Here is a 104,629-nt window from a genome sequence, read left to right as displayed (position 1 = left end):
ATCTCTCCTTTTCCTCTTTTTTATCAGTGTTGACACATAAAAAGAGGTTCAGACACAAAAATAGGCTGTGGAGAAGACTTTCTCCACAGCCTGAATAAAAAAGAGTACGTTACGTACTCTTTTTTATTAGGTTATATTCCATCTTGAATAGATTTTTTTACAATTTCCCACGTGTCTTGTTTTTTTATCTTTATAGCTACATTAGTTCCGGTAGATTCCTTATAAAAGATATATCCATTGTTTTCGTTCACATATGTCAATGGCTCGCCAATGCAATCTCGCGAACAAGATGTATTAATTAACTCGATTAATGATAGTTCGCTCGGATCGGTTTTACTTGTATCTATAATAGTATCTATGTCTGTTTTACGATAACCTTGTAAATTCACATGGAAATTCTGTTCAATTTCACCTGTAATACTAGTATTCATTACTTCAACAGAATGTTTCTTTTCTTGAAGAAATCCGTTCTCATAAAGTAATTTTGTATATCCAAGCCATCCAATTAAAACTAGCATAATAAACATACTAAATATTTTAAGAGTTCGAAGCCGTTTACTAACAATCGTTTCTGAGTATTTCATTCATTTTAATCCTCCATTGTTTTTAATTTAAAGTATGCCTAGATACATACTTTTAGAAGATGGATAGAACTTAACGAATTCTGGATTCAAAAAAGAAAGCATCCGAAGTTAGATGCTTTCTTTTTTGCGTATTTTTCACTATCTGTTCGTTACTTGTTTCATTAGTGGTCTAATTTCTTTAACAGGTGGTTTTTTATCATAGGTATCAACGTAAGAGAAATAATAATTTAAGTTTCTGAGAAGACCTTTTCCTATTTTAGCGCTTAAGAATGGAAATACTTGTCCAGTATAATCGTCGAGAGATTTACAGTAATATTTTTCATCTAAATAGATACTGTATTTACATGTTAGTTCTACTAATGAGTTACCTTCATCATCAATTACTTCCTTAGAATCAATAATGTCTATTAATGCGAATTTTTCATTTAGATAAACTTTTTTCTTTTTCTCGTGTTTATTTGTAAGTATAAATACGAGACCAATGGCATTAATCAAAAGATTTCCTCCTATAAAAAACGGATATTAATAAAATATATCGATATACGTTAAATGTAAAGAGGAGTGGTGAAATTTCATTGATACAAAGTTTAATAAGCCGATTTGTTTTTTCAAATCGGCTTATTATTATTGAAACACTTGCGGGAATTGTTTTACGATTGCGTTTGTTATCATATCAGCCATTTCTAATGCTTCTTTTTCAATTTTATCGTATAGTTTCACGCTTGCTTCGAAATCTTTATTTAGGAAGGCAAGTGCTTCTGCTTTTGTTAATGCTAAATGTTCATAAAACATTTTTCTAAATTCTTCTTTTTCTATATAGGGGTTGATGCTAGTAAGAAATGCCACAATTTCATCACCGTTAGCGTACCATTTTTTCTCTATAGCAGCAGTTGCATTTTGATCACCAGCTTTAGCGGCTTTAACAAGATCCGCAGCAATAACTAAGTGGTCTTTAATTAGTGCACTATATTTTTTTACAGCATCCTCACCATAGAATGGTTCAAGTGATAGTCCCATATGTGTTGCATTTTGAAGAAGACGCCCAACTGTAACGTTAACGTCTGGTAAATTAAAGACAATACTTATAATAGCTAATCTCGTCCAAGCGACATGTTGTTCCCATAAAGAACGCATATAACCTTTTAAAAAGTTCTCGTTTTTACTAATTCGGTAATTACGTACAGATGTATCAAAGTGTACATAGGGATTATGATAGGGGGAGTAATACGATTGCCAATAAGTATACATAAACAGTAACACTCCTTTGAACATGTATAACTCAAAGTATGATGGGAATTTATTTTTAGTTACGTGTCCTAAATTAATTTCAGAAATTGATATGGAAAAAGATGAAAAATTTTGTTGTGGTATATATAAATAAAATGAATTTAAAAATAAACAAGGCTCTGCAAGGGAAGTTGCAGAGCCTCAAAAGGGTATTGCCGAGATGTCGGACTCGACTAAATAATGTTATCATAAAATTCTATTAAAAAAACCTGGTAAATGTGTCCAAATGAAAGTTGGTCTTTAATAAAGTCAAAGGGATCCGCTTCCCGCAGCAGATCCCATTAACTAGATAATGTTGATGAGCAAAAACTCATCTGGAGTACTTTTATAGTAACAAGTGAAAATCGTTTTGTGTATTGAGAAAAAAAGAATTGAATAATTAAATGTTAAGAATTTATATTTAACCTTTTGTAATTATCACCATTTGTGGTGAATGGAGTATGGTTATAAAATGTAGAAAAGATTTACAATTATATTTAAAAGTGTACTAAAATATATAATAATCAAAAAAGACCTGCTTATATAAGCAGGTTAACTTAAGGAGTTTATCCAACAGAATATTTCATATGATATCAATTGTATTGTAGTAAGTCTATAAGGTTTATATTGAGAAAATTATTATGAATGATATATTTGGCACACGTATTAACGTTTAAAAAGTTGAGAAAGAAAATGAAAAAGTTTCCTATAAGAAAATAATGGCTGGTATTTATAATATGATTCATATTTCCACGCATCATGATTCGAGAATTGGAGTGGATTCGGTACTGTTTTCTGCTTGATGGAACTAATATTCTGCTGCTTCATATAGTAACCTCCTGAATTCATATGTATAAGATTAGTAGTATTCAAGGGGATTGAATAAAATGTGTATTTATTTTGAAATTCGTTTTAGTTGCTAATTAGCCTCTAAAATGAAAAGAAGCATAAAATAATGAAAAAGCAAGCTGATAGTCATGTAATGATTACTTTCAAGTCACATAAGTGATGATATAATAGTAGTAGATGAAAGATAAAGAAAAGCAGGTGACTCTTTTTTGTTTACAAAAGCACAAGAACTTTTAGCGTCTTACTTCGGTTATTCGTCATTCCGAAGAGGACAAGATGAAACAATTAAAAATGTATTAGATGGAAAAGATACAGTTTGTATTATGCCTACGGGCGGTGGTAAGTCAATTTGTTATCAAATTCCCGCATTAGTATTCGAAGGAACGACATTAGTTATTTCACCTTTGATTTCACTTATGAAAGACCAAGTAGATACATTAGTACAAAACGGTATTTCAGCTACTTATATTAATAGTTCTATTTCTATTGCAGAAGCGAATCAACGAATTCAATTAGCGAAACAAGGCCATTATAAGTTACTTTATGTAGCGCCTGAGCGTCTTGATTCAATGGAGTTTGTTGACCAACTTATCGATATGAAAATCCCGATGATTGCAATTGATGAGGCGCACTGTATTTCGCAGTGGGGACATGATTTCCGTCCGAGTTATTTACATATACACCGCATATTAGATTATCTTCCAGAGAAGCCGCTCGTATTAGCATTAACTGCTACGGCAACACCACAAGTTCGTGAAGATATTTGCAACACGCTTGGAATTAATCAAGAAAATACGATTATGACAACGTTTGAGCGCGAGAACTTATCATTTTCTGTTATTAAAGGACAAGACCGTCATGCATATTTAGCGGATTATATTCGTCAAAATCAAAAAGAATCTGGGATTATATATGCAGCTACTAGAAAAGTAGTTGATCAATTATATGAGGATTTAATGAAAGCGGGAGTTTCTGTTTCAAAATATCATGCTGGTATGAGTGATAACGATAGAAATGAGCAGCAAGAACTCTTTTTACGTGACGAAGTGAGTGTAATGGTAGCGACATCTGCATTCGGAATGGGTATTGATAAATCGAATATTCGTTACGTTATCCATTATCAACTGCCAAAAAACATGGAAAGTTATTACCAAGAAGCAGGACGTGCAGGACGTGACGGTTTAGATAGTGCATGTATATTGCTATATTCTTCTCAAGATGTGCAAGTACAGCGGTTTTTAATTGACCAATCGACAGGAGAATCTCGTTTTTCAAATGAACTTGAAAAACTGCAAAATATGACTGACTACTGTCATACAGAACAATGTTTACAATCATTTATTTTGCAATACTTTGGAGAAGAGCCGAAAGAAGATTGTGGCCGCTGCGGTAATTGTACGGACGACCGCGAAAGTATCGATGTGACGAGAGAATCACAAATGGTTCTATCTTGTATGATTAGGACGAACCAACGATTTGGAAAACAAATGATTGCACAAGTGTTAACTGGTTCGAAAAATAAGAAAGTTATTGAATTTAATTTTCATACTTTACCAACATACGGCTTACTATCAAATCGTAGTGTAAAAGAAGTTAGTGAATTTATTGAGTTTTTAATTTCAGATGAGTTAATCGCAGTTGAACATGGTACGTATCCGACATTAAAAGTAACAGAAAAAGGGAAAGAAGTGTTACTTGGTAAAGAGAATGTTTTACGTAAAGAACGAGTAGAGACGAGACAAATTGTTCAAGATCATCCTTTATTTGAAGTACTTCGCGAAGTACGTAAAGAAATTGCGCAAGGAGAAGGTGTACCTCCATTCGTTATTTTCTCTGACCAAACGTTGAAAGATATGTGCGCGAAAATGCCGCAAAGTGACTCTGAACTCTTAACTGTAAAAGGGATTGGCGAACATAAACTTGTGAAGTATGGTTCGCACTTTTTACAAGCAGTTCAGCACTTTATTGAGGAAAACCCAAACTATGCTGAAACAGTTAAGACAGAAGTGGTGACAGAGCGGAAAAAGTCAGGGAAAGCTTCAGCAAATTCTCATTTGGAAACGTATGAAATGTATAAACAAGGCATAGATCTAGATGAAATTGCGAAAGAACGTGGCTTATCAAGACAAACGATTGAAAATCATTTAATTCGTTGTTTTGAAGATGGAATGGAAGTAGATTGGAACAGTTTTGTTCCTTCAGAATATGAATCATTGATTGAAGCTGCTGTGCAAAATGCAGAGGGTGGTTTGAAATCGATTAAGGAACAACTTCCAAATGAAGTGAGTTACTTTATAATTCGTGCTTATTTACAAATTAGAAAGTAGAGACATATAAAGGGGATAGGGATATATGTATCACGTTTTCGTGTATGGCACGTTAAGAAAAGAGCAAACGAATGCTCATTTTATACAAGGTGCAATATGCATTGCAGACGGGGCATGGATGTATGGCAAATTATTTGATACAGACGAAGGGTATCCGGCGATGATTTGTTCAAATAAGGATAAAGTATATGGAGAAGTTTATGAAGTGAATGATGATGTACTGCAAAAATTAGATGAACTGGAAGAATACACAGGTAATGCAGAGAGTGATTTATATGACCGAATTACCGAAACGATTTATTTAGGCGATAGGGAAATACGTGCATTTGTGTATGTCGCTCAAGATAAAGAAATGCTAAAGAAAGTTATCATTTCTGGTGATTGGGTGAAGTATCAACAAGGACAATAAAGGCAGCCATAGAAACAGATAGTGGGAACATCCATTATCTGTTTTTTTGTTTTAGTACTTTAAAAATTCAAATTTTTTAGATAAAATGTAAATATAGGGAAATCAAAAGGAGGATTTTTCATGGGTATCAGAAATTTAGTTTCTCACCTGTAGCAGAAAAATAATATACAGGAGGAGAATATTAATGAACGAAGTAAATGTAAAAGAATTTTATAAAAAACAATTTGAACTACTAAGCTATGATGTAAATAATGAAAATTGGTTACAGGAAGTTGCTAAAGAAGTTCAAGAACAAGTTGGATATACATTTCAGTCGATGTTAGAGCTAGGAGCAGGAAATGGTGGATTTGCAAGAGCGATGTCTAATTTGAATGTAAAGATGACTACAGTTGAGCTAGTACGAGAGTTAGTTATGTTTGCGAAAGAACATTCTAATAATGATATTGTTATTCACTGTGCTGACTTTTATAAAATTAATTTTGAAGAAAAGTTTGATGTCGTTACTTATTTGGACGGATTTGGTGTAGGAACGGATGCAGAACAATTATTTTTATTAAAACGCATACATAGTTGGTTGAAAGATGATGGGTGTGCACTTATTGATATTTATCAACCTTTATATTGGGAAAAAGCAAATGGACAAGAAATGCCGATTTATTCTGCAATGCGAAAATATGAATATGATAGTGAAAATGCTAGAATGCTGGACCATTGGTGGGAAACGGGTTCTTCAAATGATATTGTGACACAATCTTTACGTTGCTATACTATAGATGAGATTAATAATTTATGTGCAGAGGCTCGTTTCAGTATAGTTGGGATTTTCCCAGGAGGGGCGTATGACTTTGAAGAGAGAAAATATAAAGAGCAAGCGTCATTAAATGAATGTTTATCATATCGTATAAAAGTAAAAAAGAGTAAGGATTAATTCCTTACTCTTTTTTACTTTTATAGTGTGAATAATTGACTATCTCTCGTATTTAATTGTCGTTCTTTTTTTATTCTTATGGATCTTAGTACGATCCCAATTCCAAGAAATATAATAGTAGCAACAACTCCGCTAATAGGGTTTAACCAAAAATCACTGCTGTTGGTAAGTGTAATAATACCTGTTATTGTAACTAAAACGGTAGGAACGGCATCTTCAATTGCATGCATGATTACGCATGGCCACACTGATTTTGTAAGTCTATATATTTCGACATACATAATAGACCAACAAACCATAAGTATACAGCCTGATAAAAGCATATTTAACCTTGAAATGGATTCGAAATACTCATTTGGTAAAAAGACTATATAATAAGCAGCATGCCAAAGAGCCCAAATTAAACCAGAAACTAAATAAAGTAGCCAATCGTTTAACTTTAATTCAATAAGCTTTGGGGTTAAATAACCACGCCAAGAGAACTCTTCGAAAATATTTTTAATAAAATTACCTATAGTAGACATGAGTATGAGTGAGCATAATGAGGACATCTCAAAGTTAGATATGTTAACGACTCCGAAAAATAGAGCTAAGCTTATAGTTATTAGTGTAACGAATGGATAAATAATTATTGCTACGAAATACCATTTAAAGCTTCCTTTTAAATTTGGTTTGATACCAAAATCATGCCAATCTCGGCTAAGAACTCTAAGTAATATGCTGACGAAGAAAGGAAGTATAAGCCATAAGCCCATACCTAAAGAATTTCCTTCAGGCTGATCTGTTAGAAGAGAATCAAGAAATACACCGATCCAACCACTTGCTAGCACAATTAACACAAAAATAATTAAATGTAACTTTACATGCTTTCTATTGGTTGTAGTCATTTCGTATAAACTCCTTTTTATTTTTGGTATTTACTTATTGACACTTCTCATTATTTTACAAGTGAAAGGAGGAAATCGATAGAAAGGTAGATGAGAGTTTATTAAGTTAGTGTACAAATGCTATCAATAGAAATTAATAGCATTTGTACGCATTATTTCATTATATGTAAAGTGTTGTAATTTAGAGGTTTTTTATTCTTATAATGTAAAAATAACGAAAAGATTTCAAAATTAGAAAGATGAAAAGTGAGTTTTTTCGGAAAATTTAAATTGAAACTATTGACTTTATAAATGGATTTTTAATACAATTATATTTCGACTGAAAAATTAGAACGGACAGGAGGGAATCATCAAATGAACAACATTTTTGAAGAAGAGTTACAAAGGATGAAAGATACATTAAGTACGATGGATGATCAATTAGAACAGCTCGAAAACATTCCGGTTTATTATGGAGATGATTTTAAAGAACAAATTCTAGAAAGTATGAGAGAATCTAATAGGCAAAATTTACGTATTGGTGTACAAGAACCGTACTTTGGAAGATTAGATTTTCAGGAGGATGGCAAGGAAGATGTGATGCCGATTTACATCGGTAAAGTAGGTGTTTCACATAAAGATACAATGAAACCAATTGTAATTGATTGGCGGGCACCTGTCGCAAGTATGTTTTATTCATTTACCGGTGGAGATGAATTAGCGTTTTATCAATCACCAGACGGATTAGTAGAAGGTGATGTGTATTTAAAGCGAAACATCTCTATTCGAAAAAGAGAACTAGAACGTGTTGTTGATACATATGTAAAAGGAAATGAAGATGTCTCTCATGCCGATGATTTTCTTCTATATCGATTAGGTGAGAATAAAGATAATAAACTAAAGGATATTGTTTCGACGATACAATCGGAGCAAAATGATATTATTCGTGCGGAAAGAAACTTACCACTACTTATTCAAGGGGTTGCAGGGAGCGGAAAAACAACAATCGCTTTACATCGCCTTGCTTTTTTAATTTATGAATATCGTGAGCAGCTAGAAGCTGAGAGAATGATTGTATTCGCTCCAAATAGTCTGTTTTTAGATTATATTTCGAGTGTACTTCCTGAATTAGGTGTAGGGAATATTAGTCAAACAACATTTCCAGATTGGGCATTACGAACGTTAGATGATTCGGTGAAACTAAAGCAGACAGAAGAAAAATTGAAAGAAGCGTTTTCTATTAATCGTGACGAAGAAACGGTTATGCTCGGTAAATTGAAAGGTACACTGGAATTTAAGTCCTTTATTGAAGAGAGAATGGTTCAATTTGAAAAAGAATTAGTACCAACAAGTGATTTTGAAGCATGGGACAAAGCTATTATTCCAGTGAAAGACATAAAAAAATGGATGCAAGTGGAATATAAACATTATCCATTAAAGAAAAGAAGAGAAAGATTAGTCGGCCGAATGAAGCGCTGGATTGAAATTGAACTGAAAAAGTATGGAGAAACAAACGAGAAGAAATTACTAAAAAAAGAAGCGACAAAGAGATTGAACACTTATATGAAGTTTTGGCCGAAAATGAGCTCACTTTCAATTTATAGTTCAATATTGAAAAGTAAAGAAATATTCGAAGTATTACCTGAAGAACTTGTGAAAGAAACTGAAAAGAGTTGTCGTAAAAAAGAAGTGTATGTAGAAGATTTACCAGCTTTAATTTACATACATCACCGCATAACAGGTATTGAAATCGGACAGAAATTCCATCACGTCGTTATTGATGAAGCGCAAGATTTCTCGCCATTCCAAGTTTATGTATTAAAAGAAATTACACTAGGTAATTCTTTCACTATATTAGGTGATTTATCTCAAGCAATTTATGATTATCAAGGAATTGAAGATTGGGGTGCTTTTAAGGAAGTATTCCAAGAAACAGGTTATTATGAACTGACGAGAAGTTATCGCTCTACAAAAGAAATTATTGAATTTGCGAACGAGATTATTAAAAATGCAGAAATTCCAGTTGGGCTCGCAACACCAGTTTTTCGTAGTGGTGAAGATGTTAAAGTAATCCATACAGAAGATCAATTTAATGAGATTATGAAGACGTTAAAGCATCTACAAAATGAAGATGTGAAAACAATTGCGGTAATAGGAAGAACAGACGATGAATGCCGCGATATATATGAGAAATTAACAAATGCAGGACTGGCTGTAAACGTCATAGAAGCAGATCAAAGTAAATATGAAGGTGGTATTTCAGTAGTACCTGTATACTTGGCGAAAGGGTTAGAATTTGATGCGGTTCTACTAATTGACGTTGATGAAGAACATTACAAAAATACGAAACACGATGCGAAGTTATTGTACGTCGGATGTACAAGGTCGCTTCATGATTTATGGATTTTCCATAGCGGAGAAGCATCGCCTTTAATTAAAGGATTAAAATAAATAGTAAAAACAAGAGGCGTTTCTAAAAAACAAAAGGAAGAACCTCTTGTTTTTCTATATAAAGACATGGAGAGAAAATAACTATGATTACAAAGGTAATAACAAAAAGAAATTGGGAAATCGCAAAGATAAATGGAGAAATTAATGAAGCTTCACTAAAAGAAGAGGGATTTATTCATTGTTCATTTTTAGAACAAGCTGTAAAAGTTGCTGAAAAACATTTTAGTCATGAAGAAGATGTTTTATTACTGACAATTGATCCATCCTTAATAAAAGCAGAAATAAAATATGAACTGGCTTCTAATGGTCAAGAATATCCGCATGTATATGGCGTAATTCATATTGAGGCAATTGTAGATGTTACCTCATTGCCATCGAGATAAAATTTTATAAAATACCCCAGAACGAAATTTTATGTTACTTGTAACAAAAAAGCTCATTTTTTCGTTTTGGGGAGCAATTAATCTTTTTACCTGATTTGAAATTAAAAATATAAACCTTTGCCTACTGGCTGAACAGTTTCTAGCACAGTATCAACCATTTCCTCATTAATTAGTGTTCTTATGATCCAAGCTGAGAGATCTTTAGCAGCAAAACAACCAGCAGCAGTCGAGATATTTCCTTCGTTTACGAAACTTTGTTCAATAACATCTACATCAAATTCTTTAAGCTGTTCTACTACGGATGGATATGTAGTTGCTTTTTTTCCAGTTAACAATTTTTTAGCTCCTAGTAGTAGTGACCCAGAACACATAGATCCTATTAATTGTTTTTGAGGATCTACATGAATGCTATTTATATACTCTTGATTTTTATATAAATCTTGTACACCCTTACCACTTGCAAATATTACAGCGTCAGCATTAGGGATATCAGATATACTTCCTGTCATGGGAATACGTAAGCCGGAAATGGATATATGAGTTTTTTTCGTTCCTAATAGTTGGACATTCCAATCAGAAATACCACCAACTAAACGTACACGATTTAATAAATCCCACGGTAGAAAAACATCTATATCAGTAAAGTTATCGAAACAGACTATTGCAATTTTTATTTTCCTCACCCCGTAATTATAATATTTAAAACATTATAATTATAACAATTTCAACTGGCGGTATCGAGAATAAAATTTTTAATAAATGGGTATCGTTCCATCGCATCAAGTTAAAAAAATGTTCAGTAAAATGAAAAAACGCTATTGTTTTGTAGAAATATACAGGAAGGGTAACGTTTTTGATAAGGTTTCATCGATTTCTGAAGAATTACAGCAACACATGCCTGAAGTAGTTAGCTAAAAAGCACAAATTATATAGTTTGTGCTTTTTTGTTATCTATTTTTTGGTAAATAATTATTGTTTTTATCACAACAATACTGTACGATACATAGTATAAAACACATACTGTATGACATATAGTAATGAAAACGAGGTGAGTGAATGGATGCTTTATTAAATTCGTTAATTACTGAACTAAGAAGAGGGACATTAACATTAGCGGTTTTAAGCCAGTTAAGAACACCACAGTATGGGTATTCACTTGTCCAATTATTGGAGCAATCAGGGATTACAATCGATCAAAGTACGTTATATCCACTACTTCGACGATTAGAAAAGCAGGAGCTAGTGACGAGTAGTTGGGATAAAACGGAGAGTAGACCGCGTAAGTATTATGTTTTAAGTGAATACGGATTAGAGATATTTTTGCAGTTGAAAAAGGAATGGATAAAGGATTCGAAAGAACTTTATAACTTATTAAAGGAGGAGGACAAGAATGAATTTGATTGATATTTACGTCGAGGAAGTAGCGAAGAGATTACCTGAAAAAAATCGTGAGGATATTATTCTTGAACTACGGTCAACAATCGAGGATATGTTACCTGATGATTATAATGAAGATGATGAAATAAGAGTTCTTGAAAAATTGGGGAGTCCAGTTTCGTTGGCAAATGGGTACTTGGATAGGCCAATGCATTTAATTGGACCACGTTATTTTGATGTATATACGACATTATTAAAAATGATCATACCGATTGCAGCTGTTATCGCACTCATTGCAATGGTCGCAGAAAATTTTGTAGGATATGATGGTGAGCAAGCGGTATTAAATGTAATTTTAAATGTGATAGGTAAAGGAATTGGGGAAATTATCGAAGTAGGCCTCCATGTATTTTTCTGGTTGACACTTGTGTTTGCAATTTTAGAAAGAACTGATAAAGACAAAGGTACTCAACCTTTGACGACAAGTTTAAAAAAATGGACGCCTGATGATTTGAAAAATACTTCGTATGTTCCAAAGAAAAAATCGATTTCAAAGTTCGAAGTATTTGGCGGGTTAATGTGGACGGCAATATGGGCAACACTTTACTTTTATGCGAACCATCTTGTAGGTGTATATAATGCTACGGAAAGCGGATTGAAGTTTGTCGCGCCAACTTTTAATCAAGATGTGTTACTTCAGTATTGGCCAATCGTTGTAATTGTGATTGTGTTTGAAATAGGTATATCTCTTTATAAGTTAGTACAAGGACAATGGACGAAAAAGTTGGCAATCGGGAATGCTATTCTTCAAATAGTTGGAACAATAGTATTCATTGTAATTGTAGTTAATCCGCACTTATTTAATGAAGGATTTATTACGTATGTGGCAAATGTGTTTACTACTTCTCCAGAGGAATTTAAAAATTGGTTAATTGGTGGCGGTATTATCATTTACATTTTATCTGCTGCGTTAAATATATTTGATGGTTTCCGAAAAGCTCGTATTCGTATGTAGGAGTGAAATTAGAGGAAAGGAAGAAAGTGATGATAAGGGAAGCAAGGAAACAAGATGTAACATACATTTTAGATATTTATAATGATGCTATATTGTATACAACGGCCGTATATACGTATAAACCTGTAACCCTTGAAAATAGAATAGACTGGTATGAACAAAAAAAGGCTGAAGGTTATCCAATTTTAGTATATGAACTAGATAATAAAATAGTAGGATTTGCGACATTTGGTCCGTTTAGAGCTTGGCCTGCCTATAAATATTCAATTGAGCATTCTGTGTACGTTCATAAGAGATATAGAAAGAATGGGATAGGAACTTCTTTAATGAAAGCATTGATTACTATGGCAAAAGAAAGGGAATATATGACCTTAATTGCTGGAATTGATGCAGAAAATGAGAAAAGTATTGCCTTACATGAAAACTATGGATTTGTTCATGCAGGGACAATAAAAAAGGCTGGTTATAAGTTTAATAGGTGGTTAGATTTAGCTTTTTATCAATTGGAGCTTAATGGTCCTAAAAAGCCTACGGAAGAATAGATAATTGAACTTTGCTTAATATTTAATTTAGAAAGATAGCATGGGAAAATTTCATGCTATCTTTTTTATTGTATGCATAAATATCATGTAACAAAAAAGGTTTTTTATATTCGATATCGAAATTTAAGAATGTGATAAAACAATATAAAAAGAGGTACGAATATGCAGACTGTCATTGAAAAAATAAAAGAAATACAATCTGGTCAAGTTGGAGTAATTGTGTATTCGACAAAATATGAAAATATAATTGCCTCCTATAATAATGAACTGCATGTCTCTTTAGCATCAGCAGCAAAAGTGGCAATTGGATTTACAGTAGCAAACATGGTAAAAGAGAAACAAATTAGTTGGGATCATATACTTCACCAAATTAAATTTGATCCGAAAGAAGATAGTGCACAATTATATCCGCATGTGCAAGGGAGAGATACATTATCACTTAGTAAAGCAGTTGAAGTGATGATAGCGTGTCATGACAGTTTTATTGCAAAGTCGATTGTCTAGAGATGAACAAAATGTTGGAGAGTTAAATGAAATACATTCCCTTTTAGTGCAAATTTTTCGAGGGTATAAAACTGAGCCAAAATTATGGGAACCAATAATAAATGGAATGGTAAGGCAGCAAGGAGAATATGAGGGCATACCGCACAATCATTTAGCCCATATGACAGGTGGATTGCCAAAAGCTATAATAAATATTGGTATACTAGGAGTATTTAATGAATTTCCGCTTCTTTATGTTATTGGGGGGGAAGATTTACCGAATCGAAGTGAAAATAAAGAAATAGATGAAGTTTTTGCAGTAGCATTGAAATATATATATATGAAGAATATAGTAAAAGCATGTAAGGGGTGAGTGATTGAAACGACACTTAAAAACTTCAACAATAATCATATTAATCTTAACAATTATTGCTTTGGAAGTTGGAATCGCGATTTACGATCATAATTTGTCATTAGATACAGTTTACTTTGCAGCGATTCTGATTTGTATAGTATTACTTTTTGGTACACGTATTTCTAAAGAGAAAGAAAATACATCGAAACAGAGCCGAAGAAAAACAATTCTTATATTTTGGCCATCTATTATATTGTCTATCGCTTGTTTTGCAGTTATAAGTTACATAAGAATAGGTTATGTTTCTGTACCAGGTATAATTGGTTTTTCATGCGTTGTTACTTATGGTGGATTCGTATTTATTAGCATACTAAAAAAGAAAAAAAGGTAGCTTACTTAGTTGAAAGGAAGAAAATATATGAAACAAATAGAGAATGGTACTCGCGCTGAAGGAGAATACATAAAAAATAAAGTAATTCAATATAACATGTCTATTTTAACAGATGAAGTAAAACAGCCGATGGAACAAGTAAGTTTTGTAGTGAAAGATGAGAATGGGAAAATCTTTGGCGGGGTAACAGGAACGATGTATTTTTATCATCTTCATATTGATTTTTTATGGGTTGATGAATCGGCTCGTCATGATGGTTATGGTAGTCAGCTGTTACATAAAATCGAAGATATTGCGAAGGAAAAAGGTTGTAGATTAATATTATTAGATTCATTTAGTTTTCAAGCGCCAGAATTTTATAAAAAGCATGGCTATCGAGAATACGGTGTTGTTGAAGATCATCCTAAAGGACATAGTCAACACTTTTTAGAGAAAAGATTATAGGAATCGTCTTCCTGCTCTACAAGAAAAGTGGATTTTAAAAGCATCACCAACAAGGTGATGCTTTTTTAGTTTATAGTAACTAAGCAATTTGATGCAATGGTGGGAAAGAAAATTACGATTCGTATAACAATAATTTTCTTTTTTTATGGAAATGGGTTACTGTCTTTGTAGAAGACAATTGTCGTATTTACTATATGAGCTCACAATAACTGTTGAATTTTTAGAAGGGGAAGAGCAAGAAGACGAGCTCTGAATATAATAATGATAAAGGAGGTGTTATGCAATGGGTTATATTGTAGATATTTCGAAATGGAACGGTAACATTAATTGGGATGTAGCAGCTCCACAACTAGATTTCGTAATCGCTAGAGTACAGGATGGTTCAAATTATGTAGACCCTTTATATAAAGATTACGCCCAAGCAATGAAAACTAGAAATATTCCTTTCGGTAACTATGCATTTTGCCGCTTTATTTCAATTGCTGATGCGAAGAAGGAAGCACAAGATTTCTGGAATCGTGGTGATAAGAGAGCTACAGTTTGGGTTGCTGATGTAGAAGTGAAAACAATGGATGATATGAAAGCTGGTACACAAGCATTTATCGATGAATTACGCCGACTAGGTGCTAAAAAAGTTGGATTATATGTAGGACATCATATGTATGGACCTTTCGGTATGGCAAACGTAAAAAGTGATTTTGTATGGATTCCTAGATATGGCGGTAATAGACCAGCATATCCTTGTGATATTTGGCAATACACTGAGACAGGTAATGTACCGGGGATTGGTAAATGTGATTTAAACCAATTGATAGGAAATAAGCCACTTTCTTGGTTTACTGAATCGGTACCAAAACAAGAAAATATACAAGCACAAGTTTCTAAACAAAATATCATTCAAACTGGAGCCTTTTCACCTTATGAAACTCCAGATGTTATGGGAGCGTTAACTTCTTTAAAAATGACTGCTACTTTCATTTTACAATCAGATGGCTTAACGTATTTTATTTCCGATCCAACTAGCGATGCACAATTAAACGGTATGAAAGGTTGGCTTGATCGGAAAGGCTGGTGGTATGAAGTTAAATAATAAACAATAACTAGCTTATGTGTGCAAAAAAAAGAGCCATCCAACAGGAGGGCTCTTTTTTCTATTCAAATAGCTTATTCATTAAATCTTGGATTTCACGTCTTCTTTTATCTGTTTCGTTCTTATCAATTGTATACGTATCATCCTCGATTATAAGAACATCACCTTCTTTTGCAGTAGAGGGGAGTTTGGATTTAGGAACATCAATTGTTACGTCATTTATTTCAATAACTGCTAGTTCGCCTTCAAAACGGTCAATAATACCTCTTTTCATAATTATCTCTCCGTTCTTACAGAAATGTTTGAACCATCACTATTAATAATTACAGTTCCATTTAAATCAGTTCTATATACATTAACAGACATTGCATTTAACTTTGATAAAGTTTCCTGTGTAGGATGACCATAGCGGTTACCTGCACCAGCACTGATCACAGCGATACTTGGTTTCACTGCATCTAAAAATGACTGAGAAGAAGATGTCTTACTTCCATGGTGACCAGGTTTTAATACATCAGATTTTAAGCTAAAACCATGTGTTGCAACCATATCTTTCTCACTTTTAGATTCAGCATCACCAGTAAATAAGAAAGATTTGCTTCCATGTGTTACTTTTAATACAGCACTCCACTCATTTAGATCGTTACCGTATTCTTTCACGGGAGCTAAAAATTGTGAGTTTAAACCGTTGATTGGTAAAGTTACTCCAGATTTTGCTTCTTTAATTGTTAATCCTTTGTTAGCTACTGCAGTTAGGAAGTCCTTAAACGTTTGAGTTGTATGACTTACTTTAGGTGCATATACGTTTTTTACATTCATAGCATAAAGTACTTCATCTAATCCACCTACATGATCAGCATCAGGGTGAGTAGCGATCATATAATCAATAGATTGGTATCCTAATCCTTTTAGATAATTTGCTACTACTTTACCTTTTCCGTTGTTACCAGCGTCAATAAGGATGGTTTCTCCACTTGGGGGTTTAATAAAAGTAGCATCACCTTGTCCGACATCAATATAATGAACCTCTAAGTTTCCTTTAGGCTTAGGAAGAGCTGGACGGAAATTTGATTCTAAAACACGAGCTAAGAATGCAGCGAATTGCTCACGAGTTACTTTTACATCTGGACCAAATGTACCGTCAGGAAATCCAGCAGTGATATTATTTTGAGCTAAAATTTTGACATAATTGTAACCCCAGTGATTAGATGGAACATCAGGGAAATTCACGTCGGCACCTGTCGGTTTCAAATCAAAAGTTTTAACAAGAACCACTGCCATTTCTGCACGTGATAATGAGCGATCCGGGAAGTAATTTGTTTCACGTTGTACAATGTTGTTGTGTGCTAACTTATGTACAGAATCGTAATAATAGATACCTTTAGTTACATCAGAAAAAATATGATTAAAATTAGATGGCTTTTCTAATTTTAATGATAAATCTAGCATTAAGGCCATTTGCCCACGCGTTACATTATCACTTGGCTTAAAATATCCTTCTGGCGTACCATTAATAATACCTTTATCCGATAAATAATTAATTTCATTAATTGCCCAATGATTAGATTGAACATCAGGAAAAGCTTTAGCACTTGTAAAATTAGGGATGCATAACGATAAAATTATGACAAATGCTGTTAGTAATAAACTAAACTTTTTCAAAAAATCGCCTCACTTTGTGTATTTTTTACCTAATTAACTTTACCAGTTCTTGAAAGAAATTCAAGTTTTAATAGTTAAATAGTATATGAGAAATGTTTTTGGTATTTTATTCACTAGTTTTGTTTTATTCTGTATATTTAATATAAGGAATGTGAAAGGGAGGAGTAACGATTGCGAATGTAATATTGATATTATAAATTAATCCTATGAAGGATTTAATAACAGGTTGAATTCTATAGTTTTATATTGAGGGAAGAAAAATAGGACAAAATAAATATAATGAGCAATTTGATGGGGGAAAGAAAATGTACACATAAAAATTGCAACATGAACAACCAATATGCGTAGAAAAAATAAAAAAGCTTTATGACTCTGTCGGTTGGTGGCCAGAAAGGAAAGAAATCGATATTCAAAAAATGTTAAATAATAGTATAGCGATTGGTGTATGGGAAGAGAATGAATTAATCGGATTTGCTAGAGTCGTTTCTGACGGTGTTTTTCGAGCGTACATAGAAGATGTTGTTGTACATGAAAGTGTAAGAAATAAAGGCATTGGAGAGAAAATGCTTACAATATTACTTCAAGAAATATCTCACGTTCATATTGTTAGTCTATTTTGCGGAGAGAAATTAATAAAGTTTTACGGCGAACAGCAATTTCAAGCAACAAAGCAAATTGTAATGCATCGTAATCAAATCGTGAAAGAATAAGAGGTGCCAATTAAAATGGATGCAACTAGAACATATTGTTTATCAAAAAGAAAAGCGACTGAAGATTCTCCTGATGGTTGGAATGCAACATGTATGAGGCTTAATAATAAAATATTTGCGATAATAAACCATGAAGAAGGAGAAAAAGCTGCGATTACATTAAAATGTGATCCAGAACTCACACTAAGATTAAGAGAAGAGTATTCAGAGACAATCATTCCGGGATATCATATGAATAAAAAACATTGGAATACAGTGTATATACATAAAGGTGTAGAGCAGGAGCAAATTAATAAGATGATTGATTGGTCATATGACTTAGTTCTACATTCATTTTCAAAGAAAAAGCAGCAAGAGTTATTAGATTAGTATGTATAAGGGGTGGATGATTTGAAAGACAGGGTCAAAGTTACATATGATAAATTAGCGAGTACATATAAAGAAAACCTAGATGTGGCCAATCCATATAACAGCTATTACGAAAGGCCAGCGATGATGGAGGTGATTCCAAAGAATTTAGAGGGGAAGAGTATATTAGATGCTGGATGTGCAGCTGGGTGGTATACTTCTCAATTTGTAGAAAGAGGAGCAAACGTTACTGCAATTGACGTAAGTTCTGAAATGGTGAAATATGCAAAGGAAAGTACGGGCAATAAAGCAACGTTTCTTTGTCATGATTTGCAAGAAGTATTACCATTTGAAGATAATGCTTTTGATGTTATTGTAAGTTCATTAACGCTGCATTACTTAGAAGATTGGAATAAAGTATTTCAGGAGTTTCATCGAGTATTGAAGCCAGGTGGTGAATTTATTTACTCCATACATCATCCTTTTATGGATTTTACAAAGTTTACTAGTAAAAATTATTTCGAAAAACATTTATTGGTAGATACTTGGGTTAAACCAAATATTACAATAGAAGTTAGCTTTTTTAGAAGGTCACTCCAAGACATAATTAATGAAACAACAAATTATTTTGTAATAGAAAAAATGGTGGAACCGAGGCCAGTTGAAAAGATGAGAGAAGTAAACGAAAAATCATATCATTACCTAAATACAAGTCCACATTTTCTTATTATAAAAGCCATTAAAAAATAGGTAGTAAAAGAATTATATTTTACTACCTATTTACAATTTCAAATTACATATTAGGAGATTTTGTAATGAAAACGAAACGAAATAGATTATTATATGCCCTATTTACTATAGTTATAATTATTTTAGGTCTTTGTTCTAGAAAATTTGCATTTGCTTTACCTCATTTACTAAATGAGTACTTAGGCGATGCTTTATGGGCACTCATGATTTTTACAGGGTTCGGATTTTTATTTCCTAAAATAGAAACGAAGAGAGTCGCTTTTATTAGTTTGTTATTTTGCTACGGGATTGAAGTGAGCCAATTGTATCATGCTGAATGGATAGATAGCATTCGTGCAACGAATTTAGGTGGACTCGTATTAGGTTACGGATTTTTGTGGAGTGATATAGTGGCTTATACAATTGGTGTTGGGATTGGAATGTTTTGTGAGTTTATGTTACGAAAAAAATAAAAGATTTAAAAAGGGGTATTTATGAAAAAAATAATATTAATAGGTTCTGGTGGTTCAGGAAAATCTACATTAGCGAGGCAGTTAGGTAATAAATTAAATATTAAAGTGCATCATCTTGATGCGTTATTTTGGAAACCGAATTGGGAAGGTGTACCGAAAGAAGAGCAAAGAAAGGTTCAAAATGAATTAGTTAAAGAAGATGAGTGGATTATTGATGGGAATTATGGCGGGACAATGGACATAAGAATTAACGCAGCTGATACAATTATCTTTCTTGATATTCATAGAACGATATGTGTTTATCGTGCTTTTAAAAGGATTGTACAATATCGGAATAAAACAAGACCGGATATGGGTGCTGGATGTGAAGAAAGGTTTGACTTGCAATTTTTTAAATGGATATGGCAATATCCTAAAACGAAACGCCCTTCAATTTTAAAGAGGCTAAATCAATTAAGAAAGGATAAAGATATTATTATTTTAAAATCTCCAAATGAAGTAAGACTATTTTTGGAGAAGTACGATAACGTAAATAGTTAGATTGTAAAAAGAAGTCAAATAGGGGGAGCATTGAATAGATTCATTGGCTCCATTGATTCTAATATGGTGAAAATTCCAGCAGGAAAAGTAGAATTAAGAGATAATCGAATAAAAAACAATTGCAAGTTCTAATAAAACCATTTCTTCTTGCAAAATATGTTGTAACGATGAAATTATATGATGCGATTGCGGATAATAAACCAAGTTTATTGAAAGATAAAAATAAACCAATTGTAAATATCTTATGGAATGATGCTATTATGTTTTGTAATGTACTTTCAAAAAAAGCGGGATTAATAGAATATTATTCTATTAGTGATGGTGGTCAAATTGTTAGTTGTAATTTAGATTCAAATGGCTACCGATTACCTTCAGAAGTAGAGTGGCAATATGCATGTAAAGCAGGAACTACTGGATACATATATGGGGGACTGAAAGAGATTGCTTCGTATAATGAAAATTCAGATGGACGTATTCAGGAGGTTGGAAAAAAGAACCGAATGCATGGTGCTTGTATGATGTTTTAGGAAATTTTCGGTAATGACGCTAAGATTTGTATGATGAGAAGGTATATGGATCGTACCGGATTTTTCGTGGTGGTAGCTGGGCTGAAGCAGCTAGAGGTTGTAGTGCAACTTGTCGTCGCCGTAGTCACCCTACATTTCATATAGATGACCTTGGATTTAGGTTTGCTAGGTCCATTTGGAAGAATAAGACCAAATACCTATAGTCCTAATGGCAACATAGAAAAGATTTAAATTAAGGAGTGTTTAAAGTGGCACGTGTTTTATTCATTAATACTGGATCAGAAGGTCATATAAATCCAACGTTGCAAGTTGTAGAAGAATTAATTTCACGCGGGGAAAAGGTAGTTTATTTTTCGATCGAATCTTTTAGAGAGCGTATTGAAAAAACAGGTGCTACTGTACGAACAATTGACGAGCAAAAGTTTATAAAAGCTTTCCTTTCTGGTGGTCGAAATTATTTACCAGAGAGAATAAATGGTCTTTTACATACGGCAGATGTTATTATACCAAATATTCTTGAACAAATTGAAGGGGAACATTTTGATTACATCATTCATGATTCAATGTTTGGGTGCGGTCGTTTAATTGCTCAAATTCTAAAGCTTCCAGCAATAAATTCTTGTACATCTTTTGCGCAGGATGAAAAATCATTTGAACAAATGTTAGATCACTTGTCTAAAAATATCCCAGTGGAAGTTCAGGGTAAGATACATAATGATTTTGAAAGATTAACTAAGGGAATTGCGGAAAAATATAGTGTTGAAATAAACTCACCGTATGAAGTTTTCTGTAATCCAGCGCCACTTACTATAGTGTATACAATTAAGGAGTTTCAACCTTTTGGAGATATGTTTGATGAAACATTTAAGTTTGTTGGTCCATCCATCCCTGCACAAGTAAAAGATGAAGAGTTTGATTTTACTACAATTGAAGAAAAAAGCCCGATTTACATTTCACTAGGCACTGTTTTTAATGAAGCACTTGATTTTTATAAACTTTGTTTTAAAGCGTTCGAGAATAGTAATCATACAATTGTGATGTCTATCGGTAATAAAACGAAAATAAGTGATTTAGGTGAAATTCCTAAAAACTTCATTGTAAAAAACTATGTAGCACAAACAAAATTACTTACATATACAAAGTTATTTATTTCACACGGTGGGATGAACAGTACACATGAAGGACTATATAATGGGATTCCGCTCATTGTAATTCCGCAAAGTGCAGATCAGCCAGTAATCGCAAAGCAAGTGGAGAATCTCGGAGCTGGGGTTAAATTGTCTATGAAAGAATTAACTGTGGAACAACTTCGTGAAAGTGTAGAACTTGTATTAAATAATCCTTCATTCAAAGAAGTTGCTTTGAATTTGAAGGAGTCTTTCCAAAAGTCTGATGGATATAAGCAAGCTGCTGATGAGATTTTTACATTTATAGGTCAGTAATAAATAGAAAATTATTCATGAGAAGAGTGTCTATATGAAATGATATAGACACTCTTCTTTTATATGAAACGGAGAATTCATTGCTTTGAAATGTTAAATATTCTGTGTTCTAAATTCGGACCATAGTTTTACGTGTTACTAATGCTTTCATCATTTCTGCACAACTTCTGCACATACTTTGATGATTTCTATGTCATGATATATTCATCAAGTGAAATATTTCACAAGAAATGAAATATATTTTCACTGCGGTGTATGCATAATGAACACATACATCGATACAAGATTGTCTCTTGTTATTCTTTTACATCGAAGCCCACATTACACTACAAAGTATAACAAGAAGGGGACAGGAACATGAATAATCGATTATTAAAACAACTACAAAACATGAAAATGAACAAAAAAAGTCTAGGAGCTGTTGCATTAACAGCTGGAATTATTGGCACGACACTTATTCCTCAAAACGCATACGCGCACGGTTTTGTTGAAAAGCCTAGCAGCCGATCTGCTTTATGTAGTCCAACTTATGGTGCACTAAATGTAAACTGCGGAAGTGTTATGTATGAACCACAAAGTTTAGAAGCTCCAAAAGGGTTCCCGCAAGCTGGCCCAGTTGACGGGCAAATTGCTTCTGCAGGTGGTAAATTTGGTGGTATTTTAGATCAACAAACAGCAAATCGTTGGTTTAAAAATACAATGACAGGCGGGGAAAATACATTTACTTGGAAGTATACAGTGCCTCACTTAACGAGCAAATGGCATTATTATATTACTAAAAAAGGATGGGATCCAAATAAAGCGCTCACAAGAGCAGATTTAGAACCAATTGGAACTGTACAACATGATGGCTCTGCAGCCTCAAATCATTTAACTCACAAAATTAATGTGCCTACTGATAGAAGTGGGTATCATGTAATTTTAGCAGTATGGGATGTAGCTGATACAGCAAATGCATTCTATAATGTAATTGATGTTAATCTTATTAATGATGTGAAACCGGACATCGAAGCTCCAAGTATTCCAAATGGAATTCAGGCACAAAAAGTAACAGCGAATAGTATAGAACTAGCATGGAACGCTTCTACGGATAATGTAGGGGTGAAAGGGTATCAAATCTTTCGTAACGGAGAGATGATTGATACAGTACCAGGAACTCATTTTATTGATAAAAAATTACAACCAAGTACAGAATACTCTTATACTGTAAAAGCAATTGACGTAGCTGGAAATGTATCGAAAGAAAGTGCAGCGCTTACAGTAAAAACAACAGTTGAGACTCCTGATACAGAAGCACCAACACAACCAAAAGGGTTACATAGTATGGGAACGACGGCGTCAAGTGTAGATTTAATGTGGAGTCCTTCTGACGATAATATTGGTGTAGACCATTACGATATTTATAGAGAAACAGAAGGATTATTGAAAAAAATTGCAACATCCAATACGACTTCTTATATGGATAAAAATTTACTTCCTAATACTACTTATAAATATGTAGTGAAAGCTGTTGATGTAGCTGGAAATGAATCTGTACAGAGTGATATATTCACAATTACTACAAAAACTGAAAGCGCTTCATATGAAGAGTGGGATGCAAAGAAAGCATATGAAAAGGGAGATAGAGTTCTACACGAGGGAAAAGTATATGAAGCAGTCCAGAGTTATCAAGGAAATGGGGATCCAAACTGGATTTATGCCTTATCATTATGGAAAACAGTGTAAGCTTTACATAGATATGAACTAAAAGATGATGGGCTTTGATGCAAAAGAAAATCTTGAGAATTCATTTTTCTATTTATAAAAAAGGGTAGTATATAAATTCATATACTACCCTTTTTATTATGATAATGCTTTCGTCATAAGAACGTGCGGAATACCATCTTCCATAAATACATCAGAAGAAGTTTGATAATCTAATTTTTTATAAAATCCTTCAGCTTGTGTTTGACCGTGTAGATTTACTTTTGTTGCTTCTTTGTTACGAGCAATTTCTTCTAGCGCTTTGATTATTACTTTTCCTAATCCGTATTTACGATAGTCTTTTAAAATACAGATGCGTTCTAATTTTCCTGCACCGTCAACAAATCGTATACGACCTGTACCTACAGGAAGATCGTTATAATAAACTAAAATGTGTTTACATTTCTCACTGATTTCATCGAATGTATCGAATTCATCTTCAAGAGGGACATTTTGTTCTTTTATAAATACTTCTTTTCTAATATGAAAGGCAGTTTCTAAATCTGTAAGTTCTGTTATGATTTTAGAGTGCAAATTGTTCAGTCCTTTCTAGTGTGATGTGCTTTTGTTTTCATAGTATATCATAATAATACGTAATTAAGAGAAAATATAAAAAGCTGACTGTAAGAGTCAGCTTTCATTATAATTCCTTTATCCCATTTTTTGTTCCAACAATCGCCTTGCTAGTCATATGAACAAACAATCCTGTTTCAACTACGCCTGTAATCATTTTTAATTGCGTGTGTAAATTGGCAGGATTCGTTATGTTATGAGGGAATACGCAATCGATAATGATGTTATTGTTATCGGTAATAAACGTTTCATTATTTTTTAAACGTAACGTTGTTTGACAACCTAAAGATTGAATTTTCCTTTCGGTTTGTTTCCATGAAAAAGGTATAATTTCAACAGGTAATGGGAAAGTACCTAAATGCGTTACGAGTTTCGATTCATCAGCAATGATAATTAGTTCTTTAGAGGAGGAGGCAACGATTTTTTCACGAAGTAATGCGCCACCACCGCCTTTTATTAGTTGTAAATTTAAATTAATTTCATCGGCCCCATCAATTGTGATATCGAGTATTTCAATTTCGTTTAAGGAGATTAATGGAATAGATAGTTGTTTAGCTAATGCTTCCGTTTCTTTTGACGTTGGTACAGCTTGAAATGATAATCCTTCTTTTACACGCTCACCTAATTTTTGTATCGTCCAATATACAGTAGAACCTGTACCTAGCCCAACTGTCATTCCATCTTTTACAAAGTTAGCGGCATATTCACCTGCGAGTTGTTTTAAATGTAACATATTATTCTGCTGGACGTGGGCCTGCATCAAGACCTGAATTTTCTACTGTAAGTATAGGGCGAACAATTATATCTTTATGTACGTGCATTTGGCATGATAAACGTAAGTGATCTTCAATTCCTTTTTCCGTAATTGCATTTTTTTCATTCGAACTTGCTTCACAAAACTCACCTGCTATAATTTCTACTCTACAAGTAGTGCAGCGTGCTTTCCCGCCGCAGCGATGGAGAATGTTTACACCGTTATCTTCAATCGCTAATACTAACTTTGTGCCTTCTTTTACATCAAAAGTTCCTGCACCTTCAATTGTTAATTTTGGCAATTTTGTTCCTCCTCACGTAAAATTGTACATAACATATTTATGACCGCGAATTATTGAACATAAACATAATTTTTTTATATGCCCCGTAACTTTTTTATTTGTTGAATCGTTAATTAAGTAAGCGCTGAAAAGGAGTGGTTATTTTGTGCACAAAAGTAACTCATATTTTTAAAAATCATATCGATATGAATCATTCAAATATAGACTTTTTAATTGAGCAATATGGAGAGTTGAAAAGGTATTGTACATTTTTAACGAAAAACAAATGGGACGGCGAAGATCTTGCCCAAGAAACAATTTGTAAAGTTCTTCAAAAATATAGTAATAAAGATATTTGTATGACGCTTGTATATAAAATAGCTCGAAATCGTTGGATAGACCAGATGAAATCAAAATCAGTTCATGAAAAAATAAAGGAACAAATTACTTTTGAAGAACCACAGGAGAACATTGCAGATTTGCATGAAATGGTAGGGAAAGTATTATCGTCACTAAATGTACAGCAGTCCACAATTTTATTATTAAAGGATGTTTTTCAATATAGTATCGCTGATATTGCTAAAGTATGTTCCGTATCGGAAGGTGCAGTAAAAGCTTCTTTATTTCGGAGTAGAAATAGGCTAAAAACTGTAAGTGAAGAAGGGATTGAAATCGTCGAATTCACAGATGATATTGAAGTTGTAGTAACGTCTATTCGTGAGGAAAAGCCAGAATTGTTAAGAAAGCTTCTTCCGACAATAGATTTTACTAAGTTACCATCTACACAGCCAGTCTTATTATTTAATGCAAAAAATCCTTCTTCCTACAGTTGTATGCTTTGCGCGGCATAACAATTATTGGAGGGATATAAAATGAATGCAATTCCATATGTAGTGGAACAAACGAAATTAGGAGAACGTTCTTATGATATATATTCAAGGTTATTGAAAGACCGCATTATTATTATCGGTTCAGAAATAAATGATCAAGTAGCGAGTAGTGTCGTAGCGCAATTATTATTTTTAGAAGCGGAAGATGCCGAGAAAGATATATTTTTATACATCAATAGCCCAGGCGGCTCAACGACAGCAGGTTTTGCCATATTAGATACGATGAATCTCATTAAACCAGATGTGCAAACGTTATGCATGGGATTTGCAGCATCATTTGGTGCATTGTTATTATTATCAGGTGCAAAAGGAAAACGGTTTGCACTCCCTAACAGTGAAATTATGATTCATCAACCGCTTGGTGGTGCGCAAGGTCAGGCAACAGAAATTGAAATCACAGCAAAAAGGATATTGAAGTTAAAGCATGATATTAATAAAATGATTGCAGAAAAAACGGGGCAACCAATTGAAAGAGTAGCACATGATACAGAAAGAGATTATTTTATGACTGCAGAAGAAGCGAAGGCATATGGGATAGTAGATGATGTTGTTACGAAAAAATAAGATAAAACAGGCTAGCGGATATGTTAATCCTCTAGCCTATTTTATTAATCATTTACCCATTCATCAACTAGCGCTTGATTCTTTTTAATCCATTTTCGCGCCGCGTCTTCAGGATCTTTCGTTTTATTTAACTCGACCATTAATGTACCAAGCTGTTCATCGTTCATTTTCCATTTGTCAAAGTATTTTATGATATCCGGATGATCTTTTTCGAAACCTTTACGAACAGAGTAATAAATGTCATCTTTTTCACCATATACTTTCTTAGGGTCTTTTAAATATTTCAAGTCAAATTCCGAAAAGCCCCAATGTGGATTCCAAAGCGTAACAGCGATTGGTTTCTTTTTCGTATATGCTTTCTTTAATTCACTCATCATCGCAGCCTCAGAAGATTGGACAAGTTTTAGTTTAATATCATATTCCTTCATTGCTTTGTTCGTTAAATTCATAAGACTACTACCGGGTTCGATTCCGACAATTTTGTTATCTAGCTCACCTTTATGTGCATTTAAATCTTCGATACTGTTAATGTTTTTCATATAAGAAGGGACGACTAGGCCAAGACCAGTACCTTCATACCATTTTGATTTTAAAACAATATCATCTTTATAACGATCGTTTAGCGGTTTATCCGTAACGGGTAGCCACACTTCTAAATTAGCATCAACATCACCGCGAGCGACACCAGTCCAAATTGCCGCTTTTTCTAAGTACATGAGTTCAACTTTATAGCCTTTTTCTTCTAATAGAACTTTCCACATGTTTGCTGTTGCAATGTTTTCTTTCCAACTTGTTACACCTAGTTTAATTTTTCCTTTCGAATTTGCATTTGTTGCATTACATGAAGAGAAAATCATAGTAATAAATAATGCAAGGCATATAAGCCATATTTTCTTTCTCATTGAAAACCTCCTAAGAAACGTTTGCCTTTTTAAATAAATGTATAAGTAAGCATTCTTATTATGAACGGAAACGAGAATTTTAAAGAAATCTTATAAATGTTATTTTTATGTAATATTTCTTTGCAAAATCGCAACACTATGTGAATAGATGGGTAGAAAAGGAGTAGTGACATGGATAATACAAAGGTGCGTGTTGAAAACGTAACAAAAGTATTTGGGAAACACCCGCAAAGAGCGCTTACCTTATTAAAAGAAGGAAAAAGCAAATCGGAAATTTTGAAAGAGACAGGAATGAACGTTGGCGTAAAAAAGGCAACGTTCGAAGTGTATACGGGAGAAATTTTCGTTATTATGGGATTGTCTGGTAGCGGGAAATCGACGTTAGTTCGTATGTTAAACCAACTGATTAGACCAACAGCGGGGCATATATACATAGATGGTGAAGACATCGCAACAATGGGAAAAGAAGAGTTACGAAGAGTGAGAAGAACAAAAATGAGTATGGTGTTTCAAAAGTTCGCTTTATTTCCTCATCGTACAGTTATACAAAATGTAGCGTACGGATTAGAAATTCAAGGAGTTCCCATAGAGGAACGAGAGAAAAAAGCGTTAGAGTCCTTGAAGTTAGTTGGATTAGACCATCATAAAGATAATTATCCAAGTCAACTTAGTGGTGGTATGCAGCAGCGTGTCGGCATTGCGAGAGCGCTTACGAATGATCCGGATGTTTTACTTATGGATGAGTCATTTAGTGCATTAGATCCACTGATTCGAAAAGAAATGCAAGATGAACTGTTAGAATTACAAGATAAAATGGAAAAAACAATTATTTTTATTACGCATGATTTAGATGAAGCCCTTCGCATTGGTGATCGAATTGCGTTAATGAAAGATGGAGAAGTTGTTCAAATTGGAACGCCAGAAGAAATTATGATGAGTCCTGCCAATGAGTTTGTAGAGAAGTTCGTGGCGGACGTGAATTTAGGAAAAGTAATTACGGCGGAATCTATATTAAAACGACCAGAGACATTATTAATTGACCGTGGACCACGTGTAGCACTTCAAATTATGAGGAATGCGGGTGTTTCAACTGTATATGTTGTTAATAAAAAGTATGAGTTTTTAGGTATATTAACTGCGGACGATGCAAGTAAAGCCGTTCAAAAACAGTGGCCAATTGCTGATTTATTACTTACTGATATCCCGCATGTGTATTTAGATACTTTACTGGAAGAAACATATGCGAAAATGGCGGAGATGAAATATCCGTTACCAGTAATTGATGAGAAGAAAAGGTTAAGAGGAATTATTAAACGTGAAAGTGTCATTCAAGCTCTTGCAGGAAACATTGAGGAAGAGGTGAAAGACGATGAATAATATACCACGTATTCCTTTAGGGGAATGGGTCGACTCATTTGTTGCAAGTTTATATGAGCACCTTGAAGGCTTATTCCGAGGATTCTCTTATATTATCGGCGGATTCGTTGATTTACTCACTAATTTTTTAACAATAATACCGGCCATATTGATGATTATCATCCTTTGTTTCCTCATTTGGTACACAACGAGAAAGGTATCTTTAATTATTTTTACACTGATCGGTTTATTATTTATTTTAAATATTAACTACTGGGCACAGACGATGCAAACATTAGCACTCGTACTTACGTCTGTTATTATTTCAATTATTGTAGGAATCCCAATCGGAATTTTAGCTTCTCAAAATGAACGCTTTTCAAAATTTTTAAAACCGACATTAGACTTTATGCAAACAATGCCGGCTTTCGTATATCTTATTCCCGCGATTACATTTTTCGGAGTAGGTGTAGTACCTGGGATTATTGCATCAGTAATCTTTGCAATGCCACCGACAATTCGTTTTACTGACTTAGGAATTAGACAAGTTCCAGAAGATTTAATAGAAGCAGCGAATGCTTTTGGCTCTACCGCATCCCAAAAATTATTTAAAGTACAATTACCACTCGCTACTGGAACGATCATGGCTGGTGTGAACCAAAGTATTATGCTTTCTTTATCGATGGTAGTAACAGCATCTCTTGTAGGAGCACCAGGTCTTGGAGTTGATGTATACCGTTCTGTGACACAAGTTAATATCGGAATGGGATTTGAAGCCGGACTCGCTATTGTTGTCATTGCGATTATATTAGACCGTATTACACAAGGTTTTCATCAAAAAAGAAGATAACAAAAAAACACACTTTATTATACAAAGTGTGTTTTTTCTTTGAAAAGATTACATACGAACAATAACAGAACCACCAGCTGGGGCACAAACTTGGTTATGTTGTTGTTCCATTGATTTGATTAAATGATTATTTTCTTCGATTAATGAGATTAATTTCGCTAATTGACTTTCAAGACTTGTGATACGCTGCATCATATATTGTGAATCTTGATGCAACGTATTCCTTACAGGATGGGGGGAATAAACATATTGTTGATTTATATTTGGATTCCAATGAGGATGCATTTAAATTGTTCCTCCTTCAATAAATTACGAAGCTTTCTTATAGTAAATGCCTATGCATAATTAATGGTTACTTGGAATTTTTCATTATAAAAGGAGTATGTGCAGAAAATGGAAAATATTATATGTGAAGTAAAAGTACATTTTTTGGAGATATTCAAGTGAGATAGTGAATATAGTAATACATTCAAGTAAATGTATATTATTTAAGGAGAAAAGATGAGAGGAGATGCAACTTTGGCTAAAAATAATAAAAGAAATGATGCCTTGGCAATAGGTATTGGTATAGGGGTTGTAATCGGTGTGTTTCAAGGTTTTTTTACTAATAATTTAGTAATCGGAATTGTCATAGGAATTGTAATTGGGATTGCATTTTTGAAGAAATAATGAGGTGTAAATTAATTTCTAAAAATGATTCATTAAAGGAATGAATTTTCGGAATATAAATCCTGTTTTTCCTTTTTTTATGATATTATTAATAAAAAGGATGGTGAAGGATATGTCAACAAACAATCAAGTAGAACCAAAATGCTTTATTTGTGAAAAACATAGAGGAAACATTACAGTTCCAGGTGGAGCTATTTACGAAGATGAACTCGTTTACGTGGGACATGTCCATTGGGATAGTGAAGAAACATACCTTGGTTATGTAATGATAGATATAAAAAGACATGTACTTGGCCTTGCTGAATTAACAGATGAAGAAGCGAAAATGTTCGGACTTATAACAAGTAGGGTAAGTAAAGCGTTAAAAGAAAGTGAGGGAGCAGAACATATTTATGCTTTTGTTTCAGGGAATGGTGTACCACATATGCATATGTACATCATACCTCGTTATCCAAATACACCCAAAGAGTTTTGGTCACCGACTGAAGTAGCGAAATGGACTGGTGCGCCATATGGTGACGCAGAGAAAATCCAAAAACTATGCGAAAGAATACGAAAGTATATGGTGAGTGAATATGCATATAACAAATAATAGACAATATTCATGGGTTGGAAATACAGAAATGTGCTTAGGAGAAATTTCAGTTAAACAATATGGTGACATTGTACTTGGAAAATACGGTGGGAATATAAGCGCCGGAGCAAAAAAGAACGAAGATGGTGCGTTAGTTTGGTCAAATGGTGATTGGGAATTTACAGCTATTTTAGATGGACATAATAGTGCGGAAAGTGTTGATTTAGTAGTAAATACAATCCAAAAAGAATATGAAAATATAAAAGTAATGATGAATGAATCGATTGATACAGTATTTCGATCTGTTGAAAATCATCTACTTACAATCTTTCAATCCCCCTCATTTAAAGAAAAGTGCAAAAGAGTAAAAGGTGAAACAGCGTGCTTAATATGTGTAAGAAAAGAAAACTACATATGGTGGTTATCTATTGGCGATTGCCTTATTTATGTATTTCATGAAGAGTTACATAAGTTAGGACAATATGCTTTAAATCAACGTCATTTTTACGAATGGATTGGAAATATAAACACATTTCATTTACCAGTCCCTTGCTATTCAACAGGAATTCGTGAATTACGTACTGGAAAGAATCGAATTATAATGGTTACAGATGGAGTATTAGAATGCGGGGAACGACACTATGAAACACCATTAAATCTGTATAACGATATGAACAGAAATATAATAGACCTTGAAGAAAGTGTTCGTCATGTATTAGAGCACGTTCATCATCAATGCGGACGAGATAGTGCGACAATTATTAGTTGGGATGTTGAAAACAAAATACATGCTACGTATCCGAGTGATCAGCCAGAGAAAAGGTAAAGGAGGAGACATCACTGTTTTTTGTGAAAGGAATTTTATTAATATTATGGATCATATTTTTAGTTGTTTTGGAAAAAGTAGTGAGAAAAAAATTAAATATACCGAAACAAACTGACTGGAATAGTAAATATGTAAACAACGCTCATAAATGGGGAATTAGGGCTCTTATCATTTCTTATATAATTGTTACGATGATATGTGCCACTTTAAATCCTATTTATATTAGTAATTTACCCATACTATTTTTGATAACTTTATACTGCTTTCAATCATATATGGATTGGAAATATGATAAAGAATCGAGGGAATATGTCATTTCTTTAGGAACAGTTCCATTATTAATAATAACAGGAATTATGCTTAATCTTTTCTTTTATAACTATTGGATTTAATCATATGTGGAATGAACGGGGTGACAAAATGAAAATGCCTAAATTACGCGCTGAAGTAATGATTTTAAATGAAGATCATTCTAAAGTACTTGTGCAATGTGATTTAAGTGAAACATTTTATCGTTTTCCAGGTGGTTCTATTGAATTTGGTGAAACAGCAAAAGAAGTAATAAAGCGAGAATTAATGGAAGAATACGATTTGAAGATTGACGTTCAAGAGTTAGCTGTTGTAAATGAGGATATTTTCGAGTGGAACAACGGAAAAGGACATCACTGTACATTGCTACATTGGGGAACTGTTGAAGAGATAATTACAAATGAAATAAGACATAAAGAATATGAAGATATTAAATTAACTTGGAAAAGTATAAATGAATTAATGGAGAAGCCCACATATCCTAAAAGTATTGTAAGTTATTTAGAAGAGAATAACCGAAATATAGTCCACTTTATTTCTAAAAATAAATAAAGTAATAGGAGGGGAACAACAATGAGTACCTCTACAATTTTGATTATTATTATTGGACTGGGTATTGGTGGATATTTCTTAGAACAGTTTTTAAGAAGAAAATTGAATATGGAGATAAGGGGCTTCTTTGGATATAAGCATGTGAATAGTTTACATGTAAAATTAGAAATAGGGCTTATTATTATTTATATAATAGGTAGTTGTTATTATATGTTTAAATTTGAAAACTCTAAAATGGCTTATGTCATGTTCATTTATTTAGGGATATCATCGACTTTAAGAGCATGGATGGAATGGAAGTATGATAGAGAATCAAAAGAATATATACTGTCGATAACGGGAATGGTTACATGTATATTGATGCTCTCAATACTAGTTTATTTCGTTCCACCTGCTGCATAATAAGGTGATTATTAATGGTACAAATAAAGAGTTAACTAATAAATAAGAAACCATTTACTACTAAATGGTTTCTTATTTAAATTCATCATTTATTTTGGCTAATATGGATGTAATGAAATTCGTTTTATCCTCTGCATATTGATGTTTATCATTAGGATTAGCTTTTGAAAGTTGAATCTTTAACTGTTCATACTGTATACGAGAAGCTTTGTTGTTTATTAAGTAATCTCTGAATTGTATTTGTTCTATTAAATATGTATTCCCTCGTTCATACATATGAATTTGATGAGTTCTTGGCTCTCCTTTATTAAAATAGTATCGCTCAGGTAGTACATTTTTTCTGTATTTATAATTTAGTAGTTCTAACTTTTTAATACATGTTAAACCGTCCATATAATCTTCTAATTCGATTGCAATATCAATAATTGGCTTTGCACTTAAATGTGGAATAGAGGTACTACCAATGTGGTGTATCGCTAAAATATGTTTGCCAATTTGTTTCTCAATGAATTGTTTCTCTTTCATAAACTCAATTTGCCACTGTTCAGTCCATGGAACTAAAAATACTTTTCCATATGGTAAACCTAACATTTAATTCGCACCTCTTTCAAAATGGATTTCAAAAGGTCTATTACATTTTCTTAAAGGTTCTCAATACAAGATATTCCCACAATCTCCAAGGAAGTATCTTCTTCGCAAAGATCATAAATTTTACACCTTTTCCAATCGGATATCGTAAATTCGTACGCTTAGATTCAGCAATTTCTACGATTTTATTAGCCACATCTATCGGATTCCCAAACGTATCACTGCCGCTATTAATATGTTTTTGTATTTTACCCATATATTCTTTGTAAGGAGAAGATGTATCAGATTGGTTTGTAGCTAGTTGTTTACCAACTTCCCAAATATTCGTGTTATAAGAACCAGGTTCAATTAAAGCGACATCTATTCCGAACGGTTTTCCTTCTAAACGAAGGGATTCACTCCAGCCTTCTAATGCATATTTTGAAGAAACGTAAGGGGATAGACCAGGGAATCCAACTTGACCACTAATGCTGCTTATATTAATAATTTTTCCACTTTTTTGTTCTCTCATATAAGGTAAAACAAGCTGTGTAATTGAAATAGCTCCAAAAAGGTTCGTTTCAAATTGTTTACGGTATTCCTCTACTGGAATTTCTTCTACAAAGCCCCCATTTGCATATCCTGCGTTATTAATAAGTAGGTCGATTCTATTTATTTCTTTTATATATAATTGAAAGTTATGTATAGAGTTTTGATCGGTTACATCTAATTGTTGAACTGTTATGTTTTGCAGCAAGTTGAGTTGAGTAGCTTGAGATATTAAGTTTCCTTGTTTTTCAAGGTTTCTCATTGTTGCGATAACTAAATAATCTTTTTTTGCGAGTTCGAGTGTAGTTAATAGTCCGAATCCACTTGAGGCTCCTGTAATAATTACGATTTTTTTATTCATTTTCTGCCAGCTTTCTTTTTCTTTTATCATAACGAGTTATGATAAGAAAATCTATTATTCTTACATTTTCTTTGAAAGCTATTCATGTTAAATCTATATTTTACGGGTTTTTTAAAAGAGGGAATTATATGGACTTATCGTATATAGAGAAGTGAGTATGAATACGTTAATGAAATGAGGGAATAAAAATGGCCCATGTGAAAGATGTATTAGCAGATCAATTGTTGGCGAATGCAAACGATCCTAGTTGGTATATTCCATTTTCAAATGCAGTGAAAGATCTACCTGAGAGAGAAGCTTTCTGGAAACCGAATGAAGAGAGTAATAGTATAGCTGAAATTGTACAACATTTATTGTATTGGAACTCAACGTGGCAAACTAGGTACAAAGAATCGAATGTGAATGCCGTGCCTGCTATTGGTGATAACAACAAAAGTTTTATGCTTTCAGATAATCAATCTTTCGATGAGTTAAGAGAAAAACTACTAGAGAAACTTTTACAATGGCAAAAGCTTATAAATGAAGAAAAGGTTGAAAGTGATGTAGTTGGATTTCCTGTTTCTGCAAAGTGGTGGGAAGTGCTAGCAAATGTAACAACCCATAACGCTTATCATATTGGCCAAATTATTTACATCCGGAAGTTACAGAAGAGTTTTGATAATGAATAAGATCATAATTCTCAAATTAGGTGAACAAAAGTGGACAAAACGAGACAAGTGTCTCATTTTGTCCACTTTTTTATTTTGAAAGAATAGAGAAAACCTATGAAATTAAGGATTAGAGTTTGGCACAGTATTTGCAATATAAAAGATGAACAAGAAAATAGGAGGGCTGGACATGTTAAAAACAACTGAAAGTAAAGGGAATGAAATTACGAAAGAACAAGCTCGTTGGATGTATGAAAAAATGTTAGAGATTCGTAAGTTTGAAGATAAGGTACATGAATTATTCGCGCAAGGCGTTCTGCCAGGTTTCGTTCATTTATACGCAGGTGAAGAAGCGGTAGCAGTTGGTGTATGTGCCCACTTAACGGATCGTGACAGTATTACAAGTACGCATAGAGGACATGGACATTGTATCGCAAAAGGTTGTGATTTAAACGGTATGATGGCTGAACTTTTTGGAAAAGTGACTGGGTTATGTAAAGGTAAAGGCGGTTCCATGCATATTGCCGATTTAAATAAAGGAATGCTTGGTGCAAATGGTATTGTAGGTGGTGGTTTCCCACTTGCTTGCGGCTCAGCATTAACAGCTAAATATAAAGGAACGAAAGATGTAAGTGTTTGTTTCTTCGGTGACGGAGCAAATAATGAAGGAACATTTCATGAAGGGGTTAATTTAGCGGCGATTTGGAAGTTACCAGTTATTTTTATCGCAGAAAATAACGGTTACGGTGAAGCAACGACATTTGAATATGCTTCAAGTTGTGATTCCATTGCAGATCGCGCGAAAGCTTACAATATTCCAGGTGTTCAAGTGGATGGAAAAGACTTACTTGCAGTGTATAAAGCGGCGCAAGAAGCAGTAGAACGTGCGCGTAATGGCGGTGGTCCAACAATAATTGAATGTATGACATATCGTAATTACGGTCATTTCGAAGGTGAAGCGCAAACATATAAAACTGCAGAAGAAAAAGAAGAACATTTAAATGAAAAAGATGCGATTGTGAATTTCCGTAAGCATTTAATTCATGAAGCTTTATTAACTGAATCTGAACTTGTCGATATGGAGAATGCAGTAGATGAAGCGGTGCAAAAATCAATTGAATTTAGTGAAAACAGTCCATATCCAGAGGATGAAGAATTATTAAAAGATGTATACGTTTCTTACAAATAAGAGGAGGGTGAAAAATAATGACTAGAACAGTAAGTATGTCAACTGCAATTAATGAAGCGATGAAAATCTCAATGCGTCGTGATGAAAACGTAATTTTAATAGGAGAAGATGTTGCGGGTGGTGCACAAGTGGATCACTTGCAAGATGATGAAGCATGGGGCGGTGTACTCGGTGTTACGAAAGGACTTGTACAAGAATTTGGCCGAAATCGTATTTTAGATACACCAATTTCTGAAGCGGGTTATATGGGAGCGGCAATGGCAGCTGCGGCAACAGGATTACGTCCGATTGCTGAATTAATGTTTAATGATTTTATCGGAAGCTGTCTGGATCAAGTATTAAACCAAGGTGCAAAGTTCCGCTATATGTTTGGTGGTAAAGCGAAAGTGCCAGTTACAGTACGTACGATGCATGGTGCTGGTTTTAGCGCAGCAGCACAACATTCACAGAGTTTATATGCGTTGTTTACGAGCATTCCAGGTATAAAAGTTGTCGTTCCTTCCACTCCATATGATGCAAAAGGCTTATTATTAGCGGCAATTGAAGATGACGACCCAGTAATCTTCTTTGAAGATAAAACACTTTACAATATGAAAGGCGAAGTACCAGAAGGGTACTATACAATTCCTTTAGGAAAAGCAGATATTAAACGTGAAGGTTCTGATGTAACAATCGTTGCAATTGGGAAACAAGTTCATACAGCACTTGCAGCTGCAAAGCAATTATCGAAAAAGGGTCTTGAAGTAGAAGTGATCGATCCACGTTCCTTATCACCGCTGGATGAAGATACCATTTTAGCATCTGTTGAAAAAACGAATCGCCTAATTGTTATTGACGAAGCAAATCCAAGATGTAGTATCGCAACAGATATTGCGGCAATTGTAGCGGATAAAGGGTTCGATTTGTTAGATGCACCTATTAAACGCATTACAGCACCACATACACCAGTTCCGTTCTCGCCACCACTTGAAAAGTTATATTTACCAACGCCGGAGAAAGTAATTGAAACTGTATCAGAAATGATTGGAGACCAATCTGTATTACATGTGTAAGGAAACGATGAGAAGGGAGAGAGAACTATGGCTGTAGAAGTTGTAATGCCAAAGTTAGGTATGGCGATGAAAGAAGGTATTATTACGAGCTGGAATATTAAAGCAGGTGATAATGTAGCAAAAGGCGAACTGATTGCTAGTATTAACTCGGAAAAAATTGAAACGGAAATAGAAGCACCAGCTGATGGAACTGTTCTTGATATAGCTGTAAGTGAAGATGAGGGAGTGCCGCCGGGTACTGTAATTTGCTATATCGGTAAGCCGAACGAAAAAGTAGAAGTAAATGAAAGTACACAAGTGGTAGAAGAAAAAACACCGAATCTAGAGCCTAAAAAGGTCCAACATCCAGAACCATATGCGATAGATGTGACGAAGCAAAGAATCAAAATTTCACCTGTAGCGAAGAAAATTGCAAAGTCTGAAAATCTGGATATCAAAGCATTAGTTGGTACAGGCCCTGGCGGAAGAATTACAAAGGTAGACGTATTAAGGGCGCTTGAAGAAAGAGTAACAATTCCAGAAGTACTAGAACAAGAAGGAAGTAAAGTCATTCCTGTGACTGGTATGCGAAAAGCAATTGCGAATCGTATGCATGCAAGCTTACAAAATAGTGCGCAATTAACGTTAACGATGAAAGTAGATGTGACAGATTTAGTTGCTTTACATAAAGAAATAGCAGAAGTTGCACAAAAACGATACGATAACAAACTAACTATTACGGATCTCGTTTCTCGCGCTGTTGTATTAGCGCTTGGGGAGCATAAAGAAATGAACAGCGCGTATATAGATGATGCCATTCATCAATTTGAACATGTTCATTTAGGTATGGCAGTCGCGTTAGAAAAAGGATTAGTCGTTCCGGCTATTCGTTTTGCTAATAATCTATCTTTAGTAGAGTTATCTAAAGAAATTAAGAATGTGGCACAAAAGGCACGAGCAGGTAGTTTAAGTAGTGATGATATGCAAGGGACAACATTTACAATTAGTAATTTAGGTAGCTTCGGTATTGAATATTTCACGCCAGTATTAAATACACCCGAAACTGGTATTTTAGGTGTAGGTACAATTGAACATGTTCCGGTATATAAAGGAAAAAAATTTAGAAAAGGAAGTATGTTACCTTTAAGTTTAACATTCGATCATCGTGTATTAGATGGTGCACCAGCAGCTGCATTTTTACGCACAATTAAACGCTATTTAGAAGAACCTGTAACAATTCTTTTATAAAGAGAAGGTGAGAGAATGAGTAAATTAGTCGTTATTGGAGGCGGACCTGCAGGGTACGTAGCAGCAATTACCGCGGCTCAAAATGGGAAAGATGTCTTTCTAATTGATGAAGCAAATCTTGGCGGGACTTGTTTAAATGTCGGTTGTATGCCTACAAAATCATTGTTAGAAAGTGCAGAAGTGCATGATGTTGTGAGAAAAGCGAATCATTATGGAATTACACTTAACAATGGAAGTATATCAATTGATTGGAAGCAAATGCAGGCGAGGAAATCACAGATCGTAACGCAGCTCGTCCAAGGAATTCAATATTTAATGAAGAAAAATAAAATAAAAGTTATACAAGGTAAAGCAAAATTTAAAACGGATCACCGTGTGCGAGTTACAAACGGTAATAAAGAAGATGTAGTAGATGGAGATCAGTTTATTATAGCGGCAGGTTCAGAACCGACTGAATTACCTTTTGCTCCGTTTGATGAGAAGTGGATCTTAAATAGTAGCCATGCAATGTCCCTAGAAAATATACCGAAATCATTATTAATTGTTGGCGGTGGTGTAATAGGGTGCGAATTTGCGAGTATTTATAGTCGCCTTGGAACAAAAGTTACGATTGTTGAAATGGCACCGCAATTATTACCTGGTGAAGATAAAGATATCGCACAAATATTAAAAGAGAAACTAGAAAGTGATGGCGTAGAAATATTTACAGGAGCTGCTTTAAAAGGATTAAACAATTATAAGAAGCAAGCTTCATTTGAATATGAAGGAAGTATCCAACAAGCTAACCCGGAATATGTTCTCGTTTCTGTCGGCCGAAAACCACGTGTACAAAAATTAGATTTAGAAAAAGCAGGTGTTCAATTTTCAAATAAAGGAATTTCTGTGAATGAACATATGCAAACAAATGTATCGCATATTTACGCAGCAGGTGATGTGATTGGTGGAATCCAGCTTGCTCACGTTGCTTTCCATGAAGGGACGACAGCAGCATTACACGCGTGCGGAGAAGATGTGAAAGTAAATTATCATGCTGTACCTCGCTGTATGTATACAGCTCCAGAAATCGCTAGTGTTGGTTTAACAGAAAAAGATGCAAGAGAGCAGTACGGTGACATACAAATTGGAGGATTTCCTTTTACAGCGAACGGAAAAGCACTTATTATTGGAGAACAAACGGGTAAAGTAAAAGTTATTGTGGAACCTAAATATCAAGAAATTATAGGGATTTCAATTATCGGTCCTCGTGCGACCGAACTGATTGGACAAGGAACCGTAATGATTCATACGGAAGTTACTGCCGATATTATGAGAGATTATATTGCAGCGCATCCCACTTTATCTGAAGCGATTCATGAAGCGTTATTGCAAGCTGTAGGACATGCTGTACATGCTTAAATGGAAATATAATAAACCACTATTCTCTAATTGAATGCGAGAATAGTGGTTTGAATTTTTATAGGAGAAATTATATACCTTATTACTTTTTAACGTCGATAGCTGAAGTTTTATCGTTCCATTCAGGAGCTAAATTAGCAGTTTTACCATACCAATCAGAATGTTTAAATACAACACCTTTTCCATAACCTTGTGTAGAAGTATGCTCCCAAAGTGTCGTTGAATAACTTGCAGAAGGTGACGCAGTACTTACAGAAGAAATTCTATCGTTCCAGCTAGATGGTAAGTTTTTAAAGCCACTGCTCCAGTAAATGTATTGTCCACCTTTATTTATATGTTCATAAAAATCTGTACTACCAGCGCCGCTACCTAAAGGATTAATTTTATTTTTAAGTGCTTTTTTATCCTTTTCAACATAAGCATCCAATGTTTCTCTACTAGTAAAACCGTAAGCTAACCAATCTCCATTTTCATTTTGCTCAGGTAATACCATAGTAATTTGGATGTTTTTTTTCTCCTGATCACTTAATTTTGCAAAAGAAGTAACATTCTGTTCATCAACTTTTAAATAATCAAATGATTTAATTACATTACTTTTTTCTTCAGCACTTGCTACTCCTAGTCCTCCAGTGAATGCAAATCCCGCTACTAGTGTACCTGCTACTAATTTCTTCAACATATAACCATCCCTTTTTGTTTAGATTTTTGTACAAGTGAATCTTTGTACTATTAAAATGTATTCTAATTATAAATAATTGTAAATATTCTGAAGTTTTAGAAATAAAAGGCGGAATATTTACAGTTTTGCATTTTTTCTTTAGAAAAAATAGTTATTGGAATGATATAATAAATAGATATATCGCTTTTGTTGGATGTTAAAATGTTTTAGGAGGAAAGCCATTGAAGTATTTCAATAAAGATTGGTATAAAGAAATGCAAGTATCTGGTTTTTTAATTTTCCCAGAAACATTGGAAGAATGGGAAGAGATTTTGCGAGAGAGCGAAAAGATAGGACTGGATTATAAGCAAAGTTTAAGAGAAGACGTGGAAGAAAAGAAAGAAGATCTGTTAAAGTTTCTACCTAAGTCATTACATCCATATATTCATGACAATACAATTAATTCAGAATACCCATCGAAACAATTAAAGAAACTTATGCTTGAGTGGACAGTAGATTATGAGAAAAGAATGAATAATTTAGAACAAGCTTGTATAGATAATTATAATAGTATAAAAGAAAATCTTGCGCATAATGTCGTTCAACTACATGAATACTCACTACATGACAGTGTAGTCAAATCAGTAGAGAGAAGATCAAAAGATACGCTAATTATTACTTTAGATTGCAATGGTACTTTCAGTGAATTTGATAAACTGCAAGTAACTTTTACAGGCGTAACGAAATGTTCAATTCCGGAAAATTTTGAAGGTGCTTGGTGGTTAATTCATGAAATAGATCTTACTAATGAAGGATTCGAACTGGGTGTTTTATTTGATTGCCCATTTGAAGAAGTGACGATTTGTGCAAAAGACGTATTGCTTAAGATAGGTAACTAGTAAACTTTATAACTTTACAAACAAAAAAACAGTCTTATATGACTGTTTTTTATTTAGGTGCTAAATTATCAAGTTTCCAATATGTATCTGTTAACGGCGCAGCTTTGCTATCTATGTATAAATACATATTATTTAAATCTTTTGGAGAAGATTTCATATTAAATACAATATCGGTAATTAAAGAAAACTCAGATGGAACCTTTTTAGCATTTTCATTTTGTATAAATTCACCTTCGTATTTTTCACCCGTTTTTTCATCTTTTATGAAATATTTTATTTCTGAAAGATCTATCGTTTGTCCGTCAACACGAGCGTTATTTATAGTAACGCGAGCTGTGAGACGTCACTCTTTGTCTATTTTTTCAAATTTAGCATTTTCAACAGTTGCTCTATAGTATTCATTTTTAAATATTTCCCCATAGTGCATTGCATTCTTTTCAAGAGCGCTCTTTTCTTGTTTCGGTGCAGTATTCCCATTACATCCTGCCATTAGTCCTATAAATAATAATGCTGTACAAGTTATTTTAATATAGATTTCATAATAATTCCTTTCTGTGTTAAAAAGTAAAGATAGGAATAACTTTACATGAACAGGAAGGTAAATGGAAGTATGTTTGCGGAATATACAAATATACATTTATTTCGTTGTCAAGTTAATGGAATAGAAAGTGGGAAAAGCTGAATAAAACAGAGTGAATAAGAATTGGAAATATTGTAAAACGGAAGAGACATGCATATAATTAAGACAAAGATTAAATTTCAGAATCTTCAATAATGGTGGTGGGTACATGTTTGCTGAAGAGCGTAGAGAGAAAATTTTAGGGTTACTTAAGAAAAAAGGAAGGGTAATTGCTAAAGATCTTGCGGAAAGTTTCGATATGTCCATTGATTCAATAAGAAGAGATTTATCTATTATGGAGAAGGATGGCTTGTTAAAAAGAACACATGGAGGTGCAATCGAACTTACTAGAGTAAGGAATTTAACTGCTGAACCATCGAAACGTTATCGTGATAGTTCACTAGGTGAAGAAGCGATTGCGAAAGTTGCTGCATCCTACATACAAGAAGGAGATTCCGTTTATATTGGCGGAGCATCTATTCATAATACGATGTTAAAGCATTTACCTGAAACATCATTTACAGTGATTACGAATGCTTTAGAAATTGCTAGTAAGTTAAGGGAGTATAAGAATGTAGAAACGTATTTAATTGGTGGAAAGGTGAAACCATCAGGAAATATGACAGATACACTTGCCTCTGAAATGATCAATAGATTATCTATTGATCTGTATTTCTCTACAGGTGGCGGCATTTCATTGAACGGTATAAGTACTGCAACGCCAGAAGTTGCTTATTTTGGAAAAACAGTATGTAAAATTGCTAGAAGAAATATTTGTTTAGCTCCTCATAATAAACTCGGAATAGACTGCTTTATAAAAGGAGAGTCACTAATAGAAATTGACCTTATTATAACAGATGAAGAGGCTAGTAAAGAAAAGATTCAACAATTTGAGGAACAAGGTAAAGAAATTGTAATAGCGTCAATTGACCCCATTTAAAAGGAGTTTAAAATGATTATAAAAGGACAAGAATTTCATATTAATGGATTAATTTATACAATTCGTTCTGCGGTTGAAACAGATGCGGAGCAGTTATCAAAAATTAGAGTTCAGATTGATGGTGAAACTGAAAATATGGATAGAGAAGCTGGGGAGGGATTTATAGATAAGATAGGTTTTCAAAAAATAATAAAAACAGATAGTGAAGAGACGAAAAATCTCTTTTTAGTTGCAGAAGTGGACAATCGAATCGTGGGATTTTCAAGATGTGAAGGATCAAATTTGAAGAGATTAAATCATAAAGTAGAATTTGGTGTTTGTATTTTAAGAGAGTTTTGGGGATATAGAATCGGTAAGAGTCTCTTGCAACAATCTATTCAGTGGGCTGATGAAAATGAAGTGAAAAAGATATCATTACAAGTGTTAGAGACAAATGAAAAAGCTATTCAGCTTTATAAAAAATTTGGTTTTGAAGTAGAAGGTATTTTGAAACATGATAAAAGACTGTCGGATGGGAAGTATTATAATACGGTTATAATGGGAAGATTCATAAAAGAGGTGCAGTGGAATGTTTTACAGAAGAAAGTATTATATAGTAAAGAATGAATTTATAGAAATATTTAATGAGCATTTTACTAATACGAATTTACCCAATCAATTAAAGTATGGTTCCAGGCTAATTGGCCGCTGGATGAAAGATAATAATGATGGTACAACTGAAATATTCGCCATATGGGAATATGATAGTTATGAACAGTATAAAGAAATTGAATCGAAAATTAGAAGCGACAAGATGCATGTGAAAAGAATACATAATTGGTATGAAAAACATGGCGGAAGAGAATATGTTTTACAGAAGTACATATTAGAGTTAAAAAATGAAGAGTTAGTATGTACAGTAAAGTGATAGAGGAGTGAGAAATAATGAGAATTAAAACAAAATTATATTTTAGTTTAGCATCTACCATTTTATTTGCAATAGCGGTCATAGTTTTCTTTATAAATGATACTCCACAAAAGTGGTTTTGGTTATGTATTTTCTTTGCGTCCATTATACAAAATATAGTTCTACTAAAAAAGAATAAAGAAGCGCATTAAGATATTCAAATTATTAACATATTTGTGTCGTCTTTCTACTTTTATTGAAAACGCTTTTACTCAGTTTTATAATAAAAGTATGTTTTTATTAATCTCCAAAATAATGAATAGGGAGATGATACAATGTTAGCTTCACCGTTTTACTTACATACATGGAAAAAGTTTGTTGATGAAGGGATTCTTGATTCAAACCGTATGAACGAGAGAATTTCAGAGTCATGGCATCGATGTAAACAAGCAAATGTGAATCCTCATATGAATAAAGGTCAGAAAATTTTGTCTTCTAATGTTTTTCAAGATCAAAAGAAAAAGAGTGAAATCTTCCTCGATATAGCTATACCTCAATTACAAAATATGAGGAAAACCATTGATGAGCTGCAAATGATGGCATTATTAATTGATCCAGACGGTTACGTTCTATCGTTAAGCGGAAATCAACAAACGTTAAAACGAGCAAAACATATTAACTTCATTGAAGGGGTGAGATGGACGGAAGCAGCTGTTGGTACAAATGCGATAGGAACCGCGTTACAGATTGAAGAGGCTATTATGATAAGTGGTACAGAGCATTATTCTGTCGCATCTCATAGCTGGAGCTGTGCGGCTGCTCCCATTCATAATGATGATGGGAAATTAATTGGAGTTCTAGATTTCTCCTGTCCAATTGAATTTTCACATCCGTACATGCTCGGGATGGTAACTTCAATTGCACATGCGATTGAACGTGAATGTAGTATTCGAGTGCATCAAAATGAATTACATTTAATCCATCGTTTTTTAGATGTAATTGACAGTGATGAACAAGTTGTCATTTGTAATCATCGTGATGTTATCGTTTCTGCAAGCAAGAAGGTTCGAGAACGTGTTTCTAATTGGTCACGAATGAAACTTGAAGATTTAATGCAATATGGATTGAAATCTAAATTAGAAGTACCAATATATAGTAATGATAGAATGATTGGGAAATGTATTTATGTAAAGGAAAATAAACAAGGAAATTTATTTTCAACTGCCCCATTAATAAACGGAATTACTTTCCCTGGAGTTATTGGGACAAGCAATACATTTCAACATACTTTAGAAGAAATTAAGCTTGTATCTCCAACTGACGCTAGTGTATATGTTTGTGGTGAAACAGGTGTAGGGAAAGAATATGTTGCGAGAGCGATTCATGAAAATAGTCCAAGAAAAAATGGTCCTTTTATAGCTGTTAACTGCGGTTCATTGCCGAAAGAATTAATGGAAAGTGAATTGTTCGGTTATGCTGAAGGTGCGTTTACAGGCGCACGGCGCCAAGGATATAAAGGGAAATTTGAACAAGCAGACGGTGGTACAATATTTTTAGATGAAATTGGTGAAGTGCCACCAGAGATGCAAGTCGCATTATTGCGTGTTTTACAAGAACGAACAGTAACGCCAATTGGCAGTTTAAAAGAGGTACCGGTAAATATTCGTATTATTACTGCGACACATAAAGATTTATTGCGATTAGTAGAAGAAGGGAAATTCCGTCAAGATTTATATTATCGTTTACATGTTTATCCGTTATATGTTCCATCGTTATTAGAAAGAAAAGAGGATATTCCGTACTTCATACAACATTTTTGTGAACGAAAGAATTGGAATGTTGTATTTCCGACGAGTATTTGTAATCAATTTTCACAACATACATGGCCCGGAAATATTCGAGAGTTATTAAATGTATTAGAACGCATATACATTTTGTCACAAGGACGGGAAATATGCGAAAAACAAATTTCTTTTTTATTACAAACAATGATGGGAAATCAACATCAACTTGAATTGCAAATTGAGAATAAAGCAGATCATACATTAACTTTCCGTGAAAGAATACAGCGTGATAGCATGATTGAAGCGCTAGAAAAGACGAACGGAAATGTTTCGTTAGCTGCAAAACTGTTAGATGTACCTCGAAGTACATTTTATAAACGGATGCAGAAATATAAGCTATAAAGTAGATTTTTGTAATCTACTTTTTCTTTGTGAGCTCATGTTCTGTCGGAATGTGCGCTTACCGGGGAAATAATAAAATAGTTAGAAATAAATTTCCGAAAGGGGGACTTATGTGAAGTATATTGAAATTGGTATTGGAAATAGGTGGTTCGTTCGAACAGAAATAGAAAACAAAGATGGAACTGAACTTGAGGAACGAGGAATTATAAAACCTATTTATTTTGAGTCTTTATATGTACGAATTTGGTTTCGGAAATCATGTTTTATTTTTGATACGAAAGAAGGGTTTAAAAAAGTTAAAAAGAGAAGGATTGAATATAAATTTATAGTTGGGATTGTAAGTAGAATGAATAAAGAAAAGGTGTGCTAACATACGCAGTTATATTGGCTAGGAAATTCTTTGGACTTATATCAAATTCATAAAAAGTAATTTTGTAAATATAAATTGTTAATAAAGCCGCTAAGGAAACTTAGCGGCTTCTTTTATAGGAGGGATTTACGTATGAATAGAATCTTAACGATTTTACTTGCAATTATAATAATGGGGTATTCCATTTATAGTTGGGATGATGCTTCGAAACAAAGTGTACTAATTTTACAAACGCTTTTAGGATGTATGTTAGTTAGTATGGGGGTACAAAATTTCAAAAATAAAGAAAAAGAAAATAGGAGTATAGGAATTGCTTTACTACTTGTTGCTTTATTTTTAATTATTGTATCGTTTATAAAATATTTTAAATGATTTTCTTATTACAATAAGCATTCTCAAAATAAAAGGTAAACTTGGGGAAACTCCAGAAGAAGCAGTAGTTCGGGAAGTTTGGGAAGAAACAGGATTGAAAGTGCAAGTGAAAAAACAAAAAGGAGTATTTGGAGGAAAAGAGTACCGCCATACATATCCGAATGGTGATGAAGTAGAATATATTATTGTTGTGTTTGAGTGTGAAGTTACTAGTGGCGAGCTAAGATCAATAGATGGTGAATCTTTAAAACTACAATATTTCTCTTTATCTCAAAAGCCACCATTAGCGTTACCATACCCAGATAAAATATTTTTATAAATGTAAAATAGCACACCCTATTTATTGAAGGTGTGCTATTTATATAACCCAGTCGTATACATATACGTCAATGTATGTACTATCTCTTCTAACTCTATTTTTTTATCATTTTTCACAATCGTCCAAAGAAACATCTCATTCATCGCGAACCAAGCACGTGCTACAATGTCTTTATTTAATTCAGTCTTTGCTAATCCACTTTCTTGAGAGTATGTAATATCCTGCGTAATATTGTTTATAAAGCGTTCCCGTATCTCGTCCCATTTTTGACGTATCTCTTTTGATAATCCGATTGCTTCCTGCACAACTTGCAAAATAGCTCGTTCTTTCTTTGCTAGTTGTAGAAATGCTCTAACTTGATTTTGAATCATTTTATGTGCTTCTTCTTTCGTTTGAGGCGAAAAGGAGTGCTCAGCAATATCATAAAATTGATTCATGACATCTTCCATTAAAACAATGAGGAGATCATCTTTGTTTTTAAAGTATACATATGCGGTGCCATAACCGGTTTCTGCATGTTTAATAATTTGTGTAATTGTCGTTTTTTGAAATCCGTTACGTATAAAAATAGTGTAACCAGCGTGTAATAGTTTCTTCTTTGTTTCTAAGGAGCGGTGTTTTCTTGATGAAAGAGTATTGTTTTTCAAAGAATCACCTCATTATACTGAAATATCTGAAAATATAACTGTATTGTAAAAGAAAATCATATATAAAGTCAACTGACATAATATCATTGACGTTATATCAACTAAGGTGATATATTTCAATTAGTTAGAATAAAAAGAAAATTAAAAGAAGGTGACACCATGTATAAAGAACCATTTCAACCAACTTATGAATATGCGCTTGAATGTGATAAACATGATGAACTGAAAGATTTTCAAACTGAATTCTATAAAAAAGAAGGAACTATATATTTAGATGGAAACTCATTAGGGCTACTTTCAAAAAGAGCAGAGAAGTCATTACTTACGTTGCTAGATTCATGGAAGGAGTATGGCATTGATGGCTGGACAGAGGGTGAGCATCCGTGGTTTTTCCTTTCGGAGAAATTAGGTGAGTTGACTGCACCTCTTATTGGAGCATTACCGGAAGAAGTTATTGCAACCGGTTCCACAACGACAAATATACACCAAGTGATTGCTACATTTTATGAGCCGAAAGGAATACGTACAAAAATTCTTGCGGATGAATTAACATTCCCGTCAGATATATATGCACTTCAAAGTCAAATTCGTTTAAAAGGATTAGATCCAGATGAGCATTTATTACGAGTGAAGAGCCGAGATGGTAGAACACTTTCTGAAGATGATATTATTCAAGCGATGACAGATGATATCGCCTTAATTTTATTGCCTTCTGTACTATATAGAAGCGGCCAAATTCTTGATATGAAACGTTTAACAGCGGAAGCGCATAAGCGTGGTATTCATATCGGATTCGATTTATGTCATTCAATCGGTTCTATTCCGCATCATTTCAAAGAATGGGATGTTGATTTCGCTATTTGGTGTAATTATAAATATTTAAATGCAGGACCTGGTGGAGTTGCGGGGCTATATGTAAATAAAGAGCATTTTAATAGACTTCCAGGATTATCAGGTTGGTTTAGTTCTAGAAAAGATAAGCAGTTTGATATGGAACATACATTAACAGCTGCTGATCATGCAGGTGCTTATCAAATTGGTACACCGCACGTATTAAGTACTGCACCTTTAATTGGTTCTCTTGAAATTTTTAAAGATGCTGGTATAGAGCGTTTACGTGAAAAATCTCTACATATTACAAGATATATGCTGAATTTAATTGATCACGAATTAAAAGATTTCGGATTTACAATTGGAAATCCATTAGCGGATGAAAAACGAGGCGGACATATTTATTTAGAGCATGCAGAAGCAGCACGCATTTGTAAAGCGCTAAAAGCAAATGGAGTTATCCCTGATTTCCGTGCACCTAATGGAGTAAGACTTGCGCCAGTTGCTTTATATAACACATACGAAGAAGTGTGGAAATCTGTTCAAATTTTAAAGAAAATCATGAAAGATGAAGAATATAAGAAGTTTGAAAATAAGCGAGAGGTTGTGGCATAAACATGAATTCATCAGAGTGGATTGATATTTCACAACCGCTAAATAATGATATTGCTACTTGGCCAGGGGATACACCATTCTCGTATGAAGTTTCATGGTCAAAAGAAGAGAGTGGTTCAGTAAATGTCGGAAAGTTAACGATGAGTATTCATACAGGCACTCATATTGATGCACCGTTTCATTTTGATAATGAAGGAAAGAAAGTAATAGACTTAGATGTTCAAGTTTATGTCGGTCCAGCACGGATCATTGATGTTTCTAATCTTGAAAGCATTGGGAAAAAAGAATTAGAAAACTTTCATATAGAAGGCGTAGAAAGATTGTTGTTACGCACATCTTCACATGGTAAAGCGAATGAATTCCCAGATGTAATCCCGCATTTACGTGCAGATATAGCACCGTTTCTTTCAGAGAAAGGTATACGTTTAATCGGAGTGGATGTACCATCAGTTGATCCATTAGATGATAAAGAATTAGCAGCGCATCATCAATTGTTTAAACATGGCATACACATTTTAGAAAATGTCGTACTAGATCATGTAGCAGACGGTGATTACGAATTAATCGCATTACCACTTGCCTTAACAGATGCAGATGGAAGTCCAGTTCGAGCAGTTATTAGACCAATATAAGTAGAATGATATAAAAGGGGCGTTTGGCTAATATGAAAGAAAACGAAAAGGTAATTATGGAAAAAGGGATTCATACGGACTTTAAAGAGAATATGACGTACGGGGAATACTTACAATTAGATAGTTTACTATCTTCTCAAAAGAGATTATCAGACCATCATGATGAAATGTTGTTTATCGTGATTCACCAAGCAAGTGAACTTTGGATGAAGCTTATTTTACATGAGTTAAATGCAGCAATTGAATCTATTAAACAAGATAAATTACAACCAGCGTTTAAAATGTTAGCACGTGTATCAAAAATTCAGTCTCAAATTATTCAATCTTGGGATATTCTTGCGACATTAACGCCATCAGAGTACATTGAATTCCGTGACTCACTCGGTCAAGCTTCAGGTTTTCAATCGTATCAATATCGTATGATTGAGTATGCGCTTGGTTATAAAACACCGCATGCTTTAAAAATTTATGAAAAAGATCCAGAATTACACGCTCGCCTTCATACAGCACTACACGCACCAAGTTTGTATGATGTGGCAATTCAAGCACTTGTAAAAGAAGGATTCCCTATTCATAAAGATGTGTTAAATCGTGATATTACACAGCCTTATGAAGAAGATGCAACAGTAGAAGCGGCATGGTTAGAAGTGTATGCGGATGTGAAAAAATATTGGAATTTATATCAGCTTGCTGAAAAATTAATTGATATCGAAGATTGGCTACAACAATGGCGTTTCCGTCATATGAAAACGGTAGAACGCATTATCGGACATAAAATGGGAACAGGCGGGTCATCTGGTGTGTCTTATTTAAAACGAGTGCTTGATCAACGTTTCTTCCCAGAACTTTGGAATGTTCGTACGAAATTATAAAAAACAAACCTGTCAGTTCATTACTGGCAGGTTTGTTTTTTATTTGAACGCAACTATGTTTTAATGAAAGTTACAAGATATAATAAATTAGGTAATGATTTAATTGGAGGTAAAGTTTTGAATTTCAAGCAACTAGAAAATAAATTTGAAAAGAAAAAAGTAAATACATTTCTTGTTTATCAAAAAGGTGAGTTAACAACTGAGTATTATAAAACGTTAGAATGCGAAAATAATCTATTTAAAATAAATTCGATTACAAAAAGCATTGTATCTATATTAATTGGTATTGCAATCGATAAAGGATATATAAATGATATACATTCATCGATTACAGAGTGGATTGAAAATGTACCTGAGGAAAAGCATGATTTGACGCTTTATCACTTATTAACGATGACTACAGGTGAGGATTGGAAAGAATTCGGAAATGGAGTAGTATTCCCAAATGATTTTGTAGAATCGGAAAACTGGGTACAGTACATATTAGAAAAACCAATAATTGAAGAACCCACTACAAAAATGAATTATAACTCAGGTTCTTCGCATTTGCTTAGCTACATTATCCAAAAAGCTACTGGAATGTCGACAGAGCAGTTTGCGAAAAGATATTTATTTGATCCATTAAAAATTACCGAATATGAGTGGCAACAAGATCCCCAAGGAATATATGTTGGTGGTTTCGGTATGAAAATGAAATCTAAAGATTTATTAAAACTCGGAATATTATGTTTGCAGAATGGAATTTGGCAGGGGAATGAAATTGTATCATCGAAATGGTTAGAAGAATCAAGTACACCTCTATTTGAAACGTATGAACATGTCGGGGCATATGGATATCACTGGTGGGTATTGAATAACGAAAGATTTCACATACCGTATTATATATATTTTGCTATGGGATACGGCGGACAATACATCGTTATCATTCCACAGTTAGAGCTTGTTGCTGTAATAAGTAGTCATATGCCAAAACGTGGTCTTGTTCCATTGAAATTGTTTATTGAGCATGTACAGGAGCATTCTAATCACATTTAAGATAAGAGCATATATGAGGAGTTTAAAAATGATATTGTTTTTACATTATGATTAAGTCTTCTAGCGTTTCGTAACCTTATTACTTAATTTATAAATAAGTGTACAAGTGAAATCGTTTAATTAAACCCCACTGTTTAAAATAGAAACAGTGGGGTTTTCATTTCATCGATTCGTCTTCTGAAACGACATCTTTATAAATTTCTCCGTCTTCGTTTCAAATTCTACATCAACAAAAACACCATATTCTTTTCCATCTTCACGTAGCCACAATTTAAATTTTTCAACTGTTATTTGAACAGTTTTTGGTTTTCTACCTATATGAAGGTAATCGATAATTTCCGCTTTGGGATATTGTTCTTTCGTCTTTTCTACAGCAAGTTTCCCCCATTTTGCATAGGGCGGCTGGGCATGAACAATTGATGGGCCGGTATATATATTTGAACTTATTGTTATGAAAAGAATGACGAGTGCGACACGCATTAACAATTTCTTCATGATAAACTCCTTTTATCTTTTTTTATATTGTTTACATATTTTTTCAACGATATGAGTTTGGATTTTTTTGTCTACTTTACATAAAAGCGAGGCTTTTACAAAACATAACCAAGAAATCATTTACATAATTAAGGAGGGAAAATTATGCGTCAAAAAGCTATTTTTAAAATAGCAGTTTTACTTGCATTCATAGGACTATCTTTGATGGTCAGTAGTATACAACTGAAAAATGTAGAAGCCTTTTCTAACCAAGTCATTCAAAGAGGGGCATCTGGCGAAGATGTTATTGAACTGCAATCTCGTTTGAAATATAACGGATTTTATACGGGAAAAGTGGATGGTGTTTTCGGATGGGGTACATACTGGGCACTTCGAAATTTTCAAGAGAAATTCGGATTACCTGTTGATGGTTTAGCTGGAACTAAAACGAAGCAAATGCTTGTGAAGGCAACGAAGTATGACAAATCAACTGCTAATAAAGGAACTAGTGGTGGTACTGCACAAGAAAATAAACCATCTCAAAATAAAGGGACAAATGTTCCGAATGGTTATTCTCAAAATGATATTCAACTCATGGCAAACGCAGTATATGGAGAATCTCGTGGTGAGCCGTACTTAGGACAAGTTGCAGTAGCTGCGGTTATTATAAATCGTGTTACAAGTGCATCGTTCCCAAATACTGTATCAGGGGTAATATTTGAGCCGAGAGCCTTTACGGCAGTTGCGGATGGCCAAATATATTTAACGCCAAATGAAACAGCAAAAAAAGCTGTATTAGATGCGCTAAATGGATGGGATCCAACAGGAAACGCATTGTATTATTTCAATCCAGATACAGCAACAAGTAAATGGATTTGGACTCGTCCACAAATTAAAAAGATTGGGAAACATATTTTCTGTAAATAGAGCGGAGGTGGAATTATGTTACGAGGTATTATAATCGTATTATTAACAGTCGGTGTAGTTGGAACAGGATACTGGGGCTATAAAGAGCATCAAGAGAAGAATGCAGTATTAATTCGAGCAGAAAATAGTTATCAACGTGCGTTTCATGATTTAGCGTACGAGGTTGATTTATTGCACGACAAAATTGGAACAACGCTTGCGATGAATTCACGTGCATCTTTATCACCTGCATTAGCAGACGTATGGAGAATAACATCTGAAGCTCGTTCGGATGTAGGGCAACTCCCTTTAACATTAATGCCTTTTAATAAAACGGAAGAATTTTTAGCAAATATCGGTGATTTTAGTTACCGTGCAGCTATTCGTGATTTAGAAAAAGAACCGCTAAATGATCAAGAATATAAAACGTTGCAAACGTTATATTCAAACGCAGGTAATATTCAAGATGAACTACGAAAAGTACAACATCTTGTATTGAAAAATAATTTACGCTGGATGGATGTTGAGATGGCACTCGCATCAAATCGTGATCCTGCAGACAATACAATTATTGACGGATTAAAGACAGTAGAAAAAAATGTAACATCGTATTCGTCTACAAACTTCGGACCGACCTTTACAAGTGCGCAAAAAAATAAAAAAGGCGGATTTGAAGCAGAAGGAAAAGCAATTTCTAAAGATGAAGCAGCGAAAATTGCAAAATCGTTTTTGAATTTAAAAGGAAATGAAAAAGTAGATGTTGAGAAAAGCGGAAAAGGTGCAAAAGAATCTTTCTATAGTGTGAAAATTAAAGATTCCGCAACGAATAATGAGTTTTATATGGATATTACCGGAAAAGGCGGATATCCAATTTGGGTTATGAATAATCGAGAAATTAAAGAACAGAAAATTAGTTTAAACGATGCAGGAAGTAAAGGTTTGGCATTCTTAAAGGACCATAAGTTTAATAATATGGAGCTTTATGATAGCTCACAATATGATAATGTTGGAGTATTTACGTATGTAGTAAATGAAAATGGCATACGAATTTATCCAGAGGCAATCCAAATGAAAATCGCTTTAGATGACGGTTCAATCGTTGGATTCTCCGCTAAAGAATATTTAGCATCACATCAAAAACGAACAGTTCCATCAGCAAAGCTAACTGCAGCAGAAGCAAGAAAGAAAATCAATCCAGATGTTAAAGTTATGGAAGAACGTAAAGCTGTTGTAGTAAATGATTTGCATAATGAAGTACTTTGTTATGAATTTATAGGTACTTTAGGGAAAGATACGTACCAAATCTTTATTAATGCAAATAGCGGCGCAGAGGAAAAAGTGAAGAAAATGCAAGCTGTTGAAAAAATTTATGATTAAACTTTAATAGTAAAGTGGTGAGAATAATGAAGAGCCTAATATACATGTTGATGCTTTGCTTGTTTATAACTGGATGTAGTATTGGAAAAAGGGATAATCCAAACGAAAAACCAGAGCAAAAAAATGTTTCGACGAAAAATGTTAATTATACGAACAAATCCAATAAGCCAAATGAAAAAGCAGCAGACCATTTAGCATCTTTAGCCGCAAGTGTGCCAGGTGTGAATGATGCAACAGCGGTAGTTGTTGGTAAATATGCTATTGTAGGTATAGATGTAAAAGCGAAACTCGATCGAACTCGCGTGGAGTCCATTAAATACTCTGTTGCAGAAAGTTTAAAAAACGATCCGGATGGTGCTAATGCAGTCGTTGTAGCAGATGTTGATACGTATGAACGACTGAAACAAATTGGAAAGCAAATTAAAAAAGGAAAAACAGGTGAAGGTATACTTGATGAGTTAGCTGCAATTGTTGGCCGAGTAATGCCACAAGTTCCAAATGACATGATTGAAAATCGAGAAACGAATCCAGTTAAAGATAATGATAAACAATTACCAAAAGATGAAGAACGAGAACTGAGAAAAGAACAGAATGACCAATCAAATAATCATTTGAATAAAAAAAGTTAACCTTAACCCTGTACAAAATTGTACAGGGTTTTTCAATATAATTTTAAATATTCAGTTTATTTTTAAGGGAATATATGGTTTAATTATTATGGGAGGGACAACTGTTATGATGAAAAAAAGCGCATTAATATTCTGTAGTTTATGCTTAGGTTTCAGTATGACAGCGTGTGAACAGAAGAAAGAAGTGAAAAAACAAACAGCGACTTCTTCAACGGTGATGGAAAGTGAGAAGAAAGAAACTATTAATATAAATCATTTCTCGAATATAAATGAAGGAATGACTTATACAGAAGTGAAAGATGTAATTGGTTTTGACGGTAATTTACTTATAGAAGAAGGTGTAGAAGATTCTACACAAATTAAGCAAATTTTTGCTTGGAAGGGAAGCGATCCAACTGCATTAGTTGAAATTACCTTTTTAGATGGAAAGGTACATTCTAAAGTGCAGCAAGGTTTAAGTTAATAAGTAAAAATGGGAGAGTTTAACATGGACATACATACTGGGGAAATCCAATTAGTTCTGTATAAAGAAAAATATAAAAAAGTTATACAAACATTTACTTTACCAAGTGAACAAGTTCAATTCACATCAGATCCGAGCGAATTATTGGAGAAAGCAAAGAGTGATCGTACAAAAAATGTGATTGTTATTTTAGATTACAACGGGATACCTGTTGGTCTTTTTGCATTGCAAACGGGAGATAGAGTACAGGAGTTCACAGACAATCAAAATGCATTACTTTTAACATCATTTTCCATAAATCACGATAGTCAAAGGAAAGGATATGCTAAAAAGTCATTGGCACTATTACAAGACTTTGTACAACGTTATTTTCCGATGAAAAATGAAGTTGTACTTGCTGTAAATGAAAAAAATATTCCTGCACAAAATTTATACAAAAAAGTCGGCTTCCAAGATAAAGGTTTTAGAAGAATGGGACCGATTGGCCAACAAATTATAATGCATTTACTTATCATAAAATAATGAGAAGAAAAACTTACTCCTCGCGTAACAAAGTAGTAAGTTTTTTTATTTAGAACGATAAGAGAATAAATATTAAAAGGCTATATTTTAGAGTAAAGAAATTATAGCTAGATACATAAAAAATTAAAGATACTTGAAAAGCATTAATTTTAGTTAGTTGTACAATCATTAAATAATATTTTTAGGGGGCGTAGCTTTATGGAAATAATTCAATTACTAAAAAAAGATGATTTATTTAATAAGGCAATAGATGTTTTTTGGAAAGAATGGGGTGAGGAAGGTGGGCGTGCTTTTTATGAAGATTGTATGACTAATGCTTTAACTGATCCAAATGATATACCTAGTTTTTACATAGCAAAAATAGAGGGTAAGATTATCGGAACGTATGCATTAATTCGCAATGATTTAAATAGTCGTCAGGATTTGAGCCCATGGTTAGCATGTTTGTTTGTAGATGAAAAATTTAGGGGCAACTCTATAGGTGCAAAATTGTTGAATCATGGACTGCTAGAAGCAGCAAAAAAAGGGTACAAATTTCTTTATCTTACTTCAGATCTTAAAGGCTATTATGAAAAATATGAATGGGAAAAAATCGGAGTTGCTTATGGACCTAGTGGAGGATATATACCTTTGTTTAAAAAGTCAACGGATCTATAACAAAATTAAACAACGATAAGAACCTTACTTCAATACAATGTAGCAAGGTTCTTATCGTTTATATTATTACATCAATTGTGAAACACATTTGAATAAGGAGAAATGATATGACCATTTATATTGCGCTTCTAAGAGGAATTAATGTAGGCGGGCATAAGATAATCAAAATGGCTGATTTAAAACAAATGTTTGAATCAATTGAGTTAAAACAAGTAAAAACATATATTCAAAGCGGTAATATCGTGTTCGAATCTGAAAAAGATATTGATTTTTTAAATAAACAAATACAATCAGAAATTAAAAACGTTTTTAGGTTTGATGTTCCGGTCATGTTAAGAACACGTGATGAATTTATAAATACGATAAAAAGGTGTCCTTATGAAGTCGATTCATTGCTTGAAGGAGAAAGTATACATGTTGCCTTTTTAGCAAATGAACTTTCTGAAAAAGAAAAGGATCAGCTACTTATGCAAAAAAATGAGACTGAAGATTGTTATATAGATGAAAATGTAGTGTATGTATTTTTCAAGAATAGCATTCGAAACTCTAAATTAATGAATCAATTTCAGAGGTTACATACACCAGCTACAGTTAGGAATTGGCAGACTATGAGTAAATTAAAAACGATAGTTGAAGGAATGTAAATATAAAAAGATGAGGTTTACTTAGAGCAGATAAATGTTTAAGAGACTATGGTTATAGTATAAAATAAACGAATTAAGGGGTAGTAAGATGGGGAAATTTGTGAAAGACCAAAAGGTAGTTGCATTTACATTTGAAGGGTTGGCACCATGTACGGTTGTAAGAGTTGGTTGGATTTTTATCATGGTACAAGTAGAAGAAACGAACCATTTATATTCTGTTACAAAAAGTAAATTAACACCTATAGAGGAAGAGGAACACTATCTTTTAGAAGAGAGTATTGATGATGATGGGGTATTCGATATAGGTAGATTGTTTGCTAAAATAGAAGCAGAAGACATGGACCTTGCAAAGGAATCATTTGAAGAAAATGAAGACTTCAAGAAATATGAAGATTTTCACAATCCATCAGAAGGGAAACTGTATGATGGAGAGTACTATACTACAATAAAAACAGGTAAAGAGTTACTAGAACAATACTTTAATCGAGAAGAGCTAGAGCGTAATGGTACTAATTAAATTAAATGTGAGAACAGTTAAAGGTCAAATCTTATTTATGTTAGGTATATAGAATAAAAAAAATTATATTTGATTATTGGGAGGACAAAGTAATGGATTTGGTAAATAAATTTTTAAACGGTTTGAAAGCAGCATTATCAACGGATGATCTCGAAGCGCTAAATAAAGCATACGGTGCTACAAAAGAGAATATTGATATATTAAGGTCGAAATATCCAAATTGTCCAGAATCATTAATCTCTTTACTTGAAAATATCGATGGTACATATTGGCGGAAATATGGAGAAAACGAAGTCACAGTATGTATTTTAGGTTCAGATGTTGAAGAGTATCCATATTATTTGCTTTCTACACAGGAGATGATCGAAAGTTCAAAAGAAGGAGAAGACGTCTCCTATCTTTTAGAATACCAAGATGACGAGGATGCTGTTGACTCTAAGATAAAACCAGAAGGACTTCTCCCTGGCACGTATATTCACTTTTCAGATTGTATGAACAACGGTGGAACATCAAAGCTGTATATTGATTTTAATCCTTCTGACGAAGGGGTATGTGGTCAAATCATTCGTTTTTTACACGACCCTGATGAATATGAAGTGATTGCAAACAGCTTTGATGAGTATTTACAGGATCTTATTGATGGTGATTTTAATTTTCTAGAAGAACCTCAATAATTTTTGAAGAATTACACTTCAACTAACGGGAGCTTTATTAAAACAAATTTATTATTTATATTTGTCTACAAACTCATTTAAAAGGTTAGAAATTAAACAACTTTAAAGAGCCTTACTACAATATAATTTGTAGTAAGGCTCTTATATTTTTAAATCAAAATTAAATAACATTATTATTACTTTACAAAATCTCACCTTTTTATTTATATTGTTTTCCAACTATAAGTTCGACAATAGGATAAATAAAGAAAGAAGAGCAAAGTGCGATAAAAAGAGGAAGATTTTTTATTTCATCGAGTAATAGGAATGCAAATCCTTCTGATAATATTAAAATAAAAAACATAAGGCATATAAGTACAAAATAAGCAATTTTAAAGCTTTTATATGTAATTTGCTGTCCCATTTCATCTTGACTTTCTTCCGACACTCCATTTGGATCTCCCCAAGTAATTTGATTAATTAAATTACCAAGTATTAACGAAAAAGCGAATATTGTTCCACCTAAAATTGAACCTTCCGTTATATATTTATATGCGCCATGTAAGAGGATTCCTAGTAATGATATAACGATAATTATGAAAATGATTTTTTTATGATTCAATTTAGAAATGACACCTCCTATAATGTAAAAAACTATTTACACTCATAGTATAAAATTGGAAAGGTTTTATGTCAAATACTTTTTACATAAAGGGCAAGAATACGATATTTTGTTTTTACAATAAATAAAAAATTACATTACATTTGAATGTAAAAGAATGGGCTCGCATATATTTGGAAGGGATGTCAGATTAATTTAGGGGGTAGTTATGTCTATTCTATTAAAAGCTGGTGCTGATGCAGGAAATAACGGTTTGAAGTTAATGGTGAAAGGGCAAGATCCTATTTTTATTCCGAGTATATATGCTTTATATATAGGAGAGCCTACTGGATTGTTAGATGAGGGAGATGTTTCATTATCTGAATTAGAAAATCACATTGACGTGACCATTAGTTCTCCATCGCTAATGTTAAATAATGTGCGGTATATCGTTGGAGAAAAAGTCATTCAAGATCAATTAAAAGGTACTGAGGTTGAGAAGAAATCAAATAAGTCAACCGATGAGTTAATGGTTATTACAATTCTATCTGGTTTAGCGGTAAGTGCTATGCGTCAAAGTCCAACTTCTAGTCATATTAATATTCGATATGATTTATCCGTTGCTCTTCCTATGCAGCTTATTACACAAGAAATAGCTGCAGAAAATGCGAAACGTTATATGGGTAATCATAAGGTTGTATTCCATTATCCTAACGGACGTGATGTGACAATCAATATTTCAATCGAATATTGTAAATGCCTACCTGAGGGCGCTTCTGGGACGTGGGGCATTGTATATGATGAAGAAGGAAATGTTGTGAAACATAAAATAGAATGTGAACAAAATCAAGTATCGGAAATTGATTTTGTTGATAAAACACTCTTATCTTTTGATATAGGCGCTGGGACGACAGAAGAAGTAGTTTCATTAGGTGTTAACTTTAGACCACAATTAAGTAAGGGTTTATCGTATGGTGTGAAAGAAACGTTACTACAAATTATTACAAGATGGAACCGGAAATATCCAACAAAGACGATTGATAGCATTACAGAGTTTAACCAAATTTATTTAAATGAAAAGCACCCTAGAAATGCGTTATTAGTTGAGGAATCACAACCAGCATTATTAGGATTAGCAGCGCGTGTCGCAACGGATATCATAAATAAAATTGATGATATGAAGGACGATCCATACGTATTTATTTATGGTGGGGGCGCAGTAATTATTAAAAATAGTTTAAAAATGATTTTAAAACAAAAAGGACGACTAACAAATGTAATCTTTGTAGATAATCCTTTATTTACAAATGCACGTGGATTATTAGTCTACACTTGTTCACCAAAATATAGAGAGCATAAGCAAAAAGAGTTAGGATTTACAAACTTAACGATAAGTTAGTTGGTGGAAGCATGCGATCTAGGCGATATAAACGTGGTGATCGAGTGAAAATCAATATTCATAAGTCAGTATCACCTGAAATGCTTGCATGGCTAAATAAACAATCCAACCCAACGAATTTCTTTTTCTTTGCGGCGCAGCAACTTTTTAAACAAGTAGGAGATATTGATGTGTCAAAAGCTATACCAAGTAGCCATGTTTTCTCATTATACGTGGAACCATCATCCTTATTAAAAGTTGAAGTAAACCCTTTTAAAAACGTACCACTAGAAGCTAATAAATCCACTGAAAATATAAAAAAAAAATCATGGGAATCTGTTGATCAATTAGATTGTCCATTTTTTTAAACATAGAAAAATATAAGTATTGCCCATCGCTATACATACGGATACAGTGATGGGCTTTTTTACATGTAACGAATAGAAGGGGCGCACCATATTTTATGCCCCTTCTATTCGTTATTGATTTATATTTTAGCTGTATGTTCAGTAACAGCATGGATTATGTCTTCCCAGTCATCTGGATGAATTTCATGTCCAGCACCTTCAAGAGTTAATAGAACAGAGTTAGGAATTTCATCAATTAGTGCGCGACCATGTTCGAAAGGAAGTGCAGTATCGTCTGTTCCATGAATAACTAATGTAGGTGCCTGTATGGAGTGAAGCACACCTTCATATGCATCATCTCCTTGAAGTAAAGCGTGATTAAACATGCTTAATAAATTGTTAGCTCGTTCAATTTCTTGTATTACTTGTTTATAGACTCTTTTTTCATCAAATGTTCGTTTGGACCCGCATAATAGGCGAGATCCGGAAACTAAATATTCTGCTACAACTTTATCATTTGTCCAATCTAAATGTGTACCATTTGCGTGATGTGTTAAAATTTTTTCATCCATCGGAGGTAAATCGCGCGTGTTATCGTTTGAGCCTATAACACTTGTAGCTAGTAATGTTAACGATAAAATTCTTTCAGGATGTTTTACAGCAGCAATTTGAGCGATCATACCACCTAAAGACATACCAAATAGATGCGCTTTATCAATATGATAAGCATCTAGTACACCAATTGCATCTTCAGCCATATTTGTAACTGTATAATTGGAAGTACCAGGTTCATATGCAACAGATCGTCCTACATCACGGTTATCAAAACGAATAACAAATTTCCCTGTGTTAGCTAACTGTTCACAAAATTCTTCATCCCAATACACCATTGAACACGTAGCTCCCATAATTAATAAAATAGCTGGGTTTTTAGGGTTCCCAAAGCTTTCTGTACATATATCAATCCCGTTTACTTTAAATATCTTTACAGTCATAGCGTTCTCTCCATTTCTTTTGAATTAAATTGAAAATACAGTTTTGAAAGATTCTAAGGTGTGTGCAAGTTCCGTTTTGGAATGTATAATGCCTCTTACGTAATTACCCCCAAAAATAAGTTTATGATAATTCAAGGCAAAAAATTTTGAGAAATATTTGTATGTTATTAAAATAAACAGCAAGGAGGCGAGGAAATGAAAGATATTGTTATAGATCAATATGGTAGTGTTGAAGAATTAAAAGAAAGACAAGCTTTAAAACAAATTGTTAAAAGTAGCGTAAATTTGTACTGTTTAATGAAGCAGGGGTAAGAGAAGCTCATATTTTGAGTGAAGGCCAACATGTGAGAGGTAAGATTGTAATAAAAGTGGAATGAAAATGATTAAGTATCTTTCAAAATTTTTCATTATACCCCAAAACAAAAATATTTTGGGGTAGTTACTTTTTAACTTAAAGATATTGTGCATATGCTTCTATAGCTTATAGTTTCGTATTGTATCATGTAATTTTTCTAAACCAATCAACATATCTTTTTCATTTAACATAGAATAGCTAAGCCTTAATGGATTATTATTAATTTCGTTATTTAATAAACAAGCTGTTCCTGGTAAAAAAGAGACATCCACTTCATTTGCTTTTTGTAATAAGGTAAAGGGGTCTATCGAATCAGGGAGTGTAATCCATAAATTAAATCCACCATTTGGTATTTCAAAGCTTATTTCTTTAAGTGGTGATAATATATCAATCGTTATATCACGTCGAATTTGTAAAGCTGTACGTAATTTCTCTAAATGATTTTTCATACGTTCTGCACGTAAAAAAGGTAAAAGTGCTTTTTGTGTTAATAAAGGGCTACCGATATCCATTGAACCTTTTACAGCATATAACCATTCGAAAATAGGTCCATCAGCAATAAGTGATGCGATACGCAGTCCTGGTGCTAACGTTTTACTAAATCCTTTTATATATATTACGTGACCGTTTGTATCAAAATTTTTAATCGGAGGGGGAACAGTCGCGCCCTCAAAATATATTTCTCCGAAAGAATCATCTTCAATTATAAAAAATTCATATAGCTCTGCTAGTTCTATCAGTTCCATTCTCCGTTCTTTACTCATTACTGTACCTGTTGGGTTCTGGAAAGTTGGATTCGTATACAATAAAACAGGATTTTTACTTTGACAAATATCATCGATTAAGTCGGAGCGAATCCCATGATTATCAAGGGAAATAGGTATAATTTGAGCACCTTTATTGATGAAAATATCAAGTGCAGCACTATAACAAGGACTTTCCACTAATACAATATCACCAGGCTTTAATAATGTTTGGGCAATTAAATCAATTCCTTGTTGTGCTCCGCTTGTAATTAATAATCGAGATGGGTCTGTCAGTAATTGCTGGTGTTCATGTAAGTAATTGGCTATTTCAACTCGCAGTTCATAATCACCTTGAATTGGCCCATAAGTTGCTAGGATCAGCTGGTCTTTATTAAGTATTTTATGCATTTCGTCTGCCAAGAATGGATTTGGTAATAAGCGAGGATATAAAATTGCTTGTGAAAAATCGTAATATTTCCGGTGCTGATTTATTGCATATTGAGATCGCATAACATTGACCGTTTTCGTTTGTTGCCATTTATACGGAATTGGTTTGAAATCTTTTTTTACATGTTTATGTATATAAGCACCTTTTCCTTGCTTAATACGTATAAATGACTTTTTTTCTAGCTGCTTATATGCTTTACGAACAGTTAATAGGCTAATCTGTAAATCTTCGGCCATAGAGCGTAAAGATGGAAGTGAGTCACCATGCGAAAGCATACCACTTTGTACTCTTTCAACAATTTGCATATATATTTGCTGATAATACGGTATGTTAGATTCTTTACGAAGGACAATCTTCATGGTTTCACCTTTTTCGTTTTTATTTAATTAAAGCGAAATATATAAAGAGAATCAACTACAATTTTAGGTAACTGTTATATACATTGATACACTGTTATACACCATACCTTCTATACTCATGTTAAGAGTAAAAAGGAGGAAGGAAAATGGTCATTTTCAATTATATTTTAGTATGTATTATTTTCGGAACAACATTTTTAACGATAAAAATAGGAATTGAAGCAGGGGCGCCTCCATTATTTTCAGCAGGAATTCGTTTCTTTTTAGCAGGCGTAATTCTGATGATTATATTTAAGTTAAAGCGAAAAGAAATAATGCCACACGTATTTTCAAAACGTATTATGTATGCTGGTTTTTGCTTAACATTTATGACATTCGCTATATTATACTGGGCGGAACAATATATTTCTTCAGGGTTAGCTGCTGTACTATCTGCTACGGGGCCGATGATGATTTTGTTATTACAGGCAAAGAGAAGTAAAACAAAATTACAAAAAGAGCAACTGTTAGCTTTGATTATTGCACTAATAGGCGTTGTTTTTGTTTCTTTACCAGGAATGCACCAAGAAGTAAGTTTGATATGGAGTATCGCTTGTTTTGTTTTAATAATAGGCGAGTTATTTTACGGAATAGGCTCTATTCGCTCAAAAGAAATACTTTCGGATTTACAAAGTGTATCACCATTTCTCATTAATGGCATTCAAATGTTTTATGGAGGCGTTTTACTACTAATCGTGTCTGTCATAGTAGAACAACCGAATGTAACTGTATTAGCTTCATGGAGTGTACAGTGGCCTATTTTATATCTTATCTTTATCGGATCAATTGGTGGGCACGGATTATATTATTGGCTCTTATCAAAAACAAATCCTGTATTCCCGTCAACGTGGTTATACGTATCACCGCTAATTGCTATTATTGTAGGATATCTCATATTAGGAGAACCTGTAAATCCTACAATGGGAATAGGTGCTTGTTTCATTTTAGTTGGTGTATTTTTAGCTAATCGATCCACACTCCGGTCTTATTTCAAACAAGGGAGATTATTTGAGAAGGAAATGTAGTTGTATAAAGAAGCAGCCCTGTATAAAATAGGGCTGCTTTAATTTTATTAAAGATACGGATTGACTTTATTTATTGGAAAGTCTTAATATTATTAAGCTATATGAAAGAGAACTGTAAATAGAGGGGGAGTTATTATGAAAATAAATTGGACTGAAGTAAAGGAAAAAATTCGACCGCAAATTTCAAAACCATCATATGAAACTTGGTTTACGAATACTACTGTTTATTTAGAGGATGATATATTAATAATTTATTGTCCAAATGAATTTGCACGTGACTGGTTAGAATCTCATTACAAAGAGTTAGTATTTAATACATTAAGAGAAATGTTTAATACGACGTTTGAAATTCAATTTGATCTATGTAATGGCGAACCATCTAAGTTGAAAGATATTCAAAAAGTAAGGCTTAGTAGCTGGGATGAAGTAAAGAAAGTATTAAGACCAAAATTAGCAGAGAAAACATTTATGACGTGGATTAGAAATACAAATGCTACTATTGAAGATAATAAATTAATAATCTTTTGTGAAGATGCGTTTCATCGTGACTTGCTTGAAGGGGAGTACAGAAATATAATTTCAAGTACCGTACAGAAAATTACTAATGAAGAATATCAAATTTGGTTTGAAATAAAATCAAATACTACTTCTATAGCGCAGATTCATCAAGTGCAAAATAATCCACTTACTTCCATACAAGAAAAGTCCGATACAATTTGGAATGAAATAAAAGATAAAATGCAAGTAATAATTTCAAGACCTTCATATGAAACGTGGATCAAAGAAACGACAGCCAGAATAAATGAAAATTCATTGATCATTTATTTTGAAAATGAATTCCAACAAGGATGGGTTGAGCATTCTTATAAAGATTTAATTTCAGAAATAGCTAAAGGGTTAACTGGAAATACATATGAACTGCAATTTGAATTGAAAGCAAATACATATGTAACCGATAATGGTGAAAAATCAAAATCTACTATTGATAATATAATTTCTGAAATAGGGGAGCAGCTCAAAGGCTCTACTAATAATTTTAAAAACAATGACGTAGGCGATAGTGATAAACGCATTCAAGCTTTAGAAGAAAAAATAGTGAATTTGGAAAAAATGGTTGACATATTGGTGGGGAAATTAAAGGTAGTAGAATTAAAAACACAGTTGGAAAAATAACCAACTGTGTTTTTTACTTAATTTACTTTTTTTATAAACCCTTTATAATGACGTTTCACAAGCTGACTTTCTAAAGTCTTCATCGTTTCAAGTGCTACACCGACGATGATAAGTAAGCTTGTACCACCAATTTGCGCAGAAGGTGGTAACGTAGCAATTTTCGTGAATACGAGCGGTAAAATCGAAATTGCCCCTAAGAAAATTGCGCCGATAAATGTTAATCGATATAAAATTTTCGTTACATATTGTTCTGTTGATTTACCAGGGCGAATACCAGGTACATATCCATTTTGCTTTTTCAAATTCTCAGCCATTTGTTCAGGATTAACTTGAATAAATGCATAGAAATATGTAAAAGCAACGATAAGACCGACATAAAGTGTCATTCCAAATGGATGTGCAAAATCAAGATTTGCAACAATCCATTTGGAGACGCTTGAATCAGGGAAGAGCTGCGCAATTGTACGCGGCGTCATTAAAAATGCAGAAGCAAAGATTACTGGAATTACACCAGCACTATTTACTTTAAGAGGTAAATGAGTGTTTTTTGCTCCTTGATATTGATTGTTTCCTGAAACAGCTTTTGCATATTGAATCGGTATTTTACGCACGGCTTGTTGTATGTAAATAACACCAACAACTATCGCTAAAATTACGAGACCAATTAAAACCATCTTTATGATATGCATGAATAATTGATCGCCTGCATTTTGAAATTGTTGCAAATAAATTTGGTTCGCAACATTTGGAATCGCTGCAACAAGTCCTGCGAAGATAATCATCGAAATACCATTACCTACTCCATTAGCAGTAATTTGTTCACCTAACCAAAGTAAAAATGCAGTACCTGCAGTTAAAACTGTCGCAATAAATAAGTATGTAGTCCAGCTTTGATCTGTTATTAATTGTCCACCTGCTATATTATTAAAACCATAAGACATCCCAATGGCTTGTATGAATGCGAGAATGATTGTAAAGTATCGAGTGAATTGAGCTGATTTCTTACGGCCCATCTCTCCTTGCTTTGCCCATTCCGAAAATTTAGGTATAACGTCCATTTGTAGTAATTGTACTATGATGGAAGCTGTAATATAAGGTGTAATACCTACAGCAAAGATTGAGAAGTGTTGCAGTGCTCCTCCGCCAAATACGTTTAGCATACCTAAAACGTTAGCTTGATCTTGTACTTTTAATACCTCTGCGTTAGTATGAGGAACTGGAATAAACGTGCCAATTCGAAAAACGATTAGCATCGCTAGCGTAAAAATAATTTTGTTTCTTATCTCAGCTACTCTCATGAAATTTGAAATCGTACGAAACATGTTGTCGCCTCCTATATTTTTATCAGTTCAAAACTGATTGTTATATCCCGATGAAGTAACCACAAACCTCCTTCCGCATTAAATTCATTTGACAAATGGATTTACATACATTTTGTAGTTTTCACGGATATAAAAATATAAGGTGTTGTATAAGCGACCAATAAGCTTTTCGTAATCATTCAATACACATAATATATCGAATAAATTAACAAATGTACATACATACGCATGAAAAATGAATGAATAGGGGCATTTTTTACATTTATTTAATGATGAATTGATAGGATGTGCATTTAATCGTTAGAAATTTTTTGATAAACGAACGCAAGTGAATAGATTAGATGGAAATTTTAAAAAAGAATTATGTGAAATACATCTAGATTTTTCTCGCTTAATTTATGGTGTATATACTAATAAATATTAAGTGGCAAGTTCCTCTGTATGAGGAAAGCACACTAAATAATTATTAAATGATAAAAATAGAATTTTGTAAATTACTAACCGGTAAGTGTGCTTCATATAGTCCTTTAATCAATGCAAAACCTCCTTCATTCTCTTATTATTAATATATCGATTTAAAAAGAATATAGAATCGTGTAAAAGTATGGAACTACATACAACTTTAGTATTGTTTTTATATCGATTCTGTAATTAGAGAATTTGTTTTATTTAGGAAGGAATACATATATACGAGAGCTAAATAAATGGAGTAGATATGTATAGAGAGGCTGATGTAAATGAAAGTTATAATAAAGAATTTACCGCAATTAGAAGTGGCATTTATAAGAAGAGTTGGTAGTTACTTTGAACCACAAGATCATTGGGAAAAGTTACTACAGTGGGCAAATGAAAATAATCTACATCCACCAGAGCAATCATTTATCGGAATTTCATTAGATAATCCTGAATTTGTTGCAAGTCAGAAGTGCCGACATGATGCTTGCGTTACCGTACCTGAAAACTTTGAAAAAGAACCTCATCAAGATATGCAATTTAAATGTGTAGATGGAGGTATATACGCTCTATACCAGTTTTATGATGAACCTCATAAATTAAGTGAAGTTTATCGATACATGTACGCAGTGTGGTTACCAAATAGTGAGTATAGTGCAGATTATGATAGGGATAATTTAGAGTTTTGTATGAACAATGTTGCAGAAGACCTAGAAGGAAAATTAAAGGTTGATTTATTTGTACCAATAAAAAAGAACAAATGAAAAGTAGTATAAATTGTAAGAGGTATTAAAATAATTGTTTTTTTAATAGTTTAAAACCCACTCTTAAAAATAGTTGAGAGTGGGTTTTATATTGTTATTGAGAAAAAAGTTTACTTTAATTAATATGAATATTTGTTTATATCATGAATGTACGTAGTAGTACATAATAAAAAAATATTATTTTTTTGTCACAAAAATGAGCATTCTGGTTTCTCTATAATGCAGGCATCAAACGAGAGAGAGGTTTTATTCACATGCAAACAATAAAAAGTGAAGAGAGGAATGTTTCACATATAACATTTGAAGCGTTGTTTAAACAACACTATGCGTATGTTGTAAAACAAATAATATGGATCATTAAAGAACAGACGGTTGCTGAGGAATTAGCGCAAGAGGTGTTTTTGCAACTGTATCATTCGGATTGGAAATCAATAGAAAATTTACGCGCTTGGCTTATAAAGTCTTCTACTTATGTCGCCTATAACTACATTCGCTCTGAAAAAAGACATCAGGCAAGAATCGATAAAGAAACCCAGTATCAAGAAGTTCAAATTGATTCGTCACTAGATGATGAATGGATTAGAAAAGAAGAAATTACAAAAGTACAAATGGTTTTGCGAAAAATGAAAGAACAAGATCGAACGATATTATTAATGAAATTTTCAGGGTTTCGATATAAAGAAATCGCGCAAGTACTTCAGGTTGATGATTCGTCTATTGGAACATTGTTGGCACGAGCTAAACTAAAGTTCCGGAAAATTTTTGAACAAATGGAGGGGAAATAAATGACTTGTTATGAAATGGGATCCATTCAATCATTTATTGATGGCGAGCTTTCCCGTGAGGAAAGAAAACAATTTATAAAGCATTTAGACAAATGTAAGGAGTGTCAAAATTTATTAATTGAGCTAACGGAATTAAGTCAGTGGGAAGATTCAACACTTGCTCATGAGACTCCAGAAATAAACATTGATGTTGAAAAAGCATGGCAAACATTTAAAAATTATAACGAGTCTAATAATGTACTTAGCGTAAATAAAACGACAGAAAGAAAGCATGGGGTATTTTCAAATGTGAATAAAAAATCAAAACGCTTAATGTATACAGTGGTTGCTGCGGTAGGTATTTTTACTATAGCTATGATTCCACAGGTTCAAGTTGCAGCAACTAATATTGCTTCTTACTTTGCTAATGAAGTTTCTAAAGATGAGGTAGTCAACGAAGGGATAAGAGATGAAAATAATAACAAGGTAGAAGGAATGTCAAATGGCAAGTTCATGCCTCTGGATGAGAAGATAACAGATCAGGGGATTACTGTACATTTTAAAGAATTATATGTGGCAGATGCACGTATATCTGTTCATTATAGAGTTGAAAAAGCCGATGGAACTTTAATGCCATTTGAATTTGATACAAATGGATTAGATATAAAAAGCGATGGAAAAGTAAACGGACAACAAGAAGAAAATCCTGAATATAATACAGGAAATGGTATGTTTTCACAATTATCATTTATTCAAGGTGAAGACAATTTACCATTCGAATTATTGTCAGAAGGAAAAAAGTTAGAGCATGTAGGCATTCGCGATAAAGACAGACCAGAAGGTGTCATTACATTTGTTGAAGGTCCTGAAGGAAAAGGTTCCTTTAAACAACCTTTAACATTAGATGTAGACATAAATAAAATAGGAAAAATAGTTGGATCTTGGAAAGGGCAATTTCAAATTAATCCTAAAAAAGTAAATAAGTAAAACAAATTTATATGAAAAAAAGAATTACACAATACATGTCGAGTGCTATCTTTATCTATTGGTTTGCTTTTATCATGTTTGTTTCTTACATTATTTTAACTCTCTCTTTCATTTACTAATCAAATAGTAACGAAGAATTTTAATGTATTAGATAACGGATTTTTAATGGTTAATGTGCAAAGAAATCACCAAGTAAACAATTAATGAGACGAGCATATACTAATAAATGACACAATGCATTTATGATTTATAATCGTATGTAAAGAGCGCCTTAGGGAGCTCTTTTTTTTATTGAAATTAACCACTTATATGTGTTGTTCTTTATTTATATCAACGTCCTTACATTATGTAATTTTGCATAATGTTACATAAATTGTGTATTTTCCCTTTTTTTCGACAGAAACAGCAAGTATACTTTGTACAAGCTTTCTATTTTAAAAATTATACGAGGTGAAAAAATGAAAAACAAAAACACATTAACTAAGGTAGCTTTAACGACAGGCTTAGCTTTAACAGCTGTAGCACCATACGGAGTAGGTCATGCTGAAGAAACAGATCAACTACAAGTTCAAATTCAGGAAGAATCGTTCCGTTCGGGTGAACTTACACAACCGTCACAAAAGGCACCAGAGAATGTAGTAAAAGATGCTCTGAAGGAGAAAACAGAACAAGCTCTTTCTCCAAAGCAAGTCAATGGAGAAACAGGAGTAGATTATAAAGTTCTTCAAAAACGTGGTTCATATGATGGGACTACACTTGTACGTATACAGCAAACATACGAAGGAAAAGAAGTATATGGTCATCAATTAACTGCACACGTAGATAATAACGGTGTTATTAAAAGTGTTTCAGGTGATAGCGCGCAAAATTTAAAACAAGAAGAATTGAAAAAACCTATTAATCTATCAAAAGATGAAGCAACACAATATATTTATACGAAGTACGGGAACGATATCAATTTTATTTCTGAGCCAGAAGTTAAAGAAGTTATTTTTGTTGATGAAAATAATGGACAAGCTAGCAATGCATACCAGGTTACATTTGAAGCTGCAACACCAAACTATGTTTCCGGAACTTATTTAGTAAATGCACAAAATGGTGATATGTTAAAAAATATGGTACAAGAATCTAACTTAAAAGCAAGTGAAAAGCTAGTTGGAGCATTAAAGAAAAGTAAAAAAAGCAATCTTACATCATTAACTGGAACAGGAAAAGATGATTTAGGTATATCACGTACATTTGGTATCTCTAAACAAAGTAATGGCAAATATGCTCTTGCTGATTATACAAGAGGCCAAGGAATTGAAACATATGATGTAAATTATAGAGACATTACTAAAGAAGAAAGCTATTATCCTGGTACATTAGCAACTAGTACTTCGACAACTTTTAGCGATTCAAAAGCAGTAAGTGCTCATTACTTAGCAACAAAAGTATTTGATTTTTATAAAGATAAATATAAGCGTAATAGCTTTGATAATAAGGGACAAAAGGTAGTTTCAGTTGTACATGCTTGGGATTCGGGAGATACGAATGATCCGAAAAATTGGCAGAATGCTTTAAGTGCGAATAATGGAAGTATGCTTGTATATGGAGATCCTATCGTCAAAGCATATGACGTAGCTGGCCATGAATTTACACATGCTGTTACTTCTAGCGAATCTAACCTTGAATACTACGGTGAATCTGGTGCGATTAATGAGGCACTTTCTGATATTATGGGAACATCTATTGAGAAATACGTAAATAATGGAAACTTTAACTGGACGATGGGGGAACAAACTGGATCTGTTTTCCGTGATATGGAAAACCCGGCTTCTGTTCCATCTTCACTTGGTGTACCTTATCCAGATGATTACAGTGAATTTAATGATTTTAATGGATGGGATCAAGGTGGCGTTCATTTTAATTCAAGTATTATTAATAAAGTTGCGTATCTCATTGCAAAAGGTGGAACTCATAACGGTGTAACTGTTAAAGGGATAGGTGAAGATAAAATGTTTGATATCTTCTATTATGCAAATACAGATGAGTTAAATATGACTTCTAATTTCAAAGAATTGAGATCAGCATGTATTCGAGTGGCAACGAATACATATGGAGCGAATACAGCTGAAGTTCAAGCGGTTCAAAAGGCATTTGATGCAGCAAAAATTAAGTAAGTTAGAAATATAGTTTTCATTCATATATTATTACATTATGAAAAAACAGCTACTTTCATTTTAAAGATAGTAGCTGTTTTTTATGCAGCAATGTATGAGTGAAAATAAACTTAGTAAGCGATAATAAAGCTGTCTATCTTCAATAAGTTACGATAAATATATAAGGATTAATATTTAAAAACTGAAAATTAATAATATATTGACCTCTTGATGGGAAGTACTATAGAATGAAATCGATAACAAACGATTGCTTTAAAATGATTTCCCTGATCTTTTAGTATTTACAAATAAATGAAGACATAAACAAATCTATTTTTTTTGAACATTAATGCAAGCGTTTTCGTGTTAAAAGATCATTGAAATACATATGTGAAATTAGCCAGTATGGGGGTGAAATAAAAGAGATTTCTAGATTAATTTAAGTATTTGTAATGTAGTACGAGCAGAATATAACGTTCATACCATTTAAAGAAAGGGTGTATGTGGTGCAAATGATAAAAAGATTAATTAACAAATCAGTTTTATTACTTACTATAATCGTTATGTTATCATCTGTTTTCTCTTTTCAAAGTGTAAAGGCAGTTTCAAATTCGAAAACAACTGAAGTTATCATTCATTACAAAGAACAGTCTGGAAATACAAAAGACTGGAATCTTTGGATATGGGGAGAAAATGCAAATGGTACATCATATGAATTTACTGGTGAAGATGAATTTGGAAAGTACGCTAAAATTAATATAGATGGTGACTATAATCGTGTAGGATTTATCATTCGTACAAATGATTGGGAAAAAGATGGTGGCGATCGTTGGATTGAAAATATAGAGGACGGTCGTGCTGAAGTATGGATTCTTTCTGGTGATGATAAAGTATATAACTCTAAGCCTTCTGCGGAACTATCAATTCAAAAAGCATCTATTGATAGTTTCAATGAAATTACTGTAACGACTAATGTCCCGTTTCATATTAAGGAACGGAATATTGAAATTGAAGGCATTAAAATTAAGAATATTAGTCCTTATGATAGAAACAGTGGCAATGTTACGAATAAGTTTAAAATAATTACGGAGCAGAAAATTGATTTAAAACAATCATACAAAGTTAAAATCGAAAACGTAGCTAATACGAATACTGAAATCGGTAAAGTCATTCGTAGTGAGGAATTTGATCATTCATTTTACTATGGTGGTAACGATTTAGGTAATATATATACGCCACAACATACGAAGTTCCGTGTATGGGCTCCTACTGCGAGTGAAGCAAAGTTAGTTACATATAAAAAATGGAACGATAAAATAGGTACTGAAATAAACATGCAACAAGGGGAAAAGGGCACTTGGAAAGCAGAACTAAAAGGGAACCAAAAAGGGCTCTTTTATACGTATAAGGTCAAAATTGGTGATAAGTGGACAGAAGCAGTTGATCCGTATGCACGTGCTGCTTCTGTAAATGGAGATAAAGGGGCAGTTGTTGATTTAGAAGAAACAAATCCGAAAAAATGGAAAGCAAACAAAAAGCCAAAATTTAAAAATCCGGAAGATGCTATTATTTATGAGTTACATGTACGCGATCTTTCCATCCAACCTGAAAGTGGCATTAAACAGAAAGGGAAGTATTTAGGTGTAACAGAAAAAGGAACAAAAGGGCCAGAAGGTGTAAAAACAGGACTTGATCATATAAAGGATCTTGGTGTTACTCACGTTCAGTTTTTACCGATATTTGATTATGCTTCTGTAAATGAAGAGACTTTAAATGAACCGCAATATAACTGGGGATATGATCCTAAAAATTTCAACGTTCCAGAAGGCTCTTATTCTACAAATCCTTATGAGCCGACTGTTCGAATAACTGAATTAAAGCAAATGGTTCAAACACTACATGATAATAATCTTCGAGTGGTGATGGATGTAGTATATAACCATATGTATAACGCTGCTGAATCTAATTTCCATAAGTTAGTTCCAGGTTATTATTACCGTTACAATGAAGATGGAACATTTGCAAATGGAACTGGAGTAGGAAATGATACTGCGTCAGAAAGAAAAATGATGAGGAAATTTATGATAGATTCCGTCACATATTGGGCAAAAGAATACAATTTAGATGGATTCCGTTTTGATTTAATGGGTATTCATGATTATGAAACGATGAATGAAATACGTAAAGCTGTTAATCAAATTGACCCTTCTATTATACTACATGGAGAAGGATGGGATTTAAATACACCTCTTGCAGCTGAGCTGAAAGCAAATCAAAAAAATGCAGAGAAAATGAAAGGGATTGCTCATTTTAACGATAATATACGTGATGGGTTGAAAGGTAGTGTATTTGAGGAGAAGGAAAATGGTTTTATAAATGGAAAGGAAAACATGGAAGATCGTATTAAAAAAGGTATTACGGCAGGTATTGACTACGATATAGATTCGTCTACCTACCAAGATCCAGAACAGGTATTAACTTATGTGGAAGCACATGACAATCATACATTATGGGATAAACTTGAGTTAACTAATCCAGGTGACAGTGAAGAAGTGCGAAAACAAATGCACAAATTGTCTTCTTCGATTTTATTAACATCACAAGGAATTCCATTTTTACATGCAGGACAAGAGTTTATGCGCACGAAATATGGTGATCATAACAGTTACAAATCTCCTGATTCAATTAACCAAATGGACTGGTTGCGCCGTGTAGCATTTAATAATGAAGTAGATTATATGAGGGGCTTAATAGAATTACGCAAAAAGTACCCAGCTTTTCGAATAACATCTGCAGAGCAAATAAAAACACATGTATCATTTATTGATGCTCCGAAAAATACTGTTGCTTATACAATAGAGGGAAATAAACATGAATACTTTACAGTGGCTCACAATGCAAATAGAGAAGCTGTTGAAATAACACTTCCATCGAAAGGGCCTTGGAAAATACTAGTAGATGGCAAGCAGGCGGGAAGTAAACCACTTTATGTTGTCTATGACAATAAAATTAAAGTTCCTGCATTAAGTTCCATTGTTTTAAAATCAGAAAAACCGATTAAATAAAAGCGAAGAGTGTGGAAATAAATACTGAATTGAGCAAAGTTAATAAGGATTGCAAATGAAAAAAGCGAAGTGAAGGTTATTCTCGCTTCGTTTTTAAAGTTAATGTAATATAATTTCACATACTGTAATTATATTACAATTTAATAAAAGAAATAAGCAATAGATTATTGCTATTGTGACAGTAGGGGGAGAAGATATCTTTGAGTTTATTTGTAAAATTATATGAAATACATTCGTAATTCATATAATGTTTATTATATATTCGAACATATAACGAGCTAGATGTTCGAGTTGTATTAATTCCTACAAATCGTTTAAAAATAACAAAGGCGTAAAAAGTATATGGAATTAAAATAGAGAAAAGACACCTTGAATGGTGTCTTTTCTCTATTTTGAATATGAAATGTAAATAACTCAATTGTATGTAATAGTATGTGATATCTTCACACTAACTGATTAAGAAAAATTTAAAACTCTTTTCTTAATCTATTTGTAATAAATTACATCATAAAATTTTATCAATATAATAAATAAAACTTTCTCAACATTATTTGATTTAATAACTATATTCAACCGCTCTCCAATCCATTACAATAATTTCACATTGGAAATACATGAATATTCTCAATGTTATAAATGGTTTATACCTTATAGGATTACTATGGGAAAGGATGTGAAATATCAAAAGAAAAATCATTTTTTATGATGAAATAAAAAAATTTAATGAAGAAAAAGTTATTTCATTATTTTCAAGTTTCGTTAAAGGGCATGTAATTATAATCACTATGAGACAAGGAGCAGAATCTAAAAAAATTTTTGTAGATTAGAAAATTGCATTTCAAAAATAAGTTAAACGTTTATGGAGGATTATATGAGCGAAAAAATTTATTACTGGTCTCCGATTAAGCATTGGGAGAAGTTGCATAATGAAGTTTTGATAGGGGAAATGAGATTTACAGGTATTTTGTCTGAGTGGTTTCCTGATTTTTATTTTATGGCTCAAAAAGGTGTGAAAATCAGTGAACTAGTAGAGCGCTTTTCGTTAGGAAATGTAGAAGAGACACAAAAAACCATAGAGCTCATGGTAAAAAATCGTGTGTTAGTAAGTAACATATTACACCCAAGAGAAGTATTTTCTTCACAAGAAAAGATTTTTCCAAATCCATATAGCAACCAGATTCGCTTTTCTAAAGAAGAGTTAGATAAGTATATGAGTGAACAATTAAATCGCACGCACGTTGCTGCACAGTCAACCGAAATTCAACTTGAAACAACAGATGAGCTACCCACTATAATCAAGGAACGTAGGTCTTGTCGTCAATTTGATATGGAAAAACAAATTAGTTATTCGGAATTTTCCCAATTCTTATCAACTCTAAAACAGGTTAGGGAAGAAAAAATATACTATCATTACGCAAGTGCAGGCGGGCTCTATCCAATTGATATCTTTGTTTATGTAAAACCAAAACGTATAGAGGGTATGAAAGCTGGATTTTATTATTATAACCCATCAAAAAATAGTCTTGTGATTATAAACAACATTGATCAAGTAATCAAAAGTGATCATGAGTTAATTAATCAGGATTTATTTACTCAATCTGCCTTCTCAGTTTATTTGGTTTATAATGCGAACGCTTCCATCCCGAAATACGGTTCAAATGGATATTTATTTGCTTGTATTGAGTCAGGCATTATCACTGCTACCTTAAATATGGTTGCTGAGACATTAAATTTAGGGGTTTGTTCAGTTGGTCATATGAAATTTGAAGAAATTCAGCAATTTTTATGTTTGGATAACCATCAAGTGTTTCTCCATGGGCTTGAAGTTGGCTTGAAAATTAACGAGTAGAAGAAATGAATATTAGGGGGATAAAGATAAAAATGCACATTAAAGATCGAAGTTCGATTAATGAAAATAAAGAAGTAGAAGCGTTTTGGAAGGAGCAATTAACTTCCGAGGCTCTCGATTTTTCTGTATTTAATAGCAATTACCAACTAAATAAAGAAACACCTTGTGAGTACGTTCGAGTCATAGTGAATGTAGAGTTTAGTAAAAGTATACAAAAAATAAGTAGGTCTCAAGATTTATTATTATTTAGCTGGTTTCAAGCCGCTTTAAGGGTTTGTTTGGCACATTATACAGATCAAGAAAGAATTACTATTGGTATTCCTATCATTGAAAAGAATCTTGAACAAAGTGAGAATCTTAATAAGTTGATTCCTTTAGGAAGTGAAATCCATCCGCATCACACCTTTAAACAATTAGTAAATGAGATTGAACAAACGACTTTATTCGGGTATGAAAATCAGGAGTATCCGCTCTCTGAATTATTAGTTAAACACAATTTAACTCCTTTTCAAATTGTAATCGGGATGGAAGGATTACATAATGAAAATTCGCTAGAAGAATACGCAGAGAATAATTTAGCCCTATGGATACGAAGAAAATGGAATGAAATACATAATGAATTTGAATTTCAAATCGCTTGCAAGTCCCATTCATTCTCTTCTTTGCAACAGTTTGCCAATTCGTATTGTTATGTTTTAAAACAAGTTTCACACAACCCGAATTTGGCATTGAAAGATATTTGTATTATTGCAGAAGAAGAAAAAGAGTTGCTAGAAGGATTGAATACTTTTCAAACGGGCATAGACTTGTTTCAATCATTTCAAGATTTGTTTGAAGCGCAAGTATTAAAAACTCCAGATCAAATTGCTGTTGTTTGTAATGATCAATCTTTGACATATAGAGAATTGAATAAGAAAGCGAATCAATTGGCTTCTATTCTTCAAAGTAAAGGTGTTTCAAAAGAAAGTATTATTGGCGTTATGGTAGATCGGTCATTAGAAATGATTATTGGTATGATGGGGATTTTAAAAGCAGGAGCAGCCTATTTACCAATCGACCCTAACTACCCAACTGAACGAATTGAATATATGTTACAAGATAGTCAAGCAAGATATTTACTTAGTAAGCGAACAGAGGAGGTATTGCCACAATTTGCGGGTGAAGTACTGTATCTTGATAAAGAATATCTTTCCCAAGGTGAAGAAAGTAATTTAGTACGAGAACATAATCCTAATGATTTGGCTTATGTTATTTACACATCAGGATCGACAGGAAATCCAAAAGGAGTAATGATAGAACAAAAATCTCTAGTTCATTTTTTAAATGTAATGAGAGAAAAAGTAAAGGATAATCAATCATTCTTGTTTCTTGCTAGTGTATCTTTTGATATTTCCTTGTTAGAAATATGTCTTCCTTTAACGCAAGGTTCAAAAGTAGTAATTGCTACAGAGGAGCAGTTTGCAACAAAAGAATTGGCTCATTTAGTCAAAAAACATAAGGTGGATTTATGGGAATCAACGCCATCGCGAATGGAAGTGATTTTGAGTGATCCAGAAGGGGCAAATTTTCTAAAAGATTTAAAATCTATTTTATTAGCAGGAGAAGCATTTTCCATTGATTTGGTTGAAAAAATTCGTTGTATTAGTGAAGCAACAATTTTAAATATTTATGGTCCCACAGAAACAACCATTTGCGCAACAGTGAAAGACTTGAGCACTTCCAAAGAAGTTACGATTGGCAAACCTAATCCGAATTATCATTCCTATATATTGAATAAGTATGGCCAATTAAAACCATTTGGAATTCCCGGTGAACTCTGCATTGCTGGCATAGCGGTAGCACGAGGGTATCTTGGTAAAAATAAACTAACAGATGAAAAATTTGTACCGAGTCCTTTTAAGGCAGGAGAAACGATGTATCATACAGGTGATCTCGTTCGTTGGTTGCCTAATGGAGAACTTGAATATTTAGGTCGAATGGACCATCAAGTGAAAATTCGGGGGTATCGGATTGAATTAAGAGAAATCGAAACTCAATTAAGGGAATATCCAGAAGTAAACCAAGTTATCGTTGTTGATCAAGTGTATGGAAATAGGAAATTATTAGCTGCTTACTATGTATCGGATAGCAAAGTGTCTTTTGGTGAAATCAGAAAATATTTAAGTGATAAATTACCTGAGTTTATGATTCCTGAAAAAATGATTCAGGTAGAAGAGATTCCATTGAATCCAAATGGAAAAGTGGATAGAAAAAGGTTATTGGATATAACACAAACGGATTATGTATCAATTCCATACGTTGCTCCGCGCAATGAAATTGAACAAAAATTAGTGCGTGCGTGGGAAAAAGTTATGGAGATTGAGGGAATCGGTATTCATGATAATTTTTTTGCATTAAAAGGAGAATCCATTAAAGCACTTCAGGTAATTAATTTACTAAGAAAAGACTGCTTAAAAATAAGTACAACAGATTTTTTTAAGCACCCTACAATCGCTCAACTGAGTTCTTGTGTAAAGTTAGAGCATAAAGAGGAAAACTTTGAAAGTAGACCAACTCATGTTAAAGATTTGTCTAAGCCATTTTCCTTAACAGAAGTTCAGACAGCGTATATGTTAGGACGGAATTCACAGTTTGAATTAAGTGGTATTTCACCTCAAACATATTTTGAATATGAAACAGCGTTGGATATCAATCGTCTTTCAAAAAGTTTTCGAAAGGTAATTCATCGTCATCCAATGTTGCGAGCTGTAATTTTACCAGAGGGAAAACAGCAAATATTACAAAGCGTTCCTGATTACGAGATTGAAATAGTGAGTCTCATAGATTTAGATGATAGGAATCAAAATGCTCGCTTACAAGAAGAGCGTTCTCGAATGACTAACCATGTATTCCCTTTGGGGCAATGGCCTTTGTTTGAATTAAAAGCCTTTCTTTTAAAAGAAGACATGTATTTATTATGTTTTCGATACGACGCTTTATTAATGGACGGAGCAAGCATGAACATTGTTGGACAGGATTTGTTGCATTATTATTATAAACCAAATCAAAAATTAGAATCTCTATCTTTTGATTTTCAAGATTACATGTTTATCTATGATGAAATGGAACAAAGTGAAGAATATAAAACAGCAAAAGATTATTGGACAAGTAAGCTTCCTGACTTTCCGTTTGCACCTTCTTTGCTGTTAAAAAAGGATCCAGCAGAGATTGCTACTCCTAAATTCCAATCACTTACAAAAATCATGGACAATGAAAAATGGACAAAGCTACGAAAGTTAGCACAAGAGAATGAGGTAACACCTTCCGCTCTACTTTGTACAATATATGGTGATGTGTTGGCATATTGGAGTAATCAACGTCGATTAGCAATTAATTTGACTGTATTTAACCGTTATCCTGTTCATGATGCAGTAGAACAGATTGTTGGAGATTTCACATCGCTTATTTTATTGGATGTTGATGTAAAACCAGAGCAAACTTTCTTTACTAGAGTAGAAGAAACGCAATCTACTTTATTAGATGGCCTTGAACATCGTCATTACGATGGAGTTAACTTTATTCGAGATTTTACTCGTTATCATCAAATGACGCCAAAAGCAGTTATGCCAATCGTTTTCACCTCGATGTTAGCGGGTGCAGGTGCTTTCTCTTGGGAACAACTTGGTTCTCTTCGCTATATTCATGCTCGGACTCCACAAGTGTATTTGGATAATGTAGTAATTGAAAAAAATGGAGAGTTATTAATTAGCTGGAACTATGTTGAAGAGTTGTTTGATGTTGATGTAATAGAAGCAATGTTTTCCCAATTTGTTGACTTATTGGAACAATTGGTGAAACAAAGCGATATAACATCTTTGCAGATGAAAGAATCGGATCAAACTTTAATTAAGCAATACAATGAAACAACAGAAAAAATACCTTCAACTACTCTGTATCAATTATTTACAGACCAAGTAAAACGTACACCGGATGAAGTAGCAGTGGTATTTGAACAAGAATGGTTAACATACTCGGAACTTCATAAACGCTCCAATCAAATTGCCCACTTCTTAAAAGAACAAGGCATTGGTCTAGGTGACAAAGTGGGTCTTTTAGCAAAAAGGCGAGTTGACACAATCGTTAATATGTTAGGTATTTTAAAAGCAGGTGCCGCTTATGTTCCCATTGATCCCGATCATCCTTTAGATCGCCAAACATATATTTTAAAAAATAGCTCATGCAAACTTTTATTAGAACCTAGTCTTTATGAAGAAAATCATTTGTCATTTTATACAACAGAAGATATGCCCGCTATTGCTGGTCCAGAAGATATTGCCTATATTATATACACTTCAGGAAGTACAGGGAAACCAAAAGGAGTAATTATTACTCACCAAGCGGTCACAAATACTATTCAAGACATAAATCAAAAATATGAGGTAAATGAAGATGATCGTATTATTGGTATCTCTTCCATGTGTTTTGACCTATCTGTATACGATATTTTTGGAGCTTTAAGCACAGGTGCAATGTTGGTAATGATTCGTGATCCAAGAGACATGCAAGAATTAATCCGCACTGTCGAACGTAGAGGGATTACAATTTGGAATACAGTGCCTGCAATCATGGATTTGGCATTGGATCAAGTAGGTTCTCATTTTGAACATTCTTCTTTACGTTTAGTTTTACATAGTGGAGATTGGATACCGCTTTCTTTACCAGAAAAAATAAAACGACATTTTCCGATTGCAGAAGTAGTTTCACTAGGAGGGGCAACAGAAGCATCGATTTGGTCAATTTATTATCCGGTCAAACAGGTGGAATCACATTGGAATAGTATTCCATACGGGATGCCCTTGGCAAACCAAACGTATTATGTGTTGAACTATGAAAAGAAAATGTGCCCTGTTGGTGTAATTGGAGATTTATATATCGGGGGAGTTGGCCTTGCTAAAGGATATTTAAATGATGAACAGAAAACGAATGACGCATTTGTATCACATCCTGATTTTGGTCTTTTATACAAAACAGGAGATTGTGGGAAAATGCATCCTGAGGGATATATTGAATTTTTAGGCCGCCAAGATTATCAAGTGAAAATTCAAGGATATCGAGTAGAGTTAGAAGAAATTGCCCATTGTCTTCTAACTTACAAACAAGTCGAACATGCTGTCGTAATTGATCAAACAGATGAGAATGGAATAAAATTTTTAGTTGCATATGTGGTAACTGAGCAAAATATTAGTACAACAGAACTACGAAAGCATTTGCGAGATCACTTGCCAGATTACATGATTCCTTCTTATTTTGTTTATTTGGGACAATTACCCTTGACTCCAAACGGGAAATTAGATAGAAAAGCGCTCCCCACTCCAGAGAAACAAAAAAATGAAGTATTTATTGCTCCAAAAACTGAAATGGAAAAAATATTAACTAGTATTTGGCAAGAAGTACTCAAAATAGATCAAGTTGGAGTAAATGATCATTTCTTCGCCTTAGGTGGAGATTCGATAAAAGCGATTCAAGTGTCCGTCAGACTGTATCGACAAGGATTTGAGCTTGAACCAAAAAATCTATTTTCATTTCCTATATTAAGCGACATGGTTCAATTTGTTAAAAAGCTAGACCAGTTTTCAAGTTCACAAACAAATGATGTAAACATAATGAACGATAATAAAGCTACATTACTAAATGTTAAAGATAAACAACTTAATCAACATACACTTACCAAAATACAAGAAAAAATGCCGGATGTAGAAATAGAACGTATTTACCCGTTAGCACCTTTCCAGGAAGTTATTTATGAGCATGCTACGAATGAACCTGATACAAATGCATATTTTGAACAAATAATTTGGGCACTTGAGGGGGAGTTGGATATTAAACTCTTTATTCAGTGTTTCCAACAATTAGTTGATCGTCATGATTCTTTAAGAACAATAATTGTGCAAGATGAACAAGCAAAACCTTGGCAAGCTGTTCTATATGATGTTCAAATAAATTCAGAAATAAAAAACTTGATTGAGATGACGAAACAAGAACAGCAAGAATTCCTAGACCAGTGGATGAGTGAAAATTTAAGTCAAGGATTCAAAAATGATGAACTCATGAACCGTGTCTGTATATTCCAACTAGGTAATAACGAGCATAAGGTGGTTTGGAGTTCGCATCATCTATTATGTGATGGTTGGAGCGTCAGCATTTTAATAGACGAATTATTCCAGCTCTATGAAACAAAAAATGCCGGAACTACGGCGGAGTTACCTATGGTAAAACCTTTTGAAACATTCATAGACTGGACTTTAGCACAAGACCATCAGAAAGCACGTCATTTTTGGCGGGATTATTTATCAGGATACAATCGAAAGACTAGTATTCCTAAAAAGAAAGTGCCAACTAAAAGTGAAGGGTTAAACTTCACTTTTATGGATTTAACCTTAGATAAGGATTTAACTAGTCAGTTACAGACATTTGTAACTAAAAACAATATAACTATGAATACAGCATTACTAGCTGTATGGGGAATATTGCTTGGCAAATACAATGGAACGAGAGAAGTAGTATTACCTAATCTCGTATCAGTTAGACCTCCTGAAGTAGAAGGAATTGAAAATATGTTCGGTCTGTTCACAAATGTTTTACCTATCCGACTAGCATGGACAGAAACACAAACTTTTGTAGATTTCCTGCAAAAAGTACAACTAGAAACATTGAAATGTAATGAGTATGCATACTATTCATTTGTTGATATACAAAAGCAAAGTGAATTAAAAAATCAGTTGACTGACCATCTTTGGGTTTTTGAAAACTATCCAACTAACCAAGCTATCTTCTCTTCAAATGAAAACAGAAATTTTGCTATCACAGATTACGAAGTTGTTGATGAGCCGCATGTAAAGTATGGAATTATGTGCTTCCCTGAAGAGAAACTTACAATAAAGTTTGGATATGATCAAACCGTATATGAAGAAGCAAAAATACAAGAAATATTGAATCACATGCATCGGTTAATCAACATGATTCTTCAAAATCCAATACAAGCAATCGGTGATTACAAATTATAAAAAATGAAAAGGCGAGCAAGAACTCGCCTTTTTAAATAGAATAGGAGTAAACTATATGACAAAAAACTTGCAGTTATCAGCCGAAGAGATGCGTCAGTTAGGATATCAAGCGGTTGACTTGATTGTTGATCATATGAATCATTTAAAAAGTAAACCAGTTTCGGAAACAATTGATAGTAATATTTTTAGAGACAAGCTAATTGAAACGATTCCGGAAAAAGGATCTAATCCAAATGAGTTACTTCATTTTCTTAATAACAATGTGTTTAATCAAATTACTCATGTGGATCATCCTCATTTTATGGCTTTTGTGCCAGGTCCTAATAATTATGTTGGTGTAGTAGCAGATTTTTTAGCAAGTGGGTTTAATGTATTTCCTACAGCTTGGATAGTAGGTGCAGGTGCTGAACAAATTGAATTAACGACAATTAACTGGTTAAAATTAATGCTAGGGTTCCCTGATTCAGCTGAAGGACTATTTGTCAGTGGCGGTTCTATGGCTAATTTGACTGCACTTACTGTAGCGAGACAGGTCAAGCTGAACAATGACATAGAAAATGCGGTTGTGTATTTCTCTAGCCAAACTCATTTTTCTGTAGATCGAGCACTTAAAGTATTAGGTTTTAAACAGCATCAAATTTGCCGAATTGAGACAGATGAAGATTTAAAAATTTCAGTTAGTACTTTAAGAAAGCAAATAAAAGAAGATCGATTAAAAGGGAAAAAACCATTCTGTGTTATTGCGAATGCAGGGACAACGAATTGCGGAGCGGTGGACTCCCTCGATGAATTGGCTGATGTATGTGGTGATGAAGATATATGGCTACACGTGGATGGTGCTTATGGGGCTGCAGCAATTCTTAGTGAAAAAGGGAGGAAGTTGTTAAGCGGGATTCATCGTGCTGATTCTTTGACGTTAGACCCGCATAAATGGCTTTTTCAGCCTTATGATGTTGGTTGTGTACTCATTCAAAATAGCCAATATTTAAGTAAAACGTTCCGTATGATCCCGGAGTATATTAAGGATACGGAAACCAATATAGAAGAAAAAGTGAATTTTGGGGAGCGTGGAATTGAACTTTCTCGTAGATTTAGAGCATTAAAAGTATGGCTTTCTTTTAAAGCATTCGGAGTTACAGCTTTTCGTGAGGCAATTGATCATGGCATTATGCTAGCTGAACAAGTTGAAGAGTTTTTAAGGAAAGAAAAGGATTGGGAAGTAGTAACACCTGCCCAATTAGGAATTGTTACTTTTCGTTATATTCCATGTGAGCTAACATCTACAGATACAATTCATGAAATAAACAAAAAATTGGTGGAAGAAATTAATCAAAGAGGATTTGCTATGCTAAGTACGACTAGATTGAAAGAAAAAGTAGTAATTCGACTTTGCTCTATCAATCCAAGGACAACAATAGAAGAAATGCTTCAAATCATGATGAACATAAAAGCAGTAGCAGAGGAAATAAACACTTCGTCTAAACATCTTATATCTGTTTCTCAGCCTTGATATATTAGGTGAATTTTACATAGCAATAGCCGATTCTAAATAAGAATCGGCTATTGCTAATAGATAATAACACTCACAAATGTATGCTATTTATGAGTGTTTCTCTTGTAAAGATATTAAGCCTTAACCTTAGATACTCTTTTGAAACCAGTCTTTACTGCTTGTATCATTTCGTTCACAGCGTAAATAGATACATCAGCATTTGGATTTAATCCTTCAAACCAGTGATAGGCATTTGGATATAAATGAAATTCGACATCAACACCAGCTTGCGCTAGTTTGCTTACATAGGTTAATGTTTCACTGCGGAATGGATCCAATTGACCAACAAATGTGTAGGTATATGGTAAGCCACTATAATCCTCAGCTCGAGAAGGTGCTGCATAGGCAGGGATTTGATCCGTTCCATACATTTCTCCTAAATACATTTTCCAACCAGCTTCATTTGCCTTTTGATTCCAAACAAATCCCTCTTTAATTTCATTGGCCGAAGGTGTATTATTTCGGTCATCAATCATTGGATAGAGTGGCATTTGTAAACAAATCGAAGGGTATTTTCGATCTCGGGCTAATAATGATAATGCTGCTGTTAGTCCACCTCCAGCGCTTACTCCTGCAACCCCAATTCGATTCGAATCAATGTTTAATAACTCTGCATTATCAGCAATCCATTTTAAAGCTGCATAACAATCTTCAATTGGTGCTGGGTAAGGATGTTCAGGAGCTAAGCGATAGTCTACAGATACGACCACACAGCGAGCTTCTTTTGCAAACCTCATACAAGTATCATCGTTATCATCTATAGAACCTAAGATATAACCACCACCATGTATCCATAATAAGACAGGTAAAGATTTATGATTTGATTTTGGACGATAAATTCTTAATGGTAAAGGATTAGCATCTGGTCCAACAATGACTTCATCTGTTAACGAAAGGGAGTCATCAACAACGGTAGGTGGCCTCATTTGAGCTATTCCTTCTCTAATTGATTGCAAGTTTTCCGGGCGTAAATCGAGATCCGGAAACATCTCTAACCCTTGTAATAATTCTGGATTTACTCTATTTTTCATTTTAGCACCTCTATTTGTAATTGTTTTCAAATAAATGAAGTGTATTCTAAGTAGTTTAATTGTGAAAGAACACCACAATTAAATTGTAAATGGAATATGTTATAACAGTCAACAGAATATTCAGAAAATAAAACCTTTCTCAAGAAGGAGTTTCACGCAACCAATAATACAAGTAGTGGATTTAGGAACAAAGTGTTTTCATGCCGTTGTACTTATGTACACTTAGTTTTCTAACTAAACCAAGTGATGATCTTTTTTATTTTAATGACATTTTAATGGAAAAAAGATTAGCGGAATTAAACAATTTGAAAGTAGGAGACAAAGTTAAAGTGCAATCAGAGGATAAGAAGGAAACCCTTGAAGTTGAAATTATCGGTATTTACGAAACTGTGCATGTTCCTGTAAACCGCCATACACCGCTGTATAAGGGCTCTTACCAGTATAATAAGTATCAGGATTAAACGCCGCTTTAGATTCTTCAGTAAACATGAAAAATGACAAAACTGTAAGAATGCCCGAATGTTTGTAAGAAAGTTCGATGTTTTCCTTTTTCTTTTTTTATTATAGTGAAAAAGAAGAAAGAAGAAAGAAGAAAGAAGAAGGAGATGTCATGCTCATGGTGATACTTATTTTTATGAAATTTTAAAAAACGTGGGAAGGGAAGGAAGATGAAGTCTTCTCAACTCGTGTTTATAAACGTTAGTCGAAATTTACGAAGGTATGCCGCTTATTTTTTAAGTGAAAACGTCATGTTAGAGGAAGAAAACAGTACACTCACATAGTTAAGAAGCAGTTAAGTTCCATTTAACCCTTTTTTCCCCATAATAAAATTATAAGCGTACAAGAAGGTTGGTATTTTTAGATGAGTACAATAATCAAAACTATTCATGTAATGAAGGAATATGGCAATCAGTTAAATACCTTATTATAAAGGAGGGATTTGAAAATGTCTTTTTCACAATTCAATATTGATATTTTCCGAGCAATTAATGATTTAGGTAAACAATATTCATTTCTAAACTCAACCATGGTATTTTTGGCAGAATATATGGTATATATTTTAGCTTTAATTGTTTTAGCTTATTGGTTTACTAGGTCTAGAAAAAGTAGGATGATGGTTATTCAAGCGATGGTTGCTTTTGTAATTGCTGAGGTGATTGGAAAAATAGCAGGGAAATTTCATTTAAATTATCAACCTTTTGCAGTATTGCCTGATGTAAATAAACTTGTAGACCATACTGTAGATAATTCATTTTTTTTCAATTTGTTTTTCGTTTTGGGTTGTTCATAAAAAAGCTGGTTGGTTATGGCTTATACTTGCATTTTGTGTAGCGATTTCTCGTATTTGGGTAGGGGTTCATTATCCTTTTGACGTTGCAATAGGGGCTTTAATAGGATGTGTTTCAGCGTTATTTTCGTATTGGTTAGTACCGAGATTTTCTTTTATCAATCAATTAGTTACTCTATATGAAAGAGTAGAGAAACATGTTTTACCACCCAAAAACAAATCAAATGGATTTTGAGTATCCCTCTTTCGCATCCTCATTACTATTTTCCGCAAGATGCAACTATTTATATCCACAAAGGTGATAAGGAGTGGGTGTACGTCCAAGTAACAAAATATTTTACTTGATTTAAGCATGACTTTAAATCAAATTTGTGAAATTACAAATGTGTCCAGAGCATCGTTATACAGAAAGTTAATAGAAATGAACAATTAGTTAATCTTTATTCTGCTAAAGGGGATTTTTAAATGGTTAACGAAATCATTGTTATATGGAAGTTAATTTAAAGATAAAGCGGAATTGGGGGCCTCATATGACTGCAGAAATAATCTTTGCATCCAATAAATTAGGAATAATAAATGATGATCAATTACAATCGATGCTCAATAAATTTAATTTGGGTAAACTCATTTCATCGAAAAAAACAGCACATGGAGCTATGGGCCAAACTATGTTTGTCTCGTCAACAGAAGGAGAGTATGTTTTTAAAGGAAATCCACTTTATGATGGTCAATTGGTTGAGGAAAAGTTCTTTGTAGAAAATATCGATAAAAGAACAAACGTGACTGTCCCTATGCCATATATAATTGATGATTCGGATATAATTTTTGGTTGGAGTTATGCACTAATGCCTTGTCTTCAAGGCGAACATCTAAACTCAAAATATTTGAAAGCTAATCTCAAATTAAATGACAAGTTTAAAATAGCCGAATTAATCGCTAAAACATTATCTGAATTTCATAATTGGAAAGTCAACGAATTTGGTGAACTTAATACGGAAAAACTTGAGATAATTCCCTTTAAAAATTCATACACGCAATGGCTTTTCAATAGAATATTATTTTGGTTAGAGGATGCCAAAAAATACTCGAAAATTACGGAGAAGGATTTAAAATGGGTGGAAGCTTTATTAGACGAATCCAAGGGGGCTTTTGAAAATTTATCTACTCCAACTTTTGTAATGGGTGATTTTAAACCTGGAAACTTCTTAATATATTTAGGTGACAATGGATGGGAATTGGGTGGTGTTTTTGATTTTACAAATTCATATTTTGCAGATCCCGTTTCTGATCTAATAAAGATGATTACCTACTATATAGATAACAATGAAGGTAATATCGCAAAACATTTAGTTAATTTGTATTGTAAAAATTTAGAAGGGAAAGAGGATATAAAAAAACGTATTAAAGTACATATGCTTCATCAAAGACTTCTAGATTGGGGTTGTGCAAAAGCAATGAATATGGTCACCTGGGATAATGAACTTCCATTTTATGAATGGGTAGAATCGTACACGAATTCAGTAGCAGATCTTATTGATTAAAATAGAAATCCCTTAATCAAGTCAACATTTTGAATGGGCCGATATATTCAATGCACCTATTTACATCCATGAATACTTTCCCGTAAACATTTTATAAGTATTATTGCAGAATTAAACCTACAATCATAATTAAACTAAATAGTATCAACCAACCAAACGCACAATAACCGAAAATTCTAATCCATTTAGGTAATTGATTCATGTTAACTCTATTTGTTGGAACTCCTTGCATAGAAAACATCATTTTTTGATCTCTATCCCTATTATTTTGTTGTTCATACATAATATCATCACCTTTCTAGAAATATTGTGTTTATAGTATATCAGTCTGAAGGAAATTATGTACCGAATAAAAGTGGCTAGCGTGCTGAATTTAATAAAAATTGCTCACGGCTCTAAAAGCTAACCATATTCTCTTTGTACATTTAGAAAACTAATATTATATACTCATAAATAATATTTAACACTACTCCTTTATAAATACTGAAAAAGAGCCCTACATAAATAGGACTCTTTTTCTTCAATTTATTAACTTACTGGATATACATTAGAACCAAGATAACGTTCTTTTATAATTTGTAGATGATGAAGCTCATGACCAGCGATGATGTATGCTAATGCACGAACTGTAACTTCAGATCTATTCGCATTTCCTCTTTGTAACCAAGCCTCTTCATCTAAACTTTTAAGTAAATGTACGGTAGATTGGCGAACAACTATGAAGTTCTCAAGAAGATCTTGTATAGATTGCTTATCAAAAGCAGCTTTAAGAACATACATTTCATCTTTATAGCCTGGAAGTTCTGCTTTCTCGCCTCGAGCGATAGATAGCAAACGATACGCCATAATACGTTCTGTATCTGCTATATGACCAATTACTTCTTTTATACTCCATTTACTAGGAGCATATCGGAAAAGTCCCTCACTATCAGAAATCTCCTTTAATAAACGGTTCGTTTCCTGTATCTGTTGTTCTAGAATATGTATGATATTTCCGTCTGATACCAAGTTAATATACGTTGCATAATACGGGTTATATTCACTTGCCTTTGGTCTTATTTGCATACGAATCCTCCTTTGTTTTTAATCTTTAAGTACAGATTATCATAAAATGGGGTCGAATTAATCTGAAAATTTGAAGTTGAAATTAAAAACATTGTATTTTTCTAAAGAATTTACAAGCTTACGTAACACGTGGAAATAGTTTGCTTTTACATTAAATAATAAACTGAAAAAGGATTTGCGATTTAACTCTAGAATATCGTTCATTAATATTAATTGCTTTTTTGATCTGTATGGAAATAAAGAAAGGTTGTGAAATTATATGATGGATTGTAAAGCCATGCTGTTTGATTTAGATGATACGTTACTTGATAGGGATAAGGCAGTAGATAACTTGTTTTTATTAGTTTTAGAAAAGTGTTATGAGGATGTTAGTGATACAGTCAAAAACAATATGTTACAGCAATTCAAAGAATATGATAAAAGGGAATACGGCATAAGTAATAAAACGATAGTTTTGGAATCGTTGTTTGATGAATTCCCGCCGAAGTATAGATTGCCACGCAATTATATCCAAGATTTTTGGAATGAAAATTTCCCTAAATGTTTTTCAATAGACCCAAATACTATTCATTTCTTAAACCATATAAAGAGTCACTTTAAAATTGGAATTATAACAAACGGCTCAACGCATAGACAAACAGCTAAAATAATTAACACAAATTTAAACAATTACTTTGATACGATTATTATTTCTGAAGAAGTAGGATTGAGTAAACCTGATAAACGTATATTCGAACTAGCATTAAATAAGCTAAATGTACAGTCGGAAAATACTTTATTTGTTGGGGATGACTTAGAAAAGGATATTGCTGGTTCTCAAAATGCAAATATAAAAGGAATATGGTTTAACCCTCATAGAATCACAAATAAGACTGAAATAAAACCGTATTCTGAGATTGATACTTTTGATAGTTTATTAAGTTATATTACCCCACAATATTTTTATAATAAGTGAAAATATTGTGGGGTAATAATTACAAAGATTTCATTTACCGTAATATAAATAAAAAATAAAAACAAAGAAACACTTAAATCTCTTTCCACTGCAAATATTAGTATTTTAAAATGTACTAACAAAGCATGATAAGAAAATTATGGAGGAGTGATACTATGGAAATAAAGAAAGTAGTAATTAACGGAATAAATATTGCGCTCATAAAAAATGATAAAGTACTAATATCCGATGTTCAAACGGCATTGGATCTTATGGCAACAGTTCAATATGAGATGGATGCGAAACATATTATTATTGACAAATCATTACTAAGCGAAAGTTTCTTTGACTTAAAAACACGCCTTGCCGGTGATATCCTTCAAAAGTTTATAAACTACAAGGTAAAGATTGCTATTATTGGAGATTTCACTATGTATACTAGCAAAAACTTAAAGGATTTTATTTATGAATGTAATAAAGGGAAAGACATTTTTTACTTAGCAACTGAACAACAAGCAATTGAAAAACTAAGTACATTATAGCAATAATACCTCAGTAAAATATTCCTCTTTTTCACTTCGCTTATTATTTACAACATATAAGAACTAATGTTTGTGATAAAATAAGAGATGAATAAAGGGGGAGTTTTTTTGAACAAATTTAATGATGTAATCCAAAATTTAAACAATATAATTTACAAACCTAACGAATTAATAATTACGAATCTAAAAGAAGAACAGCAAAACGCAGAATATGCGGGATGTTTATTTCACTTAAATCATAAAAGCATTCGTTTTAGAATATCAAAAATTACCCCTAATAAAATTGGGCAATTTGTTTCTTTTTGGGAGAAAGATGACAATATGCATAATCAAGCATTTTCTTTTGACGCTGCTCCTGACCTATTAGTTATCACTTGTATAGGTGAAAATAAATTAGGACAATTTATTTTCCCTAAAGAAATTCTACTTAAAGAAAAAATATTGAAAACTCAAAGTCAAAAAGGAAAGATGGCTATGAGAGTTTATCCAGTTTGGGATACTCCTGTTAGCAACCAAGCTAAAAAGAGCCAAATGTGGCAACTTCAATATTTTGTTGATTTAAGCAATCATAATCATTTACCTATAGATAAACTATTACATTTCTATTTGTAGCTTCTTTTCTTTAGTAATCTTGCGAGTTAGAATTTTTGTACCGGTACAGTTAAACGAAATGTAAATTGTTTCAGTACTCCATCAAATTTACAATCAGCATATACTATTTTAACTTATACATGTTAAGGGGTGCTGACTATGACAAGTCTACGAGAAAAGATGTTTACAAGATTGCATCTTGCAAACCGTACTGAAGTGAAGTTTGAAGAATTAAATACAATTCTCTTTGCATTTGCACACACTATACCATTTGAGAATTTAGATGTTATAGCACGTAATGCGAATACAATTACTACGGAAAATTTACAGAATAAAATTTTAACTATATCCCGCGGAGGACTTTGTTATGAATTAAATACTCTTTTTTACTACTTTTTACAAGATTGTGGTTATGATGTACAGCTTGCACTTGGTACTGTATATAAAAATGATATAAACGCATGGGCACTTGAGGATGGGCATATAACAATTATTTTAAATCATGATAACGTACGATACTTAATTGATGTAGGTATTGCTTCTTTAGTACCTTTAATCCCTGTACCTTTTACTGGAGATTCTGTTTCCTCTAAAAACGGTACGTATCGAGTGAAAAAACGAGACACGAGTAAAGGAAATTACGTTCTAGAAAGAAAAGATACGAACGGAGAGTGGAAAGTTTGCCATGCTTTTTATAATCGTATCATTGATGAGGCAGTAGTGAATGATGTTCAAAGAAGAGTAATAGAAGATGAGAAATCTATTTTCAATAAGGGCTCAATCGCAGTCAAATTAACGGACTCTGGCCATGTCTCTTTAACAAATACTAGTTTAACTGAAATCATTCATGGTGAAAAAGTGAAACGTGAAATTACAGAAAATCTATATAGAGAGCTTTTATTTACTTTATTTGCTATTGAGTTGTGATGTAACGAATAACTAGCCGGTTCTTATGCAGAATCGGCTACTTTATTTTAAAACTACTATTAAAGTTTGATTTTCTTAATAGATATAATACACTAGAACAGTATGAACAATGAATTTTGAATGTAAAGGAAGATTTTTATGTCAATTATTGATAAATTGAAACTTAATAAGTATACAAATATGGTCGTAATTAATGAACCTAGTGATTATGACATTTTTACAGGGGAAGAAACTGCATTTTCCATAGGTCACGATGCCATTTTTGTTTTTGTAGAAACACTTAATGAAATGGTGAAACAAACGAATTATATTGTTAGTAATGATGAATTACTAATTGAAAAAGGCTATATATTCTTCGCGTATCCGAAAAAAGGTAATTCTCGATATAGTACGTTTATTCACCGTGATGAAATGTTTCCAGCATTAAATGTTGGCGAAGATGGGTATGTAGGACAAAGTGATATTAAGTTTACACGAATGGTAAGTATGGACGATGTCTTTACTGTTGTAGGTTTAAAGCGTGAAAAGAAAAAAGAGAAGAAAACGCCTGCTATGAGTCAATGTGTTGCCGATTATGCAGATCGTATTAAAGATGTTGAAGCACTATTGGCTAATCACCCAAATGAACTTACGTTTTATCAAAGTTTAACACCGGGATATCAAAAAGATTGGGCACGTAATTTATTTTCTGTAAAACAAGAAAAAACACGCGATAAACGTCTTGAGAAAATGATTGAAATCCTTTCACAAGGCTATAAAACAATTGAACTATTCCGTAAGAAGAAAAAATAACGATTAGGAAAGTCACAATGACGCAACAATTAATTACACTTAGCACATTGAAAAAAGAATTCCTTTCAGTATACTAAAGTATGTTCTTATATTTAAATAATTAGCAAAAGAGAAAAGGTGTTTGAAATGAAATCGTATATTGTAGTTGGAGCTGGAATTTTAGGGGCGTCTACTGCTTATCATCTTGCTAAAGCAGGTGCGAACGTTACTATCGTGGATCGCCAACAATTAGGTCAAGCAACTGATGCAGCAGCTGGTATTGTATGTCCATGGCTTTCACAGCGTCGTAATAAAGCATGGTATAAAATCGCTAAAGGTGGTGCGCGTTACTATTCTTCTTTAATTCAGCAATTAGAAGAAGACGGTGAAACGGATACAGGTTACAAACGTGTAGGTGCAATTAGTTTACATACGGATGAGAAAAAGTTAGATAAAATGGAAGAACGCGCTTATAAACGACGTGAAGATGCACCAGAGATTGGAGAAATTACACGTTTATCAGCTGAAGAAACGAAAAAATTATTCCCTGCATTATCAGAAGAATACAGTTCTGTTCATATTAGTGGTGCTGCACGAGTAAATGGAAGATCATTACGTAACGCATTAATAAGTGCTGCGAAAAAACATGGTGCAACTTTTATTAAAGGTGATGCAGTATTAGTCCGTGAAGGTAATCATATTACTGGAGTAAAAGTAAATGACGAAACAATGGTAGCAGAAAAGGTAATTGTAACTGCAGGCGCATGGGCGAATGAAATATTAAATCCATTAGGGATCAATTTCTTAGTTACATTCCAAAAAGGACAAATTGTTCATCTGCAAACGGAAAATACAGCAACAGAAAATATGCCAGTTGTTATGCCACCAAACGATCAATACATTTTAACGTTTGACAATGGTCATGTCGTAATTGGTGCTACCCATGAAAATGAAACTGGCTTCGATCATCGTGTAACAGCAGGTGGTTTACATGAAGTATTCCAAAAAGCATTAACAGTTGCACCTGGTTTAGAAGATGGTACTATGCTTGAAACGAGAGTTGGCTTTAGACCATTTACACCAGGATTCTTACCTGTTATTGGGCCACTACCTAACTTTGAAGGTATACTCGTTGCGAACGGATTAGGAGCTTCAGGTTTAACTGCCGGCCCATATTTAGGATCTGAATTAGCTAAACTAGCACTTGGCCAAACAATTGAATTAAATTTAAACGATTATGACGTTGCGGGTGCAATTGAATAATAAAAAAAGATTAGGATTCGCTCCTAATCTTTTTTGTTTGGAGTAGCACGACATACCCATCAAGCTAATATTTTTAATTACTCCCATTAAAAATATGCATCGTTGACTACAGATAAGATGGTTATGTTAATTGAAGACAATTGATTTAAATCGCGAAATTTATATAAAAAAGATAAAATGGAAGAGTGTTTGAAATATTTAGATGAAAAAGTGGGCGAGATATGATGAGTATAATTGGGGTACAGCCGAGATACGTGTAAAAATAGGTCATAGACTTATATTTATTTCCATGTATAAAATCAGCTTTTTCTTAATTGTTAGGGGGCACCATACATTGCAATCAAGTTAAGGAGACGAATTTCCCTCAAAATGAAAAAACGTTTGCAATAAGATTTATAATGAAATTAAGTTCTTGATATATCCCGTCAAGGACATATTATGAAACAGTGCTTAAATAAAGGAGTTGTATAAAATGAATGAAAAAGATACAGAAATAAAACGCTCTTCAAAAGCAGAAAACATTCTATCTCAGATCAATAGTAAAACAAAGCTAGGCGACTTACGAAAAATCGCGAAGGACATTAAAAAAGATCACGAACTAGCTATGGAACTTTGGTCAACCGAAGAGTTTTTGCCCAGGCTATTAGCAATCTTAATTATGGACAAAAAACTTCTTTCACAAGATGTGCTAAATAAGCTTGATAAGGGGATGCAGACTCACACTTTTGATGAGCGAAATAACTTAATGGATTGGTTAATGGCTAATCAGCTCACCAAAGACAAGAAGAAAATTGCATTGATGGAGTCATGGGAAAATAGTCCTTCTGCTCTTCAAAGGCGAGCTTTTTGGTATTATCAAGGGCGATTGAGATGGACTGGACAAACACCGCCTGATAACACCGCAGACTTGCTATCTGCATTAGAAGCTAATATTACGCAGGAAGAACCGGAAGTTCAATGGGCTATGAACTTCACCGCAGGCTGGATAGGTGTTTATGATGAAAAGAATCGTGCACGTTGTATTAAACTTGGTGAGAAAACAGGTCTTTACAAAGATGTAATAGTAGCAAAAGGGTGTACTCCCAACTATTTGCCGGAGTTCATTACGATTGAAGTTAACAAACGACATAATGATTAAGTTACCTTTGAATAATTTATTAAGGTTTAATGCAAAAAAATAAAGGAATTTAATACCTCAATAATTGTATTATTTCTATAATACTATGCATCTCAATAATGTATAGTATTATAGAAATAAGTAATATAAAAAGAGATTGTATGACACATATTAATCATTAAGAAAGGAACGATCACAATCACGAAAGTATCGTATAGTGGTTTAAAATATGGGAAAAGTGATGAGGAGATAAAATTATTGGTGGATATACAAAATGATTGGTTTGAGGTAACGCATACCAAGGAAGTGTCTCAAGTAATGAATACATCAACAAGTAAATATATTATAGTAAATCGAAATACCTTGAAATGTGAGTTTGTTTCATAATATAAAGAAACTGTGAAACAACTAAATTTTAAACAACGGACTAATTGGGGGGATGAAAATAAAAAAAATTTATAGTTAGTTATTTAGTATGTCTCATATTTTTTCTATACTTACACCTAATTGGGAAATAGAAAAATTAAAACCCTTGCTGCATATGAAGTGTAGCAAGGGTTTTGAAGTTGTTTAATTCTTGTTTCACTTACGGCTTGGTTTGCTAATACTGTAATTGTTTTAATAACCTTTTGTTTAATTCCCATAATGCTGTTTTGTTACTATCCCACTTTAAAAGCGTTACTGCTTCCTCAAAGCATAACCATTTATAATTGGAGTGTTCTTTGGATAATGAAATATTTTTTGTAGGAACTTTAACTCCAAAAGAAAATTCTTTTATTACATAAACATCATCTCCCCAAAGAAATTCTCCAACTACATCTTCTACTGGTAGTGAAGACACAGAATCTAATTTTATATAAGGGAATTCTCTTAAAATACCAGCCTCTTCAAACGCTTCCCGTTTTGCTGATTCAGAAGGAGTCTCACCATCTTCTCCGCCACCAGCTATTCCTTGCCAATAACCATAATCACTTCGATTAAAAATAGCATATTGAATAGAATCATCAGTTATTATATAAGGAAATATTAATACTTGATATGGCGCTCTCATTGCATAACCTCTTCCCGGAAATAAGCTTTAAATAAATTTGAGTCAGTTATTCTCTATCCTATTGATTTAGTAGATGAAGAGCCGACATCACTATTCTCCATTAATAATGTAGGTTTATGATGCCGGCTCTTCATTAAAAAAACTGTTTTTTCTTGTCAAAATTTACTTTGCGTGTTTTTTCTCCGAAATGCTGGCGATACGTCTATTTATATTTAATTACTATATGAAGTGGGGGTTCTTTTGAATAAAACCACCACTGATAAAATAAAGATTACAGCCTTCAAACTTCCCCAATATGGATAAACAGTATGATCTGTTAAACTAGCATATTGAAAGATATTCTCTAAACCGAAAATCCCTATCATGACCGCTAAAAGGAATGTAACTGATCCATAAATTCCATTACGATAGAGGGTAAAAAAGTATATTGCACATATAAGTGGTACGACGATTTGTAGTAAGATTGCCATGGATTGTCCCCCTAATTTATATTTTATAGTTATATCATATCAAAATATGTAATAAAAAGGAATGTAAGTTAATTGATGCTAATTAGAAAACAAACTTGTACAAACAGAGACATCACGCTTTCAAGTCTATAGTTTTGATACTAATTGAACTACTTTAATCATATTCTTCTATTAAAAAGAATAAAAAGGGGTGTACAGTTAATTGACAAAAGTCAAAGTTCGTTTACGGCCCATCGTTCATAACATAAATTTACCAACTGTAATAAAAACAGCAATACTTCCAGGTGAATCAGCTGAAAGACTATTTATCGCAACCCAATTAGGCGAGGTTTTTTACATAGGTGACGGAGCTATAAAGACATTTTTAAATATTCGTCACCGAATTATTAAACTAGGCACATTTGAAGAAGGTGTTTCTAGTAGCGGGTATGATGAACGGGGCCTGCTCGGACTAGCGTTCCATCCACAATTTAATGATAACGGCTTATTTTATCTTCATTATTCAGTAGCCGGGACCCAAGGACCAGGTGCACTTTCAGAACAATTTAAACCGAATCCGTGTGACCCAAAAACTCTAAACTTAAAGTGGACAAATAGAGATACTCAATATGATCATATTGATACGATTGAAGAATGGATTTTACAATCAAATGGTAAACCTCAAAAAAGAAGAACTTTACTTAATATAAGAAGGCCATTTTTTAATCATAACGGCGTAAATAGTTTAAACTTTTCACCTGAGACTGGAAAACTTGTTTTTACAAATGGAGATGGTGGTTCTGGCTATGATCCTTTTAATTTAAGCCAAGATGATTTAGAAATTGCGGGTAAAATAATTGAAATCGATATAAGTCGAGATACATCCATAACCAATCCTTCAGTAGTTACACGCTTTAATGAACTTCCTTTATCTCTACAAGAAACACTTACAGTAATTGCAAAAGGCGTTCGGAATATAACAGGTATTTCATTCCAAAGGCTTTATAATCAATATATCAAATATGCCGGGAATGTCGGACAGGATATAGTAGAGTCTATTTTTTCATTTGTTCAATACAAACCAATACCAGTTACTGAACTTGTTCAAACCCATTTAATAAGAGATATTCCTGAACAATATAGATTGATAAATTTTGGGTGGAGGGGATGGGAAGGAGAATTACCTACTTCTTTTATAAGGCACTGTTCTGAAAATGCTACTTTAGATGAGAGAATTATGGCTTATTATAATGAAACAATAGAAACATCCGCAAAGCGTATTCAGCCACTAATCAGTTATTTTCATAAAGATTCCAGACCAGATAAATTTGAAGGAACTTCACTTACTGGAGTTCAGCCGTATATGGGAACTGCCATTCCTAGTTTGACGGGTAGCATTGTGTTTACTGATCTGGCTAGAAAAGAAAAATCTCAGTCTTCAGTAAAAGGTGCGTTAGCTTTTTCTAGGGCTGGTACGCATGGTAAACATACTGACTTTCATGTTATTGAAACCCATTATAATTTCGGTGAACAGGCAGCTTATTATATGAGTTTAGGAACAAATTTGGATCAAACTAGATTATATTTAGGAGTTTACGGTTCTATGAAAGTAACTGATTTTAACAAAGGTACTATTTTTGAAATCGTTCCTTAATATAAAATAAACTCTCAGATTTAGAAGAAGGTAACTAATAAGCTATAAGTGTATGAATAAAAATAGAAAGTGATAAATTAAGTATCTTTAGGGGGATTTTGATGAATCACTTTAGAAACTATTGGTATCAACCGATGATTGCGCATGAGATGAATTTTGTTCATAAAAGAAAGATGACGCCCGCAAAGAGGCTAGTCATTACAGCATTACTCGGTTCACTTGCTGCTATTTTGCAATCTGCTGGGAACTTAATCCCTGGTATCGGCTTATTTATTAGTCCTTTTGCGACGCTGCCTATATTTTTCGCTATTTGTTATTCTACTCGCACGGGAATACTTTCTTATATTCTTACTATTCTCCTATTATTTATTATTGAGCCAAGTGAACTAATTGTTTTTCCCTTTACTACAGGTTTATTAGGTATTGCGTTAGGTGTATCCTTTATACAATTTAAGAGGAGGATTTGGATTGTTGCCTTTTCGGCGATATGTTTACTTATAGGAATTATGGTCGTTCTTGATATTTTTCGATTTCCTGTATTAGGTCCTACTGTTCATACGACTTTGGATATAAAAATTATTCTATCGATATTTATAATGAGCTTTCTATACTGTTGGATTTATGCAGGCTTTTGTAGAATAATGTTGAATAGAGTATATAAAGTATGGACTTAACAATTTCTCATATATTTTCAAAGATTGGAGATCTAAGTCGTGTATAACGTTAAAATAAGAAGGCCAAATTCGGATGATGTAGATGAATTAAATTTGTTTTTTCGTCTTGTTATTACTCATACATTTAAAAATGAGGGGTTATCACAATTATTGGATGACATAGAAAATGAAATACATACGAAAAAACAGTATTTGAAAAATGATTTGGAGAGTAACGGAGAAAGTCGTTATTTTTTATTAGCAATTGATACAAGTAACGATAAAATCATTGGAACAATTGAAATCGGCCCAGCAAGTACATTGATTCATAGTTGTACAGGTGGTGTTCTTAAAGATTTATATGAAATAGGAACAGTATTTGTACTACCTGAATATCAACAAAATGGCATAGGTAATTTATTACTAAACGCAATGTATATTACGTTACTTAGCAGAGGGATAACAGAATACTGTTTAGATAGTGGATATAAAAAAGCGCAAAGTATATGGGCGAAGAAGTTTGGAGAACCTAGTTATGTACTGAAGGATTATTGGGGAGAATCAAGTGATCATATGATTTGGAAAAAGAGTTTACATGATACTCCTATAATATTTGAATTATAAAATGAAATATGCCTCTGAACGTAGCTTTTCTTACATATGTATGCTATTATTTATCTTTATAATAAAAGAGGACGTGAATGAACTTGATTAAAATTAATATTCCTGAAGCTGATGTTTCAATTACTGAACGTAAACAAGTTATTAAAGGAGACGAGCCAATAATCACTCCAATTAATGGTTTTATTGATTTCCACTTGTTCCCTAGAGATAAAGGCGGCATTTTTATGTTTTATAATATTAATGACGAACTTCTTTTCGTAGGTAAAGCTCGTAAAATTAGACAACGTATTAAGAAGCATTTTGAAGACAATGTTTCACCAATTAAAAATCACCGTGATGAAGTGTACCGCATTGATGCATGTATCGTAGAAGATCCAACAGAAAGAGAAATTTACGAAACATATATCATTAATGAATACAAAGCAAAATATAACGTTGATAAAGTATTCTATAAATAAGTAATAAAAAAACAATCCTAGCACATATACTGGGATTGTTTTTTTATTTAAACTTAGTCTTCATACTTTTCTCCTTTTTTTAAATGATTAGCAACAATAAAACAGCATACACCTATACATATAAGTACAATTCCAATTGATTTATGTTTTCCCTCAAAGAAAGGAATATCAGAAATAACATTTGTCATACATAACCCTATAAATACAAGGATAGGTCCTGCCCACAGTAATACATTGCCGAATTTCGTATGTTGCCACATAGTAACCCTCCTTACCTCTTTTTACATATATATCCATAAAATAAAAGTAAATTCATAGAGAAATATAGTTTTTTTCATATCGAAAATTTAACCTTCATATATTGGTACAAGCAAACGAGAAAGGGGACTATCATGAATTGGTTAGAAGCTTTTATTTTAGGGATCATACAAGGTTTAACAGAGTTTTTACCGATAAGTAGTACAGGTCATCTTTATTTAGGAAGACATTTGTTTCAATTAGATGAAGCAGGATTGTTTTTAGATACGATGCTGCATATTGGGACTTTATTTGCGGTGTTTATTTATTACAAAAAAGAATTTATATATTTAATTAAAAATCCATTTTCAAAACTCATGCTACTACTTATTGTCGGGACGATACCTGCAGTCGTAATCGGATTGTTATTTAAAGACTTCTTTGAGGATATTTCAAAAACAGGTATTACGATTGGTTGGGAGTTTTTAGTGACAGGATTCTTTCTATATATGGCGGATAAACAAAAGAATGGTCGTAAAAAAATGGATGACATTACATATAAAGATGCATTTATCATCGGTTCCTTTCAAGCGGCTGCTATTTTTCCGGCAATTTCTCGTTCTGGTATGACAATCGTCGCAGCATTATGGAGGAAATTAGACCGCGAAACTGCTGCTTACTTTTCTTTCTTATTATCAACGCCAGCGATTGTCGGAGCTATCATTTTGCAATTTGCAGATGTTTTTCAAGGGAAAGCAGAATCTATTTCTAGTACATCTTTAATTGTCGGAACGTTATCAGCAGCATTTTTCGGTTACATAGCTGTTTCATGGATGATTCAATACTTAAAACGTCACTCTTTAAAAGTATTCGCGTATTACGTATGGGGATTAGGTATTTTAATTATAACGTTGCAATATACTCATGTGTTTTAATTATAATGGTAAAGAAGTTAATTAGTTTAAGATCCTGTTTCATTCATAAAAGACAGGATCTCTTTTTATTAAGGAGGAAAATATGTTTAATAAAGCTATTGTTATTGGCGGAAGTATCGCAGGAAAGCTCGCAGCAAAAGCATTATCAACTTCTTTTAAAGAAGTAATCATTATAGAAGCAGGTGAAAGATGGGATGGAAAGTCCTCGAGAAAAAGAGTCCCACAAAGTAATCATCCTCATGTGTTATTAAAAGGTGGAGAAAAAGCCATTGAGGAATTGTTTCCTAATATTACGAATGAATTAATAGAAGCAGGTAGTGTCGTAAATAACTTTACTCGTGATTTAAAATGGCATCAATTTGGTTTATGGAAACAACCATTCACAGGAGAAGTACATATGATTCAACAAAGTAGATTTTTGCTTGAATGGCATATTCAAAAACGAATAGATCAGGTTTCTAATATTACTATTAAATATGAGACATGGATTGAAGGGTTATTAATAGATGGAAAACGTAACAAAGTATGTGGAGTAAAAGCGAAATGTTTAGAGACTGGTACACAAGAAAAAATTCAAGCAGATATAGTTGTTGATGCAAGTGGATTCGGTTCAAAAAGTATAGCATGGTTACGTGAATATAATATCGAAGTGCAAGAAGAGAAAGCGCGTATTGATTTATTTTACACAACTAGAATGTTTAAACTTAAAGAAAATGAGAAATTAGACTACTGTAATACGCTAATGTCTCCAAGTTTCCCTGACAATCCGTATGGCGTTCTTATTCAAACGATTGAGGATAATCGTTATTTTGTTACTTTCAGTGGATATGCAAATGAAAAAGCACCACAAACAGATGAAGAATTTTATAATTTTGCTGAAAACCTATCAATCTCTAATGTTACTGATTTTCTAAATAAAGCTGAAGCCATTTCACATACCAAAACGT

The 104,629-nt window shown here is 33.2% G+C and carries 108 protein-coding genes and 8 pseudogenes (1 of these 116 running past the window's edge); 87 read left to right on the top strand and 29 right to left on the bottom strand.

Features of this window, described 5'->3' with window-relative positions; all coding sequences use genetic code 11:
- Positions 1-131: 131 nt before the first annotated feature.
- From ACUXEY_RS12580 to ACUXEY_RS12565, 4 genes are all read right to left on the bottom strand, one after another.
- Positions 132-584 (bottom strand): hypothetical protein, encoded by a 453-nt coding sequence (locus ACUXEY_RS12580; protein WP_166703758.1) that lies wholly within the window; start codon positions 582-584, stop codon positions 132-134.
- A 138-nt stretch (positions 585-722) separates the two neighbouring features.
- The gene (locus tag ACUXEY_RS12575) at positions 723-1,079 is read right to left on the bottom strand and encodes a cytoplasmic protein (RefSeq protein WP_461300834.1); all 357 of its coding nucleotides are present in this window, start codon (positions 1,077-1,079) and stop codon (positions 723-725) included.
- Positions 1,080-1,208: 129 nt separating this feature from the next.
- Complete coding sequence (locus ACUXEY_RS12570) at positions 1,209-1,832, bottom strand: acetylglutamate kinase (RefSeq protein ID WP_461300833.1); 624 nt, start codon at positions 1,830-1,832, stop codon at positions 1,209-1,211.
- Positions 1,833-2,516: 684 nt separating this feature from the next.
- Entirely contained in the window at positions 2,517-2,678 is a 162-nt protein-coding gene (locus tag ACUXEY_RS12565) for a hypothetical protein (RefSeq protein ID WP_166703760.1), read from the bottom strand.
- A 230-nt stretch (positions 2,679-2,908) separates the two neighbouring features.
- Here ACUXEY_RS12565 and recQ point away from each other — a divergent pair, with 230 nt between their 5' ends.
- The 3 genes from recQ to ACUXEY_RS12550 all read left to right on the top strand — a co-directional run bounded on the left by recQ (position 2,909) and on the right by ACUXEY_RS12550 (position 6,363).
- Positions 2,909-5,026 carry a DNA helicase RecQ gene (recQ, locus tag ACUXEY_RS12560; RefSeq protein WP_461300832.1) on the top strand — a complete coding sequence of 706 codons (2,118 nt, stop codon included), beginning with the start codon at positions 2,909-2,911 and terminating at the stop codon, positions 5,024-5,026.
- Positions 5,027-5,051: 25 nt separating this feature from the next.
- Positions 5,052-5,435, top strand: coding sequence for a gamma-glutamylcyclotransferase family protein (locus ACUXEY_RS12555; RefSeq protein ID WP_166703762.1), 384 nt, complete (start codon positions 5,052-5,054; stop codon positions 5,433-5,435).
- 184 nt (positions 5,436-5,619) lie between these two features.
- Entirely contained in the window at positions 5,620-6,363 is a 744-nt protein-coding gene (locus ACUXEY_RS12550; protein ID WP_461300831.1) for a class I SAM-dependent methyltransferase, read from the top strand.
- Between the two features lie 20 nt (positions 6,364-6,383).
- On the opposite strand, the gene ACUXEY_RS12545 is transcribed toward ACUXEY_RS12550, so the two are convergent.
- Positions 6,384-7,250, bottom strand: a complete 867-nt coding sequence (locus tag ACUXEY_RS12545) for a CPBP family glutamic-type intramembrane protease (protein ID WP_429603506.1) — start codon at positions 7,248-7,250, stop codon at positions 6,384-6,386.
- 354 nt (positions 7,251-7,604) lie between these two features.
- On the opposite strand from ACUXEY_RS12545, the gene ACUXEY_RS12540 reads away from it, so the two are divergent.
- Positions 7,605-9,680, top strand: a complete 2,076-nt coding sequence (locus ACUXEY_RS12540) for a HelD family protein (RefSeq protein ID WP_461300830.1) — start codon at positions 7,605-7,607, stop codon at positions 9,678-9,680.
- Between the two features lie 83 nt (positions 9,681-9,763).
- Entirely contained in the window at positions 9,764-10,063 is a 300-nt protein-coding gene (locus ACUXEY_RS12535) for a DUF952 domain-containing protein (RefSeq protein WP_144611617.1), read from the top strand.
- 101 nt (positions 10,064-10,164) lie between these two features.
- Here ACUXEY_RS12535 and ACUXEY_RS12530 read toward each other — a convergent pair whose 3' ends face one another.
- The gene (locus ACUXEY_RS12530) at positions 10,165-10,737 is read right to left on the bottom strand and encodes a DJ-1/PfpI family protein (protein WP_166703916.1); all 573 of its coding nucleotides are present in this window, start codon (positions 10,735-10,737) and stop codon (positions 10,165-10,167) included.
- 382 nt (positions 10,738-11,119) lie between these two features.
- On the opposite strand from ACUXEY_RS12530, the gene ACUXEY_RS12525 reads away from it, so the two are divergent.
- The 7 genes and pseudogenes from ACUXEY_RS12525 (at position 11,120) to ACUXEY_RS12495 (ending at position 15,760) form a co-directional block, all read left to right on the top strand.
- Positions 11,120-11,467, top strand: a complete 348-nt coding sequence (locus tag ACUXEY_RS12525) for a PadR family transcriptional regulator (protein WP_061679735.1) — start codon at positions 11,120-11,122, stop codon at positions 11,465-11,467.
- Positions 11,454-12,455, top strand: a complete 1,002-nt coding sequence (locus ACUXEY_RS12520) for an HAAS signaling domain-containing protein (protein ID WP_461300829.1) — start codon at positions 11,454-11,456, stop codon at positions 12,453-12,455. Before ACUXEY_RS12525 ends, ACUXEY_RS12520 begins: the two co-directional genes overlap by 14 nt.
- 29 nt (positions 12,456-12,484) lie before the next feature.
- A complete protein-coding gene (locus ACUXEY_RS12515) occupies positions 12,485-12,997 on the top strand; it encodes a GNAT family N-acetyltransferase (RefSeq protein WP_461300828.1) in 513 nt (170 codons plus the stop codon).
- 162 nt (positions 12,998-13,159) lie between these two features.
- Positions 13,160-13,846, top strand: a pseudogene (locus ACUXEY_RS12510) (serine hydrolase).
- Positions 13,847-13,857: 11 nt separating this feature from the next.
- Positions 13,858-14,226 (top strand): hypothetical protein, encoded by a 369-nt coding sequence (locus ACUXEY_RS12505; RefSeq protein WP_461300827.1) that lies wholly within the window; start codon positions 13,858-13,860, stop codon positions 14,224-14,226.
- A gap of 27 nt (positions 14,227-14,253) precedes the next feature.
- The gene (locus ACUXEY_RS12500; RefSeq protein ID WP_166703771.1) at positions 14,254-14,670 is read left to right on the top strand and encodes a GNAT family N-acetyltransferase; all 417 of its coding nucleotides are present in this window, start codon (positions 14,254-14,256) and stop codon (positions 14,668-14,670) included.
- A 283-nt stretch (positions 14,671-14,953) separates the two neighbouring features.
- Positions 14,954-15,760: a GH25 family lysozyme gene (locus ACUXEY_RS12495; protein ID WP_461300826.1), complete on the top strand. Its 807-nt coding sequence runs from the start codon at positions 14,954-14,956 to the stop codon at positions 15,758-15,760.
- 61 nt (positions 15,761-15,821) lie between these two features.
- On the opposite strand, the gene ACUXEY_RS12490 is transcribed toward ACUXEY_RS12495, so the two are convergent.
- Positions 15,822-16,034, bottom strand: a complete 213-nt coding sequence (locus ACUXEY_RS12490) for a DUF3006 domain-containing protein (RefSeq protein WP_166703773.1) — start codon at positions 16,032-16,034, stop codon at positions 15,822-15,824.
- 2 nt (positions 16,035-16,036) lie between these two features.
- On the bottom strand, positions 16,037-17,422 hold the full coding sequence (locus tag ACUXEY_RS12485; RefSeq protein WP_461300825.1) for an S-layer homology domain-containing protein: 1,386 nt from the start codon (positions 17,420-17,422) through the stop codon (positions 16,037-16,039).
- A 320-nt stretch (positions 17,423-17,742) separates the two neighbouring features.
- On the opposite strand from ACUXEY_RS12485, the gene ACUXEY_RS12480 reads away from it, so the two are divergent.
- From ACUXEY_RS12480 to ACUXEY_RS12445, 8 genes and pseudogenes are all read left to right on the top strand, one after another.
- Entirely contained in the window at positions 17,743-18,132 is a 390-nt protein-coding gene (locus ACUXEY_RS12480) for a GNAT family N-acetyltransferase (protein WP_461300824.1), read from the top strand.
- Between the two features lie 15 nt (positions 18,133-18,147).
- Positions 18,148-18,501, top strand: coding sequence for an MmcQ/YjbR family DNA-binding protein (locus ACUXEY_RS12475; protein ID WP_461300823.1), 354 nt, complete (start codon positions 18,148-18,150; stop codon positions 18,499-18,501).
- Positions 18,502-18,522: 21 nt separating this feature from the next.
- Positions 18,523-19,230: a class I SAM-dependent methyltransferase gene (locus ACUXEY_RS12470; protein WP_429603496.1), complete on the top strand. Its 708-nt coding sequence runs from the start codon at positions 18,523-18,525 to the stop codon at positions 19,228-19,230.
- A gap of 65 nt (positions 19,231-19,295) precedes the next feature.
- The gene (locus ACUXEY_RS12465) at positions 19,296-19,682 is read left to right on the top strand and encodes a ribosomal maturation YjgA family protein (RefSeq protein ID WP_429603495.1); all 387 of its coding nucleotides are present in this window, start codon (positions 19,296-19,298) and stop codon (positions 19,680-19,682) included.
- Positions 19,683-19,703: 21 nt separating this feature from the next.
- Positions 19,704-20,222: a DNA topology modulation protein gene (locus tag ACUXEY_RS12460; protein WP_166703779.1), complete on the top strand. Its 519-nt coding sequence runs from the start codon at positions 19,704-19,706 to the stop codon at positions 20,220-20,222.
- A 30-nt stretch (positions 20,223-20,252) separates the two neighbouring features.
- Positions 20,253-20,952 (top strand): annotated as a pseudogene (locus ACUXEY_RS12455) (formylglycine-generating enzyme family protein).
- A 45-nt stretch (positions 20,953-20,997) separates the two neighbouring features.
- The gene (locus ACUXEY_RS12450; protein WP_461300822.1) at positions 20,998-22,191 is read left to right on the top strand and encodes a macrolide family glycosyltransferase; all 1,194 of its coding nucleotides are present in this window, start codon (positions 20,998-21,000) and stop codon (positions 22,189-22,191) included.
- A 357-nt stretch (positions 22,192-22,548) separates the two neighbouring features.
- A complete protein-coding gene (locus ACUXEY_RS12445; protein ID WP_461300821.1) occupies positions 22,549-23,916 on the top strand; it encodes a lytic polysaccharide monooxygenase in 1,368 nt (455 codons plus the stop codon).
- A gap of 117 nt (positions 23,917-24,033) precedes the next feature.
- On the opposite strand, the gene ACUXEY_RS12440 is transcribed toward ACUXEY_RS12445, so the two are convergent.
- The 3 genes from ACUXEY_RS12440 to ACUXEY_RS12430 all read right to left on the bottom strand — a co-directional run bounded on the left by ACUXEY_RS12440 (position 24,034) and on the right by ACUXEY_RS12430 (position 25,562).
- Positions 24,034-24,468: a GNAT family N-acetyltransferase gene (locus ACUXEY_RS12440; protein WP_429603492.1), complete on the bottom strand. Its 435-nt coding sequence runs from the start codon at positions 24,466-24,468 to the stop codon at positions 24,034-24,036.
- A 106-nt stretch (positions 24,469-24,574) separates the two neighbouring features.
- Positions 24,575-25,240 (bottom strand): ribose 5-phosphate isomerase A, encoded by a 666-nt coding sequence (rpiA, locus tag ACUXEY_RS12435; protein WP_098094661.1) that lies wholly within the window; start codon positions 25,238-25,240, stop codon positions 24,575-24,577.
- Position 25,241: 1 nt separating this feature from the next.
- Positions 25,242-25,562: a 2Fe-2S iron-sulfur cluster-binding protein gene (locus tag ACUXEY_RS12430; RefSeq protein WP_098094662.1), complete on the bottom strand. Its 321-nt coding sequence runs from the start codon at positions 25,560-25,562 to the stop codon at positions 25,242-25,244.
- 143 nt (positions 25,563-25,705) lie between these two features.
- On the opposite strand from ACUXEY_RS12430, the gene ACUXEY_RS12425 reads away from it, so the two are divergent.
- Both ACUXEY_RS12425 and clpP read left to right on the top strand, forming a co-directional pair.
- Positions 25,706-26,392 (top strand): RNA polymerase subunit sigma-70, encoded by a 687-nt coding sequence (locus tag ACUXEY_RS12425; RefSeq protein WP_429603491.1) that lies wholly within the window; start codon positions 25,706-25,708, stop codon positions 26,390-26,392.
- Positions 26,393-26,413: 21 nt separating this feature from the next.
- Positions 26,414-26,995 (top strand): ATP-dependent Clp endopeptidase proteolytic subunit ClpP, encoded by a 582-nt coding sequence (clpP, locus tag ACUXEY_RS12420; RefSeq protein ID WP_000991610.1) that lies wholly within the window; start codon positions 26,414-26,416, stop codon positions 26,993-26,995.
- A 44-nt stretch (positions 26,996-27,039) separates the two neighbouring features.
- Here the strand turns inward: clpP and ACUXEY_RS12415 are convergent, their stop codons facing one another.
- A complete protein-coding gene (locus ACUXEY_RS12415; RefSeq protein ID WP_461300820.1) occupies positions 27,040-27,897 on the bottom strand; it encodes a glycine betaine ABC transporter substrate-binding protein in 858 nt (285 codons plus the stop codon).
- 171 nt (positions 27,898-28,068) lie between these two features.
- Between ACUXEY_RS12415 and ACUXEY_RS12410 the strand changes: the two genes are divergently transcribed.
- On the top strand, positions 28,069-29,274 hold the full coding sequence (locus tag ACUXEY_RS12410) for a quaternary amine ABC transporter ATP-binding protein (protein WP_098094667.1): 1,206 nt from the start codon (positions 28,069-28,071) through the stop codon (positions 29,272-29,274).
- Complete coding sequence (locus ACUXEY_RS12405) at positions 29,267-30,103, top strand: ABC transporter permease (protein ID WP_001059838.1); 837 nt, start codon at positions 29,267-29,269, stop codon at positions 30,101-30,103. Before ACUXEY_RS12410 ends, ACUXEY_RS12405 begins: the two co-directional genes overlap by 8 nt.
- A gap of 48 nt (positions 30,104-30,151) precedes the next feature.
- On the opposite strand, the gene ACUXEY_RS12400 is transcribed toward ACUXEY_RS12405, so the two are convergent.
- Positions 30,152-30,388: a hypothetical protein gene (locus tag ACUXEY_RS12400; RefSeq protein ID WP_142314357.1), complete on the bottom strand. Its 237-nt coding sequence runs from the start codon at positions 30,386-30,388 to the stop codon at positions 30,152-30,154.
- Positions 30,389-30,604: 216 nt separating this feature from the next.
- Between ACUXEY_RS12400 and ACUXEY_RS12395 the strand changes: the two genes are divergently transcribed.
- From ACUXEY_RS12395 to ACUXEY_RS12370, 6 genes are all read left to right on the top strand, one after another.
- The gene (locus ACUXEY_RS12395; RefSeq protein WP_429603489.1) at positions 30,605-30,772 is read left to right on the top strand and encodes a septum formation initiator; all 168 of its coding nucleotides are present in this window, start codon (positions 30,605-30,607) and stop codon (positions 30,770-30,772) included.
- 40 nt (positions 30,773-30,812) lie between these two features.
- Positions 30,813-31,364, top strand: coding sequence for an HIT family protein (locus ACUXEY_RS12390; RefSeq protein ID WP_429603488.1), 552 nt, complete (start codon positions 30,813-30,815; stop codon positions 31,362-31,364).
- The gene (locus ACUXEY_RS12385; protein WP_461300819.1) at positions 31,348-32,172 is read left to right on the top strand and encodes a PP2C family serine/threonine-protein phosphatase; all 825 of its coding nucleotides are present in this window, start codon (positions 31,348-31,350) and stop codon (positions 32,170-32,172) included. Before ACUXEY_RS12390 ends, ACUXEY_RS12385 begins: the two co-directional genes overlap by 17 nt.
- 68 nt (positions 32,173-32,240) lie before the next feature.
- Positions 32,241-32,564: a DUF4181 domain-containing protein gene (locus tag ACUXEY_RS12380; RefSeq protein ID WP_429603512.1), complete on the top strand. Its 324-nt coding sequence runs from the start codon at positions 32,241-32,243 to the stop codon at positions 32,562-32,564.
- A 28-nt stretch (positions 32,565-32,592) separates the two neighbouring features.
- On the top strand, positions 32,593-33,033 hold the full coding sequence (locus ACUXEY_RS12375) for an NUDIX domain-containing protein (RefSeq protein ID WP_461300818.1): 441 nt from the start codon (positions 32,593-32,595) through the stop codon (positions 33,031-33,033).
- Positions 33,034-33,054: 21 nt separating this feature from the next.
- Positions 33,055-33,435 (top strand): DUF4181 domain-containing protein, encoded by a 381-nt coding sequence (locus tag ACUXEY_RS12370; protein WP_429603485.1) that lies wholly within the window; start codon positions 33,055-33,057, stop codon positions 33,433-33,435.
- 72 nt (positions 33,436-33,507) lie between these two features.
- On the opposite strand, the gene ACUXEY_RS12365 is transcribed toward ACUXEY_RS12370, so the two are convergent.
- Together ACUXEY_RS12365 and ACUXEY_RS12360 are read right to left on the bottom strand one after the other, a co-directional pair.
- Positions 33,508-34,026, bottom strand: coding sequence for a GrpB family protein (locus tag ACUXEY_RS12365; protein ID WP_461300817.1), 519 nt, complete (start codon positions 34,024-34,026; stop codon positions 33,508-33,510).
- Positions 34,027-34,066: 40 nt separating this feature from the next.
- Complete coding sequence (locus ACUXEY_RS12360) at positions 34,067-34,912, bottom strand: SDR family oxidoreductase (RefSeq protein ID WP_461300816.1); 846 nt, start codon at positions 34,910-34,912, stop codon at positions 34,067-34,069.
- A 188-nt stretch (positions 34,913-35,100) separates the two neighbouring features.
- Between ACUXEY_RS12360 and ACUXEY_RS12355 the strand changes: the two genes are divergently transcribed.
- From ACUXEY_RS12355 to lpdA, 5 genes are all read left to right on the top strand, one after another.
- Positions 35,101-35,580, top strand: coding sequence for a DinB family protein (locus tag ACUXEY_RS12355; protein ID WP_166703795.1), 480 nt, complete (start codon positions 35,101-35,103; stop codon positions 35,578-35,580).
- A 169-nt stretch (positions 35,581-35,749) separates the two neighbouring features.
- On the top strand, positions 35,750-36,748 hold the full coding sequence (gene acoA, locus ACUXEY_RS12350; RefSeq protein ID WP_166703796.1) for an acetoin:2,6-dichlorophenolindophenol oxidoreductase subunit alpha: 999 nt from the start codon (positions 35,750-35,752) through the stop codon (positions 36,746-36,748).
- Positions 36,749-36,765: 17 nt separating this feature from the next.
- Complete coding sequence (gene acoB / locus ACUXEY_RS12345) at positions 36,766-37,800, top strand: acetoin:2,6-dichlorophenolindophenol oxidoreductase subunit beta (RefSeq protein WP_071734446.1); 1,035 nt, start codon at positions 36,766-36,768, stop codon at positions 37,798-37,800.
- 27 nt (positions 37,801-37,827) lie between these two features.
- Positions 37,828-39,027 (top strand): dihydrolipoamide acetyltransferase family protein, encoded by a 1,200-nt coding sequence (locus ACUXEY_RS12340; RefSeq protein WP_098094680.1) that lies wholly within the window; start codon positions 37,828-37,830, stop codon positions 39,025-39,027.
- A 15-nt stretch (positions 39,028-39,042) separates the two neighbouring features.
- Positions 39,043-40,422, top strand: coding sequence for a dihydrolipoyl dehydrogenase (gene lpdA, locus ACUXEY_RS12335; protein ID WP_461300815.1), 1,380 nt, complete (start codon positions 39,043-39,045; stop codon positions 40,420-40,422).
- Between the two features lie 82 nt (positions 40,423-40,504).
- On the opposite strand, the gene ACUXEY_RS12330 is transcribed toward lpdA, so the two are convergent.
- A complete protein-coding gene (locus ACUXEY_RS12330; protein WP_098094683.1) occupies positions 40,505-41,101 on the bottom strand; it encodes a hypothetical protein in 597 nt (198 codons plus the stop codon).
- Between the two features lie 221 nt (positions 41,102-41,322).
- On the opposite strand from ACUXEY_RS12330, the gene ACUXEY_RS12325 reads away from it, so the two are divergent.
- Positions 41,323-41,979, top strand: a complete 657-nt coding sequence (locus ACUXEY_RS12325) for a DUF4085 family protein (RefSeq protein ID WP_461300814.1) — start codon at positions 41,323-41,325, stop codon at positions 41,977-41,979.
- A gap of 49 nt (positions 41,980-42,028) precedes the next feature.
- Here the strand turns inward: ACUXEY_RS12325 and ACUXEY_RS12320 are convergent.
- A pseudogene (locus tag ACUXEY_RS12320) lies at positions 42,029-42,469 on the bottom strand (hypothetical protein).
- 298 nt (positions 42,470-42,767) lie between these two features.
- On the opposite strand from ACUXEY_RS12320, the gene ACUXEY_RS12315 reads away from it, so the two are divergent.
- From ACUXEY_RS12315 to ACUXEY_RS12285, 7 genes and pseudogenes are all read left to right on the top strand, one after another.
- Positions 42,768-43,538, top strand: a complete 771-nt coding sequence (locus ACUXEY_RS12315) for a DeoR/GlpR family DNA-binding transcription regulator (protein ID WP_461300813.1) — start codon at positions 42,768-42,770, stop codon at positions 43,536-43,538.
- A gap of 12 nt (positions 43,539-43,550) precedes the next feature.
- Positions 43,551-44,144 carry a GNAT family N-acetyltransferase gene (locus ACUXEY_RS12310; protein ID WP_166703803.1) on the top strand — a complete coding sequence of 198 codons (594 nt, stop codon included), beginning with the start codon at positions 43,551-43,553 and terminating at the stop codon, positions 44,142-44,144.
- The gene (locus ACUXEY_RS12305) at positions 44,107-44,445 is read left to right on the top strand and encodes an NIPSNAP family protein (protein ID WP_166703804.1); all 339 of its coding nucleotides are present in this window, start codon (positions 44,107-44,109) and stop codon (positions 44,443-44,445) included. Before ACUXEY_RS12310 ends, ACUXEY_RS12305 begins: the two co-directional genes overlap by 38 nt.
- 314 nt (positions 44,446-44,759) lie before the next feature.
- Complete coding sequence (locus ACUXEY_RS12300) at positions 44,760-46,610, top strand: sigma-54-dependent Fis family transcriptional regulator (protein ID WP_461300812.1); 1,851 nt, start codon at positions 44,760-44,762, stop codon at positions 46,608-46,610.
- A gap of 112 nt (positions 46,611-46,722) precedes the next feature.
- Positions 46,723-46,980 (top strand): DUF3977 family protein, encoded by a 258-nt coding sequence (locus tag ACUXEY_RS12295; RefSeq protein ID WP_166703806.1) that lies wholly within the window; start codon positions 46,723-46,725, stop codon positions 46,978-46,980.
- 132 nt (positions 46,981-47,112) lie between these two features.
- Positions 47,113-47,352: a YczI family protein gene (locus ACUXEY_RS12290; RefSeq protein WP_461300811.1), complete on the top strand. Its 240-nt coding sequence runs from the start codon at positions 47,113-47,115 to the stop codon at positions 47,350-47,352.
- A gap of 43 nt (positions 47,353-47,395) precedes the next feature.
- Positions 47,396-47,671: pseudogene (locus ACUXEY_RS12285) on the top strand (NUDIX domain-containing protein); the annotation flags it as partial.
- A 35-nt stretch (positions 47,672-47,706) separates the two neighbouring features.
- Here the strand turns inward: ACUXEY_RS12285 and ACUXEY_RS12280 are convergent.
- Positions 47,707-48,318 (bottom strand): TetR/AcrR family transcriptional regulator, encoded by a 612-nt coding sequence (locus ACUXEY_RS12280; protein WP_461300810.1) that lies wholly within the window; start codon positions 48,316-48,318, stop codon positions 47,707-47,709.
- A 159-nt stretch (positions 48,319-48,477) separates the two neighbouring features.
- On the opposite strand from ACUXEY_RS12280, the gene kynU reads away from it, so the two are divergent.
- From kynU to ACUXEY_RS12260, 4 genes are all read left to right on the top strand, one after another.
- Positions 48,478-49,764: a kynureninase gene (gene kynU / locus ACUXEY_RS12275; protein WP_461300809.1), complete on the top strand. Its 1,287-nt coding sequence runs from the start codon at positions 48,478-48,480 to the stop codon at positions 49,762-49,764.
- A 2-nt stretch (positions 49,765-49,766) separates the two neighbouring features.
- Complete coding sequence (kynB, locus tag ACUXEY_RS12270) at positions 49,767-50,396, top strand: arylformamidase (RefSeq protein WP_166703812.1); 630 nt, start codon at positions 49,767-49,769, stop codon at positions 50,394-50,396.
- A 32-nt stretch (positions 50,397-50,428) separates the two neighbouring features.
- Entirely contained in the window at positions 50,429-51,268 is an 840-nt protein-coding gene (gene kynA / locus ACUXEY_RS12265; protein WP_000661967.1) for a tryptophan 2,3-dioxygenase, read from the top strand.
- 117 nt (positions 51,269-51,385) lie between these two features.
- Positions 51,386-52,303 carry a serine hydrolase domain-containing protein gene (locus ACUXEY_RS12260; protein ID WP_461300808.1) on the top strand — a complete coding sequence of 306 codons (918 nt, stop codon included), beginning with the start codon at positions 51,386-51,388 and terminating at the stop codon, positions 52,301-52,303.
- Positions 52,304-52,465: 162 nt separating this feature from the next.
- Here the strand turns inward: ACUXEY_RS12260 and ACUXEY_RS12255 are convergent, their stop codons facing one another.
- Positions 52,466-52,798, bottom strand: a complete 333-nt coding sequence (locus tag ACUXEY_RS12255) for a DUF3889 domain-containing protein (protein WP_166703814.1) — start codon at positions 52,796-52,798, stop codon at positions 52,466-52,468.
- A gap of 144 nt (positions 52,799-52,942) precedes the next feature.
- On the opposite strand from ACUXEY_RS12255, the gene sleB reads away from it, so the two are divergent.
- The 9 genes from sleB (at position 52,943) to ACUXEY_RS12210 (ending at position 59,166) form a co-directional block, all read left to right on the top strand.
- Positions 52,943-53,704 carry a spore cortex-lytic enzyme gene (sleB, locus tag ACUXEY_RS12250; RefSeq protein ID WP_166703815.1) on the top strand — a complete coding sequence of 254 codons (762 nt, stop codon included), beginning with the start codon at positions 52,943-52,945 and terminating at the stop codon, positions 53,702-53,704.
- Between the two features lie 15 nt (positions 53,705-53,719).
- Complete coding sequence (gene ypeB, locus ACUXEY_RS12245) at positions 53,720-55,060, top strand: germination protein YpeB (RefSeq protein ID WP_461300807.1); 1,341 nt, start codon at positions 53,720-53,722, stop codon at positions 55,058-55,060.
- Between the two features lie 26 nt (positions 55,061-55,086).
- Positions 55,087-55,689 (top strand): YhcN/YlaJ family sporulation lipoprotein, encoded by a 603-nt coding sequence (locus tag ACUXEY_RS12240; RefSeq protein ID WP_166703817.1) that lies wholly within the window; start codon positions 55,087-55,089, stop codon positions 55,687-55,689.
- 106 nt (positions 55,690-55,795) lie between these two features.
- The gene (locus ACUXEY_RS12235) at positions 55,796-56,152 is read left to right on the top strand and encodes a hypothetical protein (protein WP_166703818.1); all 357 of its coding nucleotides are present in this window, start codon (positions 55,796-55,798) and stop codon (positions 56,150-56,152) included.
- Between the two features lie 24 nt (positions 56,153-56,176).
- A complete protein-coding gene (locus ACUXEY_RS12230; protein WP_461300806.1) occupies positions 56,177-56,674 on the top strand; it encodes a GNAT family N-acetyltransferase in 498 nt (165 codons plus the stop codon).
- Positions 56,675-56,872: 198 nt separating this feature from the next.
- Positions 56,873-57,331, top strand: coding sequence for a GNAT family N-acetyltransferase (locus tag ACUXEY_RS12225; RefSeq protein WP_461300805.1), 459 nt, complete (start codon positions 56,873-56,875; stop codon positions 57,329-57,331).
- A 107-nt stretch (positions 57,332-57,438) separates the two neighbouring features.
- The gene (locus ACUXEY_RS12220; RefSeq protein ID WP_461300804.1) at positions 57,439-57,975 is read left to right on the top strand and encodes a DUF1697 domain-containing protein; all 537 of its coding nucleotides are present in this window, start codon (positions 57,439-57,441) and stop codon (positions 57,973-57,975) included.
- An 88-nt stretch (positions 57,976-58,063) separates the two neighbouring features.
- On the top strand, positions 58,064-58,492 hold the full coding sequence (locus ACUXEY_RS12215; protein WP_429603472.1) for a hypothetical protein: 429 nt from the start codon (positions 58,064-58,066) through the stop codon (positions 58,490-58,492).
- A 92-nt stretch (positions 58,493-58,584) separates the two neighbouring features.
- Entirely contained in the window at positions 58,585-59,166 is a 582-nt protein-coding gene (locus ACUXEY_RS12210; protein ID WP_461300803.1) for an SMI1/KNR4 family protein, read from the top strand.
- Positions 59,167-59,365: 199 nt separating this feature from the next.
- Here ACUXEY_RS12210 and ACUXEY_RS12205 read toward each other — a convergent pair whose 3' ends face one another.
- Positions 59,366-59,767, bottom strand: coding sequence for a hypothetical protein (locus tag ACUXEY_RS12205; RefSeq protein WP_429603470.1), 402 nt, complete (start codon positions 59,765-59,767; stop codon positions 59,366-59,368).
- A 208-nt stretch (positions 59,768-59,975) separates the two neighbouring features.
- On the opposite strand from ACUXEY_RS12205, the gene ACUXEY_RS12200 reads away from it, so the two are divergent.
- Positions 59,976-61,145, top strand: coding sequence for a ParM/StbA family protein (locus ACUXEY_RS12200; RefSeq protein WP_071759329.1), 1,170 nt, complete (start codon positions 59,976-59,978; stop codon positions 61,143-61,145).
- 11 nt (positions 61,146-61,156) lie between these two features.
- Entirely contained in the window at positions 61,157-61,492 is a 336-nt protein-coding gene (locus ACUXEY_RS12195; protein WP_429603469.1) for a hypothetical protein, read from the top strand.
- A gap of 119 nt (positions 61,493-61,611) precedes the next feature.
- On the opposite strand, the gene mle is transcribed toward ACUXEY_RS12195, so the two are convergent.
- Positions 61,612-62,466, bottom strand: a complete 855-nt coding sequence (gene mle / locus ACUXEY_RS12190) for an alpha/beta fold macrolide esterase (RefSeq protein ID WP_461300802.1) — start codon at positions 62,464-62,466, stop codon at positions 61,612-61,614.
- A gap of 281 nt (positions 62,467-62,747) precedes the next feature.
- On the opposite strand from mle, the pseudogene ACUXEY_RS12185 reads away from it, so the two are divergent.
- Positions 62,748-62,843, top strand: a pseudogene (locus ACUXEY_RS12185) (NADP-dependent oxidoreductase); the annotation flags it as partial.
- 97 nt (positions 62,844-62,940) lie between these two features.
- On the opposite strand, the gene pdxR reads toward ACUXEY_RS12185, so the two are convergent.
- Positions 62,941-64,374: a MocR-like pyridoxine biosynthesis transcription factor PdxR gene (gene pdxR / locus ACUXEY_RS12180; protein ID WP_461300801.1), complete on the bottom strand. Its 1,434-nt coding sequence runs from the start codon at positions 64,372-64,374 to the stop codon at positions 62,941-62,943.
- A 146-nt stretch (positions 64,375-64,520) separates the two neighbouring features.
- Here pdxR and ACUXEY_RS12175 point away from each other — a divergent pair, with 146 nt between their 5' ends.
- Together ACUXEY_RS12175 and ACUXEY_RS12170 are read left to right on the top strand one after the other, a co-directional pair.
- Positions 64,521-65,438: a DMT family transporter gene (locus ACUXEY_RS12175; RefSeq protein ID WP_461300800.1), complete on the top strand. Its 918-nt coding sequence runs from the start codon at positions 64,521-64,523 to the stop codon at positions 65,436-65,438.
- Positions 65,439-65,573: 135 nt separating this feature from the next.
- Positions 65,574-66,611, top strand: coding sequence for a DnaA N-terminal domain-containing protein (locus ACUXEY_RS12170; protein ID WP_461300799.1), 1,038 nt, complete (start codon positions 65,574-65,576; stop codon positions 66,609-66,611).
- A 17-nt stretch (positions 66,612-66,628) separates the two neighbouring features.
- On the opposite strand, the gene secY is transcribed toward ACUXEY_RS12170, so the two are convergent.
- Positions 66,629-67,933, bottom strand: a complete 1,305-nt coding sequence (gene secY / locus ACUXEY_RS12165) for a preprotein translocase subunit SecY (RefSeq protein WP_461300798.1) — start codon at positions 67,931-67,933, stop codon at positions 66,629-66,631.
- Between the two features lie 737 nt (positions 67,934-68,670).
- Between secY and ACUXEY_RS12160 the strand changes: the two genes are divergently transcribed.
- The 8 genes from ACUXEY_RS12160 to ACUXEY_RS12125 all read left to right on the top strand — a co-directional run bounded on the left by ACUXEY_RS12160 (position 68,671) and on the right by ACUXEY_RS12125 (position 86,509).
- On the top strand, positions 68,671-69,150 hold the full coding sequence (locus ACUXEY_RS12160) for an AraC family transcriptional regulator (protein ID WP_048525801.1): 480 nt from the start codon (positions 68,671-68,673) through the stop codon (positions 69,148-69,150).
- 254 nt (positions 69,151-69,404) lie between these two features.
- The gene (locus tag ACUXEY_RS12155) at positions 69,405-69,935 is read left to right on the top strand and encodes an RNA polymerase sigma factor SigX (protein ID WP_001193462.1); all 531 of its coding nucleotides are present in this window, start codon (positions 69,405-69,407) and stop codon (positions 69,933-69,935) included.
- Complete coding sequence (locus tag ACUXEY_RS12150; protein ID WP_461300797.1) at positions 69,936-70,901, top strand: DUF4179 domain-containing protein; 966 nt, start codon at positions 69,936-69,938, stop codon at positions 70,899-70,901.
- Positions 70,902-71,359: 458 nt separating this feature from the next.
- Positions 71,360-73,063 (top strand): M4 family metallopeptidase, encoded by a 1,704-nt coding sequence (locus ACUXEY_RS12145; RefSeq protein WP_461300796.1) that lies wholly within the window; start codon positions 71,360-71,362, stop codon positions 73,061-73,063.
- A gap of 485 nt (positions 73,064-73,548) precedes the next feature.
- A complete protein-coding gene (gene pulA / locus ACUXEY_RS12140) occupies positions 73,549-76,107 on the top strand; it encodes a type I pullulanase (protein WP_461300795.1) in 2,559 nt (852 codons plus the stop codon).
- A gap of 871 nt (positions 76,108-76,978) precedes the next feature.
- On the top strand, positions 76,979-77,956 hold the full coding sequence (locus ACUXEY_RS12135) for a SagB/ThcOx family dehydrogenase (RefSeq protein ID WP_461300794.1): 978 nt from the start codon (positions 76,979-76,981) through the stop codon (positions 77,954-77,956).
- A gap of 32 nt (positions 77,957-77,988) precedes the next feature.
- Positions 77,989-84,999 carry an amino acid adenylation domain-containing protein gene (locus ACUXEY_RS12130; protein WP_461300793.1) on the top strand — a complete coding sequence of 2,337 codons (7,011 nt, stop codon included), beginning with the start codon at positions 77,989-77,991 and terminating at the stop codon, positions 84,997-84,999.
- Positions 85,000-85,054: 55 nt separating this feature from the next.
- Complete coding sequence (locus ACUXEY_RS12125) at positions 85,055-86,509, top strand: pyridoxal phosphate-dependent decarboxylase family protein (RefSeq protein ID WP_429603459.1); 1,455 nt, start codon at positions 85,055-85,057, stop codon at positions 86,507-86,509.
- Positions 86,510-86,625: 116 nt separating this feature from the next.
- On the opposite strand, the gene ACUXEY_RS12120 is transcribed toward ACUXEY_RS12125, so the two are convergent.
- Complete coding sequence (locus ACUXEY_RS12120; RefSeq protein ID WP_461300792.1) at positions 86,626-87,582, bottom strand: alpha/beta hydrolase; 957 nt, start codon at positions 87,580-87,582, stop codon at positions 86,626-86,628.
- Positions 87,583-87,845: 263 nt separating this feature from the next.
- Between ACUXEY_RS12120 and ACUXEY_RS12115 the strand changes: the two are divergent.
- From ACUXEY_RS12115 to ACUXEY_RS12100, 4 genes and pseudogenes are all read left to right on the top strand, one after another.
- Positions 87,846-88,001: pseudogene (locus ACUXEY_RS12115) on the top strand (ABC transporter permease); the annotation flags it as partial.
- A gap of 527 nt (positions 88,002-88,528) precedes the next feature.
- A pseudogene (locus ACUXEY_RS12110) lies at positions 88,529-89,105 on the top strand (undecaprenyl-diphosphatase).
- A 114-nt stretch (positions 89,106-89,219) separates the two neighbouring features.
- A pseudogene (locus tag ACUXEY_RS12105) lies at positions 89,220-89,303 on the top strand (helix-turn-helix domain-containing protein); the annotation flags it as partial.
- A gap of 97 nt (positions 89,304-89,400) precedes the next feature.
- Entirely contained in the window at positions 89,401-90,411 is a 1,011-nt protein-coding gene (locus ACUXEY_RS12100; protein ID WP_461300791.1) for an aminoglycoside phosphotransferase family protein, read from the top strand.
- 100 nt (positions 90,412-90,511) lie between these two features.
- Here ACUXEY_RS12100 and ACUXEY_RS12095 read toward each other — a convergent pair whose 3' ends face one another.
- Entirely contained in the window at positions 90,512-90,694 is a 183-nt protein-coding gene (locus tag ACUXEY_RS12095; protein ID WP_166703836.1) for a hypothetical protein, read from the bottom strand.
- A gap of 245 nt (positions 90,695-90,939) precedes the next feature.
- Positions 90,940-91,476 carry a DinB family protein gene (locus tag ACUXEY_RS12090; protein ID WP_461300790.1) on the bottom strand — a complete coding sequence of 179 codons (537 nt, stop codon included), beginning with the start codon at positions 91,474-91,476 and terminating at the stop codon, positions 90,940-90,942.
- A 262-nt stretch (positions 91,477-91,738) separates the two neighbouring features.
- On the opposite strand from ACUXEY_RS12090, the gene ACUXEY_RS12085 reads away from it, so the two are divergent.
- The 8 genes from ACUXEY_RS12085 to ACUXEY_RS12050 all read left to right on the top strand — a co-directional run bounded on the left by ACUXEY_RS12085 (position 91,739) and on the right by ACUXEY_RS12050 (position 98,008).
- Complete coding sequence (locus tag ACUXEY_RS12085; protein WP_461300838.1) at positions 91,739-92,431, top strand: HAD family hydrolase; 693 nt, start codon at positions 91,739-91,741, stop codon at positions 92,429-92,431.
- 155 nt (positions 92,432-92,586) lie between these two features.
- Positions 92,587-92,952 carry a DUF4180 domain-containing protein gene (locus ACUXEY_RS12080; protein ID WP_461300789.1) on the top strand — a complete coding sequence of 122 codons (366 nt, stop codon included), beginning with the start codon at positions 92,587-92,589 and terminating at the stop codon, positions 92,950-92,952.
- 108 nt (positions 92,953-93,060) lie between these two features.
- Positions 93,061-93,564 (top strand): MepB family protein, encoded by a 504-nt coding sequence (locus tag ACUXEY_RS12075; protein WP_461300788.1) that lies wholly within the window; start codon positions 93,061-93,063, stop codon positions 93,562-93,564.
- Between the two features lie 138 nt (positions 93,565-93,702).
- Positions 93,703-94,470, top strand: a complete 768-nt coding sequence (locus ACUXEY_RS12070) for an arylamine N-acetyltransferase family protein (protein ID WP_461300787.1) — start codon at positions 93,703-93,705, stop codon at positions 94,468-94,470.
- A 138-nt stretch (positions 94,471-94,608) separates the two neighbouring features.
- Positions 94,609-95,262 carry a YdeI/OmpD-associated family protein gene (locus ACUXEY_RS12065; RefSeq protein WP_461300786.1) on the top strand — a complete coding sequence of 218 codons (654 nt, stop codon included), beginning with the start codon at positions 94,609-94,611 and terminating at the stop codon, positions 95,260-95,262.
- 126 nt (positions 95,263-95,388) lie between these two features.
- Positions 95,389-96,504: an NAD(P)/FAD-dependent oxidoreductase gene (locus tag ACUXEY_RS12060; RefSeq protein WP_461300785.1), complete on the top strand. Its 1,116-nt coding sequence runs from the start codon at positions 95,389-95,391 to the stop codon at positions 96,502-96,504.
- A 472-nt stretch (positions 96,505-96,976) separates the two neighbouring features.
- The gene (locus tag ACUXEY_RS12055; protein WP_429603448.1) at positions 96,977-97,642 is read left to right on the top strand and encodes a DNA alkylation repair protein; all 666 of its coding nucleotides are present in this window, start codon (positions 96,977-96,979) and stop codon (positions 97,640-97,642) included.
- Positions 97,643-97,819: 177 nt separating this feature from the next.
- Positions 97,820-98,008, top strand: a complete 189-nt coding sequence (locus tag ACUXEY_RS12050; protein ID WP_461300837.1) for a hypothetical protein — start codon at positions 97,820-97,822, stop codon at positions 98,006-98,008.
- Between the two features lie 214 nt (positions 98,009-98,222).
- On the opposite strand, the gene ACUXEY_RS12045 is transcribed toward ACUXEY_RS12050, so the two are convergent.
- A complete protein-coding gene (locus tag ACUXEY_RS12045; RefSeq protein WP_461300784.1) occupies positions 98,223-98,672 on the bottom strand; it encodes an NUDIX hydrolase in 450 nt (149 codons plus the stop codon).
- A gap of 212 nt (positions 98,673-98,884) precedes the next feature.
- On the bottom strand, positions 98,885-99,142 hold the full coding sequence (locus tag ACUXEY_RS12040) for a hypothetical protein (RefSeq protein ID WP_461300783.1): 258 nt from the start codon (positions 99,140-99,142) through the stop codon (positions 98,885-98,887).
- 202 nt (positions 99,143-99,344) lie between these two features.
- Between ACUXEY_RS12040 and ACUXEY_RS12035 the strand changes: the two genes are divergently transcribed.
- From ACUXEY_RS12035 to ACUXEY_RS12020, 4 genes are all read left to right on the top strand, one after another.
- Positions 99,345-100,775: a PQQ-dependent sugar dehydrogenase gene (locus ACUXEY_RS12035; RefSeq protein ID WP_461300782.1), complete on the top strand. Its 1,431-nt coding sequence runs from the start codon at positions 99,345-99,347 to the stop codon at positions 100,773-100,775.
- Between the two features lie 101 nt (positions 100,776-100,876).
- Positions 100,877-101,449: a YybS family protein gene (locus tag ACUXEY_RS12030; RefSeq protein WP_429603443.1), complete on the top strand. Its 573-nt coding sequence runs from the start codon at positions 100,877-100,879 to the stop codon at positions 101,447-101,449.
- A 39-nt stretch (positions 101,450-101,488) separates the two neighbouring features.
- Positions 101,489-102,052, top strand: a complete 564-nt coding sequence (locus ACUXEY_RS12025; RefSeq protein ID WP_429603442.1) for a GNAT family N-acetyltransferase — start codon at positions 101,489-101,491, stop codon at positions 102,050-102,052.
- Positions 102,053-102,129: 77 nt separating this feature from the next.
- A complete protein-coding gene (locus ACUXEY_RS12020) occupies positions 102,130-102,510 on the top strand; it encodes a nucleotide excision repair endonuclease (RefSeq protein WP_001048941.1) in 381 nt (126 codons plus the stop codon).
- Positions 102,511-102,563: 53 nt separating this feature from the next.
- On the opposite strand, the gene ACUXEY_RS12015 is transcribed toward ACUXEY_RS12020, so the two are convergent.
- Positions 102,564-102,770, bottom strand: a complete 207-nt coding sequence (locus ACUXEY_RS12015) for a hypothetical protein (RefSeq protein WP_000267713.1) — start codon at positions 102,768-102,770, stop codon at positions 102,564-102,566.
- A 132-nt stretch (positions 102,771-102,902) separates the two neighbouring features.
- On the opposite strand from ACUXEY_RS12015, the gene ACUXEY_RS12010 reads away from it, so the two are divergent.
- Positions 102,903-103,682 (top strand): undecaprenyl-diphosphate phosphatase, encoded by a 780-nt coding sequence (locus ACUXEY_RS12010; RefSeq protein ID WP_461300781.1) that lies wholly within the window; start codon positions 102,903-102,905, stop codon positions 103,680-103,682.
- An 82-nt stretch (positions 103,683-103,764) separates the two neighbouring features.
- Positions 103,765-104,629 carry the 5' portion of an FAD-dependent oxidoreductase gene (locus tag ACUXEY_RS12005; protein ID WP_461300780.1) on the top strand. Its footprint extends 458 nt past the window's final position, so the window shows 865 of its 1,323 coding nt (coding positions 1-865); the start codon lies at positions 103,765-103,767; its stop codon lies off the right edge, out of view.

Source organism: Bacillus sp. F9_6S_D1_P_5 (assembly GCF_054823925.1).
The sequence above is the reverse complement of the archived record's forward strand: the minus strand, read 5'-3'. Positions and strand labels throughout refer to the sequence as shown.

Coding starts and splice junctions, on each gene's coding strand:
- ACUXEY_RS12580 (WP_166703758.1), bottom strand. CDS start 584: ATGAAATACTCAGAAACGATTGTTAGTAAACGGCTTCGAACTCTTAAA.
- ACUXEY_RS12570 (WP_461300833.1), bottom strand. CDS start 1,832: ATGTATACTTATTGGCAATCGTATTACTCCCCCTATCATAATCCCTAT.
- ACUXEY_RS12565 (WP_166703760.1), bottom strand. CDS start 2,678: ATGAAGCAGCAGAATATTAGTTCCATCAAGCAGAAAACAGTACCGAAT.
- ACUXEY_RS12555 (WP_166703762.1), top strand. CDS start 5,052: ATGTATCACGTTTTCGTGTATGGCACGTTAAGAAAAGAGCAAACGAAT.
- ACUXEY_RS12550 (WP_461300831.1), top strand. CDS start 5,620: ATGAACGAAGTAAATGTAAAAGAATTTTATAAAAAACAATTTGAACTA.
- ACUXEY_RS12545 (WP_429603506.1), bottom strand. CDS start 7,250: ATGACTACAACCAATAGAAAGCATGTAAAGTTACATTTAATTATTTTT.
- ACUXEY_RS12540 (WP_461300830.1), top strand. CDS start 7,605: ATGAACAACATTTTTGAAGAAGAGTTACAAAGGATGAAAGATACATTA.
- ACUXEY_RS12535 (WP_144611617.1), top strand. CDS start 9,764: ATGATTACAAAGGTAATAACAAAAAGAAATTGGGAAATCGCAAAGATA.
- ACUXEY_RS12525 (WP_061679735.1), top strand. CDS start 11,120: ATGGATGCTTTATTAAATTCGTTAATTACTGAACTAAGAAGAGGGACA.
- ACUXEY_RS12520 (WP_461300829.1), top strand. CDS start 11,454: ATGAATTTGATTGATATTTACGTCGAGGAAGTAGCGAAGAGATTACCT.
- ACUXEY_RS12515 (WP_461300828.1), top strand. CDS start 12,485: ATGATAAGGGAAGCAAGGAAACAAGATGTAACATACATTTTAGATATT.
- ACUXEY_RS12500 (WP_166703771.1), top strand. CDS start 14,254: ATGAAACAAATAGAGAATGGTACTCGCGCTGAAGGAGAATACATAAAA.
- ACUXEY_RS12495 (WP_461300826.1), top strand. CDS start 14,954: ATGGGTTATATTGTAGATATTTCGAAATGGAACGGTAACATTAATTGG.
- ACUXEY_RS12490 (WP_166703773.1), bottom strand. CDS start 16,034: ATGAAAAGAGGTATTATTGACCGTTTTGAAGGCGAACTAGCAGTTATT.
- ACUXEY_RS12475 (WP_461300823.1), top strand. CDS start 18,148: ATGGATGCAACTAGAACATATTGTTTATCAAAAAGAAAAGCGACTGAA.
- ACUXEY_RS12465 (WP_429603495.1), top strand. CDS start 19,296: ATGAAAACGAAACGAAATAGATTATTATATGCCCTATTTACTATAGTT.
- ACUXEY_RS12460 (WP_166703779.1), top strand. CDS start 19,704: ATGAAAAAAATAATATTAATAGGTTCTGGTGGTTCAGGAAAATCTACA.
- ACUXEY_RS12445 (WP_461300821.1), top strand. CDS start 22,549: ATGAATAATCGATTATTAAAACAACTACAAAACATGAAAATGAACAAA.
- rpiA (WP_098094661.1), bottom strand. CDS start 25,240: ATGTTACATTTAAAACAACTCGCAGGTGAATATGCCGCTAACTTTGTA.
- clpP (WP_000991610.1), top strand. CDS start 26,414: ATGAATGCAATTCCATATGTAGTGGAACAAACGAAATTAGGAGAACGT.
- ACUXEY_RS12415 (WP_461300820.1), bottom strand. CDS start 27,897: ATGAGAAAGAAAATATGGCTTATATGCCTTGCATTATTTATTACTATG.
- ACUXEY_RS12410 (WP_098094667.1), top strand. CDS start 28,069: ATGGATAATACAAAGGTGCGTGTTGAAAACGTAACAAAAGTATTTGGG.
- ACUXEY_RS12405 (WP_001059838.1), top strand. CDS start 29,267: ATGAATAATATACCACGTATTCCTTTAGGGGAATGGGTCGACTCATTT.
- ACUXEY_RS12400 (WP_142314357.1), bottom strand. CDS start 30,388: ATGCATCCTCATTGGAATCCAAATATAAATCAACAATATGTTTATTCC.
- ACUXEY_RS12395 (WP_429603489.1), top strand. CDS start 30,605: ATGAGAGGAGATGCAACTTTGGCTAAAAATAATAAAAGAAATGATGCC.
- ACUXEY_RS12390 (WP_429603488.1), top strand. CDS start 30,813: ATGAATTTTCGGAATATAAATCCTGTTTTTCCTTTTTTTATGATATTA.
- ACUXEY_RS12385 (WP_461300819.1), top strand. CDS start 31,348: ATGCATATAACAAATAATAGACAATATTCATGGGTTGGAAATACAGAA.
- ACUXEY_RS12375 (WP_461300818.1), top strand. CDS start 32,593: ATGAAAATGCCTAAATTACGCGCTGAAGTAATGATTTTAAATGAAGAT.
- ACUXEY_RS12370 (WP_429603485.1), top strand. CDS start 33,055: ATGAGTACCTCTACAATTTTGATTATTATTATTGGACTGGGTATTGGT.
- ACUXEY_RS12365 (WP_461300817.1), bottom strand. CDS start 34,026: ATGTTAGGTTTACCATATGGAAAAGTATTTTTAGTTCCATGGACTGAA.
- ACUXEY_RS12360 (WP_461300816.1), bottom strand. CDS start 34,912: ATGAATAAAAAAATCGTAATTATTACAGGAGCCTCAAGTGGATTCGGA.
- ACUXEY_RS12355 (WP_166703795.1), top strand. CDS start 35,101: ATGGCCCATGTGAAAGATGTATTAGCAGATCAATTGTTGGCGAATGCA.
- acoA (WP_166703796.1), top strand. CDS start 35,750: ATGTTAAAAACAACTGAAAGTAAAGGGAATGAAATTACGAAAGAACAA.
- acoB (WP_071734446.1), top strand. CDS start 36,766: ATGACTAGAACAGTAAGTATGTCAACTGCAATTAATGAAGCGATGAAA.
- ACUXEY_RS12340 (WP_098094680.1), top strand. CDS start 37,828: ATGGCTGTAGAAGTTGTAATGCCAAAGTTAGGTATGGCGATGAAAGAA.
- lpdA (WP_461300815.1), top strand. CDS start 39,043: ATGAGTAAATTAGTCGTTATTGGAGGCGGACCTGCAGGGTACGTAGCA.
- ACUXEY_RS12330 (WP_098094683.1), bottom strand. CDS start 41,101: ATGTTGAAGAAATTAGTAGCAGGTACACTAGTAGCGGGATTTGCATTC.
- ACUXEY_RS12315 (WP_461300813.1), top strand. CDS start 42,768: ATGTTTGCTGAAGAGCGTAGAGAGAAAATTTTAGGGTTACTTAAGAAA.
- ACUXEY_RS12310 (WP_166703803.1), top strand. CDS start 43,551: ATGATTATAAAAGGACAAGAATTTCATATTAATGGATTAATTTATACA.
- ACUXEY_RS12305 (WP_166703804.1), top strand. CDS start 44,107: ATGTTTTACAGAAGAAAGTATTATATAGTAAAGAATGAATTTATAGAA.
- ACUXEY_RS12300 (WP_461300812.1), top strand. CDS start 44,760: ATGTTAGCTTCACCGTTTTACTTACATACATGGAAAAAGTTTGTTGAT.
- ACUXEY_RS12290 (WP_461300811.1), top strand. CDS start 47,113: ATGAATAGAATCTTAACGATTTTACTTGCAATTATAATAATGGGGTAT.
- kynU (WP_461300809.1), top strand. CDS start 48,478: ATGTATAAAGAACCATTTCAACCAACTTATGAATATGCGCTTGAATGT.
- kynB (WP_166703812.1), top strand. CDS start 49,767: ATGAATTCATCAGAGTGGATTGATATTTCACAACCGCTAAATAATGAT.
- kynA (WP_000661967.1), top strand. CDS start 50,429: ATGAAAGAAAACGAAAAGGTAATTATGGAAAAAGGGATTCATACGGAC.
- ACUXEY_RS12255 (WP_166703814.1), bottom strand. CDS start 52,798: ATGAAGAAATTGTTAATGCGTGTCGCACTCGTCATTCTTTTCATAACA.
- sleB (WP_166703815.1), top strand. CDS start 52,943: ATGCGTCAAAAAGCTATTTTTAAAATAGCAGTTTTACTTGCATTCATA.
- ypeB (WP_461300807.1), top strand. CDS start 53,720: ATGTTACGAGGTATTATAATCGTATTATTAACAGTCGGTGTAGTTGGA.
- ACUXEY_RS12240 (WP_166703817.1), top strand. CDS start 55,087: ATGAAGAGCCTAATATACATGTTGATGCTTTGCTTGTTTATAACTGGA.
- ACUXEY_RS12235 (WP_166703818.1), top strand. CDS start 55,796: ATGATGAAAAAAAGCGCATTAATATTCTGTAGTTTATGCTTAGGTTTC.
- ACUXEY_RS12230 (WP_461300806.1), top strand. CDS start 56,177: ATGGACATACATACTGGGGAAATCCAATTAGTTCTGTATAAAGAAAAA.
- ACUXEY_RS12225 (WP_461300805.1), top strand. CDS start 56,873: ATGGAAATAATTCAATTACTAAAAAAAGATGATTTATTTAATAAGGCA.
- ACUXEY_RS12220 (WP_461300804.1), top strand. CDS start 57,439: ATGACCATTTATATTGCGCTTCTAAGAGGAATTAATGTAGGCGGGCAT.
- ACUXEY_RS12215 (WP_429603472.1), top strand. CDS start 58,064: ATGGGGAAATTTGTGAAAGACCAAAAGGTAGTTGCATTTACATTTGAA.
- ACUXEY_RS12210 (WP_461300803.1), top strand. CDS start 58,585: ATGGATTTGGTAAATAAATTTTTAAACGGTTTGAAAGCAGCATTATCA.
- ACUXEY_RS12200 (WP_071759329.1), top strand. CDS start 59,976: ATGTCTATTCTATTAAAAGCTGGTGCTGATGCAGGAAATAACGGTTTG.
- ACUXEY_RS12195 (WP_429603469.1), top strand. CDS start 61,157: ATGCGATCTAGGCGATATAAACGTGGTGATCGAGTGAAAATCAATATT.
- mle (WP_461300802.1), bottom strand. CDS start 62,466: ATGACTGTAAAGATATTTAAAGTAAACGGGATTGATATATGTACAGAA.
- pdxR (WP_461300801.1), bottom strand. CDS start 64,374: ATGAAGATTGTCCTTCGTAAAGAATCTAACATACCGTATTATCAGCAA.
- ACUXEY_RS12175 (WP_461300800.1), top strand. CDS start 64,521: ATGGTCATTTTCAATTATATTTTAGTATGTATTATTTTCGGAACAACA.
- ACUXEY_RS12170 (WP_461300799.1), top strand. CDS start 65,574: ATGAAAATAAATTGGACTGAAGTAAAGGAAAAAATTCGACCGCAAATT.
- secY (WP_461300798.1), bottom strand. CDS start 67,933: ATGTTTCGTACGATTTCAAATTTCATGAGAGTAGCTGAGATAAGAAAC.
- ACUXEY_RS12160 (WP_048525801.1), top strand. CDS start 68,671: ATGAAAGTTATAATAAAGAATTTACCGCAATTAGAAGTGGCATTTATA.
- ACUXEY_RS12155 (WP_001193462.1), top strand. CDS start 69,405: ATGCAAACAATAAAAAGTGAAGAGAGGAATGTTTCACATATAACATTT.
- ACUXEY_RS12150 (WP_461300797.1), top strand. CDS start 69,936: ATGACTTGTTATGAAATGGGATCCATTCAATCATTTATTGATGGCGAG.
- ACUXEY_RS12145 (WP_461300796.1), top strand. CDS start 71,360: ATGAAAAACAAAAACACATTAACTAAGGTAGCTTTAACGACAGGCTTA.
- ACUXEY_RS12135 (WP_461300794.1), top strand. CDS start 76,979: ATGAGCGAAAAAATTTATTACTGGTCTCCGATTAAGCATTGGGAGAAG.
- ACUXEY_RS12130 (WP_461300793.1), top strand. CDS start 77,989: ATGCACATTAAAGATCGAAGTTCGATTAATGAAAATAAAGAAGTAGAA.
- ACUXEY_RS12125 (WP_429603459.1), top strand. CDS start 85,055: ATGACAAAAAACTTGCAGTTATCAGCCGAAGAGATGCGTCAGTTAGGA.
- ACUXEY_RS12120 (WP_461300792.1), bottom strand. CDS start 87,582: ATGAAAAATAGAGTAAATCCAGAATTATTACAAGGGTTAGAGATGTTT.
- ACUXEY_RS12100 (WP_461300791.1), top strand. CDS start 89,401: ATGACTGCAGAAATAATCTTTGCATCCAATAAATTAGGAATAATAAAT.
- ACUXEY_RS12095 (WP_166703836.1), bottom strand. CDS start 90,694: ATGTATGAACAACAAAATAATAGGGATAGAGATCAAAAAATGATGTTT.
- ACUXEY_RS12090 (WP_461300790.1), bottom strand. CDS start 91,476: ATGCAAATAAGACCAAAGGCAAGTGAATATAACCCGTATTATGCAACG.
- ACUXEY_RS12085 (WP_461300838.1), top strand. CDS start 91,739: ATGGATTGTAAAGCCATGCTGTTTGATTTAGATGATACGTTACTTGAT.
- ACUXEY_RS12080 (WP_461300789.1), top strand. CDS start 92,587: ATGGAAATAAAGAAAGTAGTAATTAACGGAATAAATATTGCGCTCATA.
- ACUXEY_RS12070 (WP_461300787.1), top strand. CDS start 93,703: ATGACAAGTCTACGAGAAAAGATGTTTACAAGATTGCATCTTGCAAAC.
- ACUXEY_RS12065 (WP_461300786.1), top strand. CDS start 94,609: ATGTCAATTATTGATAAATTGAAACTTAATAAGTATACAAATATGGTC.
- ACUXEY_RS12060 (WP_461300785.1), top strand. CDS start 95,389: ATGAAATCGTATATTGTAGTTGGAGCTGGAATTTTAGGGGCGTCTACT.
- ACUXEY_RS12055 (WP_429603448.1), top strand. CDS start 96,977: ATGAATGAAAAAGATACAGAAATAAAACGCTCTTCAAAAGCAGAAAAC.
- ACUXEY_RS12045 (WP_461300784.1), bottom strand. CDS start 98,672: ATGAGAGCGCCATATCAAGTATTAATATTTCCTTATATAATAACTGAT.
- ACUXEY_RS12040 (WP_461300783.1), bottom strand. CDS start 99,142: ATGGCAATCTTACTACAAATCGTCGTACCACTTATATGTGCAATATAC.
- ACUXEY_RS12030 (WP_429603443.1), top strand. CDS start 100,877: ATGAATCACTTTAGAAACTATTGGTATCAACCGATGATTGCGCATGAG.
- ACUXEY_RS12020 (WP_001048941.1), top strand. CDS start 102,130: ATGAACTTGATTAAAATTAATATTCCTGAAGCTGATGTTTCAATTACT.
- ACUXEY_RS12015 (WP_000267713.1), bottom strand. CDS start 102,770: ATGTGGCAACATACGAAATTCGGCAATGTATTACTGTGGGCAGGACCT.
- ACUXEY_RS12010 (WP_461300781.1), top strand. CDS start 102,903: ATGAATTGGTTAGAAGCTTTTATTTTAGGGATCATACAAGGTTTAACA.